Annotated in this window: 101 protein-coding genes and 2 pseudogenes (1 of these 103 running past the window's edge); 57 read left to right on the forward strand and 46 right to left on the reverse strand. The window is 64.8% G+C overall.

The annotated features are described in order from the left end of the window. Positions 1 to 214: 214 nt before the first annotated feature. Positions 215 to 511 (forward strand): annotated as a pseudogene (locus ACW7G0_RS11685) (transposase); the annotation flags it as partial. A gap of 103 nt (positions 512 to 614) precedes the next feature. On the opposite strand, the gene ACW7G0_RS11690 reads toward ACW7G0_RS11685, so the two are convergent. Genes ACW7G0_RS11690 through ACW7G0_RS11700 form a run of 3 tightly spaced genes read right to left on the reverse strand, consistent with a single transcriptional unit; the run spans position 615 to position 7,709 of the window. Beyond that, positions 615 to 3,857, reverse strand: a complete 3,243-nt coding sequence (locus tag ACW7G0_RS11690) for an N-6 DNA methylase (protein WP_456989772.1) — start codon at positions 3,855 to 3,857, stop codon at positions 615 to 617. A gap of 1 nt (position 3,858) precedes the next feature. After that, positions 3,859 to 5,919 carry an Eco57I restriction-modification methylase domain-containing protein gene (locus ACW7G0_RS11695; protein ID WP_456989774.1) on the reverse strand — a complete coding sequence of 687 codons (2,061 nt, stop codon included), beginning with the start codon at positions 5,917 to 5,919 and terminating at the stop codon, positions 3,859 to 3,861. Further along, on the reverse strand, positions 5,916 to 7,709 hold the full coding sequence (locus ACW7G0_RS11700) for a DNA methyltransferase (RefSeq protein WP_456989776.1): 1,794 nt from the start codon (positions 7,707 to 7,709) through the stop codon (positions 5,916 to 5,918). The genes ACW7G0_RS11695 and ACW7G0_RS11700 overlap by 4 nt, the downstream gene beginning before the upstream one ends. A 1,350-nt stretch (positions 7,710 to 9,059) precedes the next feature. On the opposite strand from ACW7G0_RS11700, the gene ACW7G0_RS11705 reads away from it, so the two are divergent. Then, complete coding sequence (locus ACW7G0_RS11705; RefSeq protein ID WP_456989778.1) at positions 9,060 to 10,742, forward strand: 4Fe-4S dicluster domain-containing protein; 1,683 nt, start codon at positions 9,060 to 9,062, stop codon at positions 10,740 to 10,742. Between the two features lie 61 nt (positions 10,743 to 10,803). Next, positions 10,804 to 11,691 carry a methylisocitrate lyase gene (prpB, locus tag ACW7G0_RS11710; RefSeq protein ID WP_456989780.1) on the forward strand — a complete coding sequence of 296 codons (888 nt, stop codon included), beginning with the start codon at positions 10,804 to 10,806 and terminating at the stop codon, positions 11,689 to 11,691. A 37-nt stretch (positions 11,692 to 11,728) separates the two neighbouring features. On the opposite strand, the gene ACW7G0_RS11715 is transcribed toward prpB, so the two are convergent. From ACW7G0_RS11715 to ggt, 5 genes are all read right to left on the reverse strand, one after another. Next, on the reverse strand, positions 11,729 to 12,181 hold the full coding sequence (locus ACW7G0_RS11715; RefSeq protein WP_456989782.1) for a DUF302 domain-containing protein: 453 nt from the start codon (positions 12,179 to 12,181) through the stop codon (positions 11,729 to 11,731). Between the two features lie 86 nt (positions 12,182 to 12,267). Continuing rightward, positions 12,268 to 14,004, reverse strand: coding sequence for a serine hydrolase domain-containing protein (locus ACW7G0_RS11720; RefSeq protein WP_456989783.1), 1,737 nt, complete (start codon positions 14,002 to 14,004; stop codon positions 12,268 to 12,270). 57 nt (positions 14,005 to 14,061) lie between these two features. Then, positions 14,062 to 14,355 (reverse strand): helix-turn-helix transcriptional regulator, encoded by a 294-nt coding sequence (locus tag ACW7G0_RS11725; protein ID WP_456989785.1) that lies wholly within the window; start codon positions 14,353 to 14,355, stop codon positions 14,062 to 14,064. Beyond that, on the reverse strand, positions 14,243 to 14,944 hold the full coding sequence (locus tag ACW7G0_RS11730; protein WP_456989787.1) for a hypothetical protein: 702 nt from the start codon (positions 14,942 to 14,944) through the stop codon (positions 14,243 to 14,245). Before ACW7G0_RS11730 ends, ACW7G0_RS11725 begins: the two co-directional genes overlap by 113 nt. 30 nt (positions 14,945 to 14,974) lie before the next feature. Next, on the reverse strand, positions 14,975 to 16,744 hold the full coding sequence (gene ggt / locus ACW7G0_RS11735; RefSeq protein WP_456989789.1) for a gamma-glutamyltransferase: 1,770 nt from the start codon (positions 16,742 to 16,744) through the stop codon (positions 14,975 to 14,977). A 268-nt stretch (positions 16,745 to 17,012) separates the two neighbouring features. Here ggt and ACW7G0_RS11740 point away from each other — a divergent pair, with 268 nt between their 5' ends. Next, positions 17,013 to 17,909 carry a dienelactone hydrolase family protein gene (locus ACW7G0_RS11740; protein WP_456989791.1) on the forward strand — a complete coding sequence of 299 codons (897 nt, stop codon included), beginning with the start codon at positions 17,013 to 17,015 and terminating at the stop codon, positions 17,907 to 17,909. A gap of 326 nt (positions 17,910 to 18,235) precedes the next feature. Continuing rightward, entirely contained in the window at positions 18,236 to 19,624 is a 1,389-nt protein-coding gene (locus ACW7G0_RS11745; RefSeq protein WP_456989793.1) for an amidohydrolase family protein, read from the forward strand. 292 nt (positions 19,625 to 19,916) lie between these two features. Here ACW7G0_RS11745 and ACW7G0_RS11750 read toward each other — a convergent pair whose 3' ends face one another. Then, the gene (locus ACW7G0_RS11750) at positions 19,917 to 20,549 is read right to left on the reverse strand and encodes a hypothetical protein (protein WP_456989795.1); all 633 of its coding nucleotides are present in this window, start codon (positions 20,547 to 20,549) and stop codon (positions 19,917 to 19,919) included. Between the two features lie 610 nt (positions 20,550 to 21,159). After that, the gene (locus ACW7G0_RS11755; protein ID WP_456990169.1) at positions 21,160 to 23,184 is read right to left on the reverse strand and encodes a S9 family peptidase; all 2,025 of its coding nucleotides are present in this window, start codon (positions 23,182 to 23,184) and stop codon (positions 21,160 to 21,162) included. A gap of 333 nt (positions 23,185 to 23,517) precedes the next feature. Between ACW7G0_RS11755 and ACW7G0_RS11760 the strand changes: the two genes are divergently transcribed. The 4 genes from ACW7G0_RS11760 (at position 23,518) to ACW7G0_RS11775 (ending at position 26,438) form a co-directional block, all read left to right on the forward strand. Further along, positions 23,518 to 24,033, forward strand: coding sequence for a c-type cytochrome (locus ACW7G0_RS11760; RefSeq protein WP_456989797.1), 516 nt, complete (start codon positions 23,518 to 23,520; stop codon positions 24,031 to 24,033). A 127-nt stretch (positions 24,034 to 24,160) separates the two neighbouring features. Next, complete coding sequence (locus ACW7G0_RS11765; protein WP_456963057.1) at positions 24,161 to 24,874, forward strand: alpha/beta hydrolase; 714 nt, start codon at positions 24,161 to 24,163, stop codon at positions 24,872 to 24,874. Positions 24,875 to 24,881: 7 nt separating this feature from the next. After that, positions 24,882 to 25,973, forward strand: coding sequence for a cell division protein ZapE (gene zapE / locus ACW7G0_RS11770; RefSeq protein WP_456990171.1), 1,092 nt, complete (start codon positions 24,882 to 24,884; stop codon positions 25,971 to 25,973). A gap of 57 nt (positions 25,974 to 26,030) precedes the next feature. Next, the gene (locus tag ACW7G0_RS11775; RefSeq protein ID WP_456989799.1) at positions 26,031 to 26,438 is read left to right on the forward strand and encodes a hypothetical protein; all 408 of its coding nucleotides are present in this window, start codon (positions 26,031 to 26,033) and stop codon (positions 26,436 to 26,438) included. A 1-nt stretch (position 26,439) separates the two neighbouring features. Here ACW7G0_RS11775 and ACW7G0_RS11780 read toward each other — a convergent pair whose 3' ends face one another. Genes ACW7G0_RS11780 through ACW7G0_RS11795 form a run of 4 tightly spaced genes read right to left on the reverse strand, consistent with a single transcriptional unit; the run spans position 26,440 to position 30,817 of the window. Continuing rightward, a complete protein-coding gene (locus ACW7G0_RS11780) occupies positions 26,440 to 28,023 on the reverse strand; it encodes a PepSY-associated TM helix domain-containing protein (RefSeq protein ID WP_456989801.1) in 1,584 nt (527 codons plus the stop codon). A 10-nt stretch (positions 28,024 to 28,033) separates the two neighbouring features. Next, positions 28,034 to 28,297 (reverse strand): hypothetical protein, encoded by a 264-nt coding sequence (locus tag ACW7G0_RS11785; RefSeq protein ID WP_456989803.1) that lies wholly within the window; start codon positions 28,295 to 28,297, stop codon positions 28,034 to 28,036. Then, on the reverse strand, positions 28,297 to 28,641 hold the full coding sequence (locus ACW7G0_RS11790) for a hypothetical protein (RefSeq protein ID WP_456989805.1): 345 nt from the start codon (positions 28,639 to 28,641) through the stop codon (positions 28,297 to 28,299). The genes ACW7G0_RS11785 and ACW7G0_RS11790 overlap by 1 nt, the downstream gene beginning before the upstream one ends. A 25-nt stretch (positions 28,642 to 28,666) precedes the next feature. Continuing rightward, positions 28,667 to 30,817, reverse strand: a complete 2,151-nt coding sequence (locus ACW7G0_RS11795) for a TonB-dependent siderophore receptor (protein ID WP_456989807.1) — start codon at positions 30,815 to 30,817, stop codon at positions 28,667 to 28,669. A gap of 272 nt (positions 30,818 to 31,089) precedes the next feature. On the opposite strand from ACW7G0_RS11795, the gene ACW7G0_RS11800 reads away from it, so the two are divergent. The 10 genes from ACW7G0_RS11800 to ACW7G0_RS11845 all read left to right on the forward strand — a co-directional run bounded on the left by ACW7G0_RS11800 (position 31,090) and on the right by ACW7G0_RS11845 (position 41,176). Beyond that, positions 31,090 to 32,421 carry an amidohydrolase gene (locus tag ACW7G0_RS11800; protein WP_456989809.1) on the forward strand — a complete coding sequence of 444 codons (1,332 nt, stop codon included), beginning with the start codon at positions 31,090 to 31,092 and terminating at the stop codon, positions 32,419 to 32,421. Between the two features lie 17 nt (positions 32,422 to 32,438). Next, positions 32,439 to 33,284, forward strand: coding sequence for an NADPH-dependent 7-cyano-7-deazaguanine reductase QueF (queF, locus tag ACW7G0_RS11805; RefSeq protein ID WP_456989811.1), 846 nt, complete (start codon positions 32,439 to 32,441; stop codon positions 33,282 to 33,284). A 92-nt stretch (positions 33,285 to 33,376) separates the two neighbouring features. Continuing rightward, positions 33,377 to 33,703 carry a LysM peptidoglycan-binding domain-containing protein gene (locus ACW7G0_RS11810; protein ID WP_456989813.1) on the forward strand — a complete coding sequence of 109 codons (327 nt, stop codon included), beginning with the start codon at positions 33,377 to 33,379 and terminating at the stop codon, positions 33,701 to 33,703. A 33-nt stretch (positions 33,704 to 33,736) separates the two neighbouring features. After that, the gene (locus ACW7G0_RS11815; protein WP_456989815.1) at positions 33,737 to 34,231 is read left to right on the forward strand and encodes a hypothetical protein; all 495 of its coding nucleotides are present in this window, start codon (positions 33,737 to 33,739) and stop codon (positions 34,229 to 34,231) included. Positions 34,232 to 34,404: 173 nt separating this feature from the next. Then, positions 34,405 to 35,130 carry a UPF0149 family protein gene (locus ACW7G0_RS11820; protein WP_456989817.1) on the forward strand — a complete coding sequence of 242 codons (726 nt, stop codon included), beginning with the start codon at positions 34,405 to 34,407 and terminating at the stop codon, positions 35,128 to 35,130. A gap of 102 nt (positions 35,131 to 35,232) precedes the next feature. Further along, positions 35,233 to 35,679, forward strand: coding sequence for an REP-associated tyrosine transposase (locus tag ACW7G0_RS11825; RefSeq protein ID WP_456989819.1), 447 nt, complete (start codon positions 35,233 to 35,235; stop codon positions 35,677 to 35,679). 439 nt (positions 35,680 to 36,118) lie between these two features. Next, a complete protein-coding gene (locus ACW7G0_RS11830; RefSeq protein ID WP_456989821.1) occupies positions 36,119 to 38,335 on the forward strand; it encodes an NADP-dependent isocitrate dehydrogenase in 2,217 nt (738 codons plus the stop codon). 51 nt (positions 38,336 to 38,386) lie between these two features. Continuing rightward, positions 38,387 to 39,268, forward strand: coding sequence for a class I SAM-dependent methyltransferase (locus tag ACW7G0_RS11835; RefSeq protein WP_456989823.1), 882 nt, complete (start codon positions 38,387 to 38,389; stop codon positions 39,266 to 39,268). A gap of 60 nt (positions 39,269 to 39,328) precedes the next feature. Further along, the gene (locus ACW7G0_RS11840; RefSeq protein ID WP_456989825.1) at positions 39,329 to 39,880 is read left to right on the forward strand and encodes a pseudouridine synthase; all 552 of its coding nucleotides are present in this window, start codon (positions 39,329 to 39,331) and stop codon (positions 39,878 to 39,880) included. 168 nt (positions 39,881 to 40,048) lie between these two features. Next, a complete protein-coding gene (locus tag ACW7G0_RS11845; protein WP_456989827.1) occupies positions 40,049 to 41,176 on the forward strand; it encodes a hybrid sensor histidine kinase/response regulator in 1,128 nt (375 codons plus the stop codon). Between the two features lie 47 nt (positions 41,177 to 41,223). On the opposite strand, the gene ACW7G0_RS11850 is transcribed toward ACW7G0_RS11845, so the two are convergent. After that, positions 41,224 to 41,604 carry a hypothetical protein gene (locus ACW7G0_RS11850; protein ID WP_456989829.1) on the reverse strand — a complete coding sequence of 127 codons (381 nt, stop codon included), beginning with the start codon at positions 41,602 to 41,604 and terminating at the stop codon, positions 41,224 to 41,226. Between the two features lie 90 nt (positions 41,605 to 41,694). Beyond that, positions 41,695 to 44,247: an ATP-dependent helicase HrpB gene (gene hrpB / locus ACW7G0_RS11855; protein WP_456989831.1), complete on the reverse strand. Its 2,553-nt coding sequence runs from the start codon at positions 44,245 to 44,247 to the stop codon at positions 41,695 to 41,697. Between the two features lie 41 nt (positions 44,248 to 44,288). Between hrpB and ACW7G0_RS11860 the strand changes: the two genes are divergently transcribed. Then, positions 44,289 to 45,104 (forward strand): TatD family hydrolase, encoded by an 816-nt coding sequence (locus tag ACW7G0_RS11860; protein WP_456989832.1) that lies wholly within the window; start codon positions 44,289 to 44,291, stop codon positions 45,102 to 45,104. A gap of 16 nt (positions 45,105 to 45,120) precedes the next feature. Here ACW7G0_RS11860 and ACW7G0_RS11865 read toward each other — a convergent pair whose 3' ends face one another. After that, entirely contained in the window at positions 45,121 to 45,891 is a 771-nt protein-coding gene (locus ACW7G0_RS11865; protein ID WP_456962757.1) for an ABC transporter permease, read from the reverse strand. After that, complete coding sequence (locus ACW7G0_RS11870; RefSeq protein WP_456990173.1) at positions 45,888 to 46,850, reverse strand: ABC transporter ATP-binding protein; 963 nt, start codon at positions 46,848 to 46,850, stop codon at positions 45,888 to 45,890. The genes ACW7G0_RS11865 and ACW7G0_RS11870 overlap by 4 nt, the downstream gene beginning before the upstream one ends. A 222-nt stretch (positions 46,851 to 47,072) precedes the next feature. On the opposite strand from ACW7G0_RS11870, the gene ACW7G0_RS11875 reads away from it, so the two are divergent. From ACW7G0_RS11875 to ACW7G0_RS11890, 4 genes are all read left to right on the forward strand, one after another. Next, a complete protein-coding gene (locus ACW7G0_RS11875) occupies positions 47,073 to 47,798 on the forward strand; it encodes a ferredoxin--NADP reductase (protein ID WP_456989834.1) in 726 nt (241 codons plus the stop codon). 146 nt (positions 47,799 to 47,944) lie between these two features. Beyond that, positions 47,945 to 49,504 (forward strand): alpha/beta hydrolase, encoded by a 1,560-nt coding sequence (locus ACW7G0_RS11880; RefSeq protein ID WP_456989836.1) that lies wholly within the window; start codon positions 47,945 to 47,947, stop codon positions 49,502 to 49,504. Positions 49,505 to 49,574: 70 nt separating this feature from the next. Next, positions 49,575 to 50,336, forward strand: coding sequence for an ABC transporter ATP-binding protein (locus tag ACW7G0_RS11885; protein WP_456989838.1), 762 nt, complete (start codon positions 49,575 to 49,577; stop codon positions 50,334 to 50,336). Continuing rightward, complete coding sequence (locus tag ACW7G0_RS11890; protein ID WP_456989840.1) at positions 50,333 to 51,544, forward strand: ABC transporter permease; 1,212 nt, start codon at positions 50,333 to 50,335, stop codon at positions 51,542 to 51,544. Before ACW7G0_RS11885 ends, ACW7G0_RS11890 begins: the two co-directional genes overlap by 4 nt. Before the next feature lie 72 nt (positions 51,545 to 51,616). Here ACW7G0_RS11890 and ACW7G0_RS11895 read toward each other — a convergent pair whose 3' ends face one another. Beyond that, positions 51,617 to 52,657, reverse strand: coding sequence for an energy transducer TonB (locus ACW7G0_RS11895; protein ID WP_456989842.1), 1,041 nt, complete (start codon positions 52,655 to 52,657; stop codon positions 51,617 to 51,619). A 371-nt stretch (positions 52,658 to 53,028) separates the two neighbouring features. Here ACW7G0_RS11895 and ACW7G0_RS11900 point away from each other — a divergent pair, with 371 nt between their 5' ends. Genes ACW7G0_RS11900 through ACW7G0_RS11915 form a run of 4 tightly spaced genes read left to right on the forward strand, consistent with a single transcriptional unit; the run spans position 53,029 to position 56,866 of the window. Then, positions 53,029 to 53,700 (forward strand): YIP1 family protein, encoded by a 672-nt coding sequence (locus tag ACW7G0_RS11900; protein ID WP_456989844.1) that lies wholly within the window; start codon positions 53,029 to 53,031, stop codon positions 53,698 to 53,700. Between the two features lie 13 nt (positions 53,701 to 53,713). Further along, positions 53,714 to 54,952: an efflux RND transporter periplasmic adaptor subunit gene (locus tag ACW7G0_RS11905; protein ID WP_456989846.1), complete on the forward strand. Its 1,239-nt coding sequence runs from the start codon at positions 53,714 to 53,716 to the stop codon at positions 54,950 to 54,952. Next, on the forward strand, positions 54,949 to 55,644 hold the full coding sequence (locus ACW7G0_RS11910; RefSeq protein WP_456989848.1) for an ABC transporter ATP-binding protein: 696 nt from the start codon (positions 54,949 to 54,951) through the stop codon (positions 55,642 to 55,644). The genes ACW7G0_RS11905 and ACW7G0_RS11910 overlap by 4 nt, the downstream gene beginning before the upstream one ends. 1 nt (position 55,645) lies before the next feature. Next, positions 55,646 to 56,866 (forward strand): ABC transporter permease, encoded by a 1,221-nt coding sequence (locus tag ACW7G0_RS11915; protein ID WP_456989850.1) that lies wholly within the window; start codon positions 55,646 to 55,648, stop codon positions 56,864 to 56,866. 18 nt (positions 56,867 to 56,884) lie between these two features. On the opposite strand, the gene mnmE is transcribed toward ACW7G0_RS11915, so the two are convergent. From mnmE to rpmH, 4 genes are all read right to left on the reverse strand, one after another. After that, entirely contained in the window at positions 56,885 to 58,276 is a 1,392-nt protein-coding gene (mnmE, locus tag ACW7G0_RS11920; RefSeq protein WP_456989852.1) for a tRNA uridine-5-carboxymethylaminomethyl(34) synthesis GTPase MnmE, read from the reverse strand. Positions 58,277 to 58,373: 97 nt separating this feature from the next. Then, positions 58,374 to 60,122 (reverse strand): membrane protein insertase YidC, encoded by a 1,749-nt coding sequence (gene yidC, locus ACW7G0_RS11925; RefSeq protein WP_456989854.1) that lies wholly within the window; start codon positions 60,120 to 60,122, stop codon positions 58,374 to 58,376. Positions 60,123 to 60,137: 15 nt separating this feature from the next. Further along, positions 60,138 to 60,629, reverse strand: coding sequence for a ribonuclease P protein component (gene rnpA, locus ACW7G0_RS11930; protein ID WP_456989856.1), 492 nt, complete (start codon positions 60,627 to 60,629; stop codon positions 60,138 to 60,140). A gap of 48 nt (positions 60,630 to 60,677) precedes the next feature. Then, positions 60,678 to 60,818 carry a 50S ribosomal protein L34 gene (gene rpmH, locus ACW7G0_RS11935; protein WP_456962744.1) on the reverse strand — a complete coding sequence of 47 codons (141 nt, stop codon included), beginning with the start codon at positions 60,816 to 60,818 and terminating at the stop codon, positions 60,678 to 60,680. Positions 60,819 to 61,060: 242 nt separating this feature from the next. On the opposite strand from rpmH, the gene dnaA reads away from it, so the two are divergent. The 10 genes from dnaA to ACW7G0_RS11985 all read left to right on the forward strand — a co-directional run bounded on the left by dnaA (position 61,061) and on the right by ACW7G0_RS11985 (position 72,593). Then, positions 61,061 to 62,389, forward strand: coding sequence for a chromosomal replication initiator protein DnaA (gene dnaA / locus ACW7G0_RS11940; protein WP_456962743.1), 1,329 nt, complete (start codon positions 61,061 to 61,063; stop codon positions 62,387 to 62,389). Between the two features lie 245 nt (positions 62,390 to 62,634). Next, a complete protein-coding gene (gene dnaN / locus ACW7G0_RS11945; RefSeq protein ID WP_456989858.1) occupies positions 62,635 to 63,735 on the forward strand; it encodes a DNA polymerase III subunit beta in 1,101 nt (366 codons plus the stop codon). Between the two features lie 112 nt (positions 63,736 to 63,847). Then, a complete protein-coding gene (recF, locus tag ACW7G0_RS11950; RefSeq protein ID WP_456989860.1) occupies positions 63,848 to 64,990 on the forward strand; it encodes a DNA replication/repair protein RecF in 1,143 nt (380 codons plus the stop codon). A 185-nt stretch (positions 64,991 to 65,175) separates the two neighbouring features. Then, the gene (gene gyrB / locus ACW7G0_RS11955; RefSeq protein WP_456962740.1) at positions 65,176 to 67,653 is read left to right on the forward strand and encodes a DNA topoisomerase (ATP-hydrolyzing) subunit B; all 2,478 of its coding nucleotides are present in this window, start codon (positions 65,176 to 65,178) and stop codon (positions 67,651 to 67,653) included. A 124-nt stretch (positions 67,654 to 67,777) separates the two neighbouring features. After that, positions 67,778 to 68,581, forward strand: a complete 804-nt coding sequence (locus ACW7G0_RS11960) for a M48 family metallopeptidase (protein WP_456989862.1) — start codon at positions 67,778 to 67,780, stop codon at positions 68,579 to 68,581. A 133-nt stretch (positions 68,582 to 68,714) separates the two neighbouring features. Further along, complete coding sequence (locus tag ACW7G0_RS11965) at positions 68,715 to 70,007, forward strand: tetratricopeptide repeat protein (protein WP_456989864.1); 1,293 nt, start codon at positions 68,715 to 68,717, stop codon at positions 70,005 to 70,007. A 150-nt stretch (positions 70,008 to 70,157) separates the two neighbouring features. Then, positions 70,158 to 70,826, forward strand: a complete 669-nt coding sequence (locus ACW7G0_RS11970; RefSeq protein ID WP_456989866.1) for an energy transducer TonB — start codon at positions 70,158 to 70,160, stop codon at positions 70,824 to 70,826. Positions 70,827 to 70,958: 132 nt separating this feature from the next. After that, positions 70,959 to 71,711, forward strand: a complete 753-nt coding sequence (locus tag ACW7G0_RS11975; protein ID WP_456989868.1) for a MotA/TolQ/ExbB proton channel family protein — start codon at positions 70,959 to 70,961, stop codon at positions 71,709 to 71,711. Positions 71,712 to 71,749: 38 nt separating this feature from the next. Further along, positions 71,750 to 72,169: an ExbD/TolR family protein gene (locus tag ACW7G0_RS11980; RefSeq protein WP_456989870.1), complete on the forward strand. Its 420-nt coding sequence runs from the start codon at positions 71,750 to 71,752 to the stop codon at positions 72,167 to 72,169. Between the two features lie 22 nt (positions 72,170 to 72,191). Continuing rightward, entirely contained in the window at positions 72,192 to 72,593 is a 402-nt protein-coding gene (locus ACW7G0_RS11985) for an ExbD/TolR family protein (RefSeq protein ID WP_456989872.1), read from the forward strand. A 64-nt stretch (positions 72,594 to 72,657) separates the two neighbouring features. Here ACW7G0_RS11985 and ACW7G0_RS11990 read toward each other — a convergent pair whose 3' ends face one another. From ACW7G0_RS11990 to ACW7G0_RS12000, 3 genes are read right to left on the reverse strand one after another with little or no spacing between them, the layout of a single operon-like run. After that, positions 72,658 to 73,431, reverse strand: coding sequence for a pyridoxine 5'-phosphate synthase (locus ACW7G0_RS11990; protein WP_456989874.1), 774 nt, complete (start codon positions 73,429 to 73,431; stop codon positions 72,658 to 72,660). A gap of 37 nt (positions 73,432 to 73,468) precedes the next feature. Beyond that, the gene (gene cls / locus ACW7G0_RS11995) at positions 73,469 to 74,905 is read right to left on the reverse strand and encodes a cardiolipin synthase (protein WP_456989876.1); all 1,437 of its coding nucleotides are present in this window, start codon (positions 74,903 to 74,905) and stop codon (positions 73,469 to 73,471) included. Between the two features lie 34 nt (positions 74,906 to 74,939). After that, entirely contained in the window at positions 74,940 to 76,760 is a 1,821-nt protein-coding gene (locus ACW7G0_RS12000) for an SLC13 family permease (RefSeq protein ID WP_456989878.1), read from the reverse strand. A gap of 168 nt (positions 76,761 to 76,928) precedes the next feature. On the opposite strand from ACW7G0_RS12000, the gene ACW7G0_RS12005 reads away from it, so the two are divergent. After that, positions 76,929 to 77,975: a PAS domain-containing sensor histidine kinase gene (locus ACW7G0_RS12005; RefSeq protein ID WP_456989880.1), complete on the forward strand. Its 1,047-nt coding sequence runs from the start codon at positions 76,929 to 76,931 to the stop codon at positions 77,973 to 77,975. Next, on the forward strand, positions 77,962 to 78,402 hold the full coding sequence (locus tag ACW7G0_RS12010) for a response regulator (RefSeq protein WP_456977891.1): 441 nt from the start codon (positions 77,962 to 77,964) through the stop codon (positions 78,400 to 78,402). The genes ACW7G0_RS12005 and ACW7G0_RS12010 overlap by 14 nt, the downstream gene beginning before the upstream one ends. Positions 78,403 to 78,430: 28 nt before the next feature. Here the strand turns inward: ACW7G0_RS12010 and ACW7G0_RS12015 are convergent, their stop codons facing one another. After that, the gene (locus ACW7G0_RS12015) at positions 78,431 to 79,183 is read right to left on the reverse strand and encodes a 2OG-Fe(II) oxygenase (RefSeq protein WP_456989882.1); all 753 of its coding nucleotides are present in this window, start codon (positions 79,181 to 79,183) and stop codon (positions 78,431 to 78,433) included. A 320-nt stretch (positions 79,184 to 79,503) separates the two neighbouring features. Between ACW7G0_RS12015 and ACW7G0_RS12020 the strand changes: the two genes are divergently transcribed. From ACW7G0_RS12020 to ACW7G0_RS12045, 6 genes are all read left to right on the forward strand, one after another. Beyond that, positions 79,504 to 80,022: a hypothetical protein gene (locus tag ACW7G0_RS12020; RefSeq protein WP_456989884.1), complete on the forward strand. Its 519-nt coding sequence runs from the start codon at positions 79,504 to 79,506 to the stop codon at positions 80,020 to 80,022. A 2-nt stretch (positions 80,023 to 80,024) separates the two neighbouring features. Further along, positions 80,025 to 80,672, forward strand: coding sequence for a hypothetical protein (locus ACW7G0_RS12025; RefSeq protein WP_456989886.1), 648 nt, complete (start codon positions 80,025 to 80,027; stop codon positions 80,670 to 80,672). Next, positions 80,669 to 82,408 (forward strand): adhesin, encoded by a 1,740-nt coding sequence (locus tag ACW7G0_RS12030; RefSeq protein WP_456989887.1) that lies wholly within the window; start codon positions 80,669 to 80,671, stop codon positions 82,406 to 82,408. The genes ACW7G0_RS12025 and ACW7G0_RS12030 overlap by 4 nt, the downstream gene beginning before the upstream one ends. 114 nt (positions 82,409 to 82,522) lie before the next feature. After that, positions 82,523 to 83,227: a C39 family peptidase gene (locus tag ACW7G0_RS12035; protein WP_456989889.1), complete on the forward strand. Its 705-nt coding sequence runs from the start codon at positions 82,523 to 82,525 to the stop codon at positions 83,225 to 83,227. Between the two features lie 12 nt (positions 83,228 to 83,239). Next, the gene (locus ACW7G0_RS12040; protein WP_456989891.1) at positions 83,240 to 84,031 is read left to right on the forward strand and encodes a hypothetical protein; all 792 of its coding nucleotides are present in this window, start codon (positions 83,240 to 83,242) and stop codon (positions 84,029 to 84,031) included. 97 nt (positions 84,032 to 84,128) lie between these two features. Then, positions 84,129 to 85,436: a transporter gene (locus tag ACW7G0_RS12045; RefSeq protein ID WP_456990175.1), complete on the forward strand. Its 1,308-nt coding sequence runs from the start codon at positions 84,129 to 84,131 to the stop codon at positions 85,434 to 85,436. Between the two features lie 24 nt (positions 85,437 to 85,460). On the opposite strand, the gene ACW7G0_RS12050 is transcribed toward ACW7G0_RS12045, so the two are convergent. Together ACW7G0_RS12050 and ACW7G0_RS12055 are read right to left on the reverse strand one after the other, a co-directional pair. Next, entirely contained in the window at positions 85,461 to 86,831 is a 1,371-nt protein-coding gene (locus ACW7G0_RS12050) for a sigma-54 interaction domain-containing protein (RefSeq protein WP_456989893.1), read from the reverse strand. Between the two features lie 337 nt (positions 86,832 to 87,168). Continuing rightward, on the reverse strand, positions 87,169 to 88,227 hold the full coding sequence (locus ACW7G0_RS12055) for a class 1 fructose-bisphosphatase (protein WP_456989895.1): 1,059 nt from the start codon (positions 88,225 to 88,227) through the stop codon (positions 87,169 to 87,171). A 145-nt stretch (positions 88,228 to 88,372) separates the two neighbouring features. Here ACW7G0_RS12055 and ACW7G0_RS12060 point away from each other — a divergent pair, with 145 nt between their 5' ends. Then, on the forward strand, positions 88,373 to 89,140 hold the full coding sequence (locus tag ACW7G0_RS12060) for a hypothetical protein (protein ID WP_456989897.1): 768 nt from the start codon (positions 88,373 to 88,375) through the stop codon (positions 89,138 to 89,140). Here the strand turns inward: ACW7G0_RS12060 and phhA are convergent. Then, on the reverse strand, positions 89,092 to 89,982 hold the full coding sequence (gene phhA / locus ACW7G0_RS12065) for a phenylalanine 4-monooxygenase (protein WP_456989899.1): 891 nt from the start codon (positions 89,980 to 89,982) through the stop codon (positions 89,092 to 89,094). The genes ACW7G0_RS12060 and phhA overlap by 49 nt on opposite strands. Positions 89,983 to 90,123: 141 nt before the next feature. On the opposite strand from phhA, the gene ACW7G0_RS12070 reads away from it, so the two are divergent. Further along, complete coding sequence (locus ACW7G0_RS12070; protein ID WP_456962721.1) at positions 90,124 to 90,606, forward strand: Lrp/AsnC family transcriptional regulator; 483 nt, start codon at positions 90,124 to 90,126, stop codon at positions 90,604 to 90,606. A 42-nt stretch (positions 90,607 to 90,648) separates the two neighbouring features. Here the strand turns inward: ACW7G0_RS12070 and ACW7G0_RS12075 are convergent, their stop codons facing one another. Beyond that, positions 90,649 to 91,695: a patatin-like phospholipase family protein gene (locus ACW7G0_RS12075; protein ID WP_456989901.1), complete on the reverse strand. Its 1,047-nt coding sequence runs from the start codon at positions 91,693 to 91,695 to the stop codon at positions 90,649 to 90,651. 62 nt (positions 91,696 to 91,757) lie between these two features. Then, complete coding sequence (locus ACW7G0_RS12080; protein WP_456989903.1) at positions 91,758 to 92,786, reverse strand: TIGR00266 family protein; 1,029 nt, start codon at positions 92,784 to 92,786, stop codon at positions 91,758 to 91,760. Between the two features lie 114 nt (positions 92,787 to 92,900). On the opposite strand from ACW7G0_RS12080, the gene ACW7G0_RS12085 reads away from it, so the two are divergent. Both ACW7G0_RS12085 and ACW7G0_RS12090 read left to right on the forward strand, forming a co-directional pair. Continuing rightward, positions 92,901 to 93,638: an ATP-binding cassette domain-containing protein gene (locus ACW7G0_RS12085; RefSeq protein ID WP_456989905.1), complete on the forward strand. Its 738-nt coding sequence runs from the start codon at positions 92,901 to 92,903 to the stop codon at positions 93,636 to 93,638. 23 nt (positions 93,639 to 93,661) lie between these two features. Further along, a complete protein-coding gene (locus ACW7G0_RS12090; protein ID WP_456989907.1) occupies positions 93,662 to 95,119 on the forward strand; it encodes an ABC transporter permease/substrate-binding protein in 1,458 nt (485 codons plus the stop codon). 20 nt (positions 95,120 to 95,139) lie between these two features. Here the strand turns inward: ACW7G0_RS12090 and ACW7G0_RS12095 are convergent, their stop codons facing one another. Continuing rightward, on the reverse strand, positions 95,140 to 95,922 hold the full coding sequence (locus ACW7G0_RS12095; RefSeq protein ID WP_456989909.1) for a rhomboid family intramembrane serine protease: 783 nt from the start codon (positions 95,920 to 95,922) through the stop codon (positions 95,140 to 95,142). 61 nt (positions 95,923 to 95,983) lie between these two features. On the opposite strand from ACW7G0_RS12095, the gene ACW7G0_RS12100 reads away from it, so the two are divergent. Both ACW7G0_RS12100 and ACW7G0_RS12105 read left to right on the forward strand, forming a co-directional pair. Further along, on the forward strand, positions 95,984 to 97,165 hold the full coding sequence (locus ACW7G0_RS12100) for a class I SAM-dependent rRNA methyltransferase (protein ID WP_456989911.1): 1,182 nt from the start codon (positions 95,984 to 95,986) through the stop codon (positions 97,163 to 97,165). Between the two features lie 414 nt (positions 97,166 to 97,579). After that, the gene (locus ACW7G0_RS12105; protein ID WP_456989913.1) at positions 97,580 to 98,956 is read left to right on the forward strand and encodes a DNA recombination protein RmuC; all 1,377 of its coding nucleotides are present in this window, start codon (positions 97,580 to 97,582) and stop codon (positions 98,954 to 98,956) included. A gap of 9 nt (positions 98,957 to 98,965) precedes the next feature. On the opposite strand, the gene ACW7G0_RS12110 is transcribed toward ACW7G0_RS12105, so the two are convergent. From ACW7G0_RS12110 to ACW7G0_RS12135, 6 genes are all read right to left on the reverse strand, one after another. Beyond that, positions 98,966 to 99,949 (reverse strand): MlaA family lipoprotein, encoded by a 984-nt coding sequence (locus ACW7G0_RS12110; protein WP_456989915.1) that lies wholly within the window; start codon positions 99,947 to 99,949, stop codon positions 98,966 to 98,968. Between the two features lie 138 nt (positions 99,950 to 100,087). After that, entirely contained in the window at positions 100,088 to 100,375 is a 288-nt protein-coding gene (locus tag ACW7G0_RS12115; RefSeq protein WP_456989917.1) for an STAS domain-containing protein, read from the reverse strand. Between the two features lie 2 nt (positions 100,376 to 100,377). Continuing rightward, complete coding sequence (locus ACW7G0_RS12120) at positions 100,378 to 101,046, reverse strand: MlaC/ttg2D family ABC transporter substrate-binding protein (RefSeq protein WP_456989919.1); 669 nt, start codon at positions 101,044 to 101,046, stop codon at positions 100,378 to 100,380. 6 nt (positions 101,047 to 101,052) lie between these two features. Next, a complete protein-coding gene (gene mlaD / locus ACW7G0_RS12125) occupies positions 101,053 to 101,613 on the reverse strand; it encodes an outer membrane lipid asymmetry maintenance protein MlaD (protein WP_456962710.1) in 561 nt (186 codons plus the stop codon). 59 nt (positions 101,614 to 101,672) lie between these two features. After that, positions 101,673 to 102,422, reverse strand: coding sequence for an MlaE family lipid ABC transporter permease subunit (locus ACW7G0_RS12130; protein WP_456962709.1), 750 nt, complete (start codon positions 102,420 to 102,422; stop codon positions 101,673 to 101,675). Continuing rightward, positions 102,422 to 103,243 carry an ABC transporter ATP-binding protein gene (locus ACW7G0_RS12135; protein ID WP_456990177.1) on the reverse strand — a complete coding sequence of 274 codons (822 nt, stop codon included), beginning with the start codon at positions 103,241 to 103,243 and terminating at the stop codon, positions 102,422 to 102,424. Before ACW7G0_RS12135 ends, ACW7G0_RS12130 begins: the two co-directional genes overlap by 1 nt. 356 nt (positions 103,244 to 103,599) lie before the next feature. Between ACW7G0_RS12135 and ACW7G0_RS12140 the strand changes: the two genes are divergently transcribed. From ACW7G0_RS12140 to ACW7G0_RS12160, 5 genes are all read left to right on the forward strand, one after another. Next, on the forward strand, positions 103,600 to 104,067 hold the full coding sequence (locus tag ACW7G0_RS12140) for a hypothetical protein (RefSeq protein WP_456989921.1): 468 nt from the start codon (positions 103,600 to 103,602) through the stop codon (positions 104,065 to 104,067). A gap of 121 nt (positions 104,068 to 104,188) precedes the next feature. Continuing rightward, the gene (gene folE, locus ACW7G0_RS12145; RefSeq protein WP_456962707.1) at positions 104,189 to 104,779 is read left to right on the forward strand and encodes a GTP cyclohydrolase I FolE; all 591 of its coding nucleotides are present in this window, start codon (positions 104,189 to 104,191) and stop codon (positions 104,777 to 104,779) included. Between the two features lie 56 nt (positions 104,780 to 104,835). Next, on the forward strand, positions 104,836 to 106,149 hold the full coding sequence (egtB, locus tag ACW7G0_RS12150; RefSeq protein ID WP_456989923.1) for an ergothioneine biosynthesis protein EgtB: 1,314 nt from the start codon (positions 104,836 to 104,838) through the stop codon (positions 106,147 to 106,149). Beyond that, positions 106,149 to 107,135, forward strand: coding sequence for an L-histidine N(alpha)-methyltransferase (gene egtD, locus ACW7G0_RS12155; protein ID WP_456989925.1), 987 nt, complete (start codon positions 106,149 to 106,151; stop codon positions 107,133 to 107,135). Before egtB ends, egtD begins: the two co-directional genes overlap by 1 nt. A 168-nt stretch (positions 107,136 to 107,303) precedes the next feature. Further along, complete coding sequence (locus ACW7G0_RS12160) at positions 107,304 to 107,636, forward strand: hypothetical protein (protein WP_456962703.1); 333 nt, start codon at positions 107,304 to 107,306, stop codon at positions 107,634 to 107,636. Positions 107,637 to 107,705: 69 nt separating this feature from the next. Here ACW7G0_RS12160 and ACW7G0_RS12165 read toward each other — a convergent pair whose 3' ends face one another. From ACW7G0_RS12165 to ACW7G0_RS12195, 7 genes and pseudogenes are all read right to left on the reverse strand, one after another. Next, positions 107,706 to 108,152 (reverse strand): barstar family protein, encoded by a 447-nt coding sequence (locus tag ACW7G0_RS12165; protein ID WP_456989927.1) that lies wholly within the window; start codon positions 108,150 to 108,152, stop codon positions 107,706 to 107,708. Then, complete coding sequence (locus ACW7G0_RS12170) at positions 108,149 to 108,595, reverse strand: ribonuclease domain-containing protein (protein WP_456989929.1); 447 nt, start codon at positions 108,593 to 108,595, stop codon at positions 108,149 to 108,151. Before ACW7G0_RS12170 ends, ACW7G0_RS12165 begins: the two co-directional genes overlap by 4 nt. Before the next feature lie 11 nt (positions 108,596 to 108,606). Next, on the reverse strand, positions 108,607 to 108,900 hold the full coding sequence (locus ACW7G0_RS12175) for an I78 family peptidase inhibitor (RefSeq protein ID WP_456962700.1): 294 nt from the start codon (positions 108,898 to 108,900) through the stop codon (positions 108,607 to 108,609). 52 nt (positions 108,901 to 108,952) lie between these two features. Continuing rightward, positions 108,953 to 109,720: pseudogene (locus ACW7G0_RS12180) on the reverse strand (ribonuclease H-like domain-containing protein); the annotation flags it as partial. A gap of 65 nt (positions 109,721 to 109,785) precedes the next feature. Beyond that, entirely contained in the window at positions 109,786 to 112,302 is a 2,517-nt protein-coding gene (locus tag ACW7G0_RS12185; RefSeq protein WP_456989931.1) for a DEAD/DEAH box helicase, read from the reverse strand. Between the two features lie 76 nt (positions 112,303 to 112,378). Continuing rightward, positions 112,379 to 113,947, reverse strand: a complete 1,569-nt coding sequence (locus ACW7G0_RS12190; protein WP_456989933.1) for a BCCT family transporter — start codon at positions 113,945 to 113,947, stop codon at positions 112,379 to 112,381. 34 nt (positions 113,948 to 113,981) lie between these two features. Then, positions 113,982 to 114,410 carry the 3' portion of a hypothetical protein gene (locus ACW7G0_RS12195; RefSeq protein ID WP_456989935.1) on the reverse strand. It continues 78 nt past the right edge of the window, so 429 of the gene's 507 nt are visible here — the last part of the coding sequence; its start codon lies off the right edge, out of view; it ends in the stop codon at positions 113,982 to 113,984.

Below are 114,410 nucleotides of genomic sequence, written 5' to 3' on the forward strand. Positions count from 1 at the left end.
TCCGTGGCCGTCGCTTCATCTGCAACACTCCTTCCGCTTACGCGGTGGTAAGTGTGTTGCATCGACCGGTTGAATCCACCATCGATAGCGGACTCTCGCAGCAGTCGCGGTGCAGGTCGTGATGTCCGCTATCGGCCATAAGCGGACTTCAGTGATGGTCGACTACGGCACGGATGAGATCTCGGAGCACTACGCGACTCGAGTTCCTATTTTACCTCCCGTTCCAACATGCGACAACGGTCCCGAGTACATCAGCGGCGCCCTGCAGCAATGGGCCGAGCAACACGGCATCAAGCTGGATTACATCTAGCCAGGAAATCCGCAGCAGAACGCGTACATCGAGCGCTACAACCGCACCGTGCGTTACGACTGGCTGGCCCAACTGCTGTTCGACTCGATTGAGGAAGTGCAAGAATCGGCCACCCGTTGGTTATGGACATACAACCACGAGCGCCCGAACATCGCGCTCGGCGGCATCACCCCGATGCAACGATTGGCATTGGCCGCTTAGCTCCACTTTTGGCGGCTGCTGCCAATGGGTGGATTACCCCAGATCTTTGAAGTCTAGGGGTGAGTCAAGAGCAGCGTCCAACCCATGTTTTTGCGACGCTGATTCATGGCACGCAGTAGACCGCCTTGCAGGCGTCCACGTAGTCGTTCCAAGACGGCAGCGCAGAAATGATTTTTGTGATCGCTGGTCTACGTCTGCCGAGTGGTGAGCCTGGGCGCAGAAGCGGATCGATAGTCGCACCGTTGGCGCTCTTATACACAGCCCACTCTGACATCACCTTTCGTGTCGTTCTCACGACCTCCATATGGGACGGCTCCCCGGAATCGAAGGGCGGCGTCATCTCAATCGGCAATTTATGGATGTGCCGTTCTCCAAATAAGCCTCTGGACTGAAATTCCTTGATTACCTCGTTGACGGCCGAACTGTTGAGCAACCCCGTCAGGTAAACAGCCTCATCCTCCGAACCAACGCGGGCCCAGTAAAGCGTTTGATCAATCACTGTTTTGTCAGTAGCGAATCGCGCGGCGGGTGCAAAGGCAGCACATACATTCGACCCGCCAGCGCCCATCAGCACGAGCCAGCCGTCACTCCAAACCTGACTGGTCAGCTTCTTCCGGTTCGTGTCAAAGTACTGAAACATGGTTTGCGGTGTTGCTCCTGCGCCTAAGGCACTTAGCACCTTGTTGACGGCGTTCTTACTCGGCTTCCCCAGCGCGGAAATATCTGGGAGCGCTAGTGGCTGCCATGCTCCATTTTTCTCGATCGGAAGCAACCCTTTTGCTCCGTCACCGATATCAAACGGAGTTAGGTGATGCGACATCAGCACGTCCACGATTAGCTTGTCGCTGACGCCGTTTACTGTTAGCGAAAACCCTTTCAACACTTTAGGCGCCGCCTTCAAATAACATTCCTTAGAAGTCACGGTAATCGGAGAAAGATTCCACGATCCTGCGGCATTTTTCACGGCAGCATGGAAGATTACGGTTCTCGGCATCACGTCGGCGCCTTGGCGAAAGTTGGCAGGTTTGAATGACCCTGCGCTCACGTTGCCCACTGCCGGCCTGTCAGACCATGCAGTGCGCGCACCTTTTGCAATCCGTTTGAAGACGACTGCCGTGTTACCTGTCCTTGACACGTCTCGCCCTGAAATGTTTCCGGACATCGGCGCGGCTTTCGTCCCGAATAATACGATTGCCTCGTTCTTGAACGCCCCGCGCTCTATCCTCCACAGCTCGTCGACGCGCAAGTTAACCGACCGTTTGGCGTGGGCATACGCGCCTTCTCGAAAGGGACTATGGTGATGGGCGCTCAACACAGCGTCTGGCAAAATGCAGCCCAGTACAGAGCCATCTGTTAGGTAGCGATCGACCGCGTTGAGAAGGAAGATCGTTGCCATCTCAACATGAAGATGTGCGGGACCTGGCGGCGCAATGCCGAACTGTTTGGATCTCTCGCGAAGATCTTCTGTATAGGGATTGTTGGCAATCTTGCTTAGCGCGAGCCAAGGTGGGTTCGACACGAGCCCGTTGAAATTCCCTGACACCAGGCCCGGCCGATAGCTGTTGCGAAGAATGAACGACCAGATGCCGTTCCTGCCCGTGCGTTGCAGCTGCTCCAAAACATCCATGAGGGCGTCTGTGAAAACAATCAGCCGCTTCCTCTCGTCGCCCTCTAGCGCACTCGGGCTTCCAGAAATTGCGGCATCGACCATATCAGGGACAAACGCGGGCGCCTTCTTCGCTGGCGGCGCCTTTGCGCTAGCCATCGCCACATCATAAGCGCTTGCGAGAATCTTCTCGAAGAGCGATGCGCGCTTCGGCGAGACTAGGAACGCCGGCAGTTCAATCATAAGTCCGTCGAGCAGCAACTCATGGTGCTCTGCCCCCGACTTATCCGTTGACTTCGCAAGCGGGGTGGCCGAGAAGAGCGAGTCGGCATGGTAGATCGGGATGGCAACTGGCTGCGCGGGGTCTAGCCACTCTTTCGCGGCGATCACCCAGTTCACCTTGGCAAGCATTACGGCCAAAGGATCTATATCGAAGCCTGTGATCGAGTCTGCAAGGGCCACTATCGCTTCCGGCGACTCTGGACTGACTCCATCCGCTTTAAGACGACCCTTCACCTGCTTGATTACCTCGACGACCATGGCACCCGAGCCGCAACACATATCGACGAACTTGGCATCCGTGCCATCCGCTAGTTTCGACAAGGTGTTCGTGACGATCTTTTCTGCCAACCACGACGGTGTCCATTCCTGGCCAAGCAGAAGTCGCTGAGACCTGCTGGCCAGCTGGCTCATCAGCTCGCCGAACAGGTCTTCCGCCGGCGCCGAGGTGAAGTCATAGGCAAGCAGGTCCTCCTGGATACCCCGCGCCACCGGCAAGAGTGCTTGCGCGTGGGGGGCAGTGTTGAGCCATCCGAAATAGTCATACTCAACAAAATTTGCCAGGCCGCGATTCTCAAAAAAGACTCCATCCAGAATCTCGGCGAGTTCAGTATCGTCGCTTACGAGCGCTTTCTCGGAGATTAGGTTCGCGCAAATTAGCTTGGCGAGGGTGAGCACATAGAGCTCGTCGGCATAAACGCGCTGGCTGAACGTGCCCGAAGGTGCAGCTCCCCCTAGGTAGGAGACGAAGCCGTCCCAAAGATTCCGGATCAGCGCTGCATACTTCGGATCTGCCGTGAACGCGTCGCTGATCAGCGTGAGGATCCCGACCACGTGATGCCGGCTGAATGAGCTCGCGAAACCGAGGTCATACGAGAGGGTCGAAGCGCTTAGGAGCCTTGCGCCACGCCTCCCCAGGTGCTTGTCCAAGAACTGCCCAAGAACAATAGCCTCCGGCTCGCCTGCCGCCTCAAGGTCGCAGGCATCGATCTCGTCAAGTTCGAGGTGATCGCGCCCCAGGACGGTTGCGCCAGAAACAGCAGTGATATCTAGGACCTTGGAGACGCGGTATGCCCTCCATCTCACCGTGTCGGAAAGCACACCTACGATCAAATGCTGCGGATGCCCGGCGTTCAAGAGGTTGGCGCAATAGTCCTTGACCTGACCAAGACCGGTAACGAACTTCTGCTCAACTCGCAGATCCGATTCGTACTCGATGGCCGTCGCGCCGACCAGCGTGTCAACAAAACCATGCGCGCTCCTACCTGCCTTATTGAACCTTGCGAAGGTCTCAGCGCCAGTGGCGTGTGCCTTGATCCACCAAGGAACGTCAGGAAACATCCGTGGGAGATGTGCAGATAGGTTGTGCCGAAGCGGACCCTCTTTGGATCCTCCGGCCACGAGCTGGACGGTTTCTTGCAGGAAGACTAGTGCCTTCGCCTTATCAAACTTGGAGATCATGTCAGCCCGAGACTCCCTTCTTATGACCCTGCCGTCTCGCTCGCCCTTCCACGGCCAACTCTCGGAGAGCCTTGATGTCGCTCGCAGTGGCGCGTCTGCCGAGTGCAGCAAAGGCCACAACTTTGTCGATCTCTCCAAGCACTTCGGCTACTAGCTTCGAGGACTTCACGCGCGCAAGCTTTCTTCCCAAGGCCCCCAGCTTCTCGCACGCCTCGCTCGTGAGTAGTGGAACCGGTAGACGGCGGAGATGTGCGGCCTCAATTTTGAGCGCCCCGCCCCCCATTACCGATGCCGAAAGCTCTAACGTGGCCGTTGTCCACGCGCTGTTTAGCAATGCCAGCAACGCATACTTGTCCACACCCCCATCCTCGACCCATAGGGTAGCGAAGTTCGCGTCAACTACGCACTTCGCGTTTTGATTGAGAAACGCCTTAGGACTGCCTGCATTGATTCTCGCCATGAACACATCAGGCTGATGCCTTCTAGCGAACTCTGGCAACATGTACCAATAGCGAGGCGGCACACCGGTCTTAGCATTCCCCTTCCGCTCGTTCGGCGCGACCGCAGATAGCTGCCAGATGCGCTTTCTTTCGTGGTCATCGCCAAAGTCGACAGTCGCGACTTTCCTGACCAATCGTGCAAGATCAGCGGGCAGCGGCTTGAACGCTTTGGCCGCAACGGCGCCGCCACGCCGAATGTCCTCCGGAAGCGCGTTCCTCCTCAGATCGAGCACGCGGCCAGCAGGCATGTTTGGACCAACAAGGAATCCCGCTGGTAGGTCTTCCTGCTTTCTGACTGCTGGCGCGGCGAGGTCGGCCGGAACTTTCCACTTCATTCCGGGGAAAAGTCGCTCGAGCACGAGGTGAGCTCCCATTGCTTCGGCGTAGAAGAACGCATTCGCGCCTGTACGCAGACCTTGTCCGATGCCGACACCCAGCGATGTGAGCGAATGAGGACGAGGCGCGACGCAAGATCGACCAAGCCATTGATCGAGTGGATGCGGCACCAGAGGGCCCGCTTCGACGATGGTCTCACCCATCCCCGCAAACCACTTTTGTTTGGCGCAAGCGCCACGCAAATTGGCAGCCACCTTGGCCAAGGGAATGTGTTGGACCTTCACCATGTCGTCCTGATGGCCCGCCCCGGTAGCCAACCACGAGCGCGCCTCGCTCGCGAACGCGCGCTCTGGCGCCACTTTGTCCCTTCTCAGACGCGAACACGGTCCTAGGGGTCCCGACGCATTGCCCGATATCGCGATACGCGCGAACGAGTCCCCGACCACTGTGTCAAAGGCGCTGGCTTTCCGCGCTACGCGCCGTGCGACAAGGAGCGTGGTCTTTACCTGCGCGTCCGCGAACCAGCATGCGTGCTCGTCCTCGACGATGAACTCGATATCAAACCAACGCAGCAGCATGTAATGGACCACTGCAGCATATTCCCTGCTTAACCATGACTCCGGTACCACGAGCGCAAGGCGCCCGCCCGGAGAGACAAGCGCCGCGCATAGCAGCCACGAAGGCACCGCAAGATCGGCGAGACCTGAGTAGCCCTGCACGAGCTTCCCGAAAAGCTCCTTGTCGGTCGCGTCGAGGCTCGGCAAGAGCTCAATCAGCGACAGCAGTCCATTTCTGACTTCCACGGCGTCGGGCAGTGGAAATTCTTTCCCCGAGGCTTTTGACAAGCTCTGGTATCGCACATAGGGAGGGTTGGTGATCACTAGATCCCATTGCAGCCGGGGCAGGCCGCCGATAATCTTGGGATCGAACGCACTTCCGAGCGCACAGAACATGTCCGGAAGCCGGCCCTCACACAGCCTGAGCGCGAGAGGGTCGATTTCGACAGCAGCCATCTGCGCCGGCGAGGTTCCTAGCTCGGCACAAGCGGCAAGCAAATCGCCACTACCTGCCATTGGATCTAGGACCGAATGGCTCTTGTGCACACCTGCTAGCGCGGCCAGGACACGACCAAGCGCGGTCCCACTGAAATACTGGCCCAGCCGCTTCCTACGACCTGCCTCGTCGGCGAAGCCTTCTTGAGAAGCAAGCTCTGAAGCGGGGGTCACGGAGCAACCTGCCTTGGAGCGCCGGCAATCGCGTAGAACTCCCGGGCATCCATGTCTATCCGAACCCCCTCTAACAGACAGCGTCCTATGAAGATCGAATAGAGTTTCTGTGGGTCAGCGCCCGGCGTGGCGGCGATGACCTCTTCTGCGATCTTGGCGCAGACTTTTACTGATCGGGCGGAAGCGGGTTCTTTAACCAGCAGGAGCAGCGGGTCACCCTTTACGGCAACTTCGGAGACGACCTGCTTAAAGCTCGCCTGAATCTTGTCGAGGATACTTGTCGCTTTCACCACCAGACCTGCGCCGCCATACGCCGACGCCAGGGCCCGCCAGATCTCGGAATGTGCCGAGTGAAAGACAACAGTGGCTTGGCCGCCCGGCTTCAACACGCGCGCTATCTCGCCGAAAACATGCTGCATCATCCGTGCATAGGTATCGACGCTCTTTCCTTGCGCTTCGCTCACTATGATCTCTTTGGATCGATCTGTGGCTTCTCCCAACCAGATCTCGTTGATCTGATTGATCTCCGCGTAGGGGATGTAGTCTCCAAACGGCGGATCGGTGAAGACGTAGTCGATCGATCCATTCGGCAGTGCCATTGCTTCGCTACTTGCGTTATGGACGACCACTTGGCTCTTGCTACCGTAAATTAGCGCGAATGCATCCGTGAACGCTTTTGCCTTTCTCTGCACTCCCGCGATAACGTTCTTCTCTACAGGTAGTCCGCTGACGTAGAGGACGCCGCTCTGCGCGCCGGTGAGAACGAGGTCCTTTTGGCTCTTTTTGACGACGACACGAGCCATGAGGGTTGAGTGCGAAGCGTTGTAGCTCAAAATCAAGAGCTTTAATGCTTGGCGAAGTTCGTCGTCGAATTCGTCGGCAAGCTCCCACAGCGTCGCCACCGCGATAAAGTTCCTTGGCGTGTAGAAGTGGTGCAGCCTCTCGATACCTCTGTGGTAACCCGTCCGGCGGAGGTCTCCCCAAACGAGTTCCTCGTTTGGAGCGGAGCGCGGGATCGTCAGCGCCTCCGCTGCCAATGCTTGTTCGATGTCCTCCGGCGTAGACTCGCGCTGCCACTTGGCGTTTCCGGTTCTACCGTAGACGCGCACGGGCACACGCTTTTTCCGCTCGACAGTTGCACCGAAGACATCGGGCGCGGCTTCGATTGCTCGCGTGCATGCTCGGATTTTGATGGATCTAGCGCACTCTGCGCAGGTGAACTCTTCAGCCATGGACAGCGGAGCGTGTCGCACTGCAGCGTCCCAGTAAGCCGTTTCTGCCTCACACTGTGGGCACACCAAAATATCCGACCAGATCATGTGACGAATGGTGCCCGCCTGACCGGACGGATCCTTCGCAGCGTAGAGATCGTGCAGCTTCAGCGAGGCACGGCGACACAGTTCATTCGCCGCTTTTGAGAATTCGTCCGGATCGATTGGCGAAGAAAGAGTTTTCGCGACGAACGCGCCCAGCGTTCCGACCTCAAAAAGAACGGCCTTTCTAGGGCCCCATCTTGGCGCGATACCGAGCGACTTACACATCGACAACATCGCTTCTGTCGGCCGGTCGCAAAGCATGGCGGCAAGGCCAGTAGTTCCGCTCCCGCCGAACGCGTCCAAGACGGTTTGGCCGGGCTGAGTGTGGGCTGCGATGAAGACCGCGATAACCTCGGGCGAGATCTTTGTCGGATAAGAGAATGCGTTGTAGAGGGGACCAGTCCTCTTAGAAGGCAACGAGGACTCGTAGAGTCGGCTTACAAAATCAGCCGCGTTATTCTTGGATTGTTTCATCCGCTCACTTCTTTATGATCGAGTACCCCATCCATCTTGCGGACGGCGACCTTTCGTAACTGGACGGACTAGTCCGCCGGCCTCAGGTTAAGGGACCAATCCGCTAGAAGATCCTCACCCCCCAAGGAAGTTTTGAGCAGTAGCCCTGCATTCGGCAAATTTCTCGACACGGTGCGCTTTCCACGAGGAAAGGTAGCGACTAGGCTTCGCACAAGCTGCGACGGCCGAACTGCATCTCCACGGATGAGTCCGGCCGATATCGGATGGGCCACACAGGCTGATTCTGACTCGCCCCCGAGAAGAGCTTGGCCCGACGGGCAGATTGCCGTGTCCTACTCTAACCCAAGATCCGCCGGTAGGTCCGCATTCCGACCTGCCAAAACAGACCGCACCACTGAGGCATGCCGTTGGTTCTCTTCGGGTTGAAGGCCTTGTGCTAGGCCAAGAAAGAAGTGGTTAGACGCTAGCGCCTCGGGTAAGTCAGGATGAGCTGTTCCGGCCGCCCATCGCCCGCTCAGTGGTGCGCGTCTTACACCGATTCCGTCTTGGCTCCAACCGGCTTACGTCTCGCGCTCGCAATTCGATGATCCTCTTGCCAGTGCTCTTCGCGTCAGCACAAATAGCACGCAATCTAAGCCGCCCAACAGGGGCACAGCGTCGTTCCCCGAATGGATCAGGCGATTCCTACGGTAGTCATGGGGCTCTAGCTGATAGCGATCCAGCGGAGCTAGGTGCACCTTAGACTTGCCGCTTGTGTCACTAGATCGGGTGACCACCATCGACAGGATGTCCGGGGTGCCGTGAAGCGCGTGGCCCAGCTGGCAGGGCGGCAACACCCCGATCCGCTGTGACCACGATGCCAAGACGCAATTTGCTGCCAGCGATACGTGCATTTTCCGCGCCAGCAGCTCCGGAGACTCTCGGCAGGCCCGTCGGATCTCAAGCTGCGTGACCGTGCGCCTAGTCAAGAACGGCCGATAGCCAGGGCTGCCTCCGATGAAGGCAACATCCTCGCGCGCGGACCCTAACTCCCTTGCACACGCCCGAATCGCTGTAGGAGCAGAGTGCCCGGCAGCACGACGCGGCACGACACGTCGCCGGAACACTCTACAATGGCTCAGCGACCGCGTGGAACATGATGAGAATCAAAAGGTTACGGACTCTCACATACTGCTAGTAGTTTTGTCTCACTAACAGGTTGTGGGGCCACGCGCCGGATCTGCAACGAGCCGGCGGGCGTTCCGCTATCCGCTGATCCTTGGCCCACGCGCTGCGCCCCATTGCCGCCTGCACGTTTCACGGCTGGGCGGGATAATGGCCCCCAATGTCTCCCAGCAACACGGAACCGCCATGACCCCGGAACAACTGCTCGCCACCTACGGCCCCCGCGAATCGATGGAGTTCGACATCGTCGTGGTCGGAGCCGGCCCGGCCGGACTGGCCACCGCGATCCGCCTGCGCCAACTGGCCGCCAGCAAGGGCCACGAGGTATCGGTATGCGTGCTGGAGAAGGGCTCCGAGCCCGGCGCGCACATCCTGTCGGGCGCGATCATGGACACCCGCGCGCTGGATGAATTGTTGCCGGACTGGAAGGAGCGCGGCGCACCCCTGCGGCAGCCGGTGACCCGCGACGAGTTCCTGTTCCTGAGCGAGACCGGATCACTCGCGACGCCCGGTTTCCTGCTGCCGGGCTGCTTCGACAACCACGGCCATTACATCGCCAGTCTGGGCGAGTTCACCCGCTGGTTGGCGCCCCAGGCCGAGGCGCTCGGGGTGGAGATCTTCCCCGGTTTCGCCGCCGCCGAAGTGCTTTACGACGAGGCCGGCGCGGTGATGGGCGTGGCCACCGGCGACATGGGCGTGGGTAAGGATGGCGAGCCGACCGCGCAGTTCCAGCGTGGGATGGAGCTGCATGCCAAGTACACGGTGTTCGCCGAGGGCTCGCGCGGCAGCCTGGGCCGGGAGCTGATCGCCAAATTCGAGCTGGACAAGGGCTGCGACCCACAAAGTTTCGCGCTCGGCGTCAAGGAGCTGTGGCAGGTCGACCCGGCCAAACACGAACCGGGATTGGTGGTGCACACCTCCGGCTGGCCGCTGGACTCGGACACCTACGGCGGCTCGTTCGTCTACCACGCCGAGGACAACAAGGTCGCGATCGGCTTCGTGGTCGGACTGGACTACAGCAATCCGTGGCTGAGTCCGTACGAGGAGTTCCAGCGCTTCAAGACCCACCCGGCCATCCGGAAATACCTGGAAGGCGGCAAGCGCATTTCCTATGGCGCACGCTCCATCACCGCTGGCGGGCTGCTGTCGCTGCCCAAGACCGTGTTTCCCGGCGGCGCGCTGGTCGGTTGCGAGGCCGGCTACCTCAACGCCAGCCGGATCAAGGGCAGCCACGCCGCGCTCAAGACCGGCATGCTCGCCGCCGAGGCGGCCTTCGAGGCGCTGTCGCAAGGCCGCTCGCGCGACGAGTTGCTGGCCTATCCGGCCGCGTTCGAGAACAGCTGGCTGCACGAGGAGCTGAAGCTGTCGAAGAACTTCAAGCAGTGGTTCAAGAAGGGCCGTCTGCTGGCAACGCTGATGACCGGCATCGAGCAATGGCTGCTGCCGAAGCTGGGCATCCGCAACCCGCCGTGGACGATCCACCACGCCAAGGCCGACCACGAGTGCCTGACGCCGGCCGCGCAGTCCGAAAAAATCGTCTACCCCAAACCCGACGGCGTGCTGACCTTCGACCGGCTCAGCTCGGTGTTCCTCAGCAGCACCCATCACGACGAGAACCAGCCCAGCCACCTGACCCTCAAGGACGCCAGCATTCCGGTGGAAGTGAACCTGGCCGAGTACGCCGGCCCCGAGGCACGCTACTGCCCGGCCGGTGTGTACGAGTTCGTCGGCGAGGCCGGCCACGAGCGGCTGCAGATCAACGCGGCCAACTGCGTGCACTGCAAGACCTGCGACATCAAGGACCCGACCCAGAATATTGTCTGGGTCACCCCGCAAGGCGGCGACGGCCCGAACTACGCCGCGTTGTGACGACCGGCCGGCACACGGCCCGCGCGCACCGCCTCCCCCTCCTCCGCATTTCGAGAGACCCATGACCGCAATGACCAGCCCCGGCGCCCGTTTCCGCCACGCCCTGACCGAAGAGAAGCCGCTGCAGATCGTCGGCACCATCAATGCCAACCACGCCCTGCTGGCCCAACGCGCCGGTTACCGCGCGATCTACTTGTCCGGTGGTGGTGTCGCAGCCGGCTCGCTGGGCCTGCCGGACCTGGGCATCAACACGTTGGAGGACGTGCTGGTCGACGTGCGCCGCATCACCGATGTCTGCGAGCTGCCGTTGCTGGTCGACATCGACACCGGCTTTGGCGCCAGCGCGTTCAACATCGCCCGCACCATCAAGTCGCTGATCAAGGCAGGCGGCGCCGCCTGCCATATCGAAGACCAGGTCGGCGCCAAGCGCTGCGGTCACCGCCCGGGCAAGGAGATCGTGTCGCAGGGCGAGATGGTCGACCGGATCAAGGCCGCGGTGGATGCCAAGACCGACCCGGACTTCTTCCTGATCGCCCGCACCGATGCGATCCAGGTGGACGGCGTGGACGCGGCGATCGAGCGCGCGATCGCGTGTGTCGAAGCCGGCGCGGACGGCATCTTCGCCGAGGCCGCCTACGACCTGCCGACCTACCAGCGTTTCGTGGATGCGGTGAAGGCGCCGGTGTTGGCCAACATCACCGAGTTCGGCCAGACCCCGCTGTTCACCCGCGACGAGCTGGCCTCGGTCGGCGTGGCAATGCAGCTGTACCCGCTGTCCGCATTCCGCGCGATGAACAAGACCGCCGAAGCCGTGTACACCGCGATCCGCCGCGACGGCCACCAGAAGAACGTGGTCGACCTCATGCAAACCCGCGAGGAGTTGTACGAGCGCATCGGCTACCACGAGTTCGAGCGTCGCCTGGACAAGGTATTCAGCGACGCGAAGTAAGTCGCCGCCCGCCCGGCGAGACCCTCGTACTTTGGATTTAGGGCGCGACAGTGTCCGCAGCAAGGCCCGACAAGACTTTGCGAAGATTCTTGACGGCCGGACACTGCGCGACACCGTGGCGCTGGGCAAGAAATGCAGGATCGTTGTAGCCCAGCCATGTGTGAGCCGACGCGTCCTCCCAGACCAGGGCCTTCAGTGGAAGGTCTATGCCGATGGACTGGGCACATTCCATGAGTGGTGTGCCGCCTTGCGGGTTGCCAAAGATGAGCACCTCCGTTGGACGTAGTGTCTTGCCTACCTTGGTCGCTCCGGCTGCATGATCAATGCGCGCGAACACTTTGAGGCCATGCTGTTTTGCCAGCCCTTCGAAGCGGCTCATTGTGTCGGCAGCGCTGTGTGGACTCTCGACAACCACGAGTCCGTCTGCAGCTGACGCAAGCGAGGCGAACGAGACAAGGAGAGCGGCGAGCAATGGGCGCAGCAGTTTCATGAGTTGCTCCTATGACATGGACCAGCAAGCGATACGGCGCGCCCGGCTAAGTCGAGACGCGCCCGATGTGGCGCATGCGGAAGGCCTTACCGTGGCACGGGCAGCGCAGCGGGAATGATGTAATCGGTGACAAGGTTTTGCAGCGGATACCAAGTGGAGAACTCGCCGTAGCTGCCAGCAGTGATGGCCACGGTCAGGTCCAGTTCCGGCACCACGATCACAAACTGGCCGCCGTTGCCCTCTGCGGCGTAGGCGCGGTAATCGTGGCCCTGTACCCGAAAGTGATGCAGATGCCATGCATAGCCGTAGTCGTGATTGGGGCCTAACGTGGTGCGCCGGGTGACGGACGCGTCGATCCAGGCCGCATCGACCAAACGTTGTCCATGCCAGACCCCGCCATCCAGATACAACTGCCCCAGCTTGAGCATGTCGCGCGGACGCAAGCGAATACCGCCGGCCAGGTAGGCATCGTCGTCCGGCATCAGGTTGATGTGATAGCCGTGCATCTGCATCGGTCGCGCGATCCAGTCGCGGAACAATTCGGTGAGTGGACGACCCGTCGCGTGGCGGACCGCGCCGCCGAGCAGGTTGATGCCAGCCGAGCAGTACACGGCCTCGTCGGCGCCGGGCTTTTGCGCCATCGGCAGGTTCAAGGTGTAATGGTACCAATCCGGGTCGTCTTGCTGACCCTGCATCGTGTCTTCGCCGCCCGGCGATTCGCTATTGCCGTCGTCGCAGGCGAGGCCGGAGTTCATGCTCATAAGGTTGCCTACGGTGATGGCGCGTTTGGCCCCGTCCACGTTCGCCAGTTTGTCGTACTGGGGGAACAGCGAAAGCACGGGGGTCTTCGCCGACAGCTCGGCGCCGTGATCAATCGCCATGCCAACCAGCAGGGAAGCGAACGACTTTCCGGCGGAACGCGTGTCGTGCGCCTGTTCGCGCGAGTAACCGTGGAAATAGGCCTCGAACGCCAGCTTGCCGTGTCGCGCCACCAACAGCCCGTGTACCTGCGGATTGCCCGGTTCGGGCGCGGCGAGCGTATCAACATGCTGCAGCAGCGCGGTCATCGGCGCCAGCTGCATGCCCACATCGCCCAGTGTCGCCGTCGTCCAGCCGTCATCGACGGGGACCGGCACCTGGTACGCATTGTGCGCGCCAGCCGGAGTCGTCACGTAGTAGCCGAGCGCATGATCGCGGTCGCGCCGCGTGAACGGAAACACCGCAATGCCTTGCCAGTCCATGCGTAGTTGATCCGTTTCTTCGTCGAATCGGCCGTTCAAGGCCCAGCCCTCGCGTTTCGGGTCAGTCAACACGACCGTATCGCCGTCCACATCCACGTCATAAGCCCGACCGCGACCGAGGTTGTACTCGGGGTTGCTCAGGAAGGCCACAAACGAGTCGTCTGGCGTGCGCTGGATATTGAGGTACTGCGTCAGCCGGTCCACCAGGGGCCGCACCCGACCAACCCAGACGTGGTCGTGGCCATGCGCCAGGACCACCGGGGTCGCGTAAGCGCTGGCCAGAGTCAGGCCGGGGGGCTGAGTCCAGAAGCCATCGATGTTGCCGTCGACAAGTTGTCCACGAAAGTGACCCTGTCCGCCGGGCATGGCGAAGCTGACATGATCGCCGTCGCGCACGACCGGGACCGACATTCCACCCACGCTCGCCTGCCACGGTGTCTGTCGCCCATCCACGGTGAGGGTGCCCGCCAACAGCGGGCCGGAAACCGTCTCGTTACCCCACAGTCCGACGACGTCGGGTGGATCAGCCGCACGCGTGGTCGCGGAAATCACCAGCAACAGGCAAAGCAGGGCAACGCGCATCGGCAGCACCTCGGGATGGATGGCAAACCTTGACCGCCACGGCGATCCGGACAGCCATCATTGTGCGCACGAAAGCGGCAACGGTCTTGTACGGGTTGAACCTGGCTGCCGCTGCGCCGACCAGGCACGTTGACGGTAGCTACCCGGCGGCAGGCCGAAAGCTTCGCGGAAGGCGCGGGAAAAGTGCGCCTGGTCGAAGTAGCCGCAACGGATCGCAATCTCGCTCATGTCATGCGCATCACTGGCCAACATCGCTGCGGCAAGATTCAGGCGCAGGCGACGCCGGTAGGTGCCGGGCGAGCAGCCAAAATGCTGGCGGAAGGCGCGCGCCAGATGCACTAGGGTGCACATCGCAGCCAGAGGCGACGCCCGCCAGCCCAAGAGGACTGTCGAGATCCTCGTGCAGGCAGTCGCGCGCGCGCAGCAGCCAGCGGGGCGCCTGCTCAAGGACTTCCTGGTAACGCGTCGCCGTGGCCGTCAGCAACTCCACGCAAAGCGACTCCAGCGCCAACGCGCCGTCGTCCTCGGGGTGGGTCAATCGCAGCGCCGCCTGCAGCGCGCCCGGACCAAGTGTCACCGCATAGTCTGGCAGGACCAGCACCTCTTCCAAGCCACGCTGCGCCGCCAACGACATCGAGACAGTGACGAACCGGCCGGACTCGCTGCGAAAGCGATCGCGGTGCAGGGTTCCTGGCGGGTTGTACACAAGGATCGGCCCTGCCTTGCTGCTGGACACCTTGCCGGCGCCGGCCAGGCCGCGCGCGAAGGACACGTAGTCTCCCTCCAGCACCAGGACAAAATGGGCCTCTGCGTGCGCGTGCTCGACGACGCCGTCCTCCGGCACCGTGGGCACCAGCTGCGATACCGAAAACCCGGGTGCGCGCCAGGTCGTCTGACGCGCACCGAGAAACTGGTCATGCTCGAAAACGTTTCGGGTCATGGCGCCAAGATCACTCCCGCCGCGCATGGCTCAATCGACGGCTTCGACCTTGCCCAGGCCATTCGGGCTGCGTGGATCGCTGGCCGCGGTCTTGACGTTGCTGGCCTTGTCCCAGACCACCACGTTCATGTTGCCCCACGAGTCCCTGTCGTTGATTTCGTAGCCCATCTCTTTCAGCTTCGCCAGCACATCGGCGGAAATGTCGCTGCCCTTCTCGATGTCGACGCGGTCAGGCATGAATTGATGGTGGATACGTTTTTGCGCGGTGATCTGGCCGGCATCCTTGCCGTCGATGAAGGCGAGGATGGCGCCGAAGACCTGGGTGATGATGGTCGAACCGCCGGGCGAGCCGATCACCGCCAGGCGATCTTCGCCGACCACGAAGCTCGGCGTCATCGAGGACAACATCCGCTTGCCGCCGACCGCCGCGTTGGCGGCGCCGCCGATCAGGCCGAACGCGTTGGGCTGGCCGGCGACCAGGGCGAAGTCGTCCATCTCGTTGTTGAGCAGCACGCCGCTGTTGCCGGCGACGAAGCCGGAGCCCAGCGTGGTGTTGACGGTGGCGGTCATCGAGACCATGTTGCCGTCCTTGTCGATGATCGAGTAATGCGTGGTGTGCATGCCGGGATCTTTCACTGCCACCGACGGCAGCCACTCGGACTTGGTGGCCCGATCGGGCAGGATGCTCTGGCGCAGGCCGTCGGCGTAGTAAGGAGACAGCAGCATGTCCAACGGCATCTTCACGAAATCCGGATCGCCCAGGTATTCGTTGTGGTCGCGGAAGGCGCGGCGCATCGCTTCGACGAGGTAGTGGATGCGGTGGGCTTCATCCATGCTCTTGAGGTCGAGCGGGGCGAGGATGTTCAGCATTTCGGCGACCGCCACGCCACCGGAGGACGGCGGCGGCGCGGTGACGATCTTGTGGCCGGCGTAATCCAGCTCGATCGGCGCGCGCTCCTTCGCCTGGTAACTGGCCAGGTCGGCGAGCGTCCAGGTGCCGCCGGCCGCCTTGACGGCCTTGACCATCTCCTTCGCCACCGGGCCCTTGTAGAAACCGTCGGCGCCGCGTTCGGCCATGGCTTTAAGCGTCGCGCCCTGGCCCGGGTCGCGGAAGATGCCGGTTTCCTGCGGTGCCTTGCCGTTGGGGAAGAACTTGCTGGCCGAGGCCGGGTAACGGCGCAGCACCTCGGCCTTGCGCGTGATCGAACGGACCAGCGCGCCGCTGGGGTGGAAGCCCTCGTCGGCCAGCCGGATCGCCGGAAGCAGCGACACCGACAGTGGCAGTTTTCCGTACTTGTCGGCCATATAGGCTAGGCCTGCCGGCATGCCGGGAATACCGGCGGCGAGCGGGCCGTTGAGCGAGGTGTCGCGGTTGGGGGTGCCGTCGGCATTGAGATAATCGGCCTCGCTCACCGCCTGTGGCGCCATCTCGCGCGCATCGATGAAGGTGTCCTTGCCGGTGGCGGCATCGTGGATCAGGGCGAGAAAACCGCCGCCCAGACCCGAGGCTTCCGGTTGCACCACCGACAGCGAGGCGGCCACGGCAATCGCGGCATCGACGGCGTTGCCGCCTTGGGCGAGGGTTTCGAAGCCGGCCTCGGTGGCCAGGGCATTGGCGCTGGCGATCGCGGCGGTGGTCGTGGTGGTGCGCGGCGGCGTGGCGTCCCGCGCATACGCCAGCACGCTGAACGTGGCGATCGCCACCACCAGCACCGTTCGGTACCAGCGCAGGTTGCGACGGTTCGGCATTGCGCCGCAGGCCGGCTTGGCACGGGATTGCAGCGTGTCTTGATCGAACATTCGGTCACCTTTCACGTATTGAGGTCGAGCTCGATCGAGCATAGTCACAGGCAAGCGAAGCCTCCTATGAAAAAAGCGGCACCTGGCATAACCACATGTTGTGGGTGCTTTCGCCTCGCGGCGGGCGCGCGTGCACGCGGGAAGCTGGGCAAGGTCGCACTCGTGGCCTGCGTGCACAAACTCTCAGGGGTGTTGCACTTGAAGTGTTAATTCATCCACCCCCGGGCGGCTTACGTACCATCCTGATTGCGGGCTACCATCGCAGATGATGACCGACCTCACCACGACGCTTCGAGAGCGCCTAGGGCTTGCGGACCCCGTCCCGCTGGGGTTCCAACGAGGCGACGCCGTAGAGGCCGAAGGATTCGACCGAGAACGGATTGAGTACCGGGGACTCGAAGGTGACCTCATTCCGGCTTTCCTGTTCACGCCGAGGGGTCGCGACACGCTCGGCGGAGTGGTTGTCTTTCACCAACACAATGGGGAGTTCCACTTCGGCAAGAGCGAGGTCGCCGGCGAGGTGGGCGACACTTTTCAAGCCTTCGGGCCGGCGCTCGCTCGTAGAGGCCTCGCAGTCTTGGCTCCGGACTCCATCACTTTTGAGGACCGACGAGGAGCGATTCGGGGGGTGGAACCGGATTATTACGATTGGCTTCAGCACTACAACGCCATGAGCTACCGATTGCTGGATGGCGACCTGCTGATGAGGAAGTGCCTGGATGACGCCCAACGGGCCCTGAGCGTTCTGCTCCAAGCCGCTGATATAGACGAGCGGCTCGTGGGCGTGGCAGGACACTCATACGGTGGTTACACAGCGCTTTACCACGCAGCAGTTGATGCACGATGCAGGTTCGCATGCATCAGCGGTGCCGTGTGTAGCTTCGAGACTCGCCGCCGGGAAGACACCGGGATCACCCTCTTCGAGGCCGTGCCCGGGCTCGCACGCCAGATCGACACGCACGATGTTCTTTCAGCCATCGGACCTCGGCCGACAATGGTTGTGTCGGGTACCAAGGACAAGTATTCGCGGGATGCAGACCAGGTCGTTGCCAAGATCGCCGGCGACTTCATCACCGAGCTCCGCGTCGACCGCGGACACGCTCTCGATCAAGATAGATTCGATGCGATCGTCGAGTGGATCGTCGGCCGCGTATCCGATCAGTGAGAAGGGACACCCAACGCCTTATGTCTTGAGTTTCCCCTAGCCTAAGAGCCGAGAGCCCGGCGTGCGCGCCCGATAACGCCTCGGTAAGCAAAGCGGACAAGGACCTGGCGCACCAATGTGCCGGAAAAAATCCGCCGCCGGCGCGATCACCCGGCTCCGCCCTCCGGCAGCTTGACCGCATTGTCTTCGATATCGGCGGGGAACGAGATCTGGGTGCAGCAAAGGACCCTGCGCCGCAGAAGTCATGTAGCCTCCCCCGTCTCCACGCGCCTGGGTTCCCCGGGCACGCATCGACGACCCCACCTATATCAACCGAAAAGTCCGCCATGCCCCGATTCCTTGCCGTTGCCCTTTCTGCGCTCTGCGTCCTGCCGGCCTGCGCCCCTGAACCACCCTCCGCCGACGCAGTACTGCTGGGCCGCGTCTTCGATGCCCGCCACGGACAAGTGTTGGAGAAAGGCGTGGTGGTACTGGCTGAAGGCCGCATCCGTTGCGCAGGCAAGTCGGGCGACTGCCGCTGGCCAGCGGATACCCCGGTTCACGACTACGGCCAAGCCACCCTGCTGCCCGGTCTGATCGACTTGCACGTACATGCGCGCCCGCACTACGTCCGTGCCTTCGTGCCCTCGGGCGTCACCACGGTGCGTGATGCCAACAACACCCTGGCCATGATCGGCACGCTGCGCAGCACGCCCGGCGCACCGCGCATACTGGCCAGCGGCCCGGCGCTGGATGGCCCAAAGAGCGTGCTGGCTGGTGAACCGTCGCCGCTTGACAGCCAGCCGCTGGAATCCTTGATGCCGGTTACCGTCACCAATGCCGATGACGCCTCAATCGCCGTGCTTGCACTCCGGGATGCCGACGTGGACTGGATCAAGCTCTACGATCAGATCCCGCCTGACGCATTCCATTCCGCCGTACAGACCGCGCGCGAGGCCGGAGTGCCGGTCATGGCCGACCTTGGCATCATGCTGACCCGCGGCTTGGACGGCGCCGAGGTGGATGTTGTGCAGGCCGGCGCCGCCGGCGTCTCCACGCTGGAACATATCTCCGGTGCCGCCCTGGCCTACCAGCGACTTGGCGGAGACCCGATGGCCGAACCGTTGGATGAAGCCCTTCTGGAGCAGCTGGTGCAGGCCATCGCCGGGAGTGGCATGGCCCTGGTGCCAACCGCCGGTGCCGCGCGCCAGCTCCACGATCCCGAAGCCCTGGGCCTTGACGACCTGCCGGGTGCAGCGCGCGTTCGTCCGCACTTCAAAAGCTACTGGGAGTACCTGGAAGGCGTGCTGGCTGGCGAAGGCCCGCAATCGCGCAGCGCCGCCGACCTGCGCCTGGCATCGGCCCTGCTGCCGAGGCTGCATGCCGCGGGCGTGCCGATCGGCGCCGGATCGGATCTTCCCGCCGCCCCGCGCATGCTGCCCGGCGCCGCCCTGCATCAGGAACTGGAAGCACTGGTCCAGGCCGGCCTCACCCCCGCCCAGGCCCTGCAATCGGCCACTCACGTAGCCGCATCCATCCTCGGCAGCGATGACTTGGGCCGCCTTGAGGCCGGCACCACTGCCGACATCCTGGTGGTGGACGGCGATCCGCTCACGAACATCCTGCATACCCGCCAGGTGCGCGCGGTGTGGTTCAACGGGGACGCAGTAGATCTGGATGCCGCATGGGAAGAAGTGGAGCGGGCTCTGGAGCAAGCCGCACGGGACAACGGCTGACCTCACTGAGCCCGCGACGAGATCTCCCGGCGCGTCCGCTTGCGCTTGCCCAAACCCTCGGCATCACCGAACGTCAGCTGCATGATCGTCATCCCCATCAGGTCACGCTATTGTCGCGCGGAACGGGTGAGTTGTTCAGACCTTCCCTAGCTCTAGTGACCACGCCGAAGCTCCATCAAGGGCATAGCGCCGGAATTGAGCCGCGCCGCGAAGCGGCGTCGGCTTGAACGAATTGTTAGGCCCCGCAGGCAGCGGATAGTACCTCTGCAAATTTGTTGAACTGGTCAACTATTTAAAATGACTTGTGTTCAATTTTGCTGGATATGGCTGCGCTCCCTGCTGCGGTATTAACGTAAATAGCACCTTCATTTATCTTGTCTTCTACTCCGTAGAAGTCGATGGTGACTCCGTTTGGTGCGTTCCATGTGGCCTTAATCTTTGTTGTCTCCATACCCATCATTGTTTGAATTGGTACTCGCTGCACACTGGAGAGTTCACCGAATTGATCTCGGAGCTTGCTGAATAGAGACTCTTGGCTTTCAATTCCAGTTGTAGTGACCCAGACACCCTCAATCATGTCGCTGGCGATGTAAGCACGAACTATTCTGGTTCCGTCGGGACGATTCTCAGATTTCGGTACAACCTGAACAAGCGGGCTTCTCATTGGCTGACCGGGAGAGATTCCGATCCAGCATGGGAGGCCATTGCCGCTCAAGTAGTCGTACGTAACAGTCCCACGAATGTTGTACTGAGGCATTGCTCCGGAAATCTTCGTTGGGCATTCCTGGAAGTCGCTAGCCGGCACACCGATGGGAATGCCCATAAAAGATGTAACAGCAGGCATAGTGGCATTTGAACTTGATGTTTGGCTTGGTGATGATTGTGCGGCGGCGGCAACAGCCAGATAAAGAACGATACCGATCATTTTTTCTCCTTACTCTTCGTGGCGCGGTTCCAACGGCTAGTGTGTCTGCTAGTGCCGCAGAGGATTGTCGATCCGAAGCATGGCCTCATCGCTAATAATGCTGCGCCTTGCCATCTCATGTTTGTCGTAGAGCAGGAGATATCTATCCGTTTCGACAGGTGTCGTTATGTCGCCAGCTCTGACCTTTTTGATGTAGCCGGCATAGAAAACTGACTCTTCAACCGTGAGGCCGACAAAAACCTCTTCTCCGGTTTGCGTTAGTGGTCAGCGCACGCATCTCCAGAAGGTAATTGCGCTCATCTTGTTCCAAGTCAATCATCCGTACCTCCGAGACAATTCATGCGGGGCCTAACGCTGATTCGAGCCCCTAGGCGGGGCGTAGCAAACAGTATGTCCGAAAGCTCCTCAGGGCCAATAGCTCACAACCGGCACCGAATCAACCGGTTAAACATTTCTAACCTTGGCCCGCTCGAACCCGAGCTGGTTCTATTAGGACTGCGGCAACGCGGCGTAATACTCGCACCCCCCCCAACGAAATGTCCCGTCGTGGCCGCAGCACCGGGACCGTTGCAACCGGAGTAAGCCGTATGGGGTTGTGCCGCCACACTGCCTACTTCCGGATCACCTGCTCATGGTCCTGCAACGCCTCGGCCAGCCCCGGCACGCCGTCGGCGCCCGTCGGCACGCTGATGCTGGAGTCGGTGAAGTCCGCCCCGATCGGCTCGGCGCGGCCACCCAGGCACTCGCTCAGGAAGCCCTCGGCCACGGCATTGAACGCCTTGTTGTTCTCCGGTCGCGCGAAGCCGTGGCCTTCGTCCGGGAACAGCACGTAGGTCACCGGGATGCCGTTGGCGGTCATCGCCTTGACGATCTGGTCGGACTCGTCCTGCTTCACTCGCGGGTCGTTCGCGCCCTGGCCGATCAGCAGCGGCTTGGTGATTTGGTCGGCGCGGGTCAGCGGCGAGCGCTCGAGCAGCCACTGCTTGCCCTCCTCGGTGCGCGGGTCGCCCATGCGCTTGGCCAGTTGCTCGTAGAAACTGGCCCAGTACGGCGGCACCGTGCTGAGCAGGGTGTTGAGGTTGGACGGGCCGACGATGTCGACGCCGCAGGCGAAGGTGTCCGGGGTGAAGGTCAGCCCGGCCAGCGTGGCGTAGCCGCCGTAGCTGCCGCCCATGATCGCGACCTGGTCGGCGGTGGTGACGCCCTCATCGACCGCCCACTGCACCGCGTCGAGCAGGTCGTCGTGCATCTTGCCGGCCCACTCGCCGTTCCCGGCGTTGGTGAACGCCTTGCCGAAGCCGGTGGAGCCGCGGAAGTTCACCGCCAGCGTGGCGTAGCCTCGGTTCGCCAGCCACTGGTCATACGGGCTGTAACCGTAGCTGTCGCGCGCCCACGGGCCGCCGTGCACGAACAGCACCATCGGCACCGGGGCGTCGGCCTTGCCGTCGTTGTTGGCGTCGGCGCTCTTGGGCAGCGTGAGATAGCTGACCAGCGTCTTGCCGTCGCGCGAGCTGATCTCCTGCGGCCACTGCGGAACCAGCGGCTTGCCATCGAGCGCCGGACGCGCCGAGAACAACTTGGTCAGCGTGCCGCCGGCGCCACGGTCGTAACGGTAGTAGTCCACCGGGGCCTCGGCCGCCGAGTAGGTGACGATCCACACGCTGTCATCGTGCGTACGCGCATTGACGCCGATCTCGCCGGGGCCGATTGCCTGCAGCTTCTCCAGGTCGGCGGTGATGGCCGGATCGACCGGCTCCCACTCCTCGCGCAGGTAGTTGACCGCGACCGCCTGCACTTCGCCCGTCTGCGGGTGCGTCAGCGATTGGCCGACGTCGGCGCGCGCGTCCTCCAGCACCAGCGTGCGCTCGCCGCTGGCCACGTCGACCGCATACAGCGCCGCGGTGTTGCGCCCGCGCGAGTCGACCAGGTAGAGGGTGTCGCCGTCGGTGGTCAGGCCGGCGGGGGCGGTGGTCATCGAGTCCTCGAACGGGATGTCCGAGTAGACCTTCCAGCCGCCCTGCCCGTCGGGCTGCAGGATGTCGCTGCCGCCGTCGGGCCGCGCGCGCGTAGCATAGCGCACCGTGAGGCTGTCGTCGGCCAGGTAGCCGCCGATCTGGTCGTCGTTCTTCTCCACCAGCGTGCGCTCGCCGGTGGCGAGGTCGACCTTGTACAGGTCGTGCCACGCCGGGTCGCGGTCATTCATGCCGACCAGGATCGTGCCCGGCTGCGAGTGGCTGGCCGCCACGACCATCGCGGTGGTCTTGGGATACGGCGTGAGGTCGGCTTCTTCGCCTGTCGCGATGTTGACGCTATAGAGGTGGAAGTCCTCGTCGCCGCCGGTGTCGCGCAGGTACAGCAGCGTATCGGGCAGGTAGGACCAGAAGTGGTTGCGGATGCCACGCGCGGTGTCATCGGTGATCGCGCGCGCCTCCCCGGGATTGTCGGCCGGCGCCACCCAGACGTTCATCACGCCCTCGACCGGTGCGACCCAGCTCAGGGTCTTGCCGTCGGGGCTGATCATCACCATCGCGCGCTCGGGATTGCCGAACAACGCATCGCGCGTGATCAGCTCGACGTCGGCGATGCGCTCGGCCGCTGTCGGCGGCGTCTGGGCGAGTGCGGTGGAAATCGACATGGCGAGGACGAGACCTGCGACGCGGGGCAGCTGGGTGAGCATGTGGATCTCCAGGGATGCGGCGGCTGGCCCCGAAATGAGACCTGCATCGCAGTAGAGCACCTATTCAACGTCCACTCCAGATGGGTTGGAATGACGCCATCGCCGGGCCCGTGCAAGCTCGACCCACAAGCTGTTGGCATGCAGCCACGAACTACCCGTTTCCAGTGCAAGCCCGGGGTACGGCTACTTGTCGGGGTGAGTTGGCTTTATACTGCCCCGCGGCCGCCTGATTGCGGCCTTCCGTTGACTGGCGACGCGCACCCATCATGGGCGACGCACAACAGGTGGACCGTGCAGAACTACGACCTCGAATTCCTGAAGAAATTCTCCGTGATGATGGGCTTCCTGCTGGTGGTTGCCCTGGGCCTCATTGGACTCGCCTATTACGTCCACGAGTCGTTGCCGGAAGAAGTGCCCGCCAACGTGGCCGCTCGAACCCACGCGCGTATCGCACCGGTTGGCGGCGTCTACGCTGGCAGCACCGGCGCGGCGGCGCAGGCCGCGGCAACGGCGGCGGCGGCAGCAGCGGCGACCGCACAGGTTGCCTACGGCGGCACGCTGGACGGCTCGGTGATCTTCAACAGCCTGTGCGCTGGTTGCCACACCACCGGCGCCGGCGGCTCACCGACCATGGACAAGGCGCATTGGGCCGCGCGGATTCCGCAGGGCATCGATACCCTCCACCGGCACGCGATCGAAGGCTTTACCGGCAGTACCGGCATGATGCCCGCCAAGGGCGGCAACCCGGCGCTGACCGACGAGCAGGTGATCGCCACCGTCGACTGGATGATGGACAACCTGAAGTAATCAGTACCCGGCATTTGCCGCGCACAACGCCGCCTCCGGGCGGCGTTGTCGTATCCGCGACCGGCATTTGCGCGGCCGCCGCCATCGTCGCCGGCACGGCCGCCAACAGGCGGCTTATCATGGCGGCATGGACAACCCCACATTTCCCGACGACGCCGACTTCCTTGGCGGCAGCGCCGCCAATCTCACCCTCGCCGGCCCGGCCGGAGATATCGAGACGATCGTCGAGGCACCCGAGCCCGACGTTCCTGCTCGACCGCTGGTCGTGGTGGTCTGCCACCCGCTGCCGACCGAAGGCGGCACCATGCACAACAAGGTGGTGACCATGACCGCGCGGGCGCTGCACCAGTCCGGCGCCAGCACCGTGCGGTTCAATTTTCGCGGCGTCGGCGCCTCCGAAGGCAGTTTCGACGAAGGCAATGGTGAGGTTGAGGACCTGGCCGTGGTCGTCGCCTGGGTCCGCGAACAGCGCCCGCAGGCACAGCTCTGGCTCGCCGGTTTCAGTTTCGGCTCCTACGTTGCCTACAAGGCCGCCGCCCGGCTGCAGCCGGACATGCTGATCATGATCGCCCCGCCTGCGGGCGGTCGTGGCTACGACTTTGCCGCCATCGCGCCCTTCGACGGCCCGTGGCTGGTGGTTCAGGGCGAGGCGGATGAGATCGTCGATCCCGCCGCCGTCTATGCCTGGGTCGATGGTTTGAAGCCGCCGCCCGAGCTGGTCCGCATTCCCGATACCAGCCATTTCTTCCATCGCAAGCTGATGGACCTGCGCGGCGCGATAAAAAACGGCGTACGCCCCTTCCTGCCCGCTGCAACCGGGACCCCAACCGCCGATGAGTGACCCGGACATGGTCGAGCGCGCGCCTCCCAGCGTGCGTTACCGGGCAGGCGTGGCCGCCGGGAACTGGAGTGACGATCCCGCCCAGCAGGCGGCACTGGCCGAGCTGGATCGCCTGCATGCGGCGCTGCTGGACCCGCCGCGGCCCGGCTTGCTGGACCGGCTGCTCAACAAGCCCGAGCCGGTGGCCACCGGGCTGTATCTGTGGGGCGGCGTGGGACGTGGCAAGACGTTCCTGATCGACCTGTTTTATGAAGGCTTGCCGACGACCCGCAAGCACCGCACCCACTTCCATCGCTTCATGCGGGAAGTGCATGCACAGCTGCGCGAGCATGCCGGCGAGCGCGATCCGCTGGTGACCATCGCCAGGCAGGCCGGCGCGAAGTTGGACGTGCTGGTGCTGGACGAGTTCTTCGTCACCGATATCGGCGACGCGATGTTGCTGGGTCGCCTTCTGGAGCATCTGTTCGCCCACGGCGTCGCGCTGGTGACCACCTCCAACATCGACCCGGACAACCTGTTCAAGGACGGTCTGCAACGCGAGCGCTTCCTGCCCGCGATCGCCCAGCTGAAAAAACATTGCACCGTGCTCCACCTGGACAGCGACCACGACTACCGTTTGCGTGCGTTGACCCGTTCACCGGTTTATCGCGCGCCGCTGGACGCCGATTCGGAAGACTGGTTGGCCGCTCGCTGGGAAGAGATTGTCGACGGCCGGGCGCGCGAAACCGGCCCGCTGCAGATCGAAGGTCGTGAGATCGCGGTGCGCGGACTTGCCGAAGGCCATGCCTGGTTCGACTTCGCGGCGCTGTGTGAGGGCCCGCGCGCGACCGGTGACTACATCGAGATCGCCACCGAGTTCCACACCGTCGTGGTGGGCGGCATACCGCTGTTCGATGGCGACAACGACGACCCGGGGCGGCGCTTCGTGCACCTGATCGACGAGCTTTACGACCGCCAGGTCAACCTGGTCTGCACCGCCGCCGCCGCGCCGCTGGAGCTGTACCGCGGTCGTCGGCTGACCGGCGCGTTCGAGCGTACCGCCTCGCGCCTGATCGAGATGCGCTCGGCGGAGTACCTGGCCCAGGAGCACCGCTGCTGATCTGGCCGGTTCCTGGCGACGAGTCGACAACCACACTTCGATAACAACCGCGAACCTATGCTCGACGCGCAGCCCGTCGCTGCCTTCGACAAGGGAACCGGCATGGACTCGATCGGCATGTTGCGCGTGGCGGTAGCCCTGTTTGCGATCGCGGCAGCAGGTGGGTTGGTGATGGCCGCGATCCGGCTGTTCGGCAAACGTAATCCGCCCAGTTGGCTGGCGATGGTGCACGGCCTGCTGGCCGCGGCCGGACTGACCTTGCTGGCATACGCCGCGATTGCCGGGCAGGTACCCAATCTGGCGTGGGTCGCGTTGGGCCTGTTGGTATTGGCGGCAGCCGGCGGTGCGTTGATGAATCTTGTCTATCAATGGCAGCGGCGGATGTTGCCGCTGGGACTGCTGCTGGGCCACGCGATCCTGGCAGTCGTCGGCTTCGTGGCCCTGATTGCGGCCGCGTTTGGCTGAGTCACGAAACCTGTTTGACGGCGCCCGGCCTGGGGTCGGCCCAGACGCTGTGCGGATCACCTTCGCGCCCCCGTCGCGCACTGGCGCGGGCGAGCGCGGCGAAGGCGGCCGCGAGCACAATCGCCATCGTGTCGACCGTAACCAACACCCAGTGGCCAGCAGCGGCGGCCTTCCATAGCGGCCAGCCACTGGCGAAACCGTGCGCGATTGGAATCGCCAGCGTCACCAGCGCCGCCAGCCACAGCAGCTCGCGGACACCACGCGATGGCGGCCGCAACGCCGCCCACAGCGCGCATAGCGCCCAGGTGCCGAAACAGGCCCAGCGCTCGGCCACGGCGGTATCCAGCCCGAACATCGGCGCCAACTGCGCGGCCACGAAGCTGGCCGAGATTGCCACGCACACGCCGATGCAGACCCCGATCGTGGCGCGCGCCATGTTGACCTGCGCGCGCCCCTGTTCGAGCGCTCGCCGCTTGCGTCGCGACTCGATCCACAACAGGTTGCCCGAATAGAACAGGAACGCCCCGGCCAGCCCTAGCAGGAAGTACAGCCACTGCACCAGCCGGTTGCCGAACTCGCCGAAGTGCAGCGCGTAGGTCGCTTGCAAGGTGGCGTGATTGGCGTCGCGCGCACCCTGCAGTTGCACCGCCAGCACCTCACCGCTGCCGGCATCCAGCGCCACCGAGCCCATCGCTCCCAGCGCGCGCGACGTTTCGCCGGTGATCTCGACCACCGCGTTGGCGTCGCCGCCATGCTGCAGCTTCAGGTACGCCGGCTCGAAATCGTCGATGCCGTTCTCGCGCGCCGTCGCCACCGAGCGCGCATGCCACTGCGCCAGCGACTGCATCGCGGCGGGCTCGCCGGAGGCAGCGACCACCGGTGCGGTATCCATCGCCGCCGGCACCGCCGCCATCAGCTTGCCGTCGTAGACCAGTGGGTTGAGCAGCGGCATCAGCACGAACAGCAGGCACAACACCGCACCGGTGACCGCGAACATCACGTGCGCCGGCAAACTGAGCACGCCGATGACGTTGTGGGCGTCCTGCCAGAAGCGCTTGAGGTTTCGTCCCGGACGCAGCGCAAACAGGTCCTTCGTCAGCCGCGGCAGGTGGATCACCACGCCGCTGACCAGCGCCAGCCCGTACAGCAGGCTGACGATGCCCATCAGCCAGGTGCCGACCATCGGGATACCGAGCGAGAAGTGCAGCAGGTTGACCAGCTCGGCCAGGCTCGAGGTCGGCGGAGTCGGGCTGCCCTGCAGGGTGTCGAGGGTCGCGAACTGCCATATGCCCTCACCGTCCAGCCACCAGGCCGAAGCCTGCGCCGACTCGGCTCCGGGGAAGCCGAAGCCGAGGTGCACACGCGCGCCGTCATGACGCGCCAGCACCTCGTCGAACAGGCGTTGGGCATCGGCGATCGAGTCGGGCTCGGCCTCCACCGCGCTCGCCTGCCAGACCGGCAGCTCGTGGTGGAACATGGTGATCGCGCCGGCATAGAAGGCGACGAACAGGGCGAAGCCGGCGACCAGCCCGACCCAGCTGTGGACCGCGGTGAACACCCGCAGGGTATTGGCGCGCAATTTCATCGAAGCGTCCTCATGCCGCCCACCCGCTCGCCTGCACGAGCCGCAGCAGGCCCAGTGCCAGCAATGCCATCCCGCCAATCCAGGCCCAAGCCCGCAGGCCACTGGCGAAACGGAAGCTGGCCGCCGCGATCCCGATCCACAGCGGGAACATCAGCACCAGCCCCGGCACCAGGGTTGACTGCCACGGCCCCGGCAGCAAGCGTCCGAGCAGGCTCACCAGGGCGGCGGCGAGGAGGAAGCCCGGCAGAGCGCCGGCGGTGGCGCGGCCCCACATCAGTCGGTCCCCAGCGCAGCGCGCGGCTTGCCCGAAGATGACTTTTCGCGCGCCGCGCGTGCGCCCTCCGGTCGTGCATCTGCCGGCCGTCGCGCGGTCGTCCACCACGCCAGATACGGCAGCGCGACCATGGCGAGCATCCACGTCGCCAGCATCGCGCACAGCCCGGCACCGACGCCGAGCACGGCAACCCACGCAGCCAGCGAGGCCAGCGCCAGCACCCCGCCGAGCATGCGCAAGCCGCCCCGACCGGCACCGGGCCTCCACGTGCGGTTGGGCGAGGCCAGGTACAAGGCCAGCGCCGACAACAACGCGGCGGCGGTCGCGAGAGTGCCCCATGCCATTTCCATCATCCGGCTCCGCCCGCCATCACCAGCGGTAGCGCACGGTCGCAGTGACCGTGCGCGGGTGGCCGTAGTAGCACCACATCGCGCTGTTGCAGACCGCCACGTATTCCTTGTCCATCAGGTTGCTGGCGTTGAGCTGCAGGCGCCAGCGGTCGAAGTCGTAGTGCACCGCGGCGTCGAACAGCGTGTACGACGGCGTCTTCCACTCGTTGTAGATGTCGCCGTAGACGGAGCCGGTGTGGCGCACGCCGCCGCCGAAACCGAGCCCGGACAGCGCGCCGTAGGCAATCGTGTAGTCGAGGCCGAGCGAAGCCTGCTGCTCCGGCACCAGCGCGACGCGCTTGCCGAGCGCGGCGGCATCGGTGGTCTGGGTGACCTCGGTGTCCATCCAGGTCGCGGCGCCGTACACGCCCAGCGTCGGGGTGAGGTTCCAGCGGCCTTCCAACTCGACGCCGCGCACGCGGGTCTCGCCCTGCTGCACCGAGAACAGCACGTGGTCGGGATCGACGCTCAGCGTGTTCTGCTGGCGGATGTCGTACACCGCCAGCGTCGCCAGTCCGCGGCCGCTCGGCGGCAGGTACTTGATGCCGGCCTCGATCTGCTCGCCGGTGGTCGGCGCGAACGCGTTGCCGTCGAAATCGACCCCGACCGTCGGCTGGAACGATTCAGACCACGCCACGTACGGCGCGAACCCGGAGTCGAACACGTAGTTGACGCCGAGTCGCCCGGAGAACGCATCGTCCTCCTGCCGGCTGCGCGTCACCGGGTCGGCGATCAGGTTGTCGGCGCGCGTGCGCACCTGGTCGTGGCGGCCGGCGACGGTGACCACCCAGCGGTCGAGCCGCAATTGGTCCTGCAGGTAGATGCCGGTCTGCTGCTGCACCTTGTCCTCGTGAAAGGTGTAATCCGGTATCACCACGTCGGCGCCATAGACCGGGTTGAAGACGTCGATCGGGTCAATGCCGAACGCGAACGCCGAGGCGTAGTCGCTCTGCAGCCGGCGGTAGTCGACGCCCGCCAGCACGGTGTGCTGCCACGCGCCGGTGACGAAATCGAAGCTGACGTTGTTGTCGACGCCGAATGACTTGGAGTGCTCCTCCAGCGGGAACAGGTAACGGTTGAGCGTGCGGCCGTCCTCCTGCAGCCCCAGCGTGCCGACGCCGGCGTCGTGGTCGACGTCCGTCTCGCCGTAGCGCAGGTTCTGGCGGAACGTCAGGCCGTTGCCGAACACGTGCTCGAACTCGTAGCCGGCCGACTTGCTGGTGCGGATGTAGTCGTTCCAGCCCGGCTCGCCGGTGAAGACGCTGGGCGAGATCTGGCCGTGCGGGCTCGGTAGCAGCGTGCCCTCGGCGGGCAGGAAGCCACTCCCGTTGGCGGTATCTGCCTTCTGCCAGCGCGCCAGCAGGGTCAGCGAGGTGGCGTCGCTCGGCTTCCACGCCAGTGCGGGGGCGAAGAAGTAGCGGTCGTCCTCGACATAATCAACCAGGTTGTCGCTGTTGCGGGCCAGTCCGGTGAGCCGGTACGACCACACCCCGGCCTCGTCCAGCGGCCCGCCGAAGTCGAACGCGGCCTGGCGCAGGTCGAAGTTGCCCAACTGCACCTCGACTTCGCGCAGCGGCACATCGGTCGGGCGCTTGCTGACCATGTTGACCAGGCCGCCCGGCGGCATCGCGCCGTAGGAGACCGACGACGGTCCTTTCAGCACGTCCAGGCGCTCCAGCCCGTACGGCTCGACGCGGGTCGCGCCGGTCCAGACGCCGTCGGTCAGCGCCAGCCCGTCCAGGTAGCGCGCCGGGCTGAAGCCACGCACCAGCAGCCAGTCGCTGCGGGTGTCCTGGCCGTAGCCGCCACCCTGGGTGCCGGCCAGGTACCACATCGCCTCGTCGATGCCGTGCAGGCCGCGGTCGGCGAACTGCTGCGCGCTCACCACCGACACCGACTGCGGCGCCTCGGTGATCAGGGTGTCGGTCTTGGTGACGGTCTGGCTGCGCTTGATGATCTGCGCCTGGACCTGGACGGTGTCGAGGGTGGTGGCGTCGGACGACGCGGCGACGTCGGCGGTGGCGGCTAGTGGCGTGACTTGTGCAACGGCCGGTAATGCGGCCAGCAGTGACAAGCTGAGCAAGGCCGCGCGCGGTGCGGGCGACAGGAAGGATCGAGCGTCCTTGGACATAAAAAGCCTTGGCAAAAAAAGAATAAGACAGAAACCGGACAGTCGGGGTCGTTGAAGGCCGGCGAAGGGCCGGCGCGCGTAACCGACACGGCTCAGCGCATGTTGATAATGATTCGCATTCTATTCCAGGTTACGGCCGGCGACAACGCACACCCCCGGAGTCCCAAGCCGCCACAACGTGGCCGCGACCCACTCCGGCGATGGTGCAGCGGACGCGTATCGGCTCGTGCGCCGATTGGCGTTAGCATCGGCTTTCCTCTGGGGAGACGACCATGCAACTGCAAACTACCCGCTCGATTGCCTTACCCGCCTTGCTTGCCTTGCTGGTGTCGCCCTGTGCGCTGGCCCAGACAGACCCGCAGCAGCGACCGGTCGTCACCGCCGCGGCCGAGCGGCTGGGCGACGAAGTCGTCGAACTGCGACGCTGGTTCCATGCCCATCCCGAGCTTTCCAATCGCGAAGAGCAGACCGCGGCCAAGGTCGTCGAGCACCTGCGCGCGCTCGGCCTGGAGCCGCGGACCGGGATCGCCCATCACGGCGTCACCGCGATCATCGACGGTGGCCTGCCGGGCCCGAAGATCGCCCTGCGCGCCGACATGGACGCCTTGCCGGTGACCGAGCAGACCGGACTGCCGTTCGCCTCCACGGTCACCACCACCTTCAACGGGCAGGAAACCGGGGTGATGCACGCCTGCGGCCACGATGCCCACACCGCCATCCTGCTCGGCGTCGCCGACGCGCTGGTGGCGATGAAGGACGAGTTGCCCGGCCAGGTGATGCTGGTGTTCCAGCCGTCCGAGGAAGGCGCGCCGGCCGGCGAGGAAGGCGGCGCCTCGTTGATGCTGGAGGAAGGCCTGTTCGCCGACTTCAAGCCCGACGCGATGTTCGGCCTGCACGTGTTCTCATCGCTGCCGGCGGGCACCATCGGCGTCCGCGGCGGCCCGCTGATGGCCGCATCGGACAAGTTCACCATCACTGTCAACGGCCGCCAGAGCCATGGTTCGGCGCCGTGGGGCGGGATCGACCCGATCGTCACTGCGGCCGACCTGATCGGTACCGCGCAGACCATCGTCAGCCGCAACACCAACATCGCCAAGCTGCCGGCAGTGGTGAGCTTCGGCGTGATCAACGGCGGCATCCGCTACAACATCATTCCCGACTCGGTGGAACTGGTCGGCACCATCCGCACCTTCGACGAGGACATGCGCTCGAAGATCCACGCCGAGTTCGAAGGCGTCGCCCAGCATGTCGCCGCCGCGCATGGCGCCACGGTCGAGACCGACATCCCGGTCGGCACCGGCAACCCGGTGACGGCCAACGATCCGGAACTGACCGCGAAGATGCTGCCAAGCCTGCGCGCCGCCGCCGGCACCGAGCACGTGATCGAGCCACCGCTGCAGATGGGCGCGGAGGATTTCGCCTATTACGCGAAGGAAGTACCGTCGATGTTCTTCTTTGTCGGCGCCACCTCGGCCGGGATCGACCCGGCCACCGCGCCGACCAACCACTCACCCCAGTTCAAGCTCGACGAGTCGTCGCTCGACCTGGGCTTGCGCGCGATGCTGCAGGTTTCGCTGGACTACCTGCACGGGGTCGAGGGCTGACCAGTAAACTGGCATGCATGACTGCCATCGACCTGCCCCTGGGCCGCCAAGTTGACTACCCAAGCGCGTACGACGCCGCGTTGCTGTTTCCCATCCCGCGCGCGCTGGGGCGGGGCGAACTCGGCCTGGACGATGCCCGGTCGGCGCAGGCCGGCCTGCCCTTCATCGGCCATGACCGCTGGCACGCCTATGAGCTGGCCTGGCTGGACGGCCGGGGCAAGCCGAGGGTCGCCACCGCCACCCTGACGGTGCCGGCCGATTCGCCGAACCTGATCGAGTCCAAGTCGCTCAAGCTGTACCTGAATTCCTTCAACGCGACCCGTTTCGACGACGACCAGTCCATGCTCGCGCGCATCGCCGCCGACCTGTCACGGGTCGCCGGCAGCCCGGTTGCGGTCAACTTCGGCTTGCCGCCTATCGACCAGGCCGATGGCGCGCCCGATGATGACGACGCCGACTCGCTGGACGCGCTGGAGATCGACATCAACCACTACGGCCCGCCGCGCGCGGACTTCCTGAAGGTCACTCGCGACGAGGTGGTCGAGGAAAGCCTGTCCAGCGCGCTGCTGAAATCGAACTGCCCGGTGACCGGCCAGCCGGACTGGGCGCGGGTGCGGATCGACTATCGCGGCCCACGGCTGGATCGCGCCGGCCTGCTGCGCTACCTGGTGTCGTTTCGCGACCACGCCGGCTTCCACGAGCAATGCGTGGAACAGATTTTCCTGGACCTGATGCACCATGCGCAGCCACAGCAGCTGTCGGTGCAGGCCCGCTACACGCGCCGAGGTGGCTTGGACATCAACCCGTGGCGGGCAACAAAAGGCTTTGCGGCCCCCATCGCCGGACGCGACCTGCGCCAATGAACGGCTGACCGGCAGGTTCACACCAGCACGATCCGTTCTTAACAACCTGCGTGGCAAAGTTATCCCGCCAACAAGGCAGGAGCCCACCCACGATGACCACCCCAGACAAAAAGGCCGACTTCTCCGGCGTCACCAGCAGCGTCGACACCACGGCCAGGAAGGTCGAGGAAAAAGCCGATTTCTCCGGCGTCAGCGCCAGCGTCGATACCACCGCCGAGAAGGTCGCCGAGTCCGTGCAGCAGACCTATACCGTGCAAAGCGGCGACACGCTGTCGGCCATCGCCAAGCAGTTCTATGGCAAAGCCGGTGCATGGAATGCGATCTACGACGCCAACCGCGACCAACTGGACGATCCGGACCGCATCCAGCCCGGTCAGGTCCTCAACATTCCCGTCCAGGACGACAACCCGGCCGGTTGATTCCGGCGCCCGACCGACTTTCAGGAGAATCCCATGACTGCCAACAAACTCCCTTACGCCGTAGCCGCCGCCCTTGTTGCCTCGCTGGCGCTGGCCGGTTGCAACAAGGACAACCCGGCTACCGACACCACCATGGCCCCGCCACCGGTGGCGAGCGAGCCGGCCCCGCTGCCGCCCGCCGAGCCGATGCCGACCGAGGCCGCACTGGACGTCACTTCAGTCACCCTGGGGTCTGAAGCCGGCGCCGACAAGTCGATCGCTTCGCCAATGACCACCTTCGGCACCGCTGATCCGATCATTGTCTCGATCGCCACCAATGGCGCGGCAAGCAATGCCGTCATCAATGCCAAGCTGATCTACGAGGATGGCCAGACTGCCGGCGAGGAATCGCAATCTGTCACCACCACGGGCATGGAAACCACCAACATCACCTTCAACAACGCCAACGGCTGGCCGGCCGGCACTTACACGGCGGAAGTGTGGGTGGACGGCGCCAAGTTGAACAGCACGCCATTCTCGGTCGAGTAAGTTTCGGTCGAGTAAGTCTCGGTCAAAAATAAGAAATACGCCGGAACAATGGCACTCTCTCCCTCCGGGCGCGACGAAAGTCGCGCCTTTTTTTATTGCTGTCGCGATGAACGGTCTTCACCATCCCTTGGGGCTACCATTCCCCCCATCCCCCAACCCGTGTCGAACCCACCATGACCAACCTGCCCACCTATCTCGACGACGAGCAGATCGAGCGCCTCGCAGACCTGCTTGAACGACGCGCGGTGCCGTTCCGGGGTTTCAACCTGGAAGCCCTGGATGGCTACCTGTCGGCGTTGGCGGTATCGCCCGGCGAGATCCCGATGAGCGAGTGGGAGCCGCCGGTGTGGGGCAAGGTGCCGCGCTGGGACGACCCGGTGGAGCGCGCCGGGGTCGAGCAGCTGTTGCTGGGCCACCGCAACATGGCCAACTTCCGCGTACGCCACGGCGACAACGACCTGCCCGACCACCTCGCCCCGCTGCTGTGGCTGCCCGAAGACCTCGACAAACCCGAGGCCGAATCCCTGCAGGAAGACGACCTGGATGTTGGCCGCGACTGGGCGCTGGGGTTCTTCACCGCGGTGGCGCTGCGCGAGGCGCAATGGGACCAGTGGCTGGACGACAACGAGTGGATGGAAGACATCTTCGACCTGTTCGACCGGCTCGCCAGCGGCGAGGTGATGGCCGAGGACCCGACCGCACCCGCCACCCCGATCAGCTACCGCGAGCGCCTGGAGATCGTCGCCGGACTGCCCGGCATGCTCGCCGACCTCAACCACCACCGCGTCGACGCCCTCACCCCGCGCGAACCGATCCGCACCGAGCCCACCCCCGACCGCAACGCCCCGTGCCCCTGCGGCAGCGGCAAGAAATACAAGAAGTGCTGTGGCGCGACGTAGGTCGGGTTTCAACCCGACACCGCAAACCCGCGTCACCGTCGATGTCGGCCCGACCTACAGTAGGGATGGACAACGACGCACAGCCAGGTTCACGGAGGAACAATGGCTTACACCGATCTGCGCAGAGGACGCGTTTCCCGGACGGGCTTGCGATATCACATCACGACGGTGACACGGGATCGCTTCCCGCACTTTTCGTCCCTCGATAACGGGCGCAAGGTGGTGCAGGAGCTGATGGCATTGCAGGCCACGGGGCGTGCCGAAACCCTGTGTTACGTGGTGATGCCAGATCACCTGCATTGGTTGATGGTGCTGCACGAGGGCAGGTTGTCCGACGCGGTGCGTTTGTTGAAAGGACGCACGGCGCGCGCGATCGGGCACGGCGTCTGGCAGCCGAATTACTTTGATCATGCGGTGCGCAAGGATGAGCAGTTGCGCGCAATCGCACGCTACATCGTGGCAAATCCGCTGCGAGCAGGCCTGGTCAAGCAGATTGGCGACTATCCGTTGTGGGACGCGATCTGGATCGACGAGACCCTGTCTGGGTAGGTCGGGTTTCAACCCGACATCGGCGGCGACGCCAGATCCGCGGTATCGGGCTGAAGCCCGACCTACGGCGGAGGAGGTGGTTTGGATCGACGAGACCTTGTCGGGTAGGTCGGGTTTCAACCCGACATCGGCGGTGACGCCGGATCCGCGGTGTCGGGCTGAAGCCCGACCTACGGCGGGGGATGGGGTTTGGATCGATGAGACCTTGTCGGGGTAGGTCGGGTTTCAACCCGACATCGGCGGTGACGATGGATTTGCGGTGTCGGGTTGAAACCCGACCTACGGGGGCGGATGTGTGCGTCTTTGCCCCGGCCGGCATCGGGGGCGACAATGGCGGGCCCGACCCGGGGGTGCCACCGGCGCCGTCGGGTTCACGCCGGCGATGTCGGGTTGAAACCCGACCTACCTCGTCCGCCCCCATTCCGTACGCGAGACCACCATGCCCAAGATCATCTACACCCTCACCGACGAAGCGCCGCTGCTGGCCACGCAGTCGCTGCTGCCGATCGTCCAGGCCTTTACCGGCACTGCCGGCATCGGCGTGGAGACCCGGGACATCTCATTGGCGGCGCGGATCCTGGCCCAGTTCCCGGAGCTGCTCGGCGAGCGCAAGGTCAGCGACGACCTCGGTGCGTTGGGCGCCATGGCCACCACGCCGGAGGCCAACATCATCAAGCTGCCCAACATCAGCGCTTCGGAGCCGCAGTTGCAGGCCGCGATCGCGGAGTTGCAGCAACGCGGCTACCCGTTGCCGGAGTATCCCAGCGCCCCGGCCAGCGACGAGGAGCGCGACATCCGGGCCCGCTACAACAGGGTCAAGGGCAGCGCGGTCAATCCGGTGTTGCGCGAGGGCAACTCCGACCGGCGCGCGCCGCTGTCGGTGAAGAACTTCGTGCGCAAGCACCCGCACCGGATGGGCGCGTGGAGTGCGGACAGCAAGTCGCATGTCGCGCACATGGAAAGCGGCGATTTCTACGGCAGCGAGCGCTCGGTGGTGATCGGCCATGACGGCGCAGTCCGGATCGAGCTGATTGGCAACAACGGCGTCACCACCGTGCTCAAGGAAAGCACCGCAGTCCTGGCCGGCGAGATCATCGATGCGGCAACCATGAGTCGGCAGGCGTTGGCAGGCTTCACCGATGCCCAGATCGAGGATGCCAAGGCCAACAACGTGCTGTTTTCGCTGCACCTGAAGGCGACCATGATGAAGGTCTCCGACCCGATCATCTTCGGCGTGGTGGTCCGCGAGTTCTACCAGCCGGTACTGGAAAAACATGCCGCCGCGCTGAAGGACATCGGCTTCAATCCCAACAACGGCATCGGCGACCTGTACGCGCGCCTGGGCGGTTTGCCGGAAGACCAGCAGGCCACGATCAAGGCCGACATCGATGCGCTGTCTCAGCGCCCCGGCCTGGCGATGGTCAACTCGGACAAGGGCATCACCAACCTGCACGTGCCCAGCGACGTGATCGTCGACGCCTCGATGCCGGCGATGATCCGCGACTCCGGCAAGATGTGGAACGCGGCCGGCGAGCTGCAGGACACCAAGGCGGTAATCCCCGATCGCAGCTACGCGAGCGTCTATCAAACCGTGATCGACGACTGCAAGGCCCACGGCGCGTTCGACCCGGCGACGATGGGCAGCGTGCCCAATGTCGGGCTGATGGCCCAGAAGGCCGAAGAATACGGCTCGCATGACAAGACCTTCCAGGTGCCGGCCGATGGCTCGGTGCACGTGGTCGACGGGACCGGCAAGATCCTGCTCGAGCATGCCGTGCAGGCCGGCGACATCTGGCGCATGTGCCAGACCCGCGACGCGCCGATCCAGGACTGGGTGAAGTTGGCGGTCAGCCGTGCGCGCCTGAGCCACACGCCGGCGGTGTTCTGGCTGGACCCGCAACGCGGCCACGACACCGAGGTGATCGCCAAGGTCGAGCAGTACCTGAAGGACCACGACACCGAAGGGCTGGACATCCGCATCCTGGCGCCGGTGGAGGCCACGCAGTTCTCGCTGGACCGGATCCGCAAGGGCGAGGACACCATCTCGGTGACCGGCAACGTGCTGCGCGACTACCTGACCGACCTGTTCCCGATCATGGAGCTGGGCACCAGCGCCAAGATGCTGTCGATCGTGCCGCTGATGGCCGGCGGTGGCCTGTTCGAGACCGGCGCCGGTGGGTCGGCGCCCAAGCACGTGCAGCAGCTGGTGCAGGAAAACCACCTGCGCTGGGATTCGCTGGGCGAGTTCCTGGCCTTGGCGGCGTCGCTGGAGCACCTGGCCACGACCACCGGCAACGCGTCCGCGCAGGTCCTGGCCGACACCCTGGACACGGCGACGGGCACCTTCCTGGACAACAACAAGTCACCCTCGCGCAAGGTTGGCGAAATCGACAACCGTGGCAGCCATTTCTACCTGGCGATGTATTGGGCGCAGGCATTGGCCGCACAGGATGTCGACGCGGGCTTGAAGGCGAAGTTCGCCCCGCTGGCCAAAGCCTTGACCGACAACGAGGCAAAAATCATCGGCGAGCTCAGCCAGGCTCAGGGCCAGCCGGTCGACATCGGTGGCTATTACCACCCCGACCTGGCGCTGCTGGGCCAGGTGATGCGGCCGAGTGCCACTTTCAACACCGCGCTGGCTTCACTGGCCGGTTGACGGACGATGCTTGCGCTACGCTGCCACCTCCGCTGGTTACAGGATTGCCGCATGAAACGACTTCTCCTTGCCGCCTTGCTGCCGGGGCTGCTCACCGCCTGCAACGTTAATTTCACTGGCGGTTCCACAGACGGGGTCGCACCGGCGGATAGCACCGTCGCCGACGTTCCGGCCAGTGAAACCGCTGCTACCACCCTCGACGCCGTCATTGCCGGCGACTGGCGCGACCCCGCCAACGCGGCGCGCGACCAGTACCGGCACCCTGCGCAGACGCTCGGCTTCTTCGGCCTGCAACCGGACCAGACCGTGGTGGAGATCGTCCCCGGCGGCGGCTGGTATGCCGAGATCCTGGCGCCCTACCTGCGTGACGGTGGCCAGTACATTGCCGCGGTGGTCGATCCAACGGCACTGCCCGCCGGCAATGGCCGCGATTACCAGCAGCGCACCAAGGACGGAATCGAGGCGAAGTTTGCCGCCGCACCGGCGCAGTTTGATCATGCCAACCTGATCGCCTACGACCCGGCCGCGCCGGTGTTCGGCCCGGCCGGGTCGGCCGATCTCGTGCTCACCTTCCGCAATGTCCACAACTGGCGCTCCAGCGGCCAGGCCGAGGGCATGTTCGAGGGCTTCTTCGCGGTGTTGAAGCCCGGCGGCACCCTCGGTGTGGCCGAGCATCGCGCCGCCGCGGATGTCGCCGACGACGACAAGACCGGCTATGTCGGCCAGGCCCAGATGATCGCGCTGGCCGAGGCCGCCGGTTTCGTGCTCGACGCCAGCAGCGAGATCAACGCCAACCCCCTCGACACCAAGGACCACCCGAACGGGGTCTGGACGCTGCCGCCGAGCAACAACCATGACGATGCCGACGACGCCCGCTACGCCGCGATCGGCGAGAGCGACCGGATGACCCTGCGTTTCAGCAAGCCCGACTGATCACGTCCTGACCCGTCGCCGCCAGGCGTCGTATCGCGTGCCACCGTCGGTACCGACACCATGCTGATCGCGTTCAACAAACCCTACGGTGTGCTGTGCCAGTTCACCGATGCCGCACACGGACGTGCGAACGCCGAGCCTCCGCGGCAGACGCTGTCGGGCTTTGGGCTGCCGCCCGGAGTGTATGCGGCCGGCCGGCTGGACTTCGACAGCGAAGGACTGTTGCTGCTGACCGACGACGGCAAGCTGGCGCATCGGCTGACCGACCCGCGCCACAAGCAGGACAAGACGTACTGGGCGCAGGTGGAGGGCGATCCAAAGCCGGCGCAACTGGCCGCGCTGCGCACCGGTGTCGAGCTGAAGGATGGGCCGACATTGCCGGCCCGCGCTCGAATGGTCGCACCGCCGGCATTGTGGCCACGCAATCCTCCGGTGCGGTTTCGCAAGAGCGTTCCCGACGCGTGGCTGGAGCTGGCGATCCGCGAAGGTCGCAACCGCCAGGTGCGTCGCATGACCGCCGCCGTGGGACTGCCGACGTTGCGGCTGGTGCGGGTGGCCGTTGGCGCCTATCGGCTGGATACGTTGGCTCCCGGGGAATGGCGCGAGTTGTGAGACCAGTGCTACGGGGCCCTGACTGAACGGTTCAGCGTTACTGCCGGCAGCCCTTGCGCTGGGAGCGATATCGCGCCGCCTCGCAGGTCTTTTCTGCTAACGTTTCATTTACGTTCAGCTTCTTCGCACGCCGCGCAACGGGATGAACCCCTTTTGACGGATTCAACCATGCCTGTAGTCACCGCCGTTGGCAGCATCCTAGTCGTCGATGACCAGCCAGCCAACTTGAAGATAGTCAGTGTCTTGCTGACGCGACAGGGCTACCACGTGACGACCGCCACCAATGGCCAGGACGCGCTGGCGTGCTGTGCCGCCGCGGCACCGGACCTGATCCTGCTGGACATGATGATGCCCGGCATGGACGGCTTCGAGGTGCTGGCCGCGCTGCGTGAGCAGGAGCCGAGACTGCAGGTGCCGGTGGTGTTCGTCACTGTCGCCCACGACCGCGACCTGCTGCTGCGCGCATTCGAGGCCGGCGTTGTCGATTACGTGACCAAACCCTTCCTGCCCGAAGAGCTGCTGGCGCGCGTCAATGCCCACGTCGGCCTGAAGCTGGCCCGCGACCGCCTGGAACGGGTCGCCCAGGAGCGCCAGGAACTGGTCAATCTGGTTGCGCATGACCTGAAGAACCCACTGTCGAGCGTATTGTTCGCCAGCGAAATCCTGATTCAGGACGGCTGCAGGCAGGAACGCATTCCCCGCTATCTGCAGATGATCCACGAGAGCGCCACTGACGCGCTGGGCTACATCCGCCACTACCTGGAAACCAGTCCGAGGGCGACTGGCGAAGCCGACCCACACGCCTGCGCCAGCCTCGGCGCTACCCTGGAATGGCTCGCGCAGCGCTACGCAGTACAGCTTGAGGCGCACGGCTGCCAGTTGCAGCTGTCGCTGCCGGCGGGCGATGCCAACGTTGCAATCGACGAGCGGGTGTTGCGCCAGCTTGGCGAGAACCTGATGACCAACGCGATGAAGTACGCACCCGGTACCGAGGTCGTGCTGGCGGGACGCGCGGGTGCACCGGGGTTCTGGCAGCTGGTCGCGGCGGACCGTGGACCGGGTATCTCCAAGTCGCGGCAGCGCGAATTGTTCAAGCCGTTCAACCGACTGGATCAGCCCGAGGACGGGAATTCCAGCGGGCTGGGACTATCGCTGGCCAAACAGATCGTCATCAACGCCGGTGGGCAGCTCTGGTACGAGGATCGCGAGGATGGTGGCGCGATGTTCGTGATCGAGTTGCCGGAGGCGGCGTCGACGGCGGGTTGCGATGTAGAGGAAACGCCTGCGCCCGCCTGATCTGGAACGCTGGTCCAGCGCGCCTGATTCAGCCGGGACGGAGTCGGTTAATCCGAACGGGCAGTGGTTGCCGCCGCACTGCGCTTGCGCACCGGGGTCTTGCGCGCAGGACGTTTGACTCGCCGCGTCTCCACCCGTGTCGCCTTGCCCTCGATCGCTGCGTTTTCCGCCTGCCTGGCCCGACGGCGTGCGGCGTACCACAGCAGTCCGGCGCCAGCTGCGGCGGCAACCGCCACCGCCGGGTTGCGGCGGATGAAAGTCGTGGCCACACGCCCACCGGTCTTGAGTGCACCCAAGGCCACGCCGGCCTCCAGCAGGCCGCCGTTGCGCAGCTGCTTTGCGGTGGTCGGGATGGCATGCCGGATGCGGTCGCCGACCTGGCTGGCCAAGTCCAACGCGCGATCTGGAAGATGGTCGAATCTGCTCATTGCGATGTCCGCGATATGGAGGTCAAACCACAGTGTCGACAGATCGCCGTTGATGCGGCGTGAGACCGGTGCGCCAACGCCCGCGTCGGTTCAGGTGCCGCGTGGCTTGGCGCGATGGGTCGCCGTGGCCGTCCATGGGTCTTCCGGCCAGGGATGCTTGGGGTAACGGCCCTTCATCTCCTTGCGGACCTCCGGATAGGTGCGTTCCCAGAACCCACGCAGGTCGCTGGTGACCTGCAACGGGCGACCACCCGGCGACAGCAGGTGCAAGGTCAGCGGCACCCGTCCGTCGGCGATGCGCGGGGTGTCGGCCAAGCCGAACAGTTCCTGCAGCTTGACCGCCAGTACCGGTGCGAGGGGGACGTCGGCCGCATCGTCGAAGCCATACTCGATCTTGCGTTCCAGCCCCGACGGCACCGCGATCCGGGTCGGCGCCAAGGTGTCGATAGCCTGCCGCGTCGGCCAAGGCACGCCCGCCTTCAGTGCTTCGGCCAGTTCGGTCTCAGTCACCGCATCCAGCCGGCTCTTGCCCGCCAATGCCGGTTTCAACCAGCTCTCCAAGCTGGCCAGTAACACCTCGTCCGCCAGCTCCGGCAGTGATGGATCCGGTCGCCAGACCGCCAGGCAACGCACCCGCGCCCGCCACTGCCGCAAGCCGTCGCTCCATGGCAATGCCGCCAGGCCGAGTTGCCGCACCGCATCGATCAGGGCCTCGGCATAACGCGAGCGATCCGGGTTCGGCAGCGATTGGCTGTCCAGCACGATGCGGTCGAAGTGTCGCTCGCGCACCGCCGCGATGCGCCGCGCGTCCGCGTCCCAGAACACCCGGTCCCGGCTGATGAACCGCTGCAGCCAATCGCGCTCAAGCCGTACCGGGTCCAGGGGTGCGGCGCGCAGGATTCGCGCATCGCGCGGGTCATCACGCAACTCGCTGACCAGCAGCCACGGCTCGCCAAACACCGCGCTGTCATCAAACAACCGGGCACTGCGGCCATTGGCGAGCTGGTAGCGCAGCGGATCACTGCGATGCTGATGGGCGATCCGGTCCGGGAAGGCATGCGCGAGCAGGTCGCCGAGACGGTGGGCGGCGACATCCGTCGGAGGCGTCGCGCGAACCCGCAAGCGTCGGCGCCACTGCGCGGCCGCCTGGTCGATTGCCACCAGCGCGCCGCGCGACGCCTCGGCCGGGACGCGGCCATTGCGGAAGCTGGCCAGCGCCTGCCAACGCGCGGCCAGCGCATCGCTGCGACTGCGCAGCGGGTCGCGCGCCTCGATCAGAGCGGCAAGATCACAGGCCAGTGCGCACTCGACCGGGTCCTCGCAGGCCAGCAACATCGCCGCCAGTCGTGGGTGGGTGCCCAGGCCCAGCATGCGTCGGCCCAGTGCGGTGATGCTGGCCTCGTCGAGCGCGCCCAGTCGCTGCAACAGCTCTCGCGCCGACGCCATTGCACCCGGTGGCGGCGGGTCGACGAAACGCAGCTCCGGATCGCCCCAGGCCGCCAACTCCAGCGCAAGTCCCGCCAGTTCGACCTGGGTGATTTCCGCCCGGCGCTGCGGCTCCAGTCGTTGCGATTGCGGCCACAGGCGGTAGGCCCAGCCATCGGCCACCCGGCCGGCACGACCGGCGCGCTGGTCCGCCGAGGCCTGGGCGATGTGGACGACATCGAGCCGGGAGAAGCCGCTGTTGGGGTCGAAGCGCGGCTCGCGGGCCAGGCCTGTGTCGATCACCACGCGCACCCCCGGCAGGGTCACGCTGGACTCGGCGACGTTGGTGGCCAGCACGACCCGGCGGCGACCGTCGGGATCGGGTTGCAGCACCCGCGATTGCTGCTCCACCGACAGCGCGCCGTGCAGGGTCAGCACGTCCACGCCCGGCCGCATTGCCTGGCCGCCGGAAGCGTCCTTCGAACTGCTATCGCGCCCACCCAGCAACCGCTCAATCCGGTTGATCTCCTGCTGCCCGGGCAGGAACACCAGCACGTCACCGGGATGCTCCGCCAAGGCATCCGTTACCGCGCGAGTGACCTGGTGTTCGATCTTCTCGTCACGCCGCGCGGGGAAGTGATGGATCTGCACCGGGTAGCTGCGGCCCTGGCTGCTCAGCCGCGGCGCATCGAGGAACTGCGCCAGCCGCGCGCCGTCCAGGGTCGCCGACATCAGCACGATCCGCAGGTCCTCGCGCAACGCCGATTGCACGTCCAGCGCGAGCGCCAAGCCCAGGTCGGCGGCCAGGTGACGCTCGTGGAACTCGTCGAACACGATCGCACCGATGCCGTCCGGGCGGCCTTCACCCAGCGTGGGGTCGTCCTGGATCATCCGGGTCAGGATGCCTTCGGTGACCACCTCGATCCGGGTCTGCACCGAGACCTGGCTGTCGAAGCGGATCCGGTAGCCGATGGTCTGCCCGACCGCTTCCCCGCGCTGGCTGGCCATGAACTGCGCCGCCGCACGCGCCGCCACCCGCCGCGGTTCCAGCACGATTATTTTGCGACCGGCCAGCCACGGCGCGTCCAGCAGCGCCGGCGGCACCTGCGTGGTCTTGCCCGCGCCCGGCGGGGCCTCAAGCACCAGCCGGGAGTGCGTGGCAAGGCTGTCGCGGATCTGCGGCAGCAACTCATCGATGGGAAAGGAAGGTTGACTCACCGGACAAGGATATGGGTAGCGCGCTCGCCTAGACTAGGCGCATGGATTTGATCGATATCGGCGCCAACCTTACCCACGACTCCTTCGACCACGACCGCGACGCGATGATGCAGCGCGCGCGCGATGCGGGCGTCGTGCAGATGATCGTCACCGGCGCCAGCCGCGAGCATTCGCCGCAGGCGCTGGAGCTGGCCCGTGCGCATCCCGGCGAACTGTTCGCGACCGCCGGCGTGCACCCTCATCACGCCAGCGAATACACCACCGAATGCGATGCGGAGATGCGCGCGCTGCAGGCCCATCCCGAGGTGGTTGCGGTCGGCGAGTGCGGCCTGGACTATTTCCGCGACTTCTCGCCGCGACCGGCGCAACGGCGCGCGTTCCAGATGCAGTTGCAGATCGCCGTCGACAGCGGCGACAGCGCAGCCGGGGGGAAACCGCTGTTCCTGCATCAGCGCGATGCCCATGCCGACTTCCTGGGGGTGATGGCCGAGTTCGACGGTCAACTCGGCGCGGCCGTGGTGCACTGCTTCACCGGCAGCAAACAGGAGCTGTTTGATTACCTGGACCGTGACTGGCACATCGGCATCACCGGCTGGCTGTGCGACGAGCGCCGCGGCCTGCACCTTCGCGAGCTGGTGAAGAACATCCCGGCCAACCGCCTGATGATCGAGACCGACGCGCCCTATCTGCTCCCGCGCACGGTCAAGCCCGCGCCCAGCCACCGCCGCAACGAGCCGATGTACCTGGCCCACATCGTCGAGGAGTTGGCGCGCGACCGCGGCGAGGAGGTCGAGATCACCGCGGCCAACAGCGTTGCCACCACGCGCGCGTTTTTTGGCTTGCCGACGCCGGGCTGATCTGGCTTCCGCCAGCTCAACTGCGCAGGCCAACCCCGCGCTTCAGCAGCCACAGCGCCAGCGCCGTCAGCGCCACCACGAAGCCGATCATCAGCGCGTAGGCGACCCACAGCGGCACGTCGCTCACACCCAGCAGGCCGTAGCGGAATGCGTTGACCATGTAGAAGATCGGGTTGGCGTGGGTCATCGTCTCGGCCCAGCCGGGCAGCAGCTTGACCGAATAGAACACGCCGCCCAGGTAGGTCAACGGCGTCAGGATGAAGGTCGGCACGATCGCGACATCGTCGAACTTGGTCGCGAACACCGCGTTGATGAAGCCCGCCAGCGAGAAGATCGTCGCGCCCAGCAACACCGTGGTCAGGGTCACCAGCGGATGCGGGATGTGGACGTCGGTAAAGAAGGTGGCGATCAGCAGCACGATCACCCCGACCGCCACGCCACGGGTTACAGCGCCGATGACGTAGCCGCCCAGGATCACCCAGTTGGGCATCGGGCTGACCAGCAACTCCTCGACGAAACGGCTGAACTTGGCACCGAAGAAGCTGGAGGCGATGTTGCCGTAGCTGTTCTGGATCACGCTCATCATCACCAGCCCGGGGACGATGAAATCCATGTAGCCGATGCCGTCCATGGTCCCGATCCGCGAGCCGATCAGGCCGCCGAAGATCAGGAAGTACAAGGTCATGGTGATCGCCGGCGGCACCAGGGTCTGGGCCCAGATACGCAGGATGCGATGGACTTCGCGACGGGTGATGGTGCCCAGCGCGACCAGGTTGGGATGGCTCATGCGGATTGCTCCGGCCGGGCCACCAGGCGCACGAACAATTCCTCCAGCCGGTTGGACTTGGTCCGCATCGAGCGCACCCGGATGCCCGCCCCGTCCAGGGCGGAGAACACCTGGTTGAGGCTCATCTGCCGGGGCATGTCCAGGTCCAGGGTGTGGTCGTCACGGGGAAACATGATTGCGCCGTCGATCACCGGCAGCACCGGCGGCAGGTCGCCATCGACATCCAGCACGAAGCCTTGCACGTCCAGCTGCGCCAACAGACTGCGCATCGGGCCCTGGGCGACGATGCTGCCGTGGTCGATGATCGCCAGGTTGCGGCACAGGCTTTCGGCCTCCTCCAGGTAGTGGGTGGTCAGGATGATGGTGGTGCCGGCGTCGTTGATCTCGCGCAAGGTCTCCCACATGCCGCGGCGGATCTCGATATCGACCCCCGCGGTCGGCTCATCCAGGATCAGCAGCCGCGGGCGGGTCATCATCGCCCGGGCGATCATCAACCGGCGTTTCATCCCGCCCGACAGGGTCCGGCTGGTCATCTGCGCCTTGCCCCACAGGTGGGCCCGGCGCAACTCGACCTCCGCGCGCTCCAGCGCCACCTTGCGCGGCACGCCATAGAAGCCGGCGTAGTTCACCAGGATGTCCAGGGGCTGCTCGAACAGGTTGAAGTTGATCTCCTGCGGCACCAGCCCGATCAACCGCATGGCGGGCTCGCGCTGCCGGCTCAGGTCGGCCCCGAAGATCTCCACCGAGCCGGAAGTCAGGTTCACCAATGACGAGACAATGCCAATCAGGGTGCTCTTGCCGGCGCCGTTGGGGCCCAGCAAGGCGAAAAAATCACCCTCCTCGACATCAAGGGAGACGCCTTTCAGCGCCTCCACCGTGTTGCCGTAGGTCTTGCGCAGCTCGCGCACCGACAAGGCCGGCGGGGTGAGGGTCGGAACCGGAGCATCGGGCGCGGCCATGGCGCTCGGTCGGGTTTGAGTCATCGGGTTTGCAGCCTTTGCCAGGGCCGTCGCAGGGAAGCGGGGCGACGATCACGGTAGTATAGGCGGCTTGATGGCCACGCCCCGGCCACGCTGTGTTCCGGTTGCCACGCGCCGCCGACACGGTCGCCCACCGACCAAGACAAGGCCTTCGTATTCGTGGCAATCCAGCACTTCTCACTGAAACTCGTTTCCCGCCGCATGATCGCCCCCCAGGTCGGTCATTACGTGTTCGCCCGCGACGACGGCCAACCGCTGGACTTCATCCCCGGCCAGTTCATCCAGGTCCACTTCCACTACGCCGATGGCACTCCGACCAAGCGCAGCTATTCGCTGGCGACCATTCCGGACCCTGCCAGCGACCCGAACCACCTGGTGGAGATCGCCGTCAGCTATGTGCCTGGGGGAGCGGCGACGGCGTTGTTCGAGGGGCTCGAGGAAGGCGACGCGATTGATGCTACCGGGCCGTTTGGGCGCTTTTGCCTGCTGCCCACCGACAGCAACCCGCGTTACCTGTTGATCGGCACCGGCACCGGGGTCACTCCGTACCGGGCGATGCTGCCGCAGCTGGAACAGGCGATTGTCGAGCGCGACCTGCGCGTGGTGCTGCTGTTTGGTGCCCGCAATACCGCCGAGCTCCTGTATGGCGATGAGTTCCGCGCGTTCGCGAATCGCCATCCGGACAACTTCCGTTTCATCCCGTGCTTCTCGCGCGAGTTGCCAGCGCCCGACTCCCCGCATGCGCACGCCGACGTGCGCCACGGTTACGTGCAGCAGTTCCTGCCCGAGTTCGCCCCCGACACCGCGACCGACGTGGCTTATCTGTGCGGCAACCCGAACATGGTCGATACCTGTTTCGAGGCATTGAAAGAGTCCGGCCTTGAGGTTCGTCAGGTCCGACGCGAGAAGTACGTGTCCTCCAAGTAGGGCTCGTCCGCCCCTGTGGCCTGCCCGCATCGACACCACGGCGGGTGTCAGGTTTCGCGCGCTGCCTGCGTCTGTCATCCTGAACCGCGCCGAACATTCGCGCCAGGTTCACGCGCGCCAGATTCTCGAAGACAGAAGGGCAAGTCATGACGATCCGTTGTTTGCTCGTCGCAATCGCGATGACACCGTTCCTGGCCGGCTGCGGCCAAACCACCGATCGCGATACCGCCGGTGGCGGGGTCGTGGACGGCGCTGCACCGGCCGGGGCCACTCACGACACTCCGGGCATCCGCTATTTCGGGGAGATCGCGTTCGAAGCATGCGCGCTGGCCAGTGCGACCGGCGGCAAGACCACCGAAGCCCAGTGCGGCACCTTTCTGGTGCCCGAGAACCCGGACCAACCCGACGGTCGCAAGATCGCCCTGAATATCGCCTGGCTACCCACTGACGGTGGCGGTGCGGCCCCCGACCCGGTGTTCTTCCTTGCCGGAGGCCCCGGCCAAGCCGCGACCGAGCATGCCCAAGCGGTGATGTTGACGCTCGCCGAAGTCGCCAAGCAGCGCGACATCATCCTGGTGGACCAGCGTGGCACCGGTGAATCCAATCCACTGGATTGCCGGGATGCCAGCGGCGAGCCAATGGAAATGGATGACTCCGTTGTGCCAAGCCTGGCGCAGATGCAAACGTTCGCCGCCCAATGCGCCCGGGGCCTGCAAGATCGCGCCGACCCGCGCTTCTACACCACCACCGACGCCGTGCGAGACCTGGATCTGGTGCGCGCTGCGCTGGGCGCGGAAAAGATCAACCTGATCGGCGTGTCCTACGGCACCCGCGTCGCCCAGCAGTACGCGGCGACCTATCCGCGGCACACCCGCACCGTCGTGCTTGACAGCGTCGCACCGAACTCGCTGGTGGTCGGCGGCGAGTTCGCCCGCACCCTGGAAGACGCGCTGGCGCTGCAATCGAGCAAGTGCCAGCAGCTGCCGGCCTGTCGCGAACGCTACCCGACCGACATGCGCGAGCAACTGCGGACCGTGATGACGCAGCTGGAGCAAAACCCGGTCGAAGTCGATTACCGTGATTCGCGCACCGGCGAGCTGCACCACGACACCGTTACCGCGGACGCAGTCGGTGGACTGGCCTTCATGTTCTCCTACGCCCCGCAGACCGCCTCGTTGTTGCCGCTGATGATCGACGAGGCCGCGCAGGGTCGTTACGCGCCGTTGATGTCGCTGGTGCAGATGAACACCGAGCAGATGCAAGGCCAGATGACCCGCGGCATGCAGTGGTCGGTGTTGTGTGCCGAGGACGCTGGCCGCTATCGTCCCGACCCGGCATCGAGCGACACCATCATCGGCAGCGACGTGGCGGAAATTTTCTTTGCGCCGTGTTCGGTCTGGCCGCACGGGACTGCCCCGGCCGAGTTCCACCAGCCATTCACCTCGGACCTGCCGGTACTGTTGTTGTCGGGCGAACTGGACCCGGTCACCCCCCCGCGTTACGCCGATGAGGTCGTCGCCAACCTGGCCAATGGCCGCCACCTGGTCTTGCAGGGACAGGGCCACAACGTGTCCGGCATCGGCTGCATGCCCAAGTTGCTGGGCCAGTTCATGGAAACCGCCGACGCGGCGGCGCTGGAGGCCAAGTGCCTGGACAACCTGAGCTACGTGCCGCCGTTCGTGAACTTCAATGGCTGGCCGCCATGAACCGCGCTGACATCTCGCACTTGTCCACCGCAACGGTCCACGGTCGCCATCGATCCGCACGGAGTCGCCCATGATCAGCGCAGAAAACCTGCACAAGTCGTTCCAGACCAAGAAGCGCAAGAACCATCCGGGCGTGGTCAAGGCAGTCGACGGGGTCGATTTCCAGGCGCCCGACGGCAAGATCACCGGCTTGCTGGGCCCCAACGGGGCTGGCAAGACCACCACCTTGCGGATGCTTTACACCCTGATGAAACCCGACGCCGGAAAGATTCTGGTTGACGGCATCGACACCGCCATCGACCCGACCGCGGTGCGCCGCGCATTGGGCGTACTGCCGGACGCGCGCGGCGTGTACAAGCGCCTGACCGCGCGCGAGAACATTGCGTACTTCGGAGAGTTGCACGGCTTGTCGAAGGCCACCATTGCCGAGCGCACCCGGGCCTTGTCGGCCGCGCTGGACATGGACGAGATTCTGGACCGGCAGACCGAAGGCTTCAGCCAGGGCCAGCGCACCAAGACCGCGATCGCCCGCGCCCTGGTGCACGACCCGCGCAACGTGATCCTGGACGAGCCGACCAACGGACTGGACGTGATGACCACCCGCGCGATGCGCGGCTTCCTGATGCATCTGCGCGACGAGGGCCGCTGCGTGATCTTCTCCAGCCACATCATGCAGGAGGTCGCGGCGTTGTGTGACCGCATCGTCATCATCGCCAAGGGCCAGGTGGTCGCCGCCGGCACGGCGGACGAACTGCGCGCCAGGTTCGATGAACCCAACCTGGAAGACGCCTTCGTCAAGGCGATCGGCAGCGACGAGGGGTTGCACGCATGAGCCGTCAGGATCCGTCCCCGCGACCGCCCGGCGTCTTCGCCACCTTGTGGTCGGTGATGCGCAAGGAATTGCGTGATTTTTCGCGTGACCGCCGCACCCTGGCATTGACCTTGCTGATGGGCCCGTTGTTGTACCCGCTGATCATGCTGGGCATGGGCACCATGGCCGAGAACCGGGCCAGGACCCAGTTGGACAAGGAACTGGAAGTCCCGGTGATGGGCGCCGAACGCGCGCCCAACCTGATCGCATTCCTGGCGACCCATGGCATCAAGGTGATCGCACCACCGGCCGACGTCGACGCCGCGGTACGACAACAGGACGTCGATGTCGCCCTGGCGATCGACGCCGGGTTTGCCGAGGACTGGAAGGCGGGCCGGCCGGCACGCGTCGACCTGATTCTCGACAGTACCCGCCGCAATGCGGATATTCCGGTGACCCGGCTGCGGACGGCATTGGCGGCCTATGGTGGGCAGGTGGGTGCCTTGCGGCTGTATGCGCGTGGCATCGACCCGGCGATCATGCAACCGGTCGCGCTGGGCCGCCGCGACCTGGCCACCCCGGAGGCCAAGAGCGGTGTGATGATGGCGATGCTGCTGCCGTACCTGCTGATCCTGATGTCGTTCCTGGGCGGCGCCTACCTGATCATGGACGCGACGGCGGGAGAGCGTGAGCGCCAATCGCTGGAACCGCTGTTGGCCACGCCAGCCTCGCGCGGGGCGATCGTCAGCGGCAAGATCGCCGCCGCGTGCCTGGTGGGGCTCACGTCGCTGCTGTTGACCTTGCTGGCGTTCAAGCTGAGCGCCCAGGTCGCCGGGCAGATGGCCTCGATGCTTGACGTGCGTTTCGCCGCGATCGGCAAGCTGCTGCTGATCCTGTTGCCGATGTTGTTCATTGGCACCACCTTGCTCAGCTACCTGTCGGCCACCTCCAAGAGCATGAAGGAGGCGCAGAGCCACATGACCTGGTTGATGCTGCTGCCGATGCTGCCGATCATGTTGCTGGCAGTGAACCCGCTGAAATCCGAACTGTGGCAATACGCGGTGCCGTTCCTGGCCCAGAACCAGTTGATCCAGAAGGTGATCCGGGCCGAGCCGATTGGCGCGGACATCTGGTTGGTATACATGGTCGCCGGTTTCGCGCTGGCCGCCTTGTTGTGGTACGCGGCAGTGCGTCGCTACCACCAGGAGAAGCTGGCGATCTCCGGCTGACGGCGATCGCCAATCCACCAACAACAAACCCGGCCGAAGCCGGGTTTGTTGTTGCGCGAGTAGCCGGTCGGATCAGCCTCCGGCCGGACTGAAGCCAATGGTGCGCCGTGTGGTCACCGGCGCGGGCAGTGGCTGGAAGCGCCAACGCTCCACGGCCTCCAGGGCGGCGCGATCGAAGATACGTCGGGGTTCGGAGTGGATGACCCGGGCCGAGCTGACCGATCCATTGACCCCCACGATGAATTCGACCTGCACCTCGCCGGACGTTCCGGCGCGGAACGCGGCACGCGGATACTCCGGCGCCGGCGTCGACAGCGGGCGCAAGTCAGCCGCGGTAGGCTTCGCGGCGGCCCTGGCCTGCGCAGCCACCGCCGCTTCCGCCTCCTCGGCCTTGCGCCGCTCGGCCGCTTGTTCTGCTGCCGTGGTGGCTTGTTGCGCCGCGGTGTTCTCGGCAGCGTCATCCGCCGCCTGCTTGGCGAGCAGCGCCTTCGCCGCCGCTTCCTGCTGCTGCTTCTGGTCCGCCACGCGCTGGCGTTCCAGATCGGCTTGCCTGGCCAGCTGTTCCTCGGCCGTCACCTCTTGCCGCGCGGCGCGCGCGGCGACCTCTTGCTGACGCGTGGTAATGCTGGACTTCAGCCGCGCCAACGCCGGGTGTTCCGGCTCGGCCTTTTCCAGCAAGGCGGCCAGACGCTGGGCTTCGGCGAAGTCCTCACGGCTGATGCTCTGCTCGGTGGCAATCACGGTCATCGGCAACAGGTCGGTCAACGCACTGGACACACCGGCGTCGGCAGGCGACTTGTCGCGCAAGGCAAGGAAATACTCAACCGCGTTGTCCCCGGCGGGTGCGTACAGGCGATTGTCGCTGTATGCCTTGCGTGCCGCGTCGCGCAAATCCTCGCTGCTGAGGGCCTGCAGCTCCTCGGACACCGCTGTCTCGGGCGTCGCGGCGGGCGCCGCTGCGGGTGTGGCAGTGGTCGCGGCCGGTGCGGTAACGTCTTCGGCAGGCTGCTCGTTGCCGCAAGCGCCCAACACCAGGCCCATGGCCACTACCAGTGAAAATCTTGAAACCGTGGACATCCGGCAGGATGGCCGGATGGATGAATTGCTGATCATGACGAGCTCCCCTGAAGCGCATCCTGTTGGACACACTTGCACAAGGTCGCGAGAGTAAGCCTGCTTTGTCAAGTTCAATCGGACAATCGGACACCACGCCGTCGCACCCGACAGGGCCCCCATTGCCATCCCGAATACGGGCGTTGGTTTTCCTCTGCGGCGTTTTTGTGGTCGAATCGATCCCTTCAAGCCGGTTCTGGGGTGGCTTGGGCGTGGACAGCTCTGGATTCCGGGCCTCACGGGGGAACGCCAAGCATCATGTTGAAAGCAGACTCCAACCACGAATTTGAACTGCGCGGATGGTTGCCGATCCCGGTGCGGCTGCCGGTGCAACGCGACCCGTCACCTAACTCAGTAAAAAAGGACTTCAGATGAGCCACTTGATCGATATTTTCCTGCAGCCCAGCAAGGTGTTCGCCGATCTGCGCGAGAAGCCCACGTTCGTGCTGCCATTGCTGGTCATCGCCGTGTTGTCGGCCGCCATGACCCTTGCCTACTTCCTGCGCGTCGATCCGGACTGGTTCCTGGACCAGGCCACCCTGGCGATGAGCGCCAGCGACGCCGCGCAAGCCCGCGAGATGATGCCGGGCGCGCGCACGATGGGTTACATCGGCGCAATCAGCTCACCGCTGGTCATCGTGGTGATCATGGCGCTGACCGCGTTGTACTACCTGCTGGCCGGCAAGGTCACCGGCAACGCCGTGTCCTTCAAGCACGGCATGAGCCTGGCCAGTTGGGCCAGCATGCCGGCCGTACTGGGCACCCTGGTGGCCCTGATCGGCGCACTGATGATGGACCCGCAGACATCGCTGGAGTCGCTGATGCTGGCCAACGTGGATCCCTTGCTGGTGCAGCTGCCCGCGGATAGCCCCTGGTCTGCACTGGCTCGCAGTTTCAGCTTGCTGGTGTTCTGGTCGCTGTTCCTGACCGCACTGGGCTGGCGCATCTGGGGCAAGACCAGCTGGTTGCAGGCGATCGTGGTGGCAGCGCTGCCGAGCGTGCTGATCTATGGCGGCATGGCTGTTTTCGCGCTGTTGAAGTGACGGATTCGACCGAATGAAGTTCAACAGGAAGTGGGTCGCAGCCGCGTTGGTGATCGCGGTCGTCGTGGTTCCGCTGGTGATCAAGAACAGCCGCGACGCCCGCGGGATCGAGGTCGAGATCGCGCCGGCCGAACAGCACGAGGTGCGGCCGACCATCCTGGCGTCCGGGCTGCTGGCCTATCGCACCGAGGTCGACCTGACCGCCGAGGTGGTCGGCAAGGTGATCGAGATCCTGGTTGAGGAAGGCGATACGGTCGAGAAGGGACAGCTGTTGGCGCGGCTGGACCCGGAGACCTACAACAACGCCATCCAGCGCGAGGAGGCCAGCCTCAGGCAGAACCGCATCAGCATTGAGCGCCAGCGTGCGGAACTGTCGCTGCGACAAAAGCAGTTCGAGCGCAGCAAGCAGCTGGTCGCCGCGCAGATCATCGATCGCAATACCTTTGATGAAGATCGCAACCGCCTGGACGTGGCGCGGGCAGACCTCCGCGGCAGCGAGGAAGCCTTGAAACGCACCGTCGCTGTGCTCGATGAAGCGCGCGAGCAACGGGCCAAGACCGAGATCCGCTCGCCGCAGTCCGGCCAGGTGGTGTCGCTGCCGATCAAGGTCGGCGAGACCGCGATCCCGTCGACCTCATCGCTGGCCGGTGCAAAGTTGATGCAGATCGCCGACACCACCACCGTCCAGGCCGAGCTCAAGGTCGATGAAGGGGATATCGCCAAGGTAGCGTTGGGCCAGCACGCCGACGTCTACCCGGCGGCCTATCCCGAAAAGGCGATCAAGGGCACGGTCAGCCAGATCGCCCTGGTACCGACGGTCGAGGGCCAGGGCCGCGCCTACCTGGTCACGGTACACCTGGACCGGCCCGACGGGCTGGTATTGCGCTCCGGCATGAGCGTGCGTGCCGACCTGTTCCTCAGCGATGGGCGCAAACACCTGGTGGTGCCGGTGGAGGCCGTGCTCACCGACACCAGTGAGGCCGACCAGACCACTCGCCATGTATGGGTGGCGCGCGATGGACAGGCGCACAAGGCGACCGTCACCACCGGCCCGTCCGATGACCGTTGGGAGTCGATCGAGAAGGGCTTGTCGGCGGGTGACAAGGTCATCGTCGGTCCCGCCCGCACCCTGCGTACCTTGAACGAAGGTGACAACGTGGAGGCGGTCAAGGCTGACAAGAAGAAGGACGCAGATAGCGACAGCGGCGATCGCGACGACGGCGACAATGCCAGCGACGACGACGCCGCATGATCTCGCTGAGCAATATCGTCAAGCGCTACCAGATGGGCGAAGAGACGGTGATGGCGCTGGCGGGCATCGACCTGTTCATCGACCGCAACGAGTATGTCGCGCTGGTCGGTCCGTCGGGTTCGGGCAAGTCGACGCTGATGAACCTGCTGGGCTGCTTGGACACGCCCAGCGAGGGCACCTACACGTTGAACGGCCGCGACACGTCTTCGATGAACGAAGACGAGCTGGCGCAAGTGCGCAACCGTGAGATCGGGTTCGTGTTCCAGAGCTTCCATCTGCTGCCGCGGCTGACCGTACTGCAGAACGTGATGCAGCCATTGGTCTATCGCGGCATGCCGATCGCGGAACGGCGCGAGCAGGCAACCGAGGCGCTGGTCAAGGTTGGCCTGGCGGATCGGCTTGGGCATCGGCCAACGCAGCTGTCGGGCGGGCAACGGCAACGCGTGGCTGTGGCCCGCGCGCTGGTCGGCCGGCCTTCGATCCTGCTGGCCGATGAGCCCACCGGCAACCTGGATTCACGGACGTCGGCGGAGATCATGGCGCTGTTCGACGAGCTGCACGAACAGGGCCAGACCGTGGTGGTGGTCACCCATGAGCCGAGCATCGCGGACCATTGCCGACGCTCCATCCGGGTCAGCGACGGGCGCATCGTCGAGGATCTCGTCCAGCCTGGCAAGACGTTGGTGAACTGACGTGAGCGCCCTTATGGAGTCGTTTCGCGCCGCCCTGATCAGCCTAACTTCGCACCGGATGCGCAGCTTCCTGACCACTCTGGGGATCCTGATCGGGACCGCCTCGGTGATCGCGGTGGTATCGCTGGTGCAGGGTTTCTCGGACTCGATCAAGAGCCAGCTCGCCGACATGGGCGGCAGCACGCTGACGCTGACCGCGGAGAACAACAGCGAGAACTTCCGCACCGGCAAGCTCAACCACATCACTTTCGATGACATCGACGTGCTGCGCTACCGCGTGCCGGGCGTGGACATGGTGGCGCCACTGATGGCGATCCAGGCGACGGGTGCGAGCTATGGCAACCACAGCGCGAGCCCGCAGATCTACGCCACCACCAGCGAGTTCCAGCAGGTCCGCAACGAGTACCCGGAGCATGGGCGCTTCATCGTCGAGAGCGACGACCAGGGGCGGCGGCGCGTGGCGGTGATCGGCACCGAATTGCGCGACGAACTGGAGATGCCGGACAACCCGGTCGGCGAGTATTTCCAGATCGGCAGCGAGTGGTTCAAGGTCGTCGGGATGATGGAGAAGAAAGGCAAGATCCTCGGCTTCAGCCAGGACAACTTCGCCTACGTCCCATTCGGCGTTGGCCGGTCAATGATGGGCAACAGCAACGAGCCGATGCTGCAGGCGACCTTCACCGTGGCCAACCTGGAGGACGTCGACCTGGTCCGCGAGCGGGTCGAACGCGCGATCCGGGCCTCGCGCGACATCGCGCCGGGCAAGGATTCGGACTTCAAGGTCGACGCCGCCGATTCCTTTCTCAAGCAGTTCAACCAGATTGCCGGCATGGCCACTGCGGTGCTGGCCGGCATCGTCGGCATCTCGTTGCTGGTCGGTGGCATCGGGATCATGAACATCATGCTGGTATCGGTGACCGAGCGGACCCGCGAGATCGGCATCCTCAAGGCGCTGGGTGCTACCCGCCGCGACATCCTCACCCAGTTCCTGCTGGAGGCCGGCCTGCTGGCCTTGCTGGGAGGGCTGATGGGGATCGTGCTCGGGGTCGGGGTCGGGATGGGCGTTGCCGCACTGATCCCCGGCTTTCCACCGGCCAATGTGCCGCTGTGGGTGGTGGTGGCGGCGGCCGGTTTCTCGGCCATGGTCGGGGTGGTGTTCGGGATCATGCCGGCGTCGAAGGCGGCGGCGCTGGATCCGATCGAGGCGCTGCGCTACGAGTGAGCGCGCCGCACGGTGGTGTTACTTGCCGACGCAGAAGCTAGAGAAAATGTGTCCCAGCAGGTCATCGGCGCGGACCTTGCCTGTGATTTCACCCAGGGCATCGTGACTGGCGCGCAGCGCTTCGGCGGCCAACTCAAGCGCTTCATGGTCAAGCTGTGCGCTCGCCTCGACCAGCTCGACTCGGGCGCGCTGCAATGCGTCCACGTGGCGGGCGCGGGCGGTGAATGCGCCGTCGCCTGCATCGACGCCATCGCCCAGCGCCAAAGCGCCCAGGTGGGCATGCAGGTCGTCCAGGCCGATGCGGGTGCGCGCCGATACCCACAGGTGCGATGACCCGCGATTGGCGTCCATCTGGCCCGATGCCGCTCGGCCGGACTTCATCGAATCGGGGATTCCGTCCTCCAGCAAATCGGCCTTGTTGTGCAGCCACAAGATCCGCGGCACGCCGGCAATCGCCTCGGCCACCGCCGCGGTGCCCGCCTGCGGGTCGCGTGCATCCAGCACCACGATGGCCAGGTCGGCGCGTTCCAGCTCATCGTGAGCGCGGCGCATGCCTTCGCGCTCGATCGCATCCCCGCCCTCGCGCAGGCCGGCGGTGTCGACCAGGGTCAATTCAACGCCGTCGATGCGCACCACTTCCTGCAACAGGTCACGGGTGGTGCCGGCGATGTCGGTGACAATTGCCCGGTTGCTGCCGGCCAGCACGTTGAGCAGCGAGCTCTTGCCGGCGTTGGGCGGGCCAATGATCACCGCATGCAGGCCATCGCGCAGGCGGCGGCCACGCTCGGCGGCCGCCAGCAACTGATCCAGGGCTTGCCGCAGCTGCCCCAACTTGGCGCGCAGCTCATTACCGCCCAGGGTGTCCAGGGGCTCGTCGGCAAAATCAATGGCCGCCTCCACATGCACGCGCACGCCGATCAGGCCGCTGGCGATCGCCTCGACCCGCGATGAGAACTCGCCGTCCAGCGCCCGCCGCGCCGCGCGGGCGGCGCGCACGTCAGCCGCCGCGATCAGGTCGGCAACGGCCTCGGCCTGGGCCAGGTCGAGACGACCTTCCAGGAAGGCGCGCTCGCTGAACTCTCCGGGCCGCGCCTGCCTGGCACCCAGGTCCCAGCAGCGAGCCAACAATGCCTGCAACACGGCCGGCCCGCCATGGCCCTGCAACTCGACCACGTCTTCGCCGGTGTAGCTGGCAGGTGCGGCGAAATACAGCGCGATGCCATCGTCAATGGTCTCGCCACCAGCTTCGGCGAACCGCACGTAATGGGCATGGCGTGGAATCAGCTCACGCAGACAGACGGCCTCGCCGATCGACCGCGCACGCGGGCCTGACAAGCGCACGATGCCTACGCCGCCGGCGCCGGGCGCGGTAGCGATGGCAGCAATGGTGTCGCGGTCGGGCGCGGTCATGGGGTGCATGGTCGCAGATGGTCTCGTGGTGCGCATCGGCGGCCCATGGCAGAAACCCGCCGGTTGGCGGGCTCCTGTCTTCATTCCAGCGCTTGGTCTACGCCTTCACTGGCGCCGGTTCTTCACTGTACTTCTTGATCATCCACCACTGCTGGATCAGGCCCAGGCCCGCGTTGGTCACCCAGTACAACACCAGGCCCGCCGGGAAGAAGGCAAACATGACTCCGAACGCCAGCGGCATGAACTGCATCATCTTCTTCTGCATCGGATCGACGCCGGCCATCGGAGTGAGCTTCTGGGTCGCCCACATCAGCGCGATGTTGATCGCCGGCAGCACGAAGAACGGATCGCGTGCGGTCAGGTCCTGGATCCACAGGATCCACGGTGCATGACGCAGCTCGACCGACTCGGACAACATCCAGTACAGGGCCAGGAAGACCGGCATCTGCAGCAGCAGCGGCAGGCAACCGCCAACCGGGTTGATCTTCTCTTTCTTGTACAGCTCCATCATCGCCGCTTGCAGCTTCTGCTTGTCGTCGCCGTAGCGCTCCTTGAGCTGGGCCATGCGCGGCTGGAACTTGCGCATCTTCGCCATCGACTTGTACTGCGCCGCCGACAGCGGAAACATCACGGCCTTGAGCAGGAACACCAGCCCGACGATCGACCAGCCCCAGTTACCCAACAGGCCATGCAACCACTGCAGCACCCAGAACAGCCAGCCGGCCAGGGTCGCCATCGGTGAAAACCGGCTGAAGTCGACGGCGCGGTCCAGACCCGGCACCTGCTGGGCCTGGATCTGGCTGACCAGCTTGGGGCCCACCCACAGGCGCGCCTGGGTGCTGGCAGTCCCGCCTGGCGCCACGCTGACGCCCGGACCGACCTCACGGATCAGGTACCGGGTGGCACCGTTTTCACTGGCGGTCGTCAGCGAGAAAGTGCTGTTATCGGCCGCACCGGGAATCCAGGCACCGAAGAAATGGTGCTGCAGGAACGAGATCCAGCCGCCGCTGACCTGCTTGTCGAGCGGGCCGTCTTCGATGAAATCTTCGTACTTGCGCTTCTCGTACTTGTCCGTGGCACTGAACCACGCCGCGCCCTGGAAGCTGTACTTCTCCGGGCTCATCGGCGCGCTGCTTTCCAGTGCGCGCGGCACTCGGCTCAATTGCCTATAGACAAAGCCCTGCCAGGGATCGGTGCCACGGTTGACCACCTCGTCGCGCACATCCACCACGTAGTTGCCCCGGTGGAAGGTATAGGTGCGCTGGATGCTCACGCCATTCGGGCCATTCCATGTGAAAGGCACCACCAGTTGATCTTCACCCGCATCCAGCCGGAAATCCGTTGCCGCCGGCAGCGCGTCGCGGTCCAGCACAAAACCCGATTGGTGGGTCGGCGTGGTGCCGCTATTGCTGACCCAGCCACTCTGGGCGACAAAATAATCCACCGGATCCTGGCTGAACAACCGGACCGGCGCGCTGTCTTCGTCCGCGGTGCTCGGATAGGCCAGCAGATCGGCCTGGAGCACCTCGCCACCATCAAGCACGACCTGGAGCACGTCAGTGGAGACGGTGACCGTCGCCGATTTGACGCCCGAGACGGCAGCAATCTCGGGAGCGGCGGCCGCAGACGGCGCGGCCATGGTCGGTACCCCGGGGACGCCGGCGCCCTGGCTGCCGGCGCCATCAACCCCGGCGAGGCGGTTTGCGGCCGGGATCGTCGACGTGCCCGCCGAGGTACTGGTCGTCGGCGTCGTGGGAGGCGCGGCCTGCTCCTTGTTCCACTCCATCCACAGCAGGGTCGCCACCATCAGCCAGGCGAAGATCAGGAATACACGGGTCTGGTTCATGGGCAACAGGCAGGCTCATCCGCCGCCGGAAGGCGGCGTGGGGTCGGTGGAAGAAGGAACGTCGGAACGTCGGGATGGCGGCATTGTGCCGTCCGCGCCGGGTGCCGGCAACGGCGCCGACGCGGAACCGCGGGCCGCCATGGCGTCGATCGGCAGTGCACCCGACCGCCGTAACAGCCCGAGGAAGGCGGCTTGCAATTGCTGGTGGTCACAACGTGCGGCACCGACCCGGGCGACCAGCACGTAATCACCGTCGGCCAAATCAGCACGACAGGCGCGGAAAGTCTCGCGCAACACGCGCTTGATCCGGTTGCGCCCGACCGCATGCGGATCGACCTTGCGCGAGACCGCCAAACCCAGGCGCGGGCCCGAGTCCGGCTGTTGGGGACAAACCTGCCAATGCAATGCAAGCACGGGCAGCGCCACGCGCCGGCCGTGCTTGAATATGCGGTCGAAATCGGATTTCGCGCGAACCCGCGCAGTGCGCGGGAAGCGGATCTTCGGCATCAGGACGTCAACGGCGGCAAGGGGCTGCCGTTGCGACATCACCTGCGCTTAGGCGCAGAGACGCTTGCGACCCTTGGCGCGGCGACGCGACAGGATCTTGCGGCCGTCGGCCGTCGCCATGCGTGCACGGAAGCCGTGGTCGCGCTTGCGCTTGAGGTTGCTGGGTTGGTAGGTGCGCTTGGTGGACATGGCTGCGGTTCTGCATTTACGGCGGAATAAGACCGGCAAGTCTAACGAGGATTCAGCGGGCTGGTCAAATGGCGGCGATCCGGGCCGCTGCGCCAGGCGCGTCCAGCCGGGCAGCTGCGGCACCTGCGCCGCTTCATCGCCCGGCTCTGCTGCGTGCTAGTCTGGCTGGCCACAACCTTGATCCGCGCGGCGCGATGCCCATCCTCGCACACGCCGATCTTCGCCATTGCATGAAAGACCCTATGGACGCTTGGCCCCACTGCCTGGAACGACTCGAGGCCGAATTGCCGGCCGAGGACGTCCACGCCTGGCTCAAACCACTGCAGGCCAGCCGTCGCGACGGTGCCACCGTGCTTTTCGCGCCCAATGCCTTCGTCGTCGAGCACGTGCGGGAGCGCTACCTGGGGCGGATCCGCGAATTACTCGCACACTTTTCCGGTGATGGCGATGTCAGCCTGGAGGTCGGCTCCTTGCCGCGGGAAGCCATGCCGGCGGCGCTGGTGCCCTCCCCGGTACGCCCGATCAGCATCGCTGCGATCGAGCCGTTCAACGGCAACCTGGACAACCACTACACGTTCGAGAATTTCGTCGAGGGGCGCAGCAACCAGCTGGGCCGCGCCGCCGCCATGCAGGCGGCACTCAGTCCCGGCGAGCGTGGGCACAATCCGCTGCTGCTGTATGGCGGTACCGGATTGGGCAAGACCCACTTGATGTTTGCCGCCGGCAACCTGATGCGTGCCAACAACCCCGCCGCGCGAGTCATGTACCTGCGTAGCGAACAGTTCTTCAGCGCCATGATGAAGGCGTTGCAGGAAAAGGCCATGGACGGGTTCAAGCGGCATTTCCAGCGCGTCGACGCCTTGCTGATCGACGACATCCAGTTTTTTGCCGGCAAGGACCGTACCCAGGAAGAGTTTTTCCACACCTTCAATGCGCTTTTCGACGGCAAGCAGCAGATCATCCTGACCTGCGACCGCTTCCCGCGCGAGGTCGAAGGCCTGGAACCCCGATTGAAATCGCGTCTGGCCTGGGGCCTCAGCGTGGCGATCGATCCGCCCGACTTCGAGACCCGCGCCCAGATCGTGCTGTCCAAGGCACAGGAACGCGGCGTGGCGATCCCGGAGGATGTCGCCTTCCTGCTGGCCAAGAAAATGCGGTCCAACGTCCGTGACCTGGAAGGCGCCCTCAACACGCTGACCGCCCGCGCCAACTTCACCGGTCGCGCGATCACCATCGATTTCGCCCAGGAAACCTTGCGTGACCTGCTGCGCGCACAGCAACAAGCCATCGGCATCCCCAACATCCAGAAGACCGTGGCAGACTACTACGGTCTCCAGATGAAGGATCTGTTGTCGAAGCGACGGACGCGTTCGCTCGCCCGCCCACGCCAGATGGCCATGGCGTTGACCAAAGAGCTGACCGAACACAGTCTGCCGGAGATCGGCGACGCGTTTGCCGGACGGGATCACACCACCGTGCTGCACGCCTGCCGACAGATCCGGACGCTGATGGAAACGGACGGAAAGATGCATGAAGACTGGGAAAAGTTGATCCGTAAACTCAGTGAGTAGTCGCTCCGGTAACGGTGTGCAGCAGTGGGGTACAAGTTGTGGATAACTCGCGCTTCGGGGTACGGATCAAAACTTGTCCACAGGTTCAAGCTTCATTGAAGCAGCAGTTGTACCAGGTTTTTGATTGGCGATTAATCTAGTTAAATCAATAGGTTGGGACGGTTATCCCGGATATTCCCGAACACCACCACCACCAGGCTTTTGATTTATACATTCTTTTGTATTGGGCATAGGGGTAGGACCGAATGCGTTTCAGCCTGCAACGAGAAGTGTTTCTCAAACCGTTGGCCCAGGTCGTCAACGTGGTCGAACGCAGACAGACCCTTCCGGTCCTGGCCAATTTGCTGGCCCAGGTCAAGGATGACCAGCTGTCTCTCACCGGCACCGATCTGGAAGTCGAGATGGTCTCGCGAGTGGCGGTGGACGAAGCCGAGGATGGGGAAACCACAATTCCGGCGCGAAAGCTGTTCGATATCGTTCGGGCCCTGCCCGATGGCAGCAAGATCACGGTGTCCCAAAGCGGGGACAAGCTTTCCGTGCAGGCTGGACGTTCACGCTTTACCCTGGCCAGCCTGCCGGCCAATGATTTTCCTTCGCTGGACGAGGTTGAGGCCACCGAACGGGTGCAGGTCTCCGAAGCAACGCTGAAGGAGTTGATCGAACGCACTGCCTTCGCAATGGCCCAGCAAGACGTCCGCTACTACCTCAACGGGCTGCTGTTCGACCTGCGCGAGGAGAGTCTGCGCTGTGTAGCCACCGACGGCCATCGCCTGGCGCTATGCGAGGCGCCCTACGAGGGCAACGCCCAGACCAAGCGCCAGATCATCGTTCCTCGAAAAGGCGTGACCGAGTTGCAACGGCTGCTGGAAGGCGGTGACCGCGAGCTGGAGCTGGAAATGGGCCGAGGCCACATCCGGGTCAAGCGTGACGACGTTACCTTCACCAGCAAGTTGATCGATGGGCGATTCCCCGATTATGAAGCGGTGATCCCGATCGGCGCCGACAAAGAAGTCCGTATTGATCGTGAGGTACTGCGCGCCTCCCTGCAGCGCGCTGCGATCCTCTCCAATGAGAAGTACCGGGGCGTTCGCATCGAGGTCTCCCCGGGGCAGCTCAAGATCAGTGCGCACAATCCTGAGCAGGAAGAAGCGCAGGAGGAAGTGGAAGCAGATACCAAGGTCGACGACCTGGCGGTCGGGTTCAATGTCAATTACCTGCTGGATGCGCTGTCGGCGCTGAGGGGCGATCAAGTAGTGTTGGCACTGCGTGATGCAAACTCTTCAGCCCTGGTGCGAGAGGCCGACAACGAGCGTTGCCGCCATGTGGTGATGCCGCTCAGGCTTTGACGGGCCCCGCACCCCACATGTTCCACGTGGAACGCGCTGATCCCATCACTACGCCCGGTTCGCCCGGGCGTAGTGGTTTTTGGCCGGCGCCGGTCGGCTTGAGGTGCGGTCAATGCGCGTAACCCGCCTTGATATCCGGTACCTGCGGCGGTTTCAGGAAGTACTGCTGCAACCTGGCCCGACGGTGAACCTGATCACCGGCGATAACGGAGCAGGCAAGACCAGCATCCTAGAAGCGCTGCACTTGATGGCTTACGGGCGCAGCTTCCGCGGGCGTGTACGCGATGGTCTGGTCCGGCAGGGTGACGACGCACTGGAGGTTTTTGTCGAATGGCAGGAACTGACCAGAAGCCGGTCACAAAGCCACGGGATGCCAACAGGAGCCCCTGCGGCCGATATCCGGATACGGAAGGCCGGTTTGCGCCATAGCGGGCAAGACTGGAGTGGCCGGCTCGACGGGACCGGCGTGTCTCATCTGGGCGAACTGTGCGCGGCATTGGCGGTGGTTACGTTCGAGCCGGGAAGTCATGCCCTGGTAACGGGTCCCGCCGACATTCGCCGGCGCTACCTTGACTGGGGACTGTTCCACGTGGAACCTGGCTTTCTCCCCTTGTGGCGGCGTTACTCCAGGGCCCTCAAGCAGCGCAACGCATTATTGAAGTCCCGTTCCGGCCATTCACAGATCGACGCCTGGGATCGCGAGCTTGCCGAGGCCGGTGAGCCGCTCACCAGGTACAGGCAAGCTTATCTGTCCGCTCTGCAGCCCCTGTTCAGCGAGGTTGCGGCGGATCTGGCACCGGCATTGGGGGGGGTCACGATGGATTACCAGCCGGGTTGGCGACGCGATGACCTTCCTCTTGCTGACGCGTTGCTGCTGGCACGTGACCGGGACCTGCAGACGGGTTTTACCTCGCTGGGACCACATCGTGCCGATTGGCGCATCCACTTTGGTGCACTGCCGGGGCGGGATGCGCTGTCTCGCGGGCAGGGAAAGCTCACTGCGTTGTCAGCCCTGCTGGCGCAGGCGGGTCATTACGCGACGATTCGCGGTGAATGGCCCGTGATCGCGTTGGACGACTTGTCCTCGGAGTTGGACCGCAACCATCAGCAACGCGTGCTTCAACGCTTGTCTGACAGTGACGCGCAGGTATTCATCACTGGAACCGAACTGCCAGCGGCACTGGCTGTCCTGTCCATCGACGCCACCTTGTTCCACGTGGAACAAGGTGTGCTGAGCGCAGGCGATACCATTTAATTTCGCTGCAGGTGGCGCTCCACGCGGCCCATGCGGCTGCCTGAATGCCAGTCCGGGCGCCGGGCCGTCGAATCCGTGGCAAGGCGCAAGGAGACTCATCCCGCCTGCTATACTGAGCTACGTTTCCCCTTGCGTTTCGACGCCGCCGCGTACTTGGCGGCCGCGTCGTCGGAGCCTGTTGCCGCATGACCCAGATCGAACACGATCCTTCCCCGATCCGCAGCGAAACCCAACCGGACGCTACCCTGCCGTCTCAAACCTACGATTCCAGCAAGATTACGGTCTTGCGTGGACTGGAGGCCGTGCGCAAACGTCCAGGCATGTATATCGGCGACGTGCACGACGGCACCGGGCTGCACCACATGGTGTTCGAGGTGGTCGACAACGCTGTCGATGAGGCTTTGGCCGGCCACGCCGACGATATCGTGGTTACCCTGCACGAGGATGGCTCGGTGGCGGTGTCCGATAACGGGCGAGGCATCCCGGTCGACCTCCACAAGGAAGAACACGTCTCTGCGGCCGAGGTCATCATGACCGTGCTGCATGCGGGCGGAAAGTTCGACGACAACAGCTACAAGGTATCCGGCGGCCTGCATGGCGTCGGCGTGTCTGTGGTCAACGCCTTGTCCGAGCATCTCTGGCTCGATATCTGGCGTGATGGCTTCCATCACCGGCAGGAATATTCGCTGGGCGAACCGCTGTATCCGCTGAAGAGGGTGGAAGCCTCCGACAAGCGTGGCACCATCCTGCGCTTCAAGCCGGCCACCGAAATTTTCTCGGATGTGGAGTTTCACTACGAAATCCTCGCCAAGCGCCTGCGTGAGCTGTCTTTCCTCAACTCCGGGGTTCGCATCACCCTGCAGGACGAACGCGGCGAACAGCGAAAGGACGTGTTCGAGTACGAGGGCGGCATTCGCTCGTTCGTCGAGCACCTGGCCCAGCTCAAGACCCCACTCCACCCGAACGTGATCTCGGTCACCGGTGAGGAGAACGGCATCACCGTGGACGTCGCGATCCAGTGGACCGACGCCTATCAGGAAACGATGTTCTGCTACACCAACAACATCCCGCAAAAGGATGGCGGTACCCACCTTATTGGTTTCCGGGCCGCGCTGACCCGCACGCTGACCAACTACATCGAGCAGTCCGGGCTGGCCAAGCAGGCCAAGGTGACCTTGTCGGGCGATGACATGCGCGAAGGCATGATCGCGGTGTTGTCGGTCAAGGTTCCGGATCCGAGCTTCTCCTCGCAGACCAAGGAAAAGCTTGTCTCATCCGACGTGAGACCCGTAGTTGAGCACACGTTCGGCGCACGTTTGCAGGAGTTCCTGCAAGAGCACCCGGTTGAAGCCCGTGCGATTACCGGCAAGATCCTGGATGCCGCACGTGCCCGCGAGGCTGCACGCAAGGCGCGCGACCTGACCCGCCGCAAGGGCGCATTGGACATCGCCGGCCTGCCCGGCAAGCTCGCCGATTGCCAGGAAAAAGATCCGGCGCTGTCGGAGCTGTTCATCGTCGAGGGTGACTCCGCCGGCGGCTCCGCCAAGCAGGGCCGCAACCGCAAGACCCAGGCGATCCTGCCGCTGAAAGGCAAGATCCTCAACGTCGAGCGTGCCCGCTTCGATCGCATGCTTTCCAGCGCCGAGGTCGGCACCCTGATCACCGCGTTGGGCACCGGCATCGGCAAGGACGACTACGACCCCGACAAGCTGCGCTACCACCACATCATCCTGATGACCGATGCCGACGTCGATGGCAGCCACATCCGGACGCTGTTGCTGACCTTCTTCTACCGACAGATGCCGGAGTTGATCGAACGCGGTCATATCTATATCGGGTTGCCGCCGCTGTACAAGATCAAGCAGGGCAAGACCGAGTTGTATCTCAAGGACGACGCGGCGCTCAACGCCTACCTGGCCAGCAATGCAATCGAAGGCGCGGCGCTGATCCCGGCCGAAGGTGAGCCACCGATCACCGGCGTTGCCCTGGAGCAGTTGTTGCTTGCCTACGCCGGCGCACGCGACGCGATTGCCCGCAATGCGCATCGTTACGACCCCGAGGTGCTCGAGGCGTTGATCGATTTCACGCCGCTGGACGCCGAGCATCTCTCACAGAACATCGACGAACGCCATGAGCTGGATCTTCTGGAACAGCGCCTCAATCAAAAACAGTTGGGCAAACCGCGTTATGCGTTGAGTTTGCAGGCCGCCACCGACGCGCATCCCGCAGCTCTGGTGGCCAAGCGCTCGCATATGGGCGAGGAGTTGCTCCAGGTGCTGCCTTTGGCCGCGTTTGCCGGCGGCGAGTTGCGACCGTTGCGCGAAGCCGCCGCCCAGCTGCATGGGTTGATCCGCGAGGGTGCGAAAATTATTCGCGGCAACCGCGAGCAAGCCATCGACAGCTTTGCCGATGCCCAGGTGTGGTTGCTGGAAGAGGCCAAGAAAGGCCGCCAGATCCAGCGCTTCAAGGGCCTTGGCGAGATGAACCCGGAGCAACTGTGGGAAACCACGGTCAACCCGGAAACCCGGCGCCTGCTGCAGGTGAAGATCGAGGACGCGGTGGCTGCCGACCAGGTCTTCAGCACCTTGATGGGCGATGTGGTGGAACCCCGTCGCGCGTTTATCGAAGACAACGCGCTGAAGGCGGGCAACCTGGATATCTGACCGGTCGTGCACCGGCATGTGAGACCGCGCGGTGCAGGCATCGCGCGGGGGCCCGCTGGTGGCCTTGACCTGGCATTCATCGCTTTGCGGTTACACCGAGGCATTGCAAACAAGGATTATCACTATGAAGCGTCTGCTCCTCGGCGTTGCGATGGCGGCCGTCGTCGCCGCCTGCGCGACCACCACCTCGCCCACTGGCCGCACTCAGGCGGTGGGCGCGATCTCGCAGCAGCAGCTCGACCAGATGGGCGCACAGGCGTTTGCCGAGTACAAGGCCAAACTGCCCCAAAGCAAAAATGCCAGCCAGACCCGTTATGTGCGTTGCGTGGTTGACGCTGTCACGCAGCAGCTGGAAAGCGGTGGCAACACCCAATGGGAGGTGGCGCTGTTTGCCAACGATGAACCGAACGCCTTCGCGCTACCGGGCGGAAAAATCGGCGTCTACACCGGGATCTTCAAGGTCGCCAAGAACCAGGATCAGCTGGCCGCGGTGATCGCCCATGAAATCGGGCATGTCATCGCCCACCACCATGACGAGCGCATTACCCGGCAGATGGGCGCGCAGGCCGGGCTGGGTGTCCTGGGCGCGTTGATCGGTTCACAATATGGGACCGGCGCAGCGCAAACGACCCAGCAGCTTGGCGGTATGGCGGTACAGACCGCGCTGTTGCTACCCAATAACCGGACCCAGGAGTCCGAGGCGGACGTTGTCGGACAGCGATTGATGGCTCAGGCCGGATTCGACCCGGGGCAAGCGGTGAACCTGTGGCAGAACATGATCGGTGCCAGCTCCAGTCGCGCGCCCGAATGGCTGTCGACCCATCCCGATCCGCAGAGCCGTATCGCGGAGCTGGATGCACGGGCGGACGGGTTGGCGGCGACCTATCAGCAAGCTCGAGCCGCCGGCCACGTTCCCAAATGCGGTTAAGGCGGCGTCGGGATAGGACGAAATGCACCTTCTACCCGCAATAAGTTTCTGCTAGGTTGTTCGTCCACTGTCCTCCACCCGATCCGCAGCCTCTGGCAGCGGTCGCTGCCAAGGTGATCGAATGAACGGTTCCATGTCCTCCAAGCGGCTGCTCGCCGTTGCCATCGGCGCGATGTTCGCTGCGGCAGGTGGGGTCGCAGCTGCCCAGACGCAGCAGGCGCCCGATGCCGGTGCGACAGCGGCGGTCGCTGAGGCGCAAGCCGGCTCTTCGTCGTCCGCGCAGCAATCGACCCAGCGTCGCCGCGGCGGTGCCAGGCAAGCACGCACGGATCGGAACACTCGCGGGAGCCAGGAAGCGCGGGCTGAGGTCGAGCAGAGCTACCCGGAGGCAACCCGGCAGAATCCCGAGGTCAATGCGAGCGCGAGCGCGTCACGCAAGATGAGCAAGATGATGGATCTGTATGAGGCGGACGAGGGTGCCCAAGCGAGCGCGATCGCCGATGAAATCCTCTCCGACCCCGGAACCAACCCTTACGAGAAGTCCTATTCGGCCCAACTCGCGGGACAGATCGCCTACGACGCGGATGACCTGGTTGGCGCCGTCGGCTACTACAAGCAGGTGATCAAGTTGGACGGGCTGGATAACAACGCCCACTACAACGTGATGTTGAACCTCGCCCAGTTGCAACAGCAGCAAGACCAGTATCCGGAGTCGCAGGCGACGTTCGAGCGCTTCTTCAAGGAGACCGGAAGCCAGGATCCGACCGCACTGATGATGCAGGGTCAGGGCCTCTATCTGATGGAGCGCTACGAGGAAGCCGCTGCGATCATGGAACGAGCGATCGCAGCAAGCGCCGATCCCAGCCCGCAATGGCAGGCGCTGCTCATGCAGGTCTATGCAGAAGGTGGCAACAGCGCCGAGGCGGTCGGCATGGCCGAGAAAGTGGCCGCCGCCAAACCAGACGACAAACGAGCGCAGATGAACCTGGCGGCAACCTACCAAAACGCCGGCATGCCCGACAAGGCAATCGCCATCCTGGAGCAACTGCGTGCCAGCGGTCAGCTCAGCACGGGCAACGAATACCAGGTGTTGTACGCGACTTATGCCAATATTGACGGTCGCGAGAAGGACGTGATAGCCGTGATCAACGAGGGCATGCAAAAGGGCGCGCTGGAACCCGATCACCAAGCCTATGTCGCGCTGGCCCAGGCCTATTACTTCTCTGACCAGCCCGACCTTGCGATCGACGCATATAACAAGGCCGCCCCGTTGGACAGCGACGGAAGCACGTATCTGAACCTTGCGAAGGTCCTGCATCAGGAAAGCCGCATTGCCGAGGCGAAGGATGCCGCCAGGAAAGCACTGGAAAAAGGCGTCGAGAAGAAGGAAGACGCCAACCGGATCATTGCGCTGCCAGGAAGCTAACCGCATCACGAAAACGTGCATTGCCACTTGGAAGCAGTGGTTGAGTTTGGTATATCCTAGGAGGTTCCCGCCGCCCAAAAGCAGCGGAAACCATTTGACGGCCCGAGGCGTAACGTACGCTCCCGGCACCCCCACCCGAGCTGATGGCGCATGACGCAAGACTTGGAAATCCCAATCAAGAAACGAGACGACCACGAAGGGTTGAACTGGGCGCGTATCGCCGGTATCACCATCGCGATTGCCGTGCACGCCGCAGCGCTGCTGCTGATGCTGGCGCCGATGGCCGCCCCGCCGACGGACACGGCCGAGGAGGAGGTGACGATGGTGAACATCATCAAACCGCCGCCGCCGCCGCCACCGCCGCCGCCGCCGCCGCCGGAACAGCCCAAGCCGATTACTCCGCCCAAGGAGTTGTCGCCGCCGAAGCAGACGCCGTTGCCGCCGCCACCGGAACAACCGCCCATCATCGTCGATGACCCGAGTCCGATGGATGTCCCGGCGCCGCCCCCGGCACCGCCAGCACCGCCGGCGCCACAAGACACGCTGGGCTCGGTCAACCCGTCGTCCAGGGCCATGAACCCGCCGAAGTATCCGCCGTCTGCGGTCCGAAGCGGAATCGAAGGCACCGTGATATTGGTCATCAGCATCGATGCCCAGGGCAACGTGCTGGACATCGAAGTAGAGAAGTCCAGTCGCAACCGCGACCTTGACCGCGCAGCAATAGAGGCGGCCAGAAAGTGGCGGTTTGCTCCGGAGATCAGTAACGGGGTTCCGGTCGCCAGCCGGGTTCGCGTCCCAGTGGACTTCACCCTTGATTGACCTGGCAGCAAGTGATTTCGCAACAACTGTCCAGATGACATCCTGTGCAGGCAACACCGATTCCCAGAACCACCCATTGCAGTACTTTGACTTTGCAGTCCCCTTCTTCCACGACATCCAAAGGTAAGCGTCATGCTTCAGGAAACCACCACCGCTGCCGCTGCTGGAGGCAACAACGCCGACGCGTTCCAGCAGATGAGCTTCTCCCACATGGTGCAGAACTTCGATCTGGTAGCCTGGATCGTATTCCTCACCCTCACGCTGTTTTCGGTGCTGTCGATCTACTGGATCGTCGTGAACCTGATCAAGGGTGCGCGGCTGCGCTCCAAGGCCGATCGGGTCATTGAGACGTTCTGGGAAACCAGCAACGCGCAGGATGCAATCCGTTACATGGAAGAACAGGGCAGCTCGGAGCCGTTCTCCAAGATCGCCCTCGATGCGGCCCAGGCTGCGGCTCACCATCAGCGCAACGAAGGCTCTCGCCTGGTCGAATCGCTGAATCGCTCCGAGTTCGTCGACCGCGCCTTGCGCCAGTCGGTGACCCGTGAGTCGATGAGGCTTGAAAATGGACTTACCGTACTCGCGACCGTCGGTGCGACCTCGCCGTTCGTCGGTCTGCTGGGTACCGTTTGGGGCATCTACCACGCCCTTATCCGTATCGGCCAGAGCGGCAACGCGTCGATCGATGCGGTGGCCGGCCCGGTGGGTGAGGCGCTGATCATGACCGCGTTCGGTCTGTTCGTCGCGATCCCGGCGGTGGTGGCATTCAACTTCTTCACCCGCGTCAATCAGGTGACGAACAGCCGCTTCGATACCTTCGCCCACGACTTGCACGACTTCTTCGCCACCGGTTCGCGGGTGGGTGAGTTGCCGTCCCAGCGCTGATAGACCAGCGTTCCCAGGCATGAAGTTGGAGTCCGGATATGTCCTTCAGTTCAAATAGCGGCGGCCCGATGGCCGAGATCAACGTGACGCCGTTGGTGGACGTGATGTTGGTGCTGCTGATCATCTTCATGATCACCGCACCGCTCATGGCGCACAAAGTCCAGGTCAAGCTGCCTGAAGTGGTGATCGACGATACGAAGAAGGAGGCGCCGGAGGTGCAGCCGATCACGATCGCGATCGAGGCCGACGGCTCGGTGTTCTGGAATGACGAGCCGGTCACGCCATCGTTGATGGAGAGTCGTCTGTCGGTCGAAGCCCAGAAGACACCACAGCCTCAGATCAACGTGCGCGGCGACAAGACCACCAAATACAGCATCATCAAGGACGTGGTGAACGTTGCGCAGTCGCAAGGCATGCGCAAGGTGGGCTTCATCGCTGTCAGGGATCGCACCCAATAAACCCGGAGAACACGAAATGTCCATGAGTTCCAGCTCCGGCGGCGCGATGGTCGATATCAACGTCACCCCGCTGGTTGACGTTCTATTGGTGCTGCTGATCATCTTCATGGTGACTGCGCCAATTGCCACGTACCCGATCGAAGTCAACCTGCCACAACGCTCGAACCAGCCACCGCCGTTGTCCGAACCACCGCCGCCGATCCGCGTGCGGATCGAGGCGTCCGGCCAGGTGTTCTGGAACAACTCGCCGTACCCGTTGAGCGTGATCGCGAACATGATGAAAACGGAAGTCGCGCGCGATCCGACCAACCAGCCGCAGCTGGAGATCGACACCAACGACGATGCCGACTACGGCACGTTGGCCCAGGTGCTCTCCCTGGCCAGGAATGCGGACATGAAGAAAATCGGTTTCGTCGAGAAATAATCGTCAAGCGCTACCGTGGATTTGGAAACGCCACCTTCGGGTGGCGTTTTTTTGACCAAATCGATCAGCCTTGATCGCCGTCCTGCAGGATCGACAAGTAGCCGCGTACCGTCGCCGCCAGTCCGGCATATAGCGCTTCGGCAATCAGGGCGTGCCCGATCGATACCTCCAACAAACCCGGCACCGCGCGCACGAACGCCTGAAGGTTGTCCTGGCTCAGGTCATGGCCGGCGTTGACTCCCAGCCCGACCGCCTGCGCCCGGGCGGCAATGGCGTGGAATCGGGCCAGCATCGCTCCGCTGCTGCCAGTCGCTGCGGATTCGGCATACGGGCCGGTATACAGCTCGACCCGGTCGGCGCCTGTCTGTGCGGCCAGCTCGATGTTCGCGGCGCGCTCCGGGTCCCACGCATCGGCAAACAGGCTGACCCGGCAGCCCGACCCGTGCAGTTGATCCACCAGCGGGCGCAAGCGCTCCGCGTCACGTCGGAAATCGAAGCCGTGGTCCGAGGTCAGTTGACCATCCCCGTCGGGTACCAGCGTCGCCTGGGTGGGTCGCACCCGTTCACACAGGACCAGGAACCCGGGGTAACCGGGGCGGGCGGGGGCGAAAGGATTGCCCTCCAGGTTTAGTTCCACACCGCGTGAGGCGGTCAATTCTGCCAGCGCAAGCACATCATCGGCGCGGATATGGCGTGCATCCGGACGCGGGTGCACGGTGATGCCATGGGCTCCGGCATCCAGGCAGGCACGCGCGGCATCCACCACGTCAGGCTGGTTGCCACCGCGCGAGTTGCGCAACACCGCGATTTTGTTGACGTTGACACTGAGGAAAGTCATCGCCGAAGCATAACGCGGCGGGCGGCGCGCACGCAGCCTACAGCAGCGGCGATACCAGCCGTGCCAGCGCCTCCGGTAGCCGGTTACGCCACAACGGTCGTTCCCGGTCATCCCGCACCCGCAACGAGTTTCCGCACTCGTGCTCGACCAGCTGCGCCAGCTGCTGCGCCAACGGCCGGTTGCGAAACAACACCGAGACTTCGAAGTTGAGGCGAAAGCTGCGGTGGTCGAAGTTTGCACTGCCGACGATGACAAGATCCTCGTCGCACACCAAGGCCTTGCTGTGCAGCAGGCGCGGACCGTACTCGTAGATTTGTACCCCAGCGGCCAACAGGTCGTCGAAGTACGAGCGTGCCGCGTGGGTAACCAGCCAGCTGTCACTCATCTTGGGCAGCACCAGCCGAACGTCCAGCCCGCCCAGTGCAGCGGAAGTCAGCGCCATCATCGCCGCTTCACCGGGCACGAAATAGGGCGTCATCAGCCAGACGCGGGTGGTGGCGGAATGGATGGCGGCCACGTGCAGCCGGTGGATCGCCTCCCAGGAGGAATCCGGGCCAGATACCAGGGTTTGTGCGGATATCCCGCCCCGCTGCGGCGGCGGGTGATCCAGCGTCAACGGGGCGGCGCCGGTGGCGTAGGCCCAGTCCTCGACAAACACCAGCTGAAGGGAACGCACGACGTTGCCCTCCAGGCGCACGTGCAGATCGCGGTAGGCATTGGGGTGGAGCTGTTCGTCCTGCTCGTCGGTGATATTGATGCCGCCAGTAAAGGCGGTGCGACCATCGATGATCACGATCTTGCGATGGGTCCGCAGGTTCAGCCAGGGGCGCTTCCAGAACCAGCGCAAGCGCATCGGATGAAACCAGCAAAACTCGCCGCCGGCGTCCAGCAAGGGCTTCAGGAATCTGCGCGAGACGCGACCGGACCCGACCGCATCCAGCAGCAGGCGCACCTTGACCCCGGCCCGTGCCCGCTCGATCAGCGCGTCACGCAACGCTTTCCCGGTGCGGTCGGGCAGGTAGACGTAGTACTCCAGATGGACGTGCTCGCGCGCCTGGGCGATGGCGGCGAGCAGTTGCGAATAGGTCTGTGCGCCATCGATCAGCAACTCGGCGCTGGTGGCGGTGGTGGGTGGTATGCCGGTCGTTGACTGGGCCAGCCGGGCCAGCTCGATCGCATCGGGATCCAGGGATTGGCCGGGCGGTGGCGGTGGCAGCGCGGCATGCGCACGAACCCGGCGCAGCCGATGCCGCTGGATCTTCTGCGGCCCGAAGAAGTAGTAGATCAGGAAACCGAGGTAGGGCAGGGCAGCCAGGCTGATCAACCAGCTGAGGGTTGCCGCCGGCCCGCGCTTTTGCAACACGATCCACAGTCCCAGCCACACCACATAACTGGCCCAACCCACCGCCAGCCACAGTTTCAGGTGCTCAATGGTCAGCAGTTCGCGCCACAGGCCGGTCAAGACGTCGATCATGGCGCGCCCCCCAGGTTCGCGCGGGCTAGCGCCATCAGAAGAACCCTGGCAGCAGCGGCCCGTCCAGCCACAGCCAACGGGTCATCCACGCACACACGAATGCAATCACAACTGTCAGTGGTACCCCCACCCGCAGGAAGTCGCCGAACCGGTATTGGCCTGGTCCGAGGATCAGCAAGTTGCCGTGGTGGCCGATCGGTGTGAGGAAGGCAACCACCGCCCCCAACGCGGTGCAGACCACGAACGGAGTGGGGTCCATGCCCAGCGACTGGGCAAGCTCGACGGCAATGGGACCCAGCAGCACCGTGGTCGCGGAGTCGGAAAGGATCTGGGTCAATAAGCCGGCCATCGAAAACAGCACCAGCAAGATCGCCAACACTGGCCAGCCGGCCACCACGTGACGCAATCCGGAGGCCAGTAGTTGCGCGGTGCCTGTCTGCTCCATGGCGATGCCCAACGGGATCACGCCGGCAATCATCACGAACACCCGCACATCGATTTCCCGGTAGGCCTGGCCGATCTCCACGCAACGGGTCGCAACGATTGCCACGGCACCCAGCAGGAACGCCAACGGCACCGGAAGCCACTCGGTCACTGCGGCAAGGATGGTCAACCCGAGGATCACCAGCGCCAGTGGCGCGCGTACCCGTCGCTTGGCCTCCCCTGCGAAAGGCACCAGCATCAGGAACCCATGGTGGGTGGCCAGTTCGGCAAAGCGGGACGGTCGGCCCCACAACACCAGCAAGTCACCTTCGCGCAGCCGCGCGTCCGCCAGCCGCGGCGCGACGTGGCCTTCTCGCCGCCACAGGCCGACGATGACCGCGCGAAACTGACGCGAGAAGTCCAGCTCGCGGATGCTGCGACCAATGAATTCCGAACCCGGTGCGACCACCGCCTGCACCAACTGGGCCTTGCCTTCGTCTTCACCGGTGGCCCGGGCACCGAAGCGCGAAATGGCGTGCAGGTCGATGCCGGTATCGTCGTGCAGCGAGGCCAGCGCATCCGCCGACGCCTCCACCAGCAGCACGTCGCCGCTGATCAGTGGACTGGAATCGCCCAGGTCGCGGCGCAACTTGTCGTCACGCATCCAGCCAATCATGCGGAACTTGTCGCCCAGCGCTTTCTGCAGCTCGGCCAATGGTCGGGTGCTCCAGCGCGAGCCTTCCACGATCAGCAGCTCGGTGCGATAGCGATCCAGCCGCAGGTAGCCCTCATCGCCCAGCTCCGCGCCGCGCTTGGGCAGGATCCAGCGCGTGAGCAGCATGTAGACCATTCCGATCAATACCAGCGCGATGCCGATCGGGGTGATCGAGAAAATCCCCAGGCCTTCCGCACCGGTACGTTCCAGCAGGTTGTCGGCGAGCAGGAACGCCGGTGCGCTGACCAGGGTCAGGCAGGTGCCCAGCGAAGCGGCCAGCGACATCGGCATCAGCAATCGGGATGGGGCCAGCCCCTTGTCCTTGGCCAGCCGGCTCAGGATCGGCAGCATCATCGCGGTCACCATCACGTGGTGGGTGAACGATGCCATCAACGCCACTGCCGGCATCGTCACCGCGATCGATCGCGCTTCGCTCTTGCCAGAGGCGCGGCCGATCCATTGGCCGATGTGCTCGGTGATACCGGTGGCTGCCAGCCCGCCGGAGATGATGAAAACCGCTGCGACGATGATGGCCGGCTCACTGGCGAAGCCGGACAACGCCTGCTTCTCATCCAGGATGCCGGTGACCACCAGCGCCAGCAGGATCAGCATGGCGGCCACGTCGACGCGCACCCGTTCGCTGATGAACAGGTACAGGCCGCCAGCCAGGATCAGCAGGAATGTCAGTTGTTGCAGGGTTATCGGAAGCCAGTCCATGGGACCCATTGTGCGGTACAACACCGAAGCTTCGCACGGTGGGCGCTTCCGTGATCGGCCACCAAATCATCACAGGTCATCCCATTACAATGAGTCTGCCGCAATCACGTACTGCAGATGAACCAGCCCAGGCCCCCACAACTTGGCGATGATTGCTTCCGACTCGCGATGGGGGCTTGCGTCATCGGCATGGGCATCACCGACCTGGAAGGCATCTGGCGCGAGGTCAATCCGGCAATCGAACGGATGTCTGGTCAGGAGGCGACCGCCTTGATCGGACGTTCGGCATTCGACTGTCTTCCTCCGGACGACGTGCCGTCGGCACGCGAGCAACTGGCGGGCCTGGTTGCTGGCCAGATCGCGACCATCGACGAGCGAAAACGCTACCTCCGCAGCGACGGTGAGTCGGCCTGGATGCACGCCAATGTATCGATGCTGCGAGACCCCGGCGGTGCGCCGCAATACCTGTTGATGCAATGGCGCGATGTCTCCGCCGAACACGACGCGCAGATCGCCAACCGCCAGCTGCAGCTGTTCGTTGACGCGGCCACGCACGACCTGCGTGCGCCGTTGCGGTCGATCGAAAGCTTCGCCTCACTGCTGGCCCATCGTGCTGGCGACGCGCTGGATCCGACCAGTCAGGAGCACCTGACACGCATCCAGGATGCCGCCAAGCGCATGAGCAGTCTGCTGGCGGCGCTGAGCGACCTGTCGGGTGCGACCCGCGCCAACCTCAAGTACGGCCCGGTGGACATCAGCCTGCTCGCCGACTGGGTGGCGGCGGAACTGCAGGATGCCGATCCGGAGCGGAAAGCCGAGATCATGGTGCAGCCGGGGTTGATGGCGCACGGCGATGAGCATCTGCTCAAGTTGCTGCTGGTCCAGCTGTTGCACAACGCGTGGAAGTTCTCCCGTGACCAGCCCGCGGTGTGGATCGAAGTAACCGGCCGGGTCCAGGGGGAAACCCTGGAGCTGCACGTACGCGACCACGGCGGCGGTTTTGATGAGCATTACGCCCATAAGTTGTTCGAACCTTTCCAACGCCTGCATGGCCCCGATGACGGCGGGGGACATGGGTTGGGACTGGCCATTGCCCACCGCGTCGTCGATCGCCATGGCGGACGCATCCAGGCGCAGTCCGAGCCGGGCGCCGGCGCCACCTTTCATCTGGAATTGCCCGCCGCGCGGGCCCGGGAACGCAATGCAGACACATAAGGTCATCCTGCTGGTCGAAGACAACCCCGACGATGTCGAGCTGACCCGGCTTGCCTTCGACGAGGCCAAGATCGCCAATCGCCTGGTCGTGGTCGGCGACGGTGCAGAGGCGCTGGATTACCTGTTCGCGCGCGGTGCCCACGGTGATCGCGATCCGGCCGACCTGCCCTCGATCGTCCTGCTCGACCTGAACTTGCCCAAGGTCGATGGCCGCGAGGTGTTACAGGCGGTGCGCGCCAACGAGGCGACCCGCAGCCTGCCCGTGGTGGTGCTGACCACCAGCACCGAACCGTTTGACGTGGAGGCCAGCTACGCCTTGGGCGTCAACAGTTACATCCAGAAGCCGGTCGACTTCGAGCAGTTCGTCTGGGCGGTCAAACAGGTGGGTTTGTACTGGTTGGTATTGAACCACCCGCGCACGCCGTAACTGCACGAAGCCGCCAGCCGCCAGCGCATCATCCCTGCGCATAGAGCGTTTGCGCCCGCTGGAACAGTATCCAGCTGGTGGCAATGACCTTGTCACCGCCGACCGGCCGGTTGCCGCGGTGGGTATGGGTGAACGCCGCCGGCGCGATCAACAACGAGCCGGTCCGGGGTGCCACCTTGCGCCGCTGGTACAGGAACTCGGTCTCGCCTTGCTCGAACCCATCGTTCAGGTACACCGTCCACAGCAGGTGCCGGTGCAGGGTTTCCGCGTGCTGGTCGCGGGGATAAAGCTCGCAATGCCAATAGGGATAACCGCCGCGGTCGCCGCGGTAGCGCTGCAGGTTGATCGCCCCCGGTCGCAGGACGGTTTGCACCACCGGCGCAAGGGTCGCGTCGTCCATCGCCCGCAGGCGCTCGGGGGTTAGCCGATGATGCCGGCCTTCGGCGTCCGGAACCTCCAGCATCAACGGCGCGATCAACGCATGCGGATACCGGCGCAGGTAAGCCAGCAGGCCCCCGAAGACCGCACTGTTGAGCGCAGCCTCCACATCGCGCCACGGCTCGCGCCCGGTGATGGTCAGGTCCAGGCTGTCCTTCAGGTCGGGTTGCACGCCGCCACCGACCTGGCCCGGCGTGGTGTCGTTGCTGAGCTCGAAGCGCGCCACCACATCGGCGCACCAGTCGCGTTCGAGCGCATCGTGATGGGTCTCGATGAAGTCATCGACGTGGCCGCTACCCGGGTCGGTGCGGGGCTCGGTGGGGGAGGCGGTCGCGTCAGGCATGGTGCTCCACGGAGCGATGGCAACAGCGTCCATCCTCGCACTTGGCCGGCGGATATCGAAGCCGGGCGTACGAACCGTACGCCGGCGTTGTAACCCCGCGGCCGTGATGTGTATCACCGGCGTTACACCCTTGAAAGCCAGTCACCGCAGGGCGATGAACCAGATCGGGTCGGCCTGGCCTGACTTGATTGTGAGCTGGGTGTAACAACCGGTGATCGCAAACCACAAGAATATCTTATTAACTCATTGTAAATAATGGGTTTTTCCGCTTTGGCATGGTGTCTGCGTGGAGGCTTAGACACCTACCGCGGGGAAATGTCATGCAAGGCGCTCGTCTCAAGCTCAGTCATTTTCTGTCGCCGCTGTTCATGGGCGTGTTGCTGGCACCGGCGACGGCATTCGCGGCGGATGCCCACCAGGGCGTCAATGCAGAGCCGGGTGAGATCGTGCTGCTGCGGGATGTCTCCGCCCGTCATGCCTACCGGTCACCGCCACCGGGCATGGCGCTGATCGTGGACCCGTCCCCGAAAAGCGAAATCAGCATGATGCTGGGCACCGGCGAGTTGACGGACGCGGAATACGCGTCCATGGGCGCCGGTGCCGTGAGCCCGCGGCCGATTACCACCGTGGAGCAGATGACCACCCGCGCCATCGGCGGCTCGCTGGCGGGAGTGACGTCCAACAACGGCATGCTTTCGGGCAGCGGAATCACCCAGACAATGGGTGTATCGATGGGCGCGGTGGGCAATGTGACCCGCGGTATTGGCGACCAGGTGCGCGGCGCCCTCTCGCAGTTCCCGTTGGTATCGCCGCCTGCCAATGCACCGCCGGGAGGGTGAGGATGGACATTCGTTCACTCACTCCGTTGACGACCGTGCTCTGCGCCGCGGTATTGGCCGTGGCCGTCGCGCCCGCCAACGCACAATCGGCCGATGACTACGCCGGCATGCTCGATTACTTGGCCAACAGCCGGATCGATGGTCAAGCGTTCGACGCTGCCAATGGCGCCATCGCTGTCAACCTGGCGGCGGGTGATTTCAACCAGCAAGCCAACCTGCGCAGCTTCTCCAGCGGTGAGCGCGCCGATAGCCAGGTCGTGGCCGTCCAGAAACAAACCGACAACCAGTACGACATGCCCGTGCATGCCGCGGCCAGCATTGGCGGCGGAGCGTTCCATCGGGCGAGCGGACTGGTGTCGATCAACCAGGCCAGCGGCAGTGGCAACGCGGAACTGAACGTTGTTACCGCCGCGCTGGCCAACCAGGGCATACGCGAGACGACCGACGGCGGCTTGTCATCGGTCGTCTTGGCGACAGCGGGGGGGCAGCCGCTTCCGGATTCGAACGTGGCCAGGACCGGCACGCGCAGCGTTGCGGTGGAATCCACCGCGCTGCAGGGATTCGAAGGCGTCCTGCAACTCAACCAGATCGCGGGATCCGGCAACAGCATCAGCAACCAGTTTGGTCTGTCGGTGCATGGAGGCCCGTGAGCGACGTGTTTTTCAAGCAGTACCACGAGAGAGAGAGGAGTTACACCATGATCAGCGTAAGGAAAACCGCCATCGCCATGGCTGTCGCCGCACTGGTGACCAGCCCGCTGGCCTTCGCCCAAAGCGTCGACGACCCCAACATCAGCGCCGACATTCTGCATAACCACGTCGTCGTTGAAGACTGGGACATCACCGTAGACGACACCCGCAACACCACCGTCAACAACGACACCACCAACAGCACCACCGACAACACCAACGTCAACAATTACACCACCAACACGCAAACTGATGCGTACTCCAGCGATGTGTCCATCGACGACGATCGCAACTACAGCACGTCGATCAGCAACGACACGAGCAACTCGGTAAGCGATTCGTACTCCAGTGACGTGTCCATCGACGACGATCGCAACTACAGCACGTCGGTTAGCAACGACACGAGCAATTCGGTGAGCGACTCGTACTCAAGCGACTACTCCAGCGACGTGTCCATCGACGAGGACCGCAACTACAGCTGGAACAGCGATGTGACGGAAAACATCGAGCGCAACGAAGTCGTCAACTCCGATATCCGCAAGGAAGGAAACGAGCATCAGGTCGCGGTATCGCTGAAGAAGGACCTGTCGCTGAGCTCCGATATCGCCATCACCGGCGCCCCCACCGTCTCGGGCGACATCGTCATTGATTCGGCCGCCATCGCAGTCGTCGACAACCGTCAGTCCTCCAGTGACAACGAGGGCTTCAACGACATGCTGGAAAACGACGCGTCAATCGCCGATGACGTCGGCTCGGAAGCGTCCGGCAACCTGGCGTTCAACGTCGCCGCCGGTGACAACAACGTGCAGGACAACGCCGCCGCACTGTCGGCTGCCGATGCCAGCTTTGCGTTCGGCATGGCCGACGCCGAGGTGTTCGTCAACCAGGCCGGTAGTGGCAACCTCACCACCAACGTGGGCGTGACCAATGACGCCAGCCTGGGTGGCAACGCGTTCAATGCCGCTTCCGGCAACATCGGGGTCAACATCACCTCGGGCAACAACAACCAGCAGAAGAACGCGCTGGCAGCCTCGGTCGCGACCAGCGCCTATGCGCAATCGAGCGTCAGCTCCAACCAGAACAGCTCGGGCAACCTGACCGACAACGTCGGCCACTACGAGCGTCGTAGCGAGACCGTCGATATCGCCATCACCGGCTTTGTCGATGGCTTCACCGTCGCCGAAGGCTCGGGCAGCTATGAAGGCAGTGCCTCAGGCGAGTACGCCGGTACCGGCAACGCGTACCAGGCGAACAACTTCTATCCGGACGACTGGGATGAGGGTCCACATCCGGGCGGGGCCGATTCGGGCCATACCGACTTTGACGGAGAGGCACTGGGTGCGGTCAACAACCCGTATCGCGACGCGGACGATGCCGGCACGGAAATCGGCGGGTTTGCGTTCGATACCGATGAAGCCGGCACGTACGAAGGCAGCGAGTCCGGGGAGCTGGGCTATACCGAAGTTGGCGTAGCGATCCTCGACGCGACGTTGAGTGGCACAGTCACCAACTTCTATGACATCGCGGTCAACGCCACCAACACGGCCGGCTTGTCGGGCAGCGCGTTCAGTGCCGCCTCGGGCAACATCGGCGTCAACGTGTCGGCCGGCACCGGCAACATGCAGGCCAACAGCCTGGCCATGGCAGTGGCCCAGCCGTCCACCGGCGGTGGCGGCGAAATCCCTCCTGCTGAGTAACAAGGTCCATCACGGAGCGTAAAACCCCGGCCACTCCCTGATGGCCGGGGGTTCCCCGGAAGCCCCGCTCCACTTCCCCCGGGAGTGGGGCTTTCTCTTTCCAATGGATGAACCATGTACCGAGGACTATTGATCACCGCCCTGCTGCCATGCCTGTGCATGGGAGTGGCGGCACCGGCCCAGGCCAGCGAGATCGCCTTCAGCGGCGTGCTGCCCAACGGTGCGGTGTACACCGGCAACGTGGAGAGCATGCGCGAGGGCCGGTTCCGCAACGTGGTCCGGCAACAGACCGACTACAGCTGTGGCGCCTCCGCGCTGGCGACCATCCTGCGCTACGCCTACAACCTGGATGCGGACGAGAAAACCGTGATCCAGGGAATGCTGGGGGTATCGGACGCGGAGTTGGTGGCCCAACGCGGGTTCTCGCTGCTGGACATCAAGCACTATGTCGAGTCGCTGGGCATGCGCGGTCGCGGCTACCGGGTCACCGAGGCGCGGTTGCGCACGTTGCGGGTCCCCGGACTGGTGTTGATGGATGTGCGCGGGTTCCGCCATTTCGTGGTGCTCAAGCAGGTGGTCGATGGCTATGCGGAGATTGCCGACCCGATCCTCGGCAACCGAAGTGTCCCGATCGAGGAATTCCTCGAGTCGTGGCCCTCACGAGCGGTATTCGTCGTTATAGGCAGTGACTTCAATCGAAACACCGTGTTGCTGGATCCGGTCAGCCGGCCCAGCGCACGCGCATTGCTTGCCCGGCAAGCGCCAGTCACCGATGCGGAGTTGCTGGATTTTGGTTTCACCCATGCGGATCTATTCTGAAGGAGCGCAATCATGCGCATTCGCCCTATTCATCTCTTGGTCGCCGCCTTTCTGGCCTGCCTGCCGGCGGTCCCGGCCATCGCGGCGCAGGACGCCGAGCAGGCAACCCCTGGGCAGGCCGCTGCGGCTGGACTGACAGCCATCCCCGATCCCGAACTGGCCCTCATGCGCGGTCGCTATACCGTTGGCGACAACGCAGTGGCGTGGTTTGGGGTGTCGATGATCTCCACCTGGCAGACCGCGTCCGGTCAGACCCTGCAAAGTACGTTGGCGTTGGGTATGGACTTCAGTCAGTCACAAACTCCGACGATCTCTTTCACCCCGACGGTCAGCATCACCGCGGCGGATGCCTTGATGCCAGAGACCAGTGGCGTGGTGCGTAGCGTTGATGCCTCCGGCCTTGCCAACGTGTCGGGCATGACCCAAAGCGTGCAGGTTGCAGGTGATGGCAACCGCGCCAACAACATCACCCAGCTGAATGTCCGTGACGGGTCCGCACCGGCGGGCGCGACGACCGGCATGGGTGCCAATGCGGCCCAGAGCCAGGGCAACGCGTTGGCGAGCGCCAGCTTCCAGGACAACTCGGCCAGCGTGCTGCTGGCCATCGACGGCCAGGGCGCGGTGCGGCAGTGGATAGGCAATGGCGGTCTCGGCCAGTCCATCCAGTTGACTGCGGACAACCAGCAGGTCAGCAACCAGTTGCAGATCGACCTGGTACGGCAGTCGCTCGCCGCCAACGTGCAGCTTTCACAGAACGTGGCCCAGGCGATCAACCTGGCCCGCGGCATCCCTGGCGGTTACTAGGCGTAGGCGGAGCCGATTCATGAGCAAGGATGGCAGCTTGGACACCCACGGAACCTGGTCGATGAAGATGCTTGCCGCCGCCATGGCTGGCGCTTTGATGTCGGCTGCGTCGGGCCTGGCGCTTGCCCAGCAGGCCCAAACCGCGCCGGATGCGGATGACGCGCCAGGTGTTGCCACAGACGTCACTGCCGCTGATCAGGCCGATGTCCAGGCGTTGCTGGCCGAGTTGGAGTTGCTCAAAAACAGCTACGCGCAGGAAGTTCGTCGCCTGCGCGAGTTGGACATGCAGGTCCAGGCCCTGCAAGCGCGCGTGCAGGGCAAGACCATGCCCGCGCAGACTCCCGCGCCAGCCCAGGCTGCTGCAATGCCGGCGCAGGCACCCGCGCCGCCGGCGGAAGGCTACGCCAGTACGGCGGCCGAGGCCAAGCAGGCACAACAGGCTCCGACCCGCAGCGTGCAGGACGTAAAGCAACAACAAGCGGCGTTGTTCAACCGCAGGTTGACGCTGGAGAACAGCGTTTCCTACAACCGCTACGACCGCAAGCAACTGACCCTCACCGGCTTTCTCGCGCTGGACGCGATCTTCCTGGGCAATATCGCGATCGAGAATGTCGAGTCCGACACGCTGACCCACAATTTCGCCGCCCGGTATGGCGTCAGCCCACGCGTGACCCTCAATCTGGACGTGCCCTATATTGCCCGCAAGACGGTGTACCAGAAGGGCGGTGCAGGTGGGTCGGCAGCGGCGATTGCGCAAGAAGACACCACCGGTCACGGCCTCGGCGACATCACCGTCAGCGGCAACTACCGCGTGCATCCGGAGAGCACGAGTTGGCCGGAAACCATCCTCACTCTTGGCGTTACCGCCCCCACCGGACGCGAGCCGTACGGGATCTCCTGGAACGTGCTGGAGCGCGATGACGACGGCTTCATCCGGTTCGCAGTGCCGGAAGACGAGCCCACCGGAAACGGCGTGTGGCAAGCCAATATCGGCATGTCGATGGTCAAGACCGCCGACCCGGCCATCCTGTTCGCGAACTTCGGCTATATCCACTCGTTCAAAAACAGTTTCGACGACCTGGACAACAATCCTGACACCGTCAACCCCGGTGACGTGCAGCTTGGCCGCAGCTTCTACTTTGGCGCCGGCGTTGCGTTCGCCTTCAACGAGCGCACCAGCCTGAGCATCTCGGTGAGCGACAAGCTCAGCGCACGTGCACGCACCCGTTATGACGGTCAGGACTGGCTGAAGATCATCGGCAGCGATGCCAATGCGGCGATGTTCAATCTGGGCGTGACCTACGCGTTGAGCGAGCACACCACCCTAGTCAGCCAGCTTGGTATTGGCTTGACCCCGGACGCGCCGGACTTCAGCCTGTCATTCAAGGTTCCGTACATGCTGTAACCGGTGCCCGGCGGCGTGGCGCTGCTAGCGCAGGTCACTCAATACCAGTCCGTGCTTCTTGCACAACCGGTACACCGTTACCCGGGACACCTTCAACCGGCGCGCGGCTTCGCTGACGTTGTAGCCACTGTCACGCAGGCAAGCCAGGATAGCGTCGCGTTCGGCGGTCTCGCGTGCGCGGTCCAGGAGGTTGTTGCCGGTCGCAGAAGTGCACTTGCCGTCTCCGGCTGGCAAAACCCCATCCAGGTCCGCCAGACCTAGGTCCTGTGCGGTTATCAGCTCGGTGTCGGCGGTGACGGCGGCGCGCTGAACCCGGTTGAGCAACTCACGTACATGGCCGGGCCAGCCGAAGCTGCGCATCGCCTGGCGGGCCTGCGGCGTGAACGAGCGTGCGCGGCCGGGATACTTGCGCTGGAAATCGTCCAGGAAATGCTGGGCCAGCAGCTCGATGTCGCCGGCCCGGTCGGTCAGATCGGGCATGTGCAGGCGCAGCACGTTCAGGCGGTAGAACAGATCGCTGCGAAACCGTCCTTGCGAGACGGCCAGGTCCAGGTCGATATTGGTCGCCGCCAGCACACGGACGTCAATCTCGATCGACTGGCGGCTGCCGACCCGCTCCAGGTTGCCTTCTTGCAACACCCGCAACAAATTCGTCTGTGCGTCCAGTGGCAGGTCGCTGATCTCGTCCAGGAACACGGTGCCGCCTTCGGCGAATTCGAACAGCCCGGCCCGTCGCGCGGTAGCGCCAGTGAATGCGCCGCGCTCATGGCCGAACAACTCCGACTGAACCAGATTGGCCGGCAACGCGCCGCAGTTGATCGCAGCGAACGGCTGGGTGCGGCGGCTGGAAAGATCGTGCATGGCCCGTGCGGCGACTTCCTTGCCGGTACCGGTGGCGCCGGTGATCAAGACTGAAAGATCCACCTGGGCGTACTTGCGGATGCTCAGATGGGCGTCCTGCATGACCGGGCTTTTGCCGATCAACGCATCGATCCCGCGTGCATCGCCGCCGTGCTGGCTGCCGATGGCGATATCCAGTGAATGGATCAGACCGGCCAAGTCCACCGGGGTCGTGAACACCTTCACGCAGTGGTCCAACAGGCGTTGTGTCGCGGGGTCTGCGGTCGTCGCGCGTGCGGGCCGGATGGCCATCAGCAACAGGTACGTGTAGTCGGAGGTCAATTGTTCGATTTGCGCCAAGCCGTCGTTACCGGCGCTGCGAAAATCGACCAGTCCGACCACCGTATCGCCGCCACGCATGCCGATCCCGCCGCCATCGGCCAGGTCCGCAGTGCGGACTTGCCAACCCGCTGCGGCGAGGGCTTCGCGCTCCTGTTGCAGCGGACGTCCAAACCAGATGACGCACTGTCTGGACAGGTGTGGAATCGCAGGCATGAGTCCCCTCGAAAGCCGGTCGAACCGGAACTGCCCGCCGGCCGTGGCTGTGCAGCTTTCGGTGGCATCAGTCATCTCGTAGCGCCCATGGGTACCACGTGGCGGTGACGGCGCCATGAAACCGGCGGTACGACAACGCCGATGCATCCCGACGGGAACCTGTCCGGCAAGGGACGCCACCAAAAACGGCCGGCTACCGCAGTAGCCGGCCATCCCCCCGAGCCGGGCCGCAGATACGCCAGCGGACATTGGCTGTAAACGGCGCCAAGGAGGTTTCCCGGCCACTGCGCGGCAAGCGGTTCAGCAACGACCGGTTGCGAGGATCAAGGTGGCTGGCTTACGCCTTTGCAGCGTCCTGGTCATGCTCGTGGTGATAGCGCACCGCCGCTTCCACCTCGTGCCGGGAACCCAGGAACACCGGCACCCGCTGATGCAGGCCGGTAGGCTCGACATCCAGCATCCGCATGCGGCCGGTGCTCGCCGCACCACCTGCCTGCTCGACCAGCATCGCCATGGGATTGGCCTCGTACATCAGCCGCAACTTGCCGCCCTTGGCCGCGCATTTGGCATCCAGCGGGTAGCTGAAGATGCCGCCGCGGGTCAGCAGGCGGTGCACGTCGGCGACCATGCTGGCGACCCAGCGCATGTTGAAATCCTTGCCGCGCGGACCGGTCTTGCCGGCCAGCAGATCGGCCACATAGGCCTGCATCGGCGGCTGCCAGTGGCGCTGGTTGGACATGTTGACCGCGAACTCCTGGGTGTCGGCCGGGATCTGCATCCCGCGGGTAGTCAGCATGAAGCTGCCGATCTGGCGGTCCAGGGTGAAGGCGTGGGTGCCATGGCCGACGGTCAGCACCAGGGTGGTGTTCGGCCCGTAGGTGCAATAGCCCGCAGCCAGCTGACTGGTGCCAGGCTGCAGGTAGTGCTCGTCGGCCGGCACGGTCACGCCCTCGGGACAGCGCAGCACCGAGAAGATTGTGCCGACCGAGATGTTCACATCGATGTTGGAGCTGCCGTCGAGCGGATCGAACAATAACAGGTAGTTGCCGCGTGGATAGACATCGGGGATTGGCACGCTGTGGTCCATTTCCTCCGAGGCAAGTCCGGCAAGGTGGCCACCCCACGCGTTGGCTTCCATCAGCACGTCGTTGGCGATCACGTCGAGCTTCTTCTGCGCCTCTCCCTGGATATTCATGCTGGCCTGGCCGGGCGTCCCGGCGTCTCCCAGCACGCCGCCCAGCGCGCCTTTTCCAACCTCGATGGAGATGCGTTTGCAGGCCCGTGCGACCACTTCGATCAGCAGGCGCAGGTCCGGACCGATGTGACCGGCGCGTTCTTCCTCGATAAGGAACCGGGTCAGGGAGCGGGGCGAGGAAGTACTGGCAGAGTTGATCATGGCATCGACGTGGCAGTGGCAACGGCCCGCATTGTAAGCCGCCCAGCCGGTTGCGACCGGCGGCACGGCGGTTCAGGCCAGGAGTTCAGGGTGTCAACACCGGTCTTGGCGTGTTTAGATCAACTACCCCATTGGTTGGAGTGTCATGCCTACCTACTCGGCGTTATCACTTGCATGTTTGCTCGTCGCCGGGCTGTTGGCAGGCTGCGAGGCCGCGCCGCCTGCCGCCCCACCGCAAGTGGATGCCAGCGCCACGCCGGCGCGCCAGTTGACCGAGTCGATTGGCAGCGACGAGCAACTCAGCCTGGATGACCGGCTTACCTGTCAGGAAGCCGAGCTGTTCGAGCAACCGCCCTGGGTCCAGGCGGCGTGGCTGGCCCACGGCGTCGCGTTGTCATGCGAAGTCGATCCCGGCACCGCACCCGAACCGCCGGCGATGCCGACCGCTGACACGACCGACGACGGCCAGCAGCTGCGCGCCAGCGCGCGGTGCACCGGTAACGGCAGCCTGCGCCTGTTCGGCTTGCCGGTACTGGCCGTCCGAGTTGCAGCGGTGGGTCAGCCCAGGCAAGGGTTGGAAATCGACTTGCGCGCCAGTGCCGGTGAGCTGGCCGCCGCCGCCGGACAGGCGCTGGGCCTGGTGCTTCCGCCGCGCCCACCGGTCCCGGGACATGCTGCCCAGGGCGCGGACGACGAGGATGCGTACCAGGCAACGGCAGAAGACGGCCGCATCTTCTATGTCACTGTGCGACAAACCGGCCCGGTCCGGGTGAGCCCGGAGCCGGCCGCGACCTTTGGCTGCCTGCGGCCGGACGCCATTACCGCAGTGGTCGATGGTACAAACGCCGAACCGGGGAAATCGGCTCAGACGTCGCCGTCATCAAGCCAGCCCTCGCCGCTCCCGCGGTGGTAGACCTTGTCGTCATCGCGCACCTCGCCGGCGGGGATTGAGTACTGATCGGCCAGTCGCTGGTAGATCGGCGCAAAGTCCGGCCCGGTGGCTTCCATCAGTTGCTCGAAGCCGTCGATCACGAAGTAGGTCTTCTGGTAGGTGTCGATGCGGTAGCGGGTGCGCATGATGCGCTCCAGGTCGAAACCGATCCGGTTGGGTGCGTCCGATTGCAGGCAGTGGATCGACTCGCCCTTGGAACTGACGATGCCGCTGCCGTAGATCCGCAGCCCGTCCTTCTGCTTGATGAGTCCGAACTCGACTGTGTACCAGTACAACCGGGTCAGGTTGACCAGCGCATCGGCGCCGATGCCGTGCGCCTTCACGCCACCACGGCCATAGGCCTGCATGTAGTCGGCGAAGACCGGGTTCATCAGCAGCGGCACGTGGCCAAACAGGTCATGGAACAGGTCCGGCTCGGCCAGGTAGTCCATCTGCTCGGGCTTGCGGATCCACCAGGTGACCGGGAAGCGGCGATGGGCGAGGTGCTCGAAGAAGGTCAGCTCGGGCAGCAAGCCCTCCACCCCGATCAATTCCCAGCCGGTGGCCGCGCGCAAGGTCGGGTTGAGGTCGGTGAACCGGGGGATCTGGTCCGGCGTCATTTCCATCGCCGCCAGAGCCTCAATGAATTCGTCGCTGGCCAGACCGGGCAGGACCTGTTTCTGGCGCTGGAACAATTGTGCCCACACCGCGTGGTCGGTCTCGGTATAGCGATCCCAAGGCTGTTCGACGACAGCGGTGGTGTACACCGGCACGTAGCCCTTGTCGGTCATGCCGGATTGATTGTTGTGAGGGGGCGATTCCATGCACGGCTCTCCTGTAACGGGTGAAACCCCGGTGATACACACAACTGTAGCGACAAACAGCCGCAAATGGATTGCGTTGTTGCAGGTGGTGCCGACTGTATTGCACGATACTTGCGTGTAACAAACCATGAGCGCAGATATATGCCAACCGCCACCCTCGACCGTACCGATCTCCTATTGCTGGCGGCGCTGCAACAGGCCGGGCGGCAGACCAATGCCGAGCTGGCGCAGCAGGTCAACCTGTCGCCATCGGCTTGCCTGCGCCGGGTCCAGCGACTGGAGCGCGAAGGGGTGATCGCCGGCTACCGGGCGGTGGTCGGCCCGGAACATATCGGGCTCGGCCTGCAGGCCTTCGTACGCGTCCAGCTAAGTCGCCACGACACCAAGGCGATCGATGCCTTCGGAGAGTTCGTCAACCAGTGGGATGAGGTCGTCGCCTGTCATGCATTGACCGGCGACATGGACTACCTGCTGCAAGTCGTGGTGCGCGACCTGGAACACTTTTCCCATTTCCTTCTGGACCGGCTGCTCAACCAGGCCGGCGTCGATGACGTCAACTCGAGCTTCGTGCTGCGCACAGTCAAGGCGTTCCGGGGGTTGCCGTTGCCAAGTGCCACATCCTGAATGCCGCTGATTCAGGGCTTGACCTTAGGAGCCAGGCGGCAACTAGCTGCCGCTGTCGGTGATGACCGCGGCACCGTCGCAGTCGGACTTGTCGTCGAACCAGCCTAGTGTGGCCTTGCAGCGGGCAATCGCCTCGGCCTTCGCCGCCGCCGCGGCTCGCGACTTCAGGATCGCGGCATCGACCCGCGCCTGCTTCATCGCCGCCAGCTGCTTGCGTATCTGCGGGATCGCCGCCAGTGCGGCCTGTTCGCCGGCAAGGATCGCGCGGTTGCGCTGCGCGAAATCGGCGGCACCGATATCGTTGACCTTCGGCCGGATCACCACGTCGGCGCGCGCCAGTTCCTGGGTGCCGAGCTGGCGACCCATGATCGTGACCGACTGCTTGACGATGCCCAGCAGGCTGTCGGGCATGTGGCCGCTGGCCTGGCTGGAGATGTCGACCGCGATCACGAACTCCGCTCCCAGCTGACGTGCGGCGTCGACCGGGACCGGGCTGACCACGCCGCCGTCGACGTAATGCCATTGGCCGATCGCCGCGGGTTCGAACACGCCGGGGATACTGCTGGAGGCGCGCACCGCCTGGCCGGTGTCACCACGCAAGAACACGCTGCGTTTGCCGTCCTCAAGCCGGGTCGCGACCGCGGCGAAAGGTTTGTCAAAGGCGTTGATCGGGCGCTGGTCGACCAGCGTGTTGACGTAATCCTGAAGCAACTGGCCCTTGATCAGGCCGCCCGAGAACAGCCGGACATCGCGGATCTTGCTCTCGTCGAGCGCGACCGCGTGGCGCTGCAACGCGAATGCGTCCATGCCGCTGGCGTAGAGCGCGCCCACCATGCTGCCGGCGCTGGTGCCGGCGACCACCTCCGGCTCCAGGCCATTGGCTTCGAGCATCTTGATCACGCCGATATGGGCGAAACCTTTGGCCGCGCCACCACCGAGGGCGAGGCCGATGCGGATTTCGGGCACCACCGGCTCTGGCGCGACGGCACCGGGTGGCGTCGGCCGGGTCTGGCCAAGGCACGCGCTCAACAGCACGGCGATGGGCAGTAACAGCAGCGGGCGCAGCCGCGAGGGCGCGTTCGTCGGCATGATCAGGCAGCGATGCGGGTGAGCGGAGCGCGGAGCATACCGGTAACGGCTTGAACCACGGATTAGAACCCGCGGTCGCCGCTGATCAGGCCGCCAAGGCCGCCGAGCACCGAGCCTTCGCCCTTGTCGCGGCCGCCACCACCGGGCGCCGCCGCCAGCATCCGTCCGGCCATCCGCGAGAATGGCAGCGACTGCAACCAGACCTTGCCCGGCCCGGTCAGGGTCGCCAGGAACATGCCTTCACCGCCGAACAGCATGCTCTTGATGCCACCTACGGCCTTGACGTCCATGTCGACGCTGGAGTGATAGGCCATCACGCAGCCGGTGTCGACGTCGAGCCGTTCGCCGGCCTTGAGGTCGATCTCCATCACGGTGCCGCCGGCGTGCACGAACACCCAGCCGTCGCCCTCGAGCTTCTGCATGATGAAGCCCTCGCCGCCGAACAGGCCGGTCAGGATCTTGCGCTGGAACTGGATCCCGATCCTGACTCCGCGCGCGCCGGCGAGGAAGCTGTCTTTCTGGCAGACCAGCCGGCCGCCGTGGTCGGACAGTTTCATCGCCATCACCGTGCCCGGATACGGCGCGGCAAATGCGACCTTGGCCTTGCCCTGGCCGGCGTGGGTAAACACGGTGGTGAACAGGCTCTCGCCAGTGACCACGCGCTTGCCCGCCGACAACAGCTTGTCCATGAACCCGCCGCCACTCTGGCCGCCATGACTGCCATCGCCGAACACGGTGTCCATCTTCACCACCGAGTCCTTGTACATCAGCGAGCCGGCCTCCGCGATCGCGCTTTCACCGGGATCCAGCTCGACCTCGACGAACTGCATGTCGCTGCCGACGATGCGGTAGTCGATCTCGTCATCGTGGCCGCGGCCGGAGCCGGTTGATGGCAGTGCCGGCATGCTCGGCGGAGCGCCGGCGGTCGCCAGATTCAGCTCGGCGACGTTGCCGACCGGCTGCCATTCGACAAACCCCTCGCGCCAACAGAAGTCTTCGGGATGCTGCTGCGCGTACGCGGATGCCGCGTTGTCGTCGAGCGGGCCGACCCGCGGGCTGTTGCTGCCGGCGCTGAAGTACCAACGGTCCATGGCGAATCCTTGTGTTCTGGTCGGGTGGGAATCCGAGTTTACCCGCCGCTGCGGGTGCCACTTCAACCCGGGGTAGGCACACGAGCGGCAGCGCGGTTGCTCTATGCTCAACCCGTGTTCGAACTCAGAAGCGTCACCAAATCCCACGGTCGGTTGATTGCGCTCGACCGCGTCGACCTGCGCATTTCCGCCGGCCGCACCACGGCGCTGATCGGCCCCAGCGGCGCCGGCAAGTCGAGCGTGCTGCGGATGCTCATCGGGCTGGACTGGCCCGACAGCGGCGAGGTGCGTTTCGATGGCGAGCCGCTGCAGACCGGGCAGTTGCTGGAACAGCGTCGCCGGATCGGTTACGTGATCCAGGAAGGCGGTTTGTTCCCGCATCTGAGCGCCGCTGCGAACGCCGCGTTGCTGGCGCGCACGCTGGGCTGGCCGGCGGCGCGAATCGACGCGCGCATTGCGGTGCTGGCTGATCTTTGCCGGCTGCCGACAGATGCGCTGCGACGTTATCCGGCCGAGTTGTCCGGTGGCCAGCGCCAGCGGGTGGGGCTGATCCGGGCGCTGATGCTGGACCCGCAAGTGCTGTTGCTGGACGAGCCGCTGGCTGCGCTCGACCCGATCGTCCGCCATGAGCTGCAAGCGCAGATGCGCGAGTTGTTTGCCGAGCTGCGCAAGACCGTCGTGCTGGTCACCCACGATGTTGCCGAGGCGGCTTACCTGGCCGACACCCTGGTGTTGCTGCGCGGCGGGCGCATCGTGCAGCAAGGCAGTGCGCGTGAGCTGCACGATGCACCGGTCGAGCCCTTCGTGACCGAGTTCATGACTGCCCAGCGCAACCTGGAAGACAGCCTGTGAGGGCGTGGCTGGCGGTGGTTGTGATGGTGATCACGGCGGTGTGCTCGGCCGCCGCGTCGGCGGCGCAAGCCAAGCCGGTGGTGGTCGGCTCCAAGGCCTTCACCGAGTCGGTGATCCTGGGCGAGATCGCCGCCAAGCTGCCGCACCCGGAGGACGTCAATGTCGAGCACCGTCGCCAGCTCGGCGGCACCCGCATCCTGTGGCGGGCGTTGATCGAAGGTGAGGTTGACGCCTATCCCGAATACACCGGCACACTGAAGCAGGAGTTGCTGCTGATGCCCGCCGCGACCACCGACCAGGTGCGCGACGCGCTGGCCGAGCGCGGGTTGGCCATGACCGATCCGCTGGGTTTCAACAACACCTATGCCCTGGGCATGCGGGCGACGCGGGCGACGGAGCTCGGGATCGAGACGATCTCCGAGCTGCGCGCGCACCCGGCGCTGGTGATCGGCCTGAGCAACGAGTTCATGCAGCGTGCCGATGGCTGGCCCGGTCTGCGACGCGAGTATCGGTTGCCACAGCAGGCCAATGGTCTGGACCACGATCTTGCCTATCGCGGTCTCGCCAGCGGCGCGCTGGACGTCACCGACCTGTACAACACCGACGCCGAGATCCCGTACTACCAGCTGGCGGTGCTCGAAGACGATCGCGGGTACTTCCCGCAATACCAGGCGGTATATCTGTACCGCGCCGACCTCGCGCAGCGCGCGCCGGACTGGTTGGCGCAGCTGCGGGGCCTTGCCGGACGAATCGATGCGGCTAGCATGCAGCGGCTCAACGCACGGGTGAAGATCGACGGTGAGACCGAAGCGGCGGTCGCGGCGGATTGGCTCGGCGTCGCCGCACCGGAGCAGCGCACTCGCGCATCCCGGGTCTGGCAGCGCACCGGCGAGCATCTCGCGCTGGTCGGCATCTCGCTTGGGTTGGCGTTGCTGGTGGCACTTCCGCTGGGAATAGTGGCCGCTCGCAGGCCGCGGCTGGGGCAGGTGATCCTGACCACAACCGGGCTGTTGCAGACCTTGCCGTCGCTGGCGGTATTCGTATTCATGATCCCGCTGTTCGGGATCGGTGCCGGGCCGGCGATCGCGGCGCTGTTCCTGTACAGCCTGCTGCCGATCGTGCGCAACACCCACGCCGGGCTGACCGGCATCCCGCGCGAGTTGCGCGAGACCGCCGCCGCGCTCGGGTTGCCGCCACGCACGCGGCTGCGACGGGTCGAGCTGCCGCTGGCGTTGCGCACGATTCTGGCCGGCATCAAGATTGCGGCGGTGATCAACGTCGGCACCGCAACCCTGGGCGCGCTGATCGGCGCAGGCGGCTATGGCCAGCCGATCCTGGCCGGCATCCGGCTGGACGATATCGGGCTGATCCTGGAGGGCGCGGTGCCGGCGGCCTTGCTGGCGCTGGTGGTGCAGGGAGGATTCGAACTGATCGAGCGCGGACTGACCCCGCGCGGGTTGCGGCTGGCCGCGCGGCAGTGACCGCTACGCCGAGGCAGGCGTCATTGGCGGCGCCGGAACGGCAATACCACGCCGCGCTGGTCATCCTCGGGCCGATGCCACAGCACTGGCACGTCATCGGGCGAGGGTAGCTCCAGGCTGTCGCGCTCGTCGCGTAGCGCCTCTGCCGCCGCTTGCTCCTCTTCCAGGTCCCAGCTGTACTTCTTGCGCGGGGGCTGCGGATCCAGTCGACGCCACAGCAAGGCGGCAAGCACCCCGCCGATGGCGCCGCCGAGATGGGCCTGCCATGAGACCCCGACCTCGCGCGGGAACACCGTCAGCAACATGCCGCCGTAAAGGAAGAACGCGATCATCGCCGCCGCGATCGCCGGCCGGTCGCGGCGCAGCAGCCCGAGCACGAACACCAGGAACATCAGGCCGTGGGTGATGCCACTCGCGCCGAGGTGATGCGAGCCGGCCTCGCCCAGCAACCATGCGCCCAGTCCCGATCCCAGCCACATCAGCGGCAGTGCGCGCACGGTGGCGCGCGGGTACATGCCGCCGGCGAGCGTGCCCAGCATCAGCAGCGAGATCGCATTGGCGACCAGATGGTCGAACGAGCCATGCAATAGCGGCGCCCCAATCACGCCCAGCAGGCCGACTACTGACCACGGCTGCACCATCCAGTCGCGCAGGTCGACGCTGCCTTGGGCGGAGAACACCACCAGCAGCAACAACACGAACCCCAGACTGAGGTTGAATGCGCCCATCCAGCGCTTTCGGTCCACCGCGCGCTGGGTCTTGGCGTCCAGCGGGCGGGCTTCAATGTCATCAGTGGCAGCCATCACTCAACTGTGGAGACCACGGCGGCAAATACAAGGCTTGCGGCCCCGGTAGAATGGCCGGATGAACAATGCAATCCCTGCTGCCATCCCCACCGTTCACCTCAAGAACGCCTGGAAGTCCTCGCACCCGTGGATCTTCCAGAGGCTGGTCGCCAAGCCCGAAAAGCGGCCCAGGTCCGGCGAGATCGTCGACGTGATCGGGGTGGATGGCGACATGATCGGTCGCGGCTTCTACAACGGCCATTCACGCATCGCCTTGCGCATGCTCGACCACAACCCCAATGCGGTGATCGATGCGGACTGGTTCGCGCGCAAGATTGCCGTGGCGGTATCACTGCGCCGGGACGTGCTGAAGCTCGACGAGGTCAGCGATGCCTGGCGCGTGTTCCACAGCGAGGGTGACGGGATCTCCGGTCTGGTGATCGACCGTTACGCCGACTTGCTGGTGCTGGAGTTCTTCAGCGCCGGGGCGTTCCGCTACCGCGAGTGGATCCAGGCGGCGCTACGCGAGCAGTTCCCCGGTTGCCGCTTCTACATGTTTGCCGATGAGCATGTGCAGAAGCAGGAGAGCTTCGACTTCCGTGGGACCGAGCCGGTCCAGCCCAGCGTCATCACCGAGCACGGCATCAAGTTCCGCGCCGACCCGTGCGGGGCGCACAAAACCGGTTTCTTCGCCGACCAGCGCGACAACCGCCAGTGGCTAAGCCAGCATGTCGAAGGCAAACGCGTGCTGGACCTGTGTTGCAACACAGGCGGTTTTGGCATCTACGCCGCGGCGCGTGGTGCGGCCGAGGTGGTCGGGGTCGATATCGATGCCGACGTGCTGTCGATCGCCAAGGGCAACGCCAAGCTCAACAACGGCCAGGTCAAGTTCATCCAGGCCGATATTTTTCCGTGGCTGCGCGATGCGGGCAACGCGGGCGAGCAATACGACGTGGTGATCCTGGACCCGGCCAAGATGACCCGCGACCGCGAGCAGGTGATCCCGGCGTTGAAGAAATACCTGGACATGAACAAGCTGGCGATGGGCGTGGTCAAGCCCGGTGGCCTGCTGGCGACGTTCTCGTGCACCGGGCTGGTGGCCGAGGATCAGTTCCTCGACATGATCCGGCGCGCGGCGTTCTACTCCAACCGCACCGTGCAGATCCTCAAGGTCGCCGGCGCCGGTGCGGACCACCCGTGGCTGGCGCAGGTGCAGGAGTCGCGTTACCTGAAAGCAGTGTTCTGCCGGGTGCTGGACTAAACGCTGCCGCAACAGCAACAGCAACAGCAGTGGGGTGCGCGGGCTCCGGGATGGGCGGCGTCATGTCGGGGTGCTGCTCCCCGGTTCGGGCGGCCATCCATGGCCGCACTCACCGCCGCACGCCATCCATGGCGTACTTTACGCAGCACCCCGACAGGACGCCGCCTCGTGCTTGGCTGTCGGCGGTTCTTTGAGTGATGCGTCGGCACGGGTGACGTATTCGCGACCTCGAATCGGTTTGCGCTCCAAGGAACATCTGAACAGCTGTCATCATCCCCGCAGCAACCCGTCATCCCCGCGAAAGCGGGGATGCATGGACTTTAGGCCGCCTCCTGCAAGCGACGGGCGCTCCGAAGCAGGTGCTCTCAGTCGTCGCGTCTCAGCTGCCGCGACGGCGCCGGATACACTGGTGGCATGCCTGAATCCTCATTGCTGCTGATAATCCTGCTGCTCGCGGTCCTGGTCGCGATCGTATTGCTGGTCCTGCTGTTGCTGCGCAAGCCCGATGCGGTGCTGGAGGCTCATCGGGCCGGGCTGGAGCAGGCCTTGCGCGATGAGCAGCGCAACGGCCGCGGCGAGTTGCGCCAGCAGCTCGACAGCATTGCCCAGCAGCAGGACACGCGTATGGGAGGCTTCGGCGGCAAGCTGACCGAGCTGACCGTGCGCACCGACCAGCGGCTGGATCTGTTGCGCGACGCGCTGCTGGAGGACGCGCGCAAGGCGCGTACCGAGGGCGCCGAACTGCAGCAGCGCTCCAGCGATGCGGTCGGCCAGCGGTTGACCGAGTTGACCCAGCGCAACGAGCTGCGCATCGGCGAGATGCGCACCACGCTCGAGCAGAAGCTGCGCGAGCTGCAGACTGACAACGCCGCCCGGCTGGAGCAGATGCGCGCCACCGTTGACGAGAAGTTGCAGACCACCCTTGAGACGCGTCTGGGCGAGTCGTTCCGGTTGGTGTCGGAGCGGCTGGAGCAGGTCCAGCGCGGGCTCGGCGAGATGCAGCAGCTGGCCAGCGGTGTCGGTGACCTCAAGCGCCTGCTGACCAACGTCAAGACCCGCGGGACCTTTGGCGAGGTGCAGTTGGGTGCGTTGCTGGAGCAGGTGCTCACCGTGGAGCAGTTCGACTGCAACTACGCGACGGTGCCGGGCAGCAGCCAGCGGGTCGAGTTCGCGGTGCGTTTGCCCGGTACCCGGCCGGACACACCGGTGCGGTTGCCGATCGATGCCAAGTTCCCGCGCGAGGATTACGAGCGCCTGCTGGATGCGCAGGACCGGGCGGACGCGGAGGCCGTCGCGGTGTCGTCATTGGCGCTGGAGCGCCGTATTCGCGATGAGGCCAAGAAGATCCAGCAAGCCTATGTGGCCCCGCCCCACACCACCGATTTCGCGCTGATGTTCCTGCCCACCGAGGGCCTGTTTGCCGAAGTGCTGCGCCGCCCCGGTCTGTTCGAGGGCCTGCAACGTGAATACCGGGTCACCGTGGTCGGCCCGACCACCTTGCTGGCTCTGCTCAACAGCTTGCAGATGGGTTTTCGCACCTTGGCGATCGAGCAGCGCTCCAGCGAGGTCTGGCAACTGCTGGGCGCGGTCAAGAGTGAGTTCGGGAAGTTCGCCGGGGTGCTGGAGAAAACCCGTAACCAGCTCGACACGGTGCGCAACAGCATCGACGCCGCCGGCGTGCGTACCCGGGCGATCGAGCGCAAGCTCAAGGGCGTGGAAACACTACCGGCCGACCAGAGCCAACGCCTGTTGGGTGCCGCGCTCGAGGTTGATGATGAAGACGAGGGGTGAGCCTGGCTCTCAGTTGCCGGGTGGCATTACCGGCATCGCGCCCACCGGCACGATCGGGTTGTCGTCTTCGAGCAGGTAGTCGGGCAGCGCGGTCTCGCCGTTTTGCTGCATGCGCTCACCAAAGATCTGGTAATCGCGTCGCTGCATCCACGCGTCGCGAACCAGCGCATAGTCGTCGGCGACGCCGACACGCAGGCTGTCGGTGGCCAGCAGCTGGGTACGTACGTTCACCAGTTGCAGGCCCTGCAGCGGCACCCGGACCTTGTCTTCGTCGATCTGCCGCAGCGGGCTCAGTGGTGCGTCGCCCACCATGCCGAATACGTCACGGATGGTGCGCGGCCCAAACAATGGCAACTCGACGTAGCGTGAGCGCTCCCAACCCCAGATCCCCAGGGTCTGGCCGAAATCTTCACTGCGGTTGTCCAGCGAGGCGTCACTGGCCGGGTCGAAGATGCCGCCGATGCCCAGCGTGGTGTTGAGGGTGAAGCGTCCCAGCGACTGCGCTGCCTCCGCCGGCTTGCCCTGCAGCAGTGCATTGACGGCGGTCACCGGCTGGCCAAGGTTGCTGAAGAAATTACTCACGCCCAGCCGGATCGGGCGCGGTACTGCGGCCACGTAGGCTCGCGCCAAGGGCCGTGCAACGGCGCGATCAATGAAATTGTTGAACACGTGCATCTTGCGGTTGTAGCTTTCCCACGGGTCGTAGGCTCCGCGTATCCGGGCCGGTTCGGGTAGGGTGGGATCGGCCACCGGGTCATAGGGCTGGCCATAAATCGCGGCGAAATCGAGTTCGGCCTGGGTTGGCCGGGGCTCCTCGCTGGCGGGGCGGCTGATGGCCGTGGCCTCCACGGCCGTGACTGTCGCGCTGTCGGTTGCCACGGCCGGTGTGGCAATGCCGCCGGTCACGACCGTCGGAGCCGGCGTTGCAGCAGGTTCTGCGGTGGGAGTCGATGCACAGCCGACCGCGCCAACGGCCAGCGCGAGCGCCAGCACGGGACCACAAAAGATTGCGGCTTCCCTGTCAAGACGAGGATTGATGGATTTTTGAAAAGGCATTGAGTGGATTCTAAAGGGCGATCCGGGTGGTTTGGCCGAGCGGCAGCGGGACGCTGAATCCCGGTATCCGGTCACTCAATGGGAGAAATCCAGGTTCGGGCCAAGCCGGTAGGCGGCACGAAGCTCGGCTAAACCGGCTGGCTCGCCCACGATGGCGGCCTGATCGGCGCGCGATGCCAGCTCGGCCAACAACGCCACGCCAGCGCTGTCGACCCGGCTGACCTGGCACAGCTCGAAGCGGATCACGCCCTGCAAGTGCGGCAGGGCGGATTTCCACAATGCGGGCACGGCTTCGCGTTCCAGCGCGCCGTTGAACACCAGGGCATCGCCGTCGCGGGAAACCGTTGCGGGCCGGGTCGCCATGGCTACTTGACGTCCGCCTGCAGCTTGCCGGCTTCCAGGTCAGCGGCAACCTCGGTGATCGACTTGCGCGACAACGCGGTGTCGAACTGGTTGCGGAAGGTCTGGATGAAGCTCACCCCTTCGACCATCACGTCGAACACTTTCCACTCCCCGCCGACCTTGTGCAGCAGGTAGTCGACCGGAATCGGCTGGCCGCCCTGGCGCAGGAACTCGCTGGACACCTTGACCATCGAGCCGCCACGCAAGGGACTCTCGGAATTCACCCGGACCTTCAGCTGGGTGTTGAAGTCCAGCAGCGATGAGCCATAACGCTGCATCAGGTTGCCGGTCAGCGCATCGGCAAAGCGCTTGATATCGGCATCGGATGCACCACGACCATGACGGCCCAGCACCAGCCGCGCGGCGTAGTTGGCGTCGAACATCTGGTCGAATTCACCGGTGATGAACGTGCTCAGCGCGGCGCGATCGGTGGTGAACTCGTCGCGACGAGCTTCCAGGGTGGTCAGGATGCGGGTCGCGTTGTCCAGCACCAGCTTACTGGGCGCGGTGGCCGGCGCGGCGGTCTCGGCCTGCGCGGGCGCACCGGAGGCGAACGCGAGGACAGGCGCCGTCGTCAGGACGGCGGCGGCCACCAGGGCAGCCAGAACGGTAGGTATCGGATTGCGGTTCATGGGCATTTATTCCGTAACGGGGGCGGGGTCGCTTTCCTGCAGGTAGGCAGGTACGTCGGCAGGGGCCGTCGTGTCGGCATTGGCCGCCGGCTTGTCGCCATTGTCCGGCCCGCCGCTGAACATGTACTTGCCGACCATCTGGATCAGGTCGACCGACGATTGGGTCAGGAAGATCTGGTCGCCGGGCTTCAGCGGCTCCAGGTCACCACCGGGTTGCAGCCCGATGTAGCTCTCGCCGAGCAGGCCGGAGGTCAGGATCGCCGCGCTGGTGTCCGATGGCAGGTCGTTGTAGCGCTCATCGATGGCCAGCGTCACCACCGAATCCAGCTTCACCGGATCCAGGGCGATATTCGACACGCGACCAATCGCCACCCCGCCAATCTTGACCGGGGCGTTGGCGCGCAGGGGGCCGAGGTTGCTGAAGCGGGCGGTGATTTCGTAATCGCTGCCGCCAAACCAGCCCAGCTTGCCATTGGTGGAGCTGATCGCCAGCACCAGCAGCGATGCCAGCGCGAGCAGCAGGAACGCGCCAACGGCGAATTCGATACGGGGGCTACGGTTGCTCATGGTGTCTACCTTGGTGCTTCAGCGCATCGATTGATGCATGGGGTTGTTGATGCATGGCGTTACTGGAACAACAGTGCGGACATCACGAAGTTCAGCATCAGCACCAGCAGCGAGGCGTTGACCACCGCCTTGGTGGTGGCGACCGAGGTGCCCTCGATGGTCGGCTCGGCGTGGAAACCGACGTAGGCGGCGACCAGCGCGGCGACCGCGCCGAACACCGCGGATTTCACCATGGCCATGCCGAAGTCATCGACCAGGTCGACGCTGTCGCGCAGCACCTGCCAGAAAATACCCGAGTCCACGCCGATCACGTGCACGGCCTCCAGGTAACTGGCACTGATCGCCAGCGAGCAGAAGAACCCGGTCAGCAGCGGCACGCACAACACCGCCGCCCAGAACCGTGGCGCCACCGCCTTGCCAACCGGATCGATGCCCATCAGGCCCAGTGCGGTGATCTGGTCGGTGGCGCGCATCAGGCCCAGCTCGGCGGCGATCGACGAGCCGGCGCGGCCGATGAACAGCAATGCGGTCAGCACCGGGCCTAATTCGCGGTAGATACCCAGCCCCAGGATCATGCTGACCTGGTTGCTGGCACCGTAGGTGTCGAGCGCTCGATAGGCCAGCAAGGTCAGCGATAAGCCGACGAACGCGCCGCCAACGGCGATGATTGGCAGCGAGCGTGCGCCGATCTTGTAGATCTCGCGGACCAGCTCGCGAAACAGGTCGACGCTGGGCACCGAGGCACGCAACACCGACAAGGTAAACAGGCCGGCGCGGCCAACGGAGCGGGTAGCGGCAGCCAGGGCCATCAGGCGATTTCCTTGGTGGTTGCGGTGGCGGCGTTACCGGATTCGGTGCCGCGAGGCAGCGCGTCGAAGCCGATCGGCCCGTCCGGGTTGCCGTCCAGGAACTGCCGGACCAGCGGGTCGGTGCTGGCTTCCAGCGCGGCCGGGGTGCCGGAAAACACGATCGTGCCGTTGGCGATCACGATGGCGTGGTCGGCGATCGGCAAGGTCTCGCGGACATGGTGGGTGACCACGATGCTGGTCAGGCCAAGGCTGTCGTTGAGCCGGCGCACCAACTCCATCACCACCCCGCTGGCAATCGGGTCCAGCCCGGTCAGCGGCTCGTCGTAGATCATCAGCGGCGGGTCCATCGCCAGCGCACGCGCCAATGCGACCCGGCGCGCCATGCCGCCGGACAGCTCGCGCGGGAAGGCGTCCGCTGCGGCGCGCAAACCGACCGCGTGCAGTTTCATCCGCACCAGTCGCTCGATCACCGGTTTGGGTAGCCGGGTATGGGTGCGCAAGGGCAGGGCGACGTTCTCGGCGGCGGTCAAGTCGGTCAGCAGGCCATTACCCTGCAACATCACTCCGATGCGCTTGCGCAGCTCCAGCAACGGTCGCGACGCGCGCGGCATCGGCTGGCCGAAGATCTCCACCGAGCCGGCCGCCGGCCACAATTCACCGGTCAGCGCCGCCAACAGGGTGGACTTGCCGCTGCCCGACGGGCCCAGCACAGCGACCACCTGTCCGCTCGGGACTTCCAGGTTGATATCGCGCAGCACGACCTGGTCACCCCGGTCGAGGCGAAGGTTGTTGACGCGGACGATGGGATTGGAATCGGTCATCGGCAAGGCTTGGCGCGCCGCCATGCAGGCGCAGACATCGCGCAGCTTGGAAGGCAGTACCTGAACAAGGGTTGTCGGCATTGTCGCAGGCTGTTGCCGATGGCGCAGGCATTGTGGTTCAGCTGCCCCGCGCAGCGAGCTGCATCTGTGCGCCAGCGAGGCGATATTGTGCGGCGCATTGGCGCGTCATGCCGGGCGGTATCCGGGCTGGCTCGGCGCCTGTGCCACCCGTAAAGCGGTGGATGAACGAAGCCCGCCTGTTCATTCATTCCTTCACTCCAGCACGATCAGGCCGCTCCTAGTGTCGTGGCATCCGGTGCCGCAAGCCGGCTATCCCCCCACAACGGAGCAAGCCCATGAACGATGTCAAGAAAGACCACAGTATTGGTGCAGGTGCAGGCGCGGTCGCCGGCGCGGTGACAGGCGCAGCGGTTGGCGCGGCAGGCGGGCCGATCGGCAGCGCGGTGGGCGCGGTGGCCGGCGGCGTGATCGGCGCGAAGGCGGGCGATTCCATGGCCGAGGCGGTCAACCCCACCGAGTATCGCGAGCATTTCCAGCGCGAATACAAGAACGCCCCGTACTACTCCGCCGATCGCGAGTGGAATGACTACGAGCCGGCCTATCAGTATGGCTATGACACCTACGGCCAGTACAACGGCAAGAAGTTCGACGATGTCGAGCCCGAGCTGCAGCGCAAGTGGGACCAGACCCGGGCCCAGGACAATTCGCGCCTGGAGTGGAACGACGCCAAGCACGCGGTGCGTGATGGCTGGCACCACATTGAACGCGCCATGCCGGGTGATGCCGACCGCGACGGTCGCTGATCGGCCACAGCCCCGTCCACAATAAGAAACGATGCACCAGTACTTCAACGGGGCCGCCTTGCGGCCCCGTTTTTTTGTTGCTGGAGTAGCATGATCGGCCCGCAAACAGGTGCCGCGACTCATGGCCGACCCCAACCAACCTACTCGTGAGCAGGCCGAAGCCGCCGTGCGCACTTTGCTCAGCTGGGCCGGCGACGACCCCACCCGCGAGGGCCTGCTGGACACGCCCAAGCGCGTCGCCAAGGCTTATGCCGACTGGTTCAGCGGCTATGCGATGGATCCCGACGAGTACCTGGCGCGCACCTTCGAGGAGGTCGCCGGCTACGACGAGTTGATCGTGCTGCGCGACATCCGCTTCGAGAGCCATTGCGAGCACCACATGGCGCCGATCATCGGCCGCGCCCATATCGGCTACCTGCCCGACGGCAAGGTGGTGGGCATCAGCAAGCTGGCGCGCGTGGTGGATGCCTATGCCCGCCGTCTGCAGGTGCAGGAAAAAATGACCGCGCAGATTGCCGACTGCATCCAGCGAGTGCTGAACCCGCGCGGCGTCGGCGTGGTGATCGAAGCCACCCATGGCTGCATGACCACCCGCGGCGTGCACAAGCGTGGCGTGGCGATGATCACCTCCAAGATGCTTGGCGGCTTCCGCGATGACGCCCGTACACGCTCGGAGTTCCTGCAGTTCATCGGTACCACGAGCTCGCGTTGAGTGGCCCGTCACGTCGTCCTAACCCGCCCGGCGATGTCGGTTTGTATGCTTGCACCATGCCCGTGACCATTGACTCCAGGTCGTTGTCGTCGGCGGCCGCCGTGCCGCCCCGCGACCTTGCTGCCCGCTACCGGGACGTGCGGGCTCGCAGCCTCGTGTTGGCGGACCCGCTGTCGGCCGAGGACGCGATGGTGCAGTCGATGGCCGACACCAGCCCGAGCAAATGGCACCTCGCGCATACGACCTGGTTTTTCGAGCGCTTCGTGCTCGGCGCCCGCGATGGTTACCAGCCGCTCAATGCCACCTGGGACTACCTGTTCAACAGCTACTACCAAAGCGTCGGGCCGATGCACGAACGCACCCGGCGCGGGCTGTTGTCGCGGCCCACGCTTGCGCAGGTGCTGGATTATCGCGACCAGGTGGATGCACGGATGACCGCTGCGTTCCTTCGCGGCGATTTCGGATCGGCGGAAGATGGTGGCAGCGGATTGCTGCAGCGCATCGAGCTGGGCCTTCACCATGAACAACAGCACCAGGAGCTGCTGCTGACCGACATCAAGCACGCCTTGTGGTGCAACCCGCTGAAGTCGGCGTACCGCACCGATCTGCAGCAGCCACGCAGTCACCCCAGCCCGCTGGAGTGGATCGACCAGGACGAGGCCGTCATCCAGATAGGTGCACCGCCATGGCCGAACGCCAGCGACGTTTTTGCCTATGACAACGAGTCGCCGCGGCACCGGGTATTGATGCCGTCCCATGCGTTGGCAAGCCGCCCGGTCAGCAACCGGGAATACCGCGCCTTCATCGACGATGGTGGCTATCGGAACCCGGCGCTGTGGCTCAGCGCCGGCTGGGCGCAGGTCAGCCAGCAACGCTGGTGTCGGCCGCTGTACTGGGAGCAAGCGCTGGAGCGCGAGTTCACCCTTGGCGGGTTACGGGAGATCGACCCGCATGCGCCGGTGTGCCACCTGAGCTATTTTGAAGCCGACGCATTCGCGCGCTGGGCCGGCGCGCGGCTGCCCACCGAGTTTGAGTGGGAGCATGCCGCGCAATCGCTGCCGGTTGATGGAAACTTTGTCGACGACGACCGGTTGCAGCCGCTTGGCGTTCGCGCCGATGGCCGCACGCCGCGGCAAATGTTCGGCGACGTCTGGGAGTGGACTTCCAGCAGCTACAACGCCTACCCCGGTTTCCGCGAAATGCCCGGGGCGCTGGGTGAGTACAACGGCAAGTTCATGTGCGGCCAACAGGTGTTGCGCGGCGGCAGTTGCGTCAGCCCAGCCGACCACCTGCGAGCCAGCTACCGCAATTTCTTCTATCCGCCCGACCGCTGGCAGTTCTCCGGCCTGCGCCTGGCCAGGGATGCCTGATGACGACCGCTGAGACCGCCGTGCTGCCACAAATCACCGACCTGCAACCCACCCCCGACGACATCATCGGCGACACTCTGGCCGGCTTGTCATCCACGCCGAAGACGCTGCCGTCGAAGTACTTCTACGATGAGCGCGGCTCGCAACTGTTCGAGCAGATCACCCGCCAGCCCGAGTACTACCTCACCCGCGTCGAGCTGGAACTGCTGCATGCCTCGATGCCGCAAATCCGCGACGTGGTCGCCGCAAACGCGCACGTGGTCGAGTACGGCAGTGGCAGCGGGCGCAAGACCCAACTGCTGCTGGAAGGGCTGGATGACCCGGTCGCCTACACCCCGATCGAGATCTCGCGCACCGCGCTGGTGGCCAGTGTCGAGCGGCTGGCACTGATGTTTCCGCAGATCGAACTGTTGCCGGTGTGCGCCGATTTCACTGATGCGGTACCGCTGCCACGGCCGGTGCGCGAGACGGGCCACACGCTGGTGTTCTTCCCCGGCTCGACCCTGGGCAACTTCGATGAAGCCGATGCGTTGCGTCTGCTGTGCTCGATGCGCGCCACCATGGGTGCACGCGGCCAGGCATTGATCGGGATCGACCTGGACAAGGACGCCGGCGTGATCGAGGCGGCCTACAACGATGCCGCCGGCGTCACCGCGCAATTCACCCTCAACCTGCTGGCCCGGCTCAATCGCCAGATCGGCAGCGATTTCGACCTGGCCGGCTTCCACCACCGCGCCGTGTACTCGCGCCCGCGGGGCCGCGTCGAGACCGACCTGGTCAGCCGGCGCGCGCAGGACGTCCATGTCGACGGCCAAGCGTTTCATTTCAACGAAGGTGAGGCAATGCGCGTCGAGTACAGCCACAAGTACACCGACGCCAGTTTCGAGGCGCTGGCCGCCCGCGCGGGGCTGCGGATAATCGAGCGCTGGAACGACCCGCGGGACTGGTTCGGCCTGCGCCTGCTGCAGCCCGTTCCTTCTACCTGAGAGTCCGGGCATCTGGTTGGGGCCGGGCTTTCAATCGTTGCGTCGCGGGCGATTGTTCAATCGGCGTGGAGGGCACCGCCCATTTCCTTGACCCGTGGATTACGGTGCGGGGACTAGCGTGGTTTCCACGGCGAAGTCGTTCGGCTTCGCGACCATTGGAGAGACCACATGACCACCCATCGCACTGGCGACAACCCGACCCGCCTGCTTGATGAGACCGGCCAACAGGATTACTGGAAGAACCAGTACAGCAAGGAAGGCTATTACGAGGCCGGCCGCACCTACGACGAGTACGACCCGGCCTATCGCACCGGCTATCAGGGCCAGCAGCGCTACCAGGGCAAGACCTTCGACCAGGCCGAGCCGGAGTTGAAGAGCGACTACGAGCAAGCTCGCGGTCAATCCCAGCTTGGTTGGGAAAAAGCCAAGCACGCCGTCAAGGCCGCTTGGCACCGGGTCGAGGACGCGCTGCCGGGTGATGCAGATCGCGACGGGCACTGACGCGACGGCCACTAAACCGGCGTCTCATCCCAAGGCTTGAACGCTGGGTGCCGTGGACGCCTACGGCACTCAGGGCTCCAGCGTTTCCAGTGTCTCGGCCGGCAGCGGAACCATCGCCCAGAACGGAACGTTGCGCTCGCACCAATCCGTGGCGGCCTCATTGAGGATCGCCAGCAAGGTATTGAAGCCGGCGTCGCGGGTGGCCTGCCATTGGCCGCTGTTGTCCAGTACCAGCAGGTAGCCGGGTGCGGGCAGCCATGACAGGTCGCCCAGGCAGTCGGCGAGCGCATCCCAGTTGGCGCCGAACCAGTCCGGGAACTGCAACGTCTCGCCGATCCTGGTCAGCGCGCCGGCCTTGTCCGCGCAGTTGGCCAGGTCGATGCGCGCCACGGTGAAATCCAGGGATGCGGCAGCGGTAGTCATCGCCGGGGTATCGCGATCATCGATGAAGTACGCCCCGGCGCGCAGCGGGTCAACCAGCATTGGACGCAGCTCGCTGACGTTGGCGGCGTTCATCGCGATGCCGCCGGCAGTTGGAAACGACGAAAGCTGCGGTAATGGTCGTCGGTGTAGAAATACTCCACCGGCGGGTCGCCGCCGGTCACGATGCGCCGCGCGCCGCGATCGCGGGAGCTGGGCGTGGGCACGGTGAACTCGTGGTAATAGCCGCGCGGCTGCGCCGGCAACTCGCGTTCGCGATTCTGGAACACGCCGCCGTCCTGACGGTAGTCGTACGGCCCGCCACGGGCGATGTCGTCAAGCACCGCGTGCGCCTGGGACGGCAGGAAGGCCGGATAGCCCGGGCGCGCAGCCGACGCGGAACCGGTGACGTCGCCGGGCAATTCACCGGGCGCGCCGCCCGGAGGGAGCAACGCGCCGTTATCGGGCCGCTGCGTCCATGCCAACAACCCGACCAGGACAACGCCGGCAACCAGCCAAGCCGATCGGTTGCGATGCATGGCGCTGCGTCCTAGCCGCAGGTCAGGCTGTTGATCGCGCCCAACTCGTTGACGTGCATGTTCAGCCGGTCCTCGCGGTAATCCTGGGTCACCGCCTGGTTCGGTTCGATCACCCGTACGTGGCTGCTGTTGCTCTCGATGCGCGCGCGCTCCACGATTTCGGCGGTGGCGGCGTTGCCGATCGCCCACGAGATCGTGTCGGTCGTGCACGGGCCCACGATTACCTGCGGCGGAGGTGCTGCCATCGTGGTGCAGCCGGCGGCCGCGAACATGATGATGGCGGCAGGTAAGGCGATTCGAACCATGGTGCTGCTCCTGATAGTCAATAGCGCGAGCGTGCCGTCGAAACCGTTAGGATCATGTAAAAGCCAGCCGCAGTATCAGCCGCGCCAGGGTCACCACATCCTGGTGGTTGTGCGCGCACACGCGCCGCAGCAGCGCGGACGAGCCGCCGCGCAGATACGATCGCCAGGCTGCGGGTGCTTGCGAGCCGGGCAGGTCGTCCTCGCGCACGATCTTCAGCAACTCGCGCTCGATCGTCGCCAACCGGCAGTTCTCCCACGTCCCGCGGTAGCGACGTCGCGTCGGGAACAGCAGGTCGACATGGTCCAGCGGCGTGATCGGGTCGTCCATCCGCGCGAGCCGGTAGCGCGTCTTCAACAGCGGTGAGTCGTAGCAGCGGCCGTTGTAGCTCGACAGCACCGTGGTCGGCGCCAACCAGCCGGCGAACGTGCGCAGCATCAGTGGTTCGGCCGCCAGGGTAGTGATCAGTAACTGGCGCACACGCAAGCCATCGCCATGGGTCGGATGACGATGCCAGTCCGCCGCGCCGATCTGGAACGCGCGCGTGCCGGTGCCGCCGGCCAGGCCGGTGGTCTCGGTATCGAAGAACAGCAGGTCGCGGGGGTTGACCGTGTCGTCGCGTTTGGCAAAGGTCAGCGGCAGCGCTTGGGCAGGCGCCGCGAACGGCAGCCAATCCTCGATCAAACGCAGCCCCGGGGCGATCTCCTCGCCGGGCAGTGAACGGTCAACCGGGCCGCGCGGCGGTGCCGCATAGATGGGCAAACGCTCGCGCACACCGAGCAGGCGGCGCAGTGATTCGATCGAGGTCTTCGCGCTTGCTGGATCTGGTCGGGTGTCCGGCTTGCCTGCCTCGCGCTTGAGCGCGCGCAGCCGTTCAAGCGTGATGCTCACACCGCACCCACGGTCGGCACCAGCAGGCCCAGCACCCGTCGCGCCAACGACTTCGGGGTGAGGCCGTCGCCGTCTTCGGTGGCGGCCAGGATCGGCCCGACGCACGCCGGGCAACCGGCCTTGCAATCGCACCGCTCGACCAGTTCGATCGCGCGCTGTACCAGTTCCGCCTGTCGCACCCACAACGGCTCGCTGAGGCCGACGCCGCCGGGGAAGTTGTCGTACAGGTAGACGGTCGGCACGAACTGGCGGACTTCGATCAGCGCGCGGTTGGTGGCCGCCTGGCTGACCGGTGAGCGTGAGTCGCCCGTATCGCCATGCCTTCCGCCACCACGATCCCCGTCGCCTTCCCACCCGCGCAGCCGCCCGCGGCCGCTGGCGTCGGCAACGGCGAACCACGCGCTATCGTCGTTGCCGACCGACTTCTGCAAATCGCGCGCATCGGCCATCACCGCCACCGTCGCCACCACGTGCAGTGCGTAGGCGGCGCCGAGGAAGCCGTCCAGCGCATCCTGGCGCGACTCGAACCACGCCAGCAGCACCGACTGCGGCAGTTGCCACCACACCGCAGTGGTGTGCAGTTCCTGGTCGGGCAGGTTGACCGGGCCGTAGCCGATGTTCTCGTGGGTGTAGTAGCGGATCTTCTTGTAACCCGACACCCGCCGCACCACGTGGACCTCGCCGTGATGCGCGTTGCCACGACCGGCGAGATCACTGTCAAAGCGCTCCAGCACCTTCAGCTTGGTGTAGTCGATCGAGTCGGTGTAGTAGTCCACGTGGGTACGGGTGACATAGGCCTTGCGCCCCTCCCAGTCGAGCCGCTCGACCTGGTACGGGGTGCTCTGGACCATGTGGATTGCGCCCTCGTACAGGGTCAGTGCGGCGGCAGAGTAATCGACCTCGGCGATGATCCGCTGCTGGCCACCGGTTTTGTCGACCACCACGAAGTTGCCGTCGGCGACCGAGCGCAGCGACACCGAACCGGCCGGATAACTGTCGGCGATCCACTCCCAGCGGTCGCCTTCCTTGTGCACCACGTCGGTTTCGGCCAGGGCTTGCAGGTACACCTCCGGCTCGATTGGGCCGAACATCTCGTCCACCACAAAGGCCAGCTCGAACGCCGCGCAGCGGATGTGGTCGAACAGGATCAGCGGCTGGTCCGGGGCAATGCGGGCGTGCTCCGGTGGTGCGTCGGCGAAGAAGTCCGGGTGCCGCACCACGTACTGGTCCAGCGGCTGCGAGTTCGCCACCAGCACGCCCAGCGATGGCCGCTGCCGGCGACCGGCACGACCAAAGCGTTGCCACGTCGCCGCCACCGTGCCCGGATAGCCATTGAGCACCACCACGTCGAGCGAACCGATGTCCACGCCCAGCTCCAGCGCCGAGGTCGAGATGATTCCGTCGATGCGGCCGTCGCGCATGTCGCGCTCGGCCGCGCGGCGTTCGGTCGGCAAATAGCCGCCGCGATACGCGCGGATCCGCGGCGGCTTGCGCGGGTCGGAATCGAACACGTCTTTCAGGTACTTGGTCAGCACCTCGACCATCAGCCGCGACTGTGCGAACACCAGCGTCTTCAGCCCGGACTTGATCGCGATCCGCGCAATCCGGTTGCTCTGCGACCGCGCCGACGCACGCAGCCCCAGATCCTTGTTGACCACCGGCGGGTTCCACAGCAGCACGTGCTTGTCGCCGGTCGGCGCGCCCGACTGGGTGATCGTGTGCACGTCCGCCTCGATCAGTGCGCGCGCATGCTCGCCCGGGTTGCCGATCGTCGCCGAGCACAGGATGAACTGCGGCGTCACCCCGTAGAACGCGCAGATCCGCTTCAGCCGGCGCAACACGTTGGTGACGTGCGAACCGAACACGCCGCGATAGGTATGGATCTCGTCGATCACCACGTAGCGCAGGTTTTCGAAGAACTGCGCCCACTTGGTGTGATGCGGCAGGATCGCCTGGTGCAGCATGTCCGGATTGCTCACCACGATGTCGCCGTGCAGCCGGATCGCCTGGCGCGCATCGCCGGGCGTGTCGCCGTCGAAGGTGAACGCCTTCACTCCGAGATTGCCCGCGCGGTTGAGCTCCAGCAACTCGGCCACCTGGTCCTGGGCCAGCGCCTTGGTCGGGAACAGGTACAAAGCCTTGGCCTTCGAATCGCCCATCGCCGCCGCCACCACCGGCAGGGTGTAACACAGTGATTTCCCCGAAGCGGTCGGCGTCACGATGGCGATATTTTCGCCACGTTGGGCTGCCTCCCAGGCCTGCGCCTGATGGCTGTACAACCGGTCGACCCCACGCGCGCGCAACGCCGCCGCCAACGCCGCCGGCACGTCGTCCGGGATCGGCTCATACGATCCCTCCTGTCCCGGGATCATGAAGCTGCCGGTAATCCGGTCCTTGTAGCGTCTCGCCAATGCCTGGCTCAGCGCCGCCCCATCACCTCCGCGCCGCGCACCGCTGGCCAATGCCAGCGCGCGTTCCTCATCCTCGACCCGTCGCGCCAGCGCCTGTGCCATCTGCCTTCCTCGTCAAATGGAAGCAGTGGAGCAGACCCCTGTCGCAGCGAATGAGACAGAAGAACAGATCATCACGTCACCGCTGCGCGTCGCCCCTCGGCTGCTCAAGTGCCTGCTGTTCCTGCTCCCGCGCGATCCAGTCCTCGATCGCGCGCCGGGCGCGCCGCTCCTCGGCCTTCTCGCGCAGCGCCTCCAGGCTCAGCACCCGGTAAAGTCCGACCATCACCGCGACCATCAACAGCGCGAACGGCAACGCGGCCACGGTGATCAGTGTCTGCAGCGCGCCCAGCCCGCCGGCCATCAGCATTGCCGCGGCGATCAGGGCGATGGCGATGCCCCAGGCGAACTTGCGCGCCAGCGACGGGTCGCCCGCGGACTCGCTCGACATCGAGCCCAGCACCAGCACCGCGGAGTCGGCCGAGGTCACGAAGAAGATCACCAGCAGCACGATGGTCAGGCCCGACAACAGGCCCGACAGCGGCAGCATGTCGTACATGCCGAACAGCACGGTCTCGTAGCCCACATCGAGCGCGCCTGCCATGTCCACGCCGCCGAACATTTGCCCCCACAGCGCGGTGCCGCCGAAGGTGGCGAACCAGGCGAAGCCGAGCAGGCTGGGCACCGCGACCACCCCGAGCACGAATTCGCGCACGCTGCGACCGTACGACACCCGCGCGATGAACGCGCCCACGAACGGCGACCAGGAAATCCACCACGCCCAGTAGAAGATCGTCCAGTCCGCCACCCAGGTGCTCGCGGAGAACGGAGCCATGCGCAGGCTCATCTCCACCAGATGGTCGAGGTAGCTGCCCAGTGAGGAGGTGAAGGTATCGAAGATGAAGGCGGTCGGCCCGAGCAGCGCCACCGCCAGCAGCAGCACCCCGGCCAGGATGAGGTTGAAGCTCGACAGCCACTTGATGCCGCGGTCCACGCCGCTGGCGCTGGAGGCCATATACAGCACGAAGCACACCGCGATCACCGCCAGCTGCATGCCCAGGCCAGTGGGCAGGCCGAACACGCGCCCCAGGCCGGCGCTGATCTGCATGGTGCCGAAGCCGAGTGTGGTGGCCACGCCGATCGCAGTGGCCACCACCGCGACGATGTTGACCAGCTTGCCGATCCAGCCCAGGTGGCGGTCGCCGATCAGCGGCTGCAGCAAGTCGCTGATCAGGCCGCGCCCGTTGCGGTTGTACTGGAACCAGGCGATCGCCAGCCCCATCAGTGCATAGATCGCCCACGGGTGCAGGCCCCAGTGGAAGAAGGTGTAGCGCATCGCCGCGCGCGCAGCCTGCGGCGTTCCCGGCGGCAGGCCCTCCGGCGGCGTGAGCAGGTGAGAGATCGGCTCGGCCGCGCCCCAGAACACCAGGCCGATGCCCATGCCGGCGGCGAACAGCATCGACAGCCACGCGGGTTTGGAGAACTCGGGTTCCGCATCGCGCCCGCCGATCCGCAGCCGCGCCAGCGGACCAAAGGCGAGGTACGTGAGGAACACCAGGGTGAGGAACACGATCAGCAGGTACAGCCAGCCGGCATGCTGGATCACCGCCGCCAGCGCGGTATCGCTTACCGCCTCGAACGGCTTCGGTGCGAAGCCGGCAACCACCGCCAGCGCGATGACGAGAAACAATGAGATGCGGAAAACCATGGCTGTATCTCCACGAGGCGTCTGTGGTCACAGCTTAAGCGGCATGCGTCGCCTTGAGTTTCGCCTCCGGCACCGGCCGCAGGGTGAACGCACGCAGCCGGTCGGGGCTGGCTACGCCGATCCCGCTGTCGCGTCCCGCGGTGTACAGCGTCACGTGCGGCGGCGGGACCGGCAGCTGGCGGCCGAGCAGGCGGCCCAGCGCGTGATGGAACGGGGCCATCGCCGGCAGCTCGACCAGCTCGATGATCGAGTGGGCGGCGACGGCGTGGCCTTCCCCACCCAACGGCTTGCGCAGTAGGAGGTACCGACCGGTGCGACTGAAATCCCAACGCCGGGACGCGAACGCATGGTCAAGCGCGCCGGTGAGACAAGTCTCAGCGAACACGCCTCGCAGTTCGCGGCCCAGGGCGCCGCCGATCAATGTGATGTGGAGTTCGGACTTAGGCTTCAACGCAACCCCGTT

This window comes from Lysobacter sp. A286 (genome assembly GCF_054052105.1).

Bases quoted from the DNA above. Each gene is read 5' to 3' on its own strand.
- ACW7G0_RS11755 (WP_456990169.1), bottom strand. From the start codon at position 23,184: ATGTCGATTTCCACCGCACTCGCCCAGACGCCGCCGACAGCGGCCGAG.
- ACW7G0_RS11715 (WP_456989782.1), bottom strand. From the start codon at position 12,181: ATGAAACTGCTGCGCCCATTGCTCGCCGCTCTCCTTGTCTCGTTCGCC.
- recF (WP_456989860.1), top strand. From the start codon at position 63,848: ATGCGCGTAACCCGCCTTGATATCCGGTACCTGCGGCGGTTTCAGGAA.
- ACW7G0_RS11895 (WP_456989842.1), bottom strand. From the start codon at position 52,657: ATGATCAGCAATTCATCCATCCGGCCATCCTGCCGGATGTCCACGGTT.
- ACW7G0_RS11740 (WP_456989791.1), top strand. From the start codon at position 17,013: ATGACCGACCTCACCACGACGCTTCGAGAGCGCCTAGGGCTTGCGGAC.
- ACW7G0_RS12175 (WP_456962700.1), bottom strand. From the start codon at position 108,900: ATGGTTCGAATCGCCTTACCTGCCGCCATCATCATGTTCGCGGCCGCC.
- ACW7G0_RS12060 (WP_456989897.1), top strand. From the start codon at position 88,373: ATGCCTACCTACTCGGCGTTATCACTTGCATGTTTGCTCGTCGCCGGG.
- rnpA (WP_456989856.1), bottom strand. From the start codon at position 60,629: ATGCCGAAGATCCGCTTCCCGCGCACTGCGCGGGTTCGCGCGAAATCC.
- ACW7G0_RS12090 (WP_456989907.1), top strand. From the start codon at position 93,662: ATGGTGATCACGGCGGTGTGCTCGGCCGCCGCGTCGGCGGCGCAAGCC.
- ACW7G0_RS11720 (WP_456989783.1), bottom strand. From the start codon at position 14,004: ATGCGCGTTGCCCTGCTTTGCCTGTTGCTGGTGATTTCCGCGACCACG.
- ACW7G0_RS12130 (WP_456962709.1), bottom strand. From the start codon at position 102,422: ATGGCCCTGGCTGCCGCTACCCGCTCCGTTGGCCGCGCCGGCCTGTTT.
- egtB (WP_456989923.1), top strand. From the start codon at position 104,836: ATGCCCGTGACCATTGACTCCAGGTCGTTGTCGTCGGCGGCCGCCGTG.
- ACW7G0_RS11975 (WP_456989868.1), top strand. From the start codon at position 70,959: ATGCTTCAGGAAACCACCACCGCTGCCGCTGCTGGAGGCAACAACGCC.
- ACW7G0_RS12045 (WP_456990175.1), top strand. From the start codon at position 84,129: ATGTCGGCTGCGTCGGGCCTGGCGCTTGCCCAGCAGGCCCAAACCGCG.
- ACW7G0_RS12040 (WP_456989891.1), top strand. From the start codon at position 83,240: ATGCGCATTCGCCCTATTCATCTCTTGGTCGCCGCCTTTCTGGCCTGC.
- dnaN (WP_456989858.1), top strand. From the start codon at position 62,635: ATGCGTTTCAGCCTGCAACGAGAAGTGTTTCTCAAACCGTTGGCCCAG.
- ACW7G0_RS11690 (WP_456989772.1), bottom strand. From the start codon at position 3,857: ATGATCTCCAAGTTTGATAAGGCGAAGGCACTAGTCTTCCTGCAAGAA.
- dnaA (WP_456962743.1), top strand. From the start codon at position 61,061: ATGGACGCTTGGCCCCACTGCCTGGAACGACTCGAGGCCGAATTGCCG.
- ACW7G0_RS11780 (WP_456989801.1), bottom strand. From the start codon at position 28,023: ATGAAATTGCGCGCCAATACCCTGCGGGTGTTCACCGCGGTCCACAGC.
- ACW7G0_RS12185 (WP_456989931.1), bottom strand. From the start codon at position 112,302: ATGGCACAGGCGCTGGCGCGACGGGTCGAGGATGAGGAACGCGCGCTG.
- zapE (WP_456990171.1), top strand. From the start codon at position 24,882: ATGGTCGAGCGCGCGCCTCCCAGCGTGCGTTACCGGGCAGGCGTGGCC.
- ACW7G0_RS11815 (WP_456989815.1), top strand. From the start codon at position 33,737: ATGACTGCCAACAAACTCCCTTACGCCGTAGCCGCCGCCCTTGTTGCC.
- ACW7G0_RS11830 (WP_456989821.1), top strand. From the start codon at position 36,119: ATGCCCAAGATCATCTACACCCTCACCGACGAAGCGCCGCTGCTGGCC.
- ACW7G0_RS11890 (WP_456989840.1), top strand. From the start codon at position 50,333: ATGAGCCGTCAGGATCCGTCCCCGCGACCGCCCGGCGTCTTCGCCACC.
- ACW7G0_RS12190 (WP_456989933.1), bottom strand. From the start codon at position 113,947: ATGGTTTTCCGCATCTCATTGTTTCTCGTCATCGCGCTGGCGGTGGTT.
- ACW7G0_RS11960 (WP_456989862.1), top strand. From the start codon at position 67,778: ATGAAGCGTCTGCTCCTCGGCGTTGCGATGGCGGCCGTCGTCGCCGCC.
- ACW7G0_RS11790 (WP_456989805.1), bottom strand. From the start codon at position 28,641: ATGGCATGGGGCACTCTCGCGACCGCCGCCGCGTTGTTGTCGGCGCTG.
- ACW7G0_RS11965 (WP_456989864.1), top strand. From the start codon at position 68,715: ATGTCCTCCAAGCGGCTGCTCGCCGTTGCCATCGGCGCGATGTTCGCT.
- ACW7G0_RS12035 (WP_456989889.1), top strand. From the start codon at position 82,523: ATGTACCGAGGACTATTGATCACCGCCCTGCTGCCATGCCTGTGCATG.
- ACW7G0_RS12135 (WP_456990177.1), bottom strand. From the start codon at position 103,243: ATGACCGATTCCAATCCCATCGTCCGCGTCAACAACCTTCGCCTCGAC.
- ACW7G0_RS11845 (WP_456989827.1), top strand. From the start codon at position 40,049: ATGCCTGTAGTCACCGCCGTTGGCAGCATCCTAGTCGTCGATGACCAG.
- ACW7G0_RS11840 (WP_456989825.1), top strand. From the start codon at position 39,329: ATGCTGATCGCGTTCAACAAACCCTACGGTGTGCTGTGCCAGTTCACC.
- ACW7G0_RS11985 (WP_456989872.1), top strand. From the start codon at position 72,192: ATGAGTTCCAGCTCCGGCGGCGCGATGGTCGATATCAACGTCACCCCG.
- ACW7G0_RS11905 (WP_456989846.1), top strand. From the start codon at position 53,714: ATGAAGTTCAACAGGAAGTGGGTCGCAGCCGCGTTGGTGATCGCGGTC.
- ACW7G0_RS11835 (WP_456989823.1), top strand. From the start codon at position 38,387: ATGAAACGACTTCTCCTTGCCGCCTTGCTGCCGGGGCTGCTCACCGCC.
- ACW7G0_RS11880 (WP_456989836.1), top strand. From the start codon at position 47,945: ATGACGATCCGTTGTTTGCTCGTCGCAATCGCGATGACACCGTTCCTG.
- ACW7G0_RS12095 (WP_456989909.1), bottom strand. From the start codon at position 95,922: ATGGCTGCCACTGATGACATTGAAGCCCGCCCGCTGGACGCCAAGACC.
- ACW7G0_RS11865 (WP_456962757.1), bottom strand. From the start codon at position 45,891: ATGAGCCATCCCAACCTGGTCGCGCTGGGCACCATCACCCGTCGCGAA.
- ACW7G0_RS11980 (WP_456989870.1), top strand. From the start codon at position 71,750: ATGTCCTTCAGTTCAAATAGCGGCGGCCCGATGGCCGAGATCAACGTG.
- ACW7G0_RS11850 (WP_456989829.1), bottom strand. From the start codon at position 41,604: ATGAGCAGATTCGACCATCTTCCAGATCGCGCGTTGGACTTGGCCAGC.
- ACW7G0_RS11825 (WP_456989819.1), top strand. From the start codon at position 35,233: ATGGCTTACACCGATCTGCGCAGAGGACGCGTTTCCCGGACGGGCTTG.
- ACW7G0_RS11875 (WP_456989834.1), top strand. From the start codon at position 47,073: ATGATCGCCCCCCAGGTCGGTCATTACGTGTTCGCCCGCGACGACGGC.
- ACW7G0_RS11775 (WP_456989799.1), top strand. From the start codon at position 26,031: ATGCTCGACGCGCAGCCCGTCGCTGCCTTCGACAAGGGAACCGGCATG.
- ACW7G0_RS12115 (WP_456989917.1), bottom strand. From the start codon at position 100,375: ATGGCGACCCGGCCCGCAACGGTTTCCCGCGACGGCGATGCCCTGGTG.
- ACW7G0_RS11900 (WP_456989844.1), top strand. From the start codon at position 53,029: ATGAGCCACTTGATCGATATTTTCCTGCAGCCCAGCAAGGTGTTCGCC.
- ACW7G0_RS12105 (WP_456989913.1), top strand. From the start codon at position 97,580: ATGCCTGAATCCTCATTGCTGCTGATAATCCTGCTGCTCGCGGTCCTG.
- ACW7G0_RS12015 (WP_456989882.1), bottom strand. From the start codon at position 79,183: ATGCCTGACGCGACCGCCTCCCCCACCGAGCCCCGCACCGACCCGGGT.
- gyrB (WP_456962740.1), top strand. From the start codon at position 65,176: ATGACCCAGATCGAACACGATCCTTCCCCGATCCGCAGCGAAACCCAA.
- ACW7G0_RS11745 (WP_456989793.1), top strand. From the start codon at position 18,236: ATGCCCCGATTCCTTGCCGTTGCCCTTTCTGCGCTCTGCGTCCTGCCG.
- ACW7G0_RS11910 (WP_456989848.1), top strand. From the start codon at position 54,949: ATGATCTCGCTGAGCAATATCGTCAAGCGCTACCAGATGGGCGAAGAG.
- ACW7G0_RS12120 (WP_456989919.1), bottom strand. From the start codon at position 101,046: ATGAACCGCAATCCGATACCTACCGTTCTGGCTGCCCTGGTGGCCGCC.
- ACW7G0_RS12165 (WP_456989927.1), bottom strand. From the start codon at position 108,152: ATGAACGCCGCCAACGTCAGCGAGCTGCGTCCAATGCTGGTTGACCCG.
- folE (WP_456962707.1), top strand. From the start codon at position 104,189: ATGGCCGACCCCAACCAACCTACTCGTGAGCAGGCCGAAGCCGCCGTG.
- ACW7G0_RS11700 (WP_456989776.1), bottom strand. From the start codon at position 7,709: ATGAAACAATCCAAGAATAACGCGGCTGATTTTGTAAGCCGACTCTAC.
- ACW7G0_RS12140 (WP_456989921.1), top strand. From the start codon at position 103,600: ATGAACGATGTCAAGAAAGACCACAGTATTGGTGCAGGTGCAGGCGCG.
- ACW7G0_RS12050 (WP_456989893.1), bottom strand. From the start codon at position 86,831: ATGCCTGCGATTCCACACCTGTCCAGACAGTGCGTCATCTGGTTTGGA.
- ACW7G0_RS12075 (WP_456989901.1), bottom strand. From the start codon at position 91,695: ATGCCGACGAACGCGCCCTCGCGGCTGCGCCCGCTGCTGTTACTGCCC.
- ACW7G0_RS11870 (WP_456990173.1), bottom strand. From the start codon at position 46,850: ATGGCCGCGCCCGATGCTCCGGTTCCGACCCTCACCCCGCCGGCCTTG.
- ACW7G0_RS12100 (WP_456989911.1), top strand. From the start codon at position 95,984: ATGAACAATGCAATCCCTGCTGCCATCCCCACCGTTCACCTCAAGAAC.
- mnmE (WP_456989852.1), bottom strand. From the start codon at position 58,276: ATGACCGCGCCCGACCGCGACACCATTGCTGCCATCGCTACCGCGCCC.
- egtD (WP_456989925.1), top strand. From the start codon at position 106,149: ATGACGACCGCTGAGACCGCCGTGCTGCCACAAATCACCGACCTGCAA.
- ACW7G0_RS11820 (WP_456989817.1), top strand. From the start codon at position 34,405: ATGACCAACCTGCCCACCTATCTCGACGACGAGCAGATCGAGCGCCTC.
- ACW7G0_RS11795 (WP_456989807.1), bottom strand. From the start codon at position 30,817: ATGTCCAAGGACGCTCGATCCTTCCTGTCGCCCGCACCGCGCGCGGCC.
- ACW7G0_RS12160 (WP_456962703.1), top strand. From the start codon at position 107,304: ATGACCACCCATCGCACTGGCGACAACCCGACCCGCCTGCTTGATGAG.
- ACW7G0_RS12025 (WP_456989886.1), top strand. From the start codon at position 80,025: ATGGACATTCGTTCACTCACTCCGTTGACGACCGTGCTCTGCGCCGCG.
- ACW7G0_RS12005 (WP_456989880.1), top strand. From the start codon at position 76,929: ATGGGGGCTTGCGTCATCGGCATGGGCATCACCGACCTGGAAGGCATC.
- ACW7G0_RS11990 (WP_456989874.1), bottom strand. From the start codon at position 73,431: ATGACTTTCCTCAGTGTCAACGTCAACAAAATCGCGGTGTTGCGCAAC.
- ggt (WP_456989789.1), bottom strand. From the start codon at position 16,744: ATGTTCGATCAAGACACGCTGCAATCCCGTGCCAAGCCGGCCTGCGGC.
- ACW7G0_RS11810 (WP_456989813.1), top strand. From the start codon at position 33,377: ATGACCACCCCAGACAAAAAGGCCGACTTCTCCGGCGTCACCAGCAGC.
- ACW7G0_RS11765 (WP_456963057.1), top strand. From the start codon at position 24,161: ATGGACAACCCCACATTTCCCGACGACGCCGACTTCCTTGGCGGCAGC.
- yidC (WP_456989854.1), bottom strand. From the start codon at position 60,122: ATGAACCAGACCCGTGTATTCCTGATCTTCGCCTGGCTGATGGTGGCG.
- ACW7G0_RS11705 (WP_456989778.1), top strand. From the start codon at position 9,060: ATGACCCCGGAACAACTGCTCGCCACCTACGGCCCCCGCGAATCGATG.
- prpB (WP_456989780.1), top strand. From the start codon at position 10,804: ATGACCGCAATGACCAGCCCCGGCGCCCGTTTCCGCCACGCCCTGACC.
- ACW7G0_RS11970 (WP_456989866.1), top strand. From the start codon at position 70,158: ATGACGCAAGACTTGGAAATCCCAATCAAGAAACGAGACGACCACGAA.
- ACW7G0_RS12020 (WP_456989884.1), top strand. From the start codon at position 79,504: ATGCAAGGCGCTCGTCTCAAGCTCAGTCATTTTCTGTCGCCGCTGTTC.
- ACW7G0_RS12010 (WP_456977891.1), top strand. From the start codon at position 77,962: ATGCAGACACATAAGGTCATCCTGCTGGTCGAAGACAACCCCGACGAT.
- ACW7G0_RS11750 (WP_456989795.1), bottom strand. From the start codon at position 20,549: ATGATCGGTATCGTTCTTTATCTGGCTGTTGCCGCCGCCGCACAATCA.
- ACW7G0_RS11800 (WP_456989809.1), top strand. From the start codon at position 31,090: ATGCAACTGCAAACTACCCGCTCGATTGCCTTACCCGCCTTGCTTGCC.
- mlaD (WP_456962710.1), bottom strand. From the start codon at position 101,613: ATGAGCAACCGTAGCCCCCGTATCGAATTCGCCGTTGGCGCGTTCCTG.
- ACW7G0_RS11730 (WP_456989787.1), bottom strand. From the start codon at position 14,944: ATGACCCGAAACGTTTTCGAGCATGACCAGTTTCTCGGTGCGCGTCAG.
- ACW7G0_RS12000 (WP_456989878.1), bottom strand. From the start codon at position 76,760: ATGGACTGGCTTCCGATAACCCTGCAACAACTGACATTCCTGCTGATC.
- ACW7G0_RS12055 (WP_456989895.1), bottom strand. From the start codon at position 88,227: ATGATCAACTCTGCCAGTACTTCCTCGCCCCGCTCCCTGACCCGGTTC.
- ACW7G0_RS12170 (WP_456989929.1), bottom strand. From the start codon at position 108,595: ATGCATCGCAACCGATCGGCTTGGCTGGTTGCCGGCGTTGTCCTGGTC.
- ACW7G0_RS11785 (WP_456989803.1), bottom strand. From the start codon at position 28,297: ATGTGGGGCCGCGCCACCGCCGGCGCTCTGCCGGGCTTCCTCCTCGCC.
- ACW7G0_RS12070 (WP_456962721.1), top strand. From the start codon at position 90,124: ATGCCAACCGCCACCCTCGACCGTACCGATCTCCTATTGCTGGCGGCG.
- cls (WP_456989876.1), bottom strand. From the start codon at position 74,905: ATGATCGACGTCTTGACCGGCCTGTGGCGCGAACTGCTGACCATTGAG.
- ACW7G0_RS11885 (WP_456989838.1), top strand. From the start codon at position 49,575: ATGATCAGCGCAGAAAACCTGCACAAGTCGTTCCAGACCAAGAAGCGC.
- ACW7G0_RS12080 (WP_456989903.1), bottom strand. From the start codon at position 92,786: ATGGACCGTTGGTACTTCAGCGCCGGCAGCAACAGCCCGCGGGTCGGC.
- ACW7G0_RS11860 (WP_456989832.1), top strand. From the start codon at position 44,289: ATGGATTTGATCGATATCGGCGCCAACCTTACCCACGACTCCTTCGAC.
- rpmH (WP_456962744.1), bottom strand. From the start codon at position 60,818: ATGTCCACCAAGCGCACCTACCAACCCAGCAACCTCAAGCGCAAGCGC.
- ACW7G0_RS11725 (WP_456989785.1), bottom strand. From the start codon at position 14,355: ATGTGCACCCTAGTGCATCTGGCGCGCGCCTTCCGCCAGCATTTTGGC.
- queF (WP_456989811.1), top strand. From the start codon at position 32,439: ATGACTGCCATCGACCTGCCCCTGGGCCGCCAAGTTGACTACCCAAGC.
- phhA (WP_456989899.1), bottom strand. From the start codon at position 89,982: ATGGAATCGCCCCCTCACAACAATCAATCCGGCATGACCGACAAGGGC.